Annotated in this window: 101 protein-coding genes, 1 tRNA gene and 1 other RNA gene (1 of these 103 only partly in view); 58 read left to right on the top strand and 45 right to left on the bottom strand. The window is 64.8% G+C overall.

What is annotated here, in order from left to right:
- Positions 1-1215: the 5' portion of a heavy-metal-associated domain-containing protein gene (locus tag ACGHJ7_RS02320; RefSeq protein WP_390474293.1), read on the bottom strand. The gene continues 96 nt to the left of window position 1, outside the view; only the first 1215 of its 1311 coding nucleotides appear in the window; its start codon is at positions 1213-1215; the stop codon falls past the left edge of the window.
- A 69-nt stretch (positions 1216-1284) separates the two neighbouring features.
- Between ACGHJ7_RS02320 and purM the strand changes: the two genes are divergently transcribed.
- Together purM and purN are read left to right on the top strand one after the other, a co-directional pair.
- On the top strand, positions 1285-2403 hold the full coding sequence (gene purM / locus ACGHJ7_RS02315; RefSeq protein WP_390474533.1) for a phosphoribosylformylglycinamidine cyclo-ligase: 1119 nt from the start codon (positions 1285-1287) through the stop codon (positions 2401-2403).
- A complete protein-coding gene (gene purN, locus ACGHJ7_RS02310) occupies positions 2396-3370 on the top strand; it encodes a phosphoribosylglycinamide formyltransferase (protein ID WP_390474291.1) in 975 nt (324 codons plus the stop codon). The genes purM and purN overlap by 8 nt, the downstream gene beginning before the upstream one ends.
- Here purN and ACGHJ7_RS02305 read toward each other — a convergent pair.
- From ACGHJ7_RS02305 to ACGHJ7_RS02280, 6 genes are all read right to left on the bottom strand, one after another.
- A complete protein-coding gene (locus ACGHJ7_RS02305; protein ID WP_390474289.1) occupies positions 3336-3770 on the bottom strand; it encodes a nuclear transport factor 2 family protein in 435 nt (144 codons plus the stop codon). The two genes, purN and ACGHJ7_RS02305, sit on opposite strands and share 35 nt — an antisense overlap.
- A 96-nt stretch (positions 3771-3866) precedes the next feature.
- Positions 3867-4289 (bottom strand): nucleoside-diphosphate kinase, encoded by a 423-nt coding sequence (gene ndk / locus ACGHJ7_RS02300; RefSeq protein ID WP_390474287.1) that lies wholly within the window; start codon positions 4287-4289, stop codon positions 3867-3869.
- Positions 4290-4340: 51 nt separating this feature from the next.
- On the bottom strand, positions 4341-5015 hold the full coding sequence (locus tag ACGHJ7_RS02295) for a hypothetical protein (protein ID WP_390474285.1): 675 nt from the start codon (positions 5013-5015) through the stop codon (positions 4341-4343).
- Complete coding sequence (locus ACGHJ7_RS02290; RefSeq protein WP_390474283.1) at positions 4997-5434, bottom strand: DNA polymerase III subunit chi; 438 nt, start codon at positions 5432-5434, stop codon at positions 4997-4999. Before ACGHJ7_RS02290 ends, ACGHJ7_RS02295 begins: the two co-directional genes overlap by 19 nt.
- The gene (locus ACGHJ7_RS02285; protein ID WP_390474281.1) at positions 5431-5604 is read right to left on the bottom strand and encodes a DUF2256 domain-containing protein; all 174 of its coding nucleotides are present in this window, start codon (positions 5602-5604) and stop codon (positions 5431-5433) included. The genes ACGHJ7_RS02290 and ACGHJ7_RS02285 overlap by 4 nt, the downstream gene beginning before the upstream one ends.
- 17 nt (positions 5605-5621) lie before the next feature.
- Entirely contained in the window at positions 5622-7082 is a 1461-nt protein-coding gene (locus tag ACGHJ7_RS02280; protein WP_390474279.1) for a leucyl aminopeptidase, read from the bottom strand.
- A gap of 115 nt (positions 7083-7197) precedes the next feature.
- Between ACGHJ7_RS02280 and ACGHJ7_RS02275 the strand changes: the two genes are divergently transcribed.
- The 5 genes from ACGHJ7_RS02275 (at position 7198) to ACGHJ7_RS02255 (ending at position 13898) form a co-directional block, all read left to right on the top strand.
- Positions 7198-9741, top strand: coding sequence for an LPS-assembly protein LptD (locus ACGHJ7_RS02275; protein ID WP_390474277.1), 2544 nt, complete (start codon positions 7198-7200; stop codon positions 9739-9741).
- A 181-nt stretch (positions 9742-9922) separates the two neighbouring features.
- Positions 9923-11284, top strand: coding sequence for a peptidylprolyl isomerase (locus tag ACGHJ7_RS02270; protein WP_390474275.1), 1362 nt, complete (start codon positions 9923-9925; stop codon positions 11282-11284).
- A 34-nt stretch (positions 11285-11318) separates the two neighbouring features.
- The gene (gene pdxA, locus ACGHJ7_RS02265) at positions 11319-12371 is read left to right on the top strand and encodes a 4-hydroxythreonine-4-phosphate dehydrogenase PdxA (protein WP_390474273.1); all 1053 of its coding nucleotides are present in this window, start codon (positions 11319-11321) and stop codon (positions 12369-12371) included.
- On the top strand, positions 12364-13182 hold the full coding sequence (gene rsmA, locus ACGHJ7_RS02260) for a 16S rRNA (adenine(1518)-N(6)/adenine(1519)-N(6))-dimethyltransferase RsmA (RefSeq protein ID WP_390474271.1): 819 nt from the start codon (positions 12364-12366) through the stop codon (positions 13180-13182). The genes pdxA and rsmA overlap by 8 nt, the downstream gene beginning before the upstream one ends.
- Positions 13183-13385: 203 nt before the next feature.
- Positions 13386-13898 carry an SRPBCC family protein gene (locus ACGHJ7_RS02255; RefSeq protein WP_390474269.1) on the top strand — a complete coding sequence of 171 codons (513 nt, stop codon included), beginning with the start codon at positions 13386-13388 and terminating at the stop codon, positions 13896-13898.
- A gap of 39 nt (positions 13899-13937) precedes the next feature.
- Here the strand turns inward: ACGHJ7_RS02255 and ACGHJ7_RS02250 are convergent, their stop codons facing one another.
- Positions 13938-16049 carry a malate synthase G gene (locus tag ACGHJ7_RS02250; protein WP_390474268.1) on the bottom strand — a complete coding sequence of 704 codons (2112 nt, stop codon included), beginning with the start codon at positions 16047-16049 and terminating at the stop codon, positions 13938-13940.
- A 124-nt stretch (positions 16050-16173) separates the two neighbouring features.
- On the opposite strand from ACGHJ7_RS02250, the gene ACGHJ7_RS02245 reads away from it, so the two are divergent.
- The 4 genes from ACGHJ7_RS02245 (at position 16174) to ACGHJ7_RS02230 (ending at position 20080) form a co-directional block, all read left to right on the top strand.
- On the top strand, positions 16174-17385 hold the full coding sequence (locus ACGHJ7_RS02245; RefSeq protein ID WP_390474266.1) for a hydrolase: 1212 nt from the start codon (positions 16174-16176) through the stop codon (positions 17383-17385).
- Positions 17382-18395 (top strand): arginine N-succinyltransferase, encoded by a 1014-nt coding sequence (locus ACGHJ7_RS02240; RefSeq protein ID WP_390474264.1) that lies wholly within the window; start codon positions 17382-17384, stop codon positions 18393-18395. Before ACGHJ7_RS02245 ends, ACGHJ7_RS02240 begins: the two co-directional genes overlap by 4 nt.
- Positions 18392-19657 (top strand): N-succinylarginine dihydrolase, encoded by a 1266-nt coding sequence (locus ACGHJ7_RS02235; protein ID WP_390474262.1) that lies wholly within the window; start codon positions 18392-18394, stop codon positions 19655-19657. The genes ACGHJ7_RS02240 and ACGHJ7_RS02235 overlap by 4 nt, the downstream gene beginning before the upstream one ends.
- Before the next feature lie 177 nt (positions 19658-19834).
- Complete coding sequence (locus tag ACGHJ7_RS02230; protein WP_390474260.1) at positions 19835-20080, top strand: hypothetical protein; 246 nt, start codon at positions 19835-19837, stop codon at positions 20078-20080.
- A gap of 142 nt (positions 20081-20222) precedes the next feature.
- Here ACGHJ7_RS02230 and ssrA read toward each other — a convergent pair.
- Positions 20223-20567: a transfer-messenger RNA gene (gene ssrA, locus ACGHJ7_RS02225) on the bottom strand.
- A gap of 20 nt (positions 20568-20587) precedes the next feature.
- Positions 20588-21058: a large conductance mechanosensitive channel protein MscL gene (mscL, locus tag ACGHJ7_RS02220; RefSeq protein ID WP_390474258.1), complete on the bottom strand. Its 471-nt coding sequence runs from the start codon at positions 21056-21058 to the stop codon at positions 20588-20590.
- Positions 21059-21206: 148 nt separating this feature from the next.
- Here mscL and ACGHJ7_RS02215 point away from each other — a divergent pair, with 148 nt between their 5' ends.
- The 5 genes from ACGHJ7_RS02215 to ACGHJ7_RS02195 are packed head-to-tail and all read left to right on the top strand — an operon-like array spanning position 21207 to position 24718.
- Positions 21207-21824: a LemA family protein gene (locus ACGHJ7_RS02215; RefSeq protein ID WP_390474256.1), complete on the top strand. Its 618-nt coding sequence runs from the start codon at positions 21207-21209 to the stop codon at positions 21822-21824.
- 7 nt (positions 21825-21831) lie between these two features.
- Positions 21832-22644 carry a TPM domain-containing protein gene (locus tag ACGHJ7_RS02210; protein WP_390474254.1) on the top strand — a complete coding sequence of 271 codons (813 nt, stop codon included), beginning with the start codon at positions 21832-21834 and terminating at the stop codon, positions 22642-22644.
- Positions 22645-23319, top strand: a complete 675-nt coding sequence (locus ACGHJ7_RS02205) for a TPM domain-containing protein (RefSeq protein WP_390474252.1) — start codon at positions 22645-22647, stop codon at positions 23317-23319. It begins immediately after the preceding gene.
- The gene (locus tag ACGHJ7_RS02200) at positions 23316-23888 is read left to right on the top strand and encodes an NUDIX hydrolase (RefSeq protein ID WP_390474250.1); all 573 of its coding nucleotides are present in this window, start codon (positions 23316-23318) and stop codon (positions 23886-23888) included. The genes ACGHJ7_RS02205 and ACGHJ7_RS02200 overlap by 4 nt, the downstream gene beginning before the upstream one ends.
- A 35-nt stretch (positions 23889-23923) precedes the next feature.
- Positions 23924-24718, top strand: a complete 795-nt coding sequence (locus tag ACGHJ7_RS02195; protein ID WP_390474248.1) for an SDR family oxidoreductase — start codon at positions 23924-23926, stop codon at positions 24716-24718.
- A gap of 220 nt (positions 24719-24938) precedes the next feature.
- On the opposite strand, the gene ACGHJ7_RS02190 is transcribed toward ACGHJ7_RS02195, so the two are convergent.
- Positions 24939-25175 (bottom strand): PspC domain-containing protein, encoded by a 237-nt coding sequence (locus ACGHJ7_RS02190; RefSeq protein ID WP_390474246.1) that lies wholly within the window; start codon positions 25173-25175, stop codon positions 24939-24941.
- A complete protein-coding gene (locus ACGHJ7_RS02185) occupies positions 25172-25297 on the bottom strand; it encodes an enoyl-CoA hydratase (protein ID WP_390474244.1) in 126 nt (41 codons plus the stop codon). Before ACGHJ7_RS02185 ends, ACGHJ7_RS02190 begins: the two co-directional genes overlap by 4 nt.
- Positions 25298-25689: 392 nt before the next feature.
- On the opposite strand from ACGHJ7_RS02185, the gene recF reads away from it, so the two are divergent.
- The gene (gene recF, locus ACGHJ7_RS02180) at positions 25690-26775 is read left to right on the top strand and encodes a DNA replication/repair protein RecF (protein ID WP_390474242.1); all 1086 of its coding nucleotides are present in this window, start codon (positions 25690-25692) and stop codon (positions 26773-26775) included.
- Positions 26776-26792: 17 nt separating this feature from the next.
- Here recF and ACGHJ7_RS02175 read toward each other — a convergent pair whose 3' ends face one another.
- Positions 26793-27542, bottom strand: coding sequence for an arylesterase (locus ACGHJ7_RS02175; protein ID WP_390474240.1), 750 nt, complete (start codon positions 27540-27542; stop codon positions 26793-26795).
- A gap of 26 nt (positions 27543-27568) precedes the next feature.
- Here ACGHJ7_RS02175 and ACGHJ7_RS02170 point away from each other — a divergent pair, with 26 nt between their 5' ends.
- The gene (locus tag ACGHJ7_RS02170) at positions 27569-28294 is read left to right on the top strand and encodes an ABC transporter ATP-binding protein (RefSeq protein ID WP_390474238.1); all 726 of its coding nucleotides are present in this window, start codon (positions 27569-27571) and stop codon (positions 28292-28294) included.
- Positions 28291-30828 carry an ABC transporter permease gene (locus tag ACGHJ7_RS02165; protein WP_390474236.1) on the top strand — a complete coding sequence of 846 codons (2538 nt, stop codon included), beginning with the start codon at positions 28291-28293 and terminating at the stop codon, positions 30826-30828. Before ACGHJ7_RS02170 ends, ACGHJ7_RS02165 begins: the two co-directional genes overlap by 4 nt.
- Here the strand turns inward: ACGHJ7_RS02165 and ACGHJ7_RS02160 are convergent.
- Together ACGHJ7_RS02160 and ACGHJ7_RS02155 are read right to left on the bottom strand one after the other, a co-directional pair.
- Positions 30825-31202, bottom strand: a complete 378-nt coding sequence (locus tag ACGHJ7_RS02160; RefSeq protein WP_390474234.1) for a DUF805 domain-containing protein — start codon at positions 31200-31202, stop codon at positions 30825-30827. The genes ACGHJ7_RS02165 and ACGHJ7_RS02160 overlap by 4 nt on opposite strands.
- A gap of 201 nt (positions 31203-31403) precedes the next feature.
- Entirely contained in the window at positions 31404-34109 is a 2706-nt protein-coding gene (locus tag ACGHJ7_RS02155) for a TonB-dependent receptor (RefSeq protein WP_390474232.1), read from the bottom strand.
- Between the two features lie 287 nt (positions 34110-34396).
- Here ACGHJ7_RS02155 and typA point away from each other — a divergent pair, with 287 nt between their 5' ends.
- From typA to ACGHJ7_RS02130, 5 genes are read left to right on the top strand one after another with little or no spacing between them, the layout of a single operon-like run.
- Positions 34397-36217: a translational GTPase TypA gene (gene typA, locus ACGHJ7_RS02150; protein WP_390474230.1), complete on the top strand. Its 1821-nt coding sequence runs from the start codon at positions 34397-34399 to the stop codon at positions 36215-36217.
- 54 nt (positions 36218-36271) lie between these two features.
- Complete coding sequence (locus ACGHJ7_RS02145; protein ID WP_390474228.1) at positions 36272-38317, top strand: pilus assembly protein TadG-related protein; 2046 nt, start codon at positions 36272-36274, stop codon at positions 38315-38317.
- Positions 38314-38931, top strand: coding sequence for a TadE/TadG family type IV pilus assembly protein (locus tag ACGHJ7_RS02140; RefSeq protein WP_390474226.1), 618 nt, complete (start codon positions 38314-38316; stop codon positions 38929-38931). The genes ACGHJ7_RS02145 and ACGHJ7_RS02140 overlap by 4 nt, the downstream gene beginning before the upstream one ends.
- Positions 38928-39620: a TadE/TadG family type IV pilus assembly protein gene (locus tag ACGHJ7_RS02135; RefSeq protein WP_390474224.1), complete on the top strand. Its 693-nt coding sequence runs from the start codon at positions 38928-38930 to the stop codon at positions 39618-39620. The genes ACGHJ7_RS02140 and ACGHJ7_RS02135 overlap by 4 nt, the downstream gene beginning before the upstream one ends.
- A gap of 19 nt (positions 39621-39639) precedes the next feature.
- Positions 39640-40134, top strand: coding sequence for a hypothetical protein (locus ACGHJ7_RS02130; RefSeq protein ID WP_390474222.1), 495 nt, complete (start codon positions 39640-39642; stop codon positions 40132-40134).
- 65 nt (positions 40135-40199) lie between these two features.
- Here the strand turns inward: ACGHJ7_RS02130 and ACGHJ7_RS02125 are convergent, their stop codons facing one another.
- Together ACGHJ7_RS02125 and ACGHJ7_RS02120 are read right to left on the bottom strand one after the other, a co-directional pair.
- Positions 40200-40973 (bottom strand): SDR family NAD(P)-dependent oxidoreductase, encoded by a 774-nt coding sequence (locus ACGHJ7_RS02125; protein WP_390474220.1) that lies wholly within the window; start codon positions 40971-40973, stop codon positions 40200-40202.
- A gap of 94 nt (positions 40974-41067) precedes the next feature.
- The gene (locus ACGHJ7_RS02120) at positions 41068-41826 is read right to left on the bottom strand and encodes a hypothetical protein (RefSeq protein ID WP_390474218.1); all 759 of its coding nucleotides are present in this window, start codon (positions 41824-41826) and stop codon (positions 41068-41070) included.
- On the opposite strand from ACGHJ7_RS02120, the gene ACGHJ7_RS02115 reads away from it, so the two are divergent.
- From ACGHJ7_RS02115 to ACGHJ7_RS02105, 3 genes are read left to right on the top strand one after another with little or no spacing between them, the layout of a single operon-like run.
- Positions 41825-42133 (top strand): hypothetical protein, encoded by a 309-nt coding sequence (locus ACGHJ7_RS02115; protein ID WP_390474216.1) that lies wholly within the window; start codon positions 41825-41827, stop codon positions 42131-42133. The two genes, ACGHJ7_RS02120 and ACGHJ7_RS02115, sit on opposite strands and share 2 nt — an antisense overlap.
- Before the next feature lie 11 nt (positions 42134-42144).
- Positions 42145-43614 carry a sodium/proline symporter PutP gene (gene putP / locus ACGHJ7_RS02110; RefSeq protein WP_390474214.1) on the top strand — a complete coding sequence of 490 codons (1470 nt, stop codon included), beginning with the start codon at positions 42145-42147 and terminating at the stop codon, positions 43612-43614.
- 56 nt (positions 43615-43670) lie between these two features.
- The gene (locus tag ACGHJ7_RS02105; RefSeq protein ID WP_390474212.1) at positions 43671-44372 is read left to right on the top strand and encodes an extensin family protein; all 702 of its coding nucleotides are present in this window, start codon (positions 43671-43673) and stop codon (positions 44370-44372) included.
- On the opposite strand, the gene ACGHJ7_RS02100 is transcribed toward ACGHJ7_RS02105, so the two are convergent.
- The 8 genes from ACGHJ7_RS02100 to ACGHJ7_RS02065 all read right to left on the bottom strand — a co-directional run bounded on the left by ACGHJ7_RS02100 (position 44369) and on the right by ACGHJ7_RS02065 (position 51144).
- Entirely contained in the window at positions 44369-44989 is a 621-nt protein-coding gene (locus tag ACGHJ7_RS02100) for a response regulator transcription factor (RefSeq protein WP_390474210.1), read from the bottom strand. The two genes, ACGHJ7_RS02105 and ACGHJ7_RS02100, sit on opposite strands and share 4 nt — an antisense overlap.
- A 179-nt stretch (positions 44990-45168) precedes the next feature.
- Positions 45169-45912, bottom strand: a complete 744-nt coding sequence (locus tag ACGHJ7_RS02095; RefSeq protein WP_390474208.1) for a peptidase — start codon at positions 45910-45912, stop codon at positions 45169-45171.
- A 55-nt stretch (positions 45913-45967) separates the two neighbouring features.
- Positions 45968-46783 (bottom strand): transglutaminase domain-containing protein, encoded by an 816-nt coding sequence (locus ACGHJ7_RS02090; protein ID WP_390474206.1) that lies wholly within the window; start codon positions 46781-46783, stop codon positions 45968-45970.
- Entirely contained in the window at positions 46783-47727 is a 945-nt protein-coding gene (locus ACGHJ7_RS02085; RefSeq protein WP_390474204.1) for an alpha-E domain-containing protein, read from the bottom strand. Before ACGHJ7_RS02085 ends, ACGHJ7_RS02090 begins: the two co-directional genes overlap by 1 nt.
- Positions 47727-49151 carry a circularly permuted type 2 ATP-grasp protein gene (locus ACGHJ7_RS02080; RefSeq protein WP_390474202.1) on the bottom strand — a complete coding sequence of 475 codons (1425 nt, stop codon included), beginning with the start codon at positions 49149-49151 and terminating at the stop codon, positions 47727-47729. Before ACGHJ7_RS02080 ends, ACGHJ7_RS02085 begins: the two co-directional genes overlap by 1 nt.
- A gap of 61 nt (positions 49152-49212) precedes the next feature.
- Positions 49213-49998 (bottom strand): esterase/lipase family protein, encoded by a 786-nt coding sequence (locus tag ACGHJ7_RS02075; RefSeq protein ID WP_390474200.1) that lies wholly within the window; start codon positions 49996-49998, stop codon positions 49213-49215.
- Positions 49999-50059: 61 nt separating this feature from the next.
- Entirely contained in the window at positions 50060-50596 is a 537-nt protein-coding gene (locus ACGHJ7_RS02070) for a DUF3617 domain-containing protein (RefSeq protein ID WP_390474198.1), read from the bottom strand.
- Positions 50584-51144 (bottom strand): DUF3617 domain-containing protein, encoded by a 561-nt coding sequence (locus tag ACGHJ7_RS02065; protein ID WP_390474197.1) that lies wholly within the window; start codon positions 51142-51144, stop codon positions 50584-50586. Before ACGHJ7_RS02065 ends, ACGHJ7_RS02070 begins: the two co-directional genes overlap by 13 nt.
- A gap of 99 nt (positions 51145-51243) precedes the next feature.
- On the opposite strand from ACGHJ7_RS02065, the gene uvrB reads away from it, so the two are divergent.
- On the top strand, positions 51244-53436 hold the full coding sequence (uvrB, locus tag ACGHJ7_RS02060) for an excinuclease ABC subunit UvrB (protein WP_390474195.1): 2193 nt from the start codon (positions 51244-51246) through the stop codon (positions 53434-53436).
- The gene (locus tag ACGHJ7_RS02055) at positions 53433-54008 is read left to right on the top strand and encodes a hypothetical protein (RefSeq protein WP_390474194.1); all 576 of its coding nucleotides are present in this window, start codon (positions 53433-53435) and stop codon (positions 54006-54008) included. The genes uvrB and ACGHJ7_RS02055 overlap by 4 nt, the downstream gene beginning before the upstream one ends.
- On the opposite strand, the gene ACGHJ7_RS02050 is transcribed toward ACGHJ7_RS02055, so the two are convergent.
- Positions 53989-56070 carry a protein-disulfide reductase DsbD family protein gene (locus tag ACGHJ7_RS02050; RefSeq protein ID WP_390474192.1) on the bottom strand — a complete coding sequence of 694 codons (2082 nt, stop codon included), beginning with the start codon at positions 56068-56070 and terminating at the stop codon, positions 53989-53991. The genes ACGHJ7_RS02055 and ACGHJ7_RS02050 overlap by 20 nt on opposite strands.
- Before the next feature lie 73 nt (positions 56071-56143).
- Here ACGHJ7_RS02050 and ACGHJ7_RS02045 point away from each other — a divergent pair, with 73 nt between their 5' ends.
- Positions 56144-57370 carry a UbiH/UbiF/VisC/COQ6 family ubiquinone biosynthesis hydroxylase gene (locus tag ACGHJ7_RS02045; RefSeq protein WP_390474190.1) on the top strand — a complete coding sequence of 409 codons (1227 nt, stop codon included), beginning with the start codon at positions 56144-56146 and terminating at the stop codon, positions 57368-57370.
- Between the two features lie 18 nt (positions 57371-57388).
- On the opposite strand, the gene ACGHJ7_RS02040 is transcribed toward ACGHJ7_RS02045, so the two are convergent.
- The 3 genes from ACGHJ7_RS02040 to hemC are packed head-to-tail and all read right to left on the bottom strand — an operon-like array spanning position 57389 to position 59981.
- Positions 57389-58306, bottom strand: a complete 918-nt coding sequence (locus ACGHJ7_RS02040) for a hypothetical protein (protein WP_390474189.1) — start codon at positions 58304-58306, stop codon at positions 57389-57391.
- Positions 58307-58362: 56 nt separating this feature from the next.
- Positions 58363-59046 (bottom strand): uroporphyrinogen-III synthase, encoded by a 684-nt coding sequence (locus ACGHJ7_RS02035; RefSeq protein ID WP_390474187.1) that lies wholly within the window; start codon positions 59044-59046, stop codon positions 58363-58365.
- A complete protein-coding gene (gene hemC / locus ACGHJ7_RS02030; RefSeq protein ID WP_390474185.1) occupies positions 59043-59981 on the bottom strand; it encodes a hydroxymethylbilane synthase in 939 nt (312 codons plus the stop codon). The genes ACGHJ7_RS02035 and hemC overlap by 4 nt, the downstream gene beginning before the upstream one ends.
- A gap of 47 nt (positions 59982-60028) precedes the next feature.
- Between hemC and tsaD the strand changes: the two genes are divergently transcribed.
- From tsaD to ACGHJ7_RS01970, 12 genes are all read left to right on the top strand, one after another.
- The gene (tsaD, locus tag ACGHJ7_RS02025; protein WP_390474183.1) at positions 60029-61063 is read left to right on the top strand and encodes a tRNA (adenosine(37)-N6)-threonylcarbamoyltransferase complex transferase subunit TsaD; all 1035 of its coding nucleotides are present in this window, start codon (positions 60029-60031) and stop codon (positions 61061-61063) included.
- Entirely contained in the window at positions 61060-62070 is a 1011-nt protein-coding gene (locus ACGHJ7_RS02020; RefSeq protein ID WP_390474181.1) for an NAD(P)H-dependent glycerol-3-phosphate dehydrogenase, read from the top strand. Before tsaD ends, ACGHJ7_RS02020 begins: the two co-directional genes overlap by 4 nt.
- A 35-nt stretch (positions 62071-62105) precedes the next feature.
- On the top strand, positions 62106-63587 hold the full coding sequence (locus tag ACGHJ7_RS02015) for a lipopolysaccharide biosynthesis protein (protein ID WP_390474532.1): 1482 nt from the start codon (positions 62106-62108) through the stop codon (positions 63585-63587).
- A 91-nt stretch (positions 63588-63678) separates the two neighbouring features.
- Positions 63679-65391, top strand: a complete 1713-nt coding sequence (locus ACGHJ7_RS02010; RefSeq protein WP_390474179.1) for a von Willebrand factor type A domain-containing protein — start codon at positions 63679-63681, stop codon at positions 65389-65391.
- 82 nt (positions 65392-65473) lie between these two features.
- Positions 65474-66214 carry an OmpA family protein gene (locus ACGHJ7_RS02005; RefSeq protein WP_390474177.1) on the top strand — a complete coding sequence of 247 codons (741 nt, stop codon included), beginning with the start codon at positions 65474-65476 and terminating at the stop codon, positions 66212-66214.
- A gap of 10 nt (positions 66215-66224) precedes the next feature.
- Positions 66225-66374 (top strand): hypothetical protein, encoded by a 150-nt coding sequence (locus tag ACGHJ7_RS02000; RefSeq protein WP_390474175.1) that lies wholly within the window; start codon positions 66225-66227, stop codon positions 66372-66374.
- Entirely contained in the window at positions 66371-66985 is a 615-nt protein-coding gene (locus ACGHJ7_RS01995; RefSeq protein ID WP_390474173.1) for a hypothetical protein, read from the top strand. The genes ACGHJ7_RS02000 and ACGHJ7_RS01995 overlap by 4 nt, the downstream gene beginning before the upstream one ends.
- A gap of 57 nt (positions 66986-67042) precedes the next feature.
- Positions 67043-67399 carry a response regulator gene (locus ACGHJ7_RS01990; protein ID WP_390474171.1) on the top strand — a complete coding sequence of 119 codons (357 nt, stop codon included), beginning with the start codon at positions 67043-67045 and terminating at the stop codon, positions 67397-67399.
- Positions 67400-67539: 140 nt separating this feature from the next.
- The gene (locus ACGHJ7_RS01985) at positions 67540-68715 is read left to right on the top strand and encodes an acyl-CoA dehydrogenase (RefSeq protein WP_390474531.1); all 1176 of its coding nucleotides are present in this window, start codon (positions 67540-67542) and stop codon (positions 68713-68715) included.
- A 55-nt stretch (positions 68716-68770) separates the two neighbouring features.
- The gene (maiA, locus tag ACGHJ7_RS01980; protein ID WP_390474169.1) at positions 68771-69415 is read left to right on the top strand and encodes a maleylacetoacetate isomerase; all 645 of its coding nucleotides are present in this window, start codon (positions 68771-68773) and stop codon (positions 69413-69415) included.
- A 19-nt stretch (positions 69416-69434) separates the two neighbouring features.
- The gene (locus ACGHJ7_RS01975) at positions 69435-70445 is read left to right on the top strand and encodes a fumarylacetoacetate hydrolase family protein (protein WP_390474167.1); all 1011 of its coding nucleotides are present in this window, start codon (positions 69435-69437) and stop codon (positions 70443-70445) included.
- Positions 70445-70963 (top strand): DUF421 domain-containing protein, encoded by a 519-nt coding sequence (locus ACGHJ7_RS01970; RefSeq protein WP_390474166.1) that lies wholly within the window; start codon positions 70445-70447, stop codon positions 70961-70963. Before ACGHJ7_RS01975 ends, ACGHJ7_RS01970 begins: the two co-directional genes overlap by 1 nt.
- A gap of 27 nt (positions 70964-70990) precedes the next feature.
- Here ACGHJ7_RS01970 and ACGHJ7_RS01965 read toward each other — a convergent pair whose 3' ends face one another.
- The 4 genes from ACGHJ7_RS01965 to ACGHJ7_RS01950 form a co-directional block, all read right to left on the bottom strand.
- Positions 70991-72283, bottom strand: a complete 1293-nt coding sequence (locus tag ACGHJ7_RS01965; protein WP_390474164.1) for a spinster family MFS transporter — start codon at positions 72281-72283, stop codon at positions 70991-70993.
- Positions 72284-72335: 52 nt separating this feature from the next.
- Entirely contained in the window at positions 72336-75293 is a 2958-nt protein-coding gene (locus ACGHJ7_RS01960) for a TonB-dependent receptor domain-containing protein (RefSeq protein ID WP_390474162.1), read from the bottom strand.
- A gap of 188 nt (positions 75294-75481) precedes the next feature.
- The gene (locus tag ACGHJ7_RS01955) at positions 75482-76984 is read right to left on the bottom strand and encodes an MFS transporter (RefSeq protein ID WP_390474160.1); all 1503 of its coding nucleotides are present in this window, start codon (positions 76982-76984) and stop codon (positions 75482-75484) included.
- A 118-nt stretch (positions 76985-77102) separates the two neighbouring features.
- Positions 77103-78137 (bottom strand): LacI family DNA-binding transcriptional regulator, encoded by a 1035-nt coding sequence (locus ACGHJ7_RS01950; protein ID WP_390474158.1) that lies wholly within the window; start codon positions 78135-78137, stop codon positions 77103-77105.
- Between the two features lie 195 nt (positions 78138-78332).
- Here ACGHJ7_RS01950 and ACGHJ7_RS01945 point away from each other — a divergent pair, with 195 nt between their 5' ends.
- From ACGHJ7_RS01945 to ppc, 10 genes are all read left to right on the top strand, one after another.
- Complete coding sequence (locus tag ACGHJ7_RS01945) at positions 78333-81128, top strand: TonB-dependent receptor (RefSeq protein ID WP_390474156.1); 2796 nt, start codon at positions 78333-78335, stop codon at positions 81126-81128.
- Between the two features lie 138 nt (positions 81129-81266).
- Positions 81267-82778: a tryptophan halogenase family protein gene (locus ACGHJ7_RS01940; protein WP_390474154.1), complete on the top strand. Its 1512-nt coding sequence runs from the start codon at positions 81267-81269 to the stop codon at positions 82776-82778.
- The gene (locus ACGHJ7_RS01935) at positions 82775-84643 is read left to right on the top strand and encodes an alpha-amylase family glycosyl hydrolase (RefSeq protein WP_390474153.1); all 1869 of its coding nucleotides are present in this window, start codon (positions 82775-82777) and stop codon (positions 84641-84643) included. The genes ACGHJ7_RS01940 and ACGHJ7_RS01935 overlap by 4 nt, the downstream gene beginning before the upstream one ends.
- A gap of 3 nt (positions 84644-84646) precedes the next feature.
- A complete protein-coding gene (locus ACGHJ7_RS01930) occupies positions 84647-86269 on the top strand; it encodes an alpha-amylase family glycosyl hydrolase (protein ID WP_390474151.1) in 1623 nt (540 codons plus the stop codon).
- Positions 86266-88308: a glycoside hydrolase family 97 protein gene (locus tag ACGHJ7_RS01925; RefSeq protein ID WP_390474149.1), complete on the top strand. Its 2043-nt coding sequence runs from the start codon at positions 86266-86268 to the stop codon at positions 88306-88308. Before ACGHJ7_RS01930 ends, ACGHJ7_RS01925 begins: the two co-directional genes overlap by 4 nt.
- Positions 88305-89828 carry a tryptophan halogenase family protein gene (locus tag ACGHJ7_RS01920; RefSeq protein ID WP_390474147.1) on the top strand — a complete coding sequence of 508 codons (1524 nt, stop codon included), beginning with the start codon at positions 88305-88307 and terminating at the stop codon, positions 89826-89828. Before ACGHJ7_RS01925 ends, ACGHJ7_RS01920 begins: the two co-directional genes overlap by 4 nt.
- A 77-nt stretch (positions 89829-89905) precedes the next feature.
- A complete protein-coding gene (gene zwf, locus ACGHJ7_RS01915) occupies positions 89906-91387 on the top strand; it encodes a glucose-6-phosphate dehydrogenase (protein WP_390474145.1) in 1482 nt (493 codons plus the stop codon).
- Position 91388: 1 nt separating this feature from the next.
- Positions 91389-93227 (top strand): phosphogluconate dehydratase, encoded by a 1839-nt coding sequence (edd, locus tag ACGHJ7_RS01910; RefSeq protein ID WP_390474144.1) that lies wholly within the window; start codon positions 91389-91391, stop codon positions 93225-93227.
- Positions 93224-94201 carry a glucokinase gene (gene glk / locus ACGHJ7_RS01905; RefSeq protein WP_390474142.1) on the top strand — a complete coding sequence of 326 codons (978 nt, stop codon included), beginning with the start codon at positions 93224-93226 and terminating at the stop codon, positions 94199-94201. The genes edd and glk overlap by 4 nt, the downstream gene beginning before the upstream one ends.
- Positions 94198-96870, top strand: coding sequence for a phosphoenolpyruvate carboxylase (ppc, locus tag ACGHJ7_RS01900; protein ID WP_390474140.1), 2673 nt, complete (start codon positions 94198-94200; stop codon positions 96868-96870). Before glk ends, ppc begins: the two co-directional genes overlap by 4 nt.
- Before the next feature lie 9 nt (positions 96871-96879).
- Here the strand turns inward: ppc and ACGHJ7_RS01895 are convergent, their stop codons facing one another.
- Positions 96880-97116, bottom strand: a complete 237-nt coding sequence (locus tag ACGHJ7_RS01895; RefSeq protein WP_390474138.1) for a DUF6356 family protein — start codon at positions 97114-97116, stop codon at positions 96880-96882.
- A 102-nt stretch (positions 97117-97218) separates the two neighbouring features.
- Between ACGHJ7_RS01895 and ACGHJ7_RS01890 the strand changes: the two genes are divergently transcribed.
- On the top strand, positions 97219-97692 hold the full coding sequence (locus tag ACGHJ7_RS01890) for an Lrp/AsnC family transcriptional regulator (RefSeq protein WP_390474136.1): 474 nt from the start codon (positions 97219-97221) through the stop codon (positions 97690-97692).
- A 22-nt stretch (positions 97693-97714) separates the two neighbouring features.
- Here ACGHJ7_RS01890 and ACGHJ7_RS01885 read toward each other — a convergent pair whose 3' ends face one another.
- Entirely contained in the window at positions 97715-98791 is a 1077-nt protein-coding gene (locus ACGHJ7_RS01885; protein WP_390474134.1) for a YeiH family protein, read from the bottom strand.
- Positions 98792-98949: 158 nt separating this feature from the next.
- Between ACGHJ7_RS01885 and ACGHJ7_RS01880 the strand changes: the two genes are divergently transcribed.
- Entirely contained in the window at positions 98950-100665 is a 1716-nt protein-coding gene (locus tag ACGHJ7_RS01880) for a solute:sodium symporter family transporter (protein WP_390474132.1), read from the top strand.
- Here the strand turns inward: ACGHJ7_RS01880 and ACGHJ7_RS01875 are convergent.
- The 3 genes from ACGHJ7_RS01875 to ACGHJ7_RS01865 form a co-directional block, all read right to left on the bottom strand.
- Positions 100658-101584 (bottom strand): TauD/TfdA family dioxygenase, encoded by a 927-nt coding sequence (locus ACGHJ7_RS01875; protein WP_390474130.1) that lies wholly within the window; start codon positions 101582-101584, stop codon positions 100658-100660. The two genes, ACGHJ7_RS01880 and ACGHJ7_RS01875, sit on opposite strands and share 8 nt — an antisense overlap.
- Positions 101585-101754: 170 nt before the next feature.
- Positions 101755-102666, bottom strand: coding sequence for a Gfo/Idh/MocA family protein (locus ACGHJ7_RS01870; protein ID WP_390474128.1), 912 nt, complete (start codon positions 102664-102666; stop codon positions 101755-101757).
- An 86-nt stretch (positions 102667-102752) separates the two neighbouring features.
- A tRNA-Ser gene (locus ACGHJ7_RS01865) sits at positions 102753-102841 on the bottom strand.
- Positions 102842-103037: 196 nt separating this feature from the next.
- Between ACGHJ7_RS01865 and hspQ the strand changes: the two genes are divergently transcribed.
- Entirely contained in the window at positions 103038-103418 is a 381-nt protein-coding gene (gene hspQ / locus ACGHJ7_RS01860) for a heat shock protein HspQ (RefSeq protein ID WP_390474126.1), read from the top strand.
- Between the two features lie 21 nt (positions 103419-103439).
- Here hspQ and ACGHJ7_RS01855 read toward each other — a convergent pair whose 3' ends face one another.
- Positions 103440-104315, bottom strand: coding sequence for an ABC transporter permease (locus ACGHJ7_RS01855; protein WP_390474124.1), 876 nt, complete (start codon positions 104313-104315; stop codon positions 103440-103442).
- Positions 104316-104458: 143 nt separating this feature from the next.
- Between ACGHJ7_RS01855 and ACGHJ7_RS01850 the strand changes: the two genes are divergently transcribed.
- Both ACGHJ7_RS01850 and ACGHJ7_RS01845 read left to right on the top strand, forming a co-directional pair.
- On the top strand, positions 104459-105151 hold the full coding sequence (locus tag ACGHJ7_RS01850; RefSeq protein WP_390474122.1) for a GcrA family cell cycle regulator: 693 nt from the start codon (positions 104459-104461) through the stop codon (positions 105149-105151).
- An 80-nt stretch (positions 105152-105231) separates the two neighbouring features.
- Positions 105232-105753: a DUF1993 family protein gene (locus tag ACGHJ7_RS01845; protein ID WP_390474120.1), complete on the top strand. Its 522-nt coding sequence runs from the start codon at positions 105232-105234 to the stop codon at positions 105751-105753.
- Positions 105754-105783: 30 nt separating this feature from the next.
- Here ACGHJ7_RS01845 and ACGHJ7_RS01840 read toward each other — a convergent pair whose 3' ends face one another.
- From ACGHJ7_RS01840 to truB, 4 genes are all read right to left on the bottom strand, one after another.
- Positions 105784-106467, bottom strand: a complete 684-nt coding sequence (locus ACGHJ7_RS01840) for a spermidine synthase (protein ID WP_390474119.1) — start codon at positions 106465-106467, stop codon at positions 105784-105786.
- Positions 106468-106539: 72 nt separating this feature from the next.
- Positions 106540-108822: a polyribonucleotide nucleotidyltransferase gene (pnp, locus tag ACGHJ7_RS01835; RefSeq protein WP_390474117.1), complete on the bottom strand. Its 2283-nt coding sequence runs from the start codon at positions 108820-108822 to the stop codon at positions 106540-106542.
- 186 nt (positions 108823-109008) lie between these two features.
- On the bottom strand, positions 109009-109278 hold the full coding sequence (gene rpsO, locus ACGHJ7_RS01830) for a 30S ribosomal protein S15 (RefSeq protein ID WP_390474115.1): 270 nt from the start codon (positions 109276-109278) through the stop codon (positions 109009-109011).
- Between the two features lie 12 nt (positions 109279-109290).
- A complete protein-coding gene (truB, locus tag ACGHJ7_RS01825; RefSeq protein WP_390474113.1) occupies positions 109291-110304 on the bottom strand; it encodes a tRNA pseudouridine(55) synthase TruB in 1014 nt (337 codons plus the stop codon).
- A gap of 48 nt (positions 110305-110352) precedes the next feature.
- Between truB and glpD the strand changes: the two genes are divergently transcribed.
- A complete protein-coding gene (glpD, locus tag ACGHJ7_RS01820; RefSeq protein ID WP_390474111.1) occupies positions 110353-111855 on the top strand; it encodes a glycerol-3-phosphate dehydrogenase in 1503 nt (500 codons plus the stop codon).
- Positions 111856-111876: 21 nt separating this feature from the next.
- Here glpD and ACGHJ7_RS01815 read toward each other — a convergent pair whose 3' ends face one another.
- On the bottom strand, positions 111877-112557 hold the full coding sequence (locus tag ACGHJ7_RS01815) for a site-2 protease family protein (protein ID WP_390474109.1): 681 nt from the start codon (positions 112555-112557) through the stop codon (positions 111877-111879).
- A 5-nt stretch (positions 112558-112562) separates the two neighbouring features.
- A complete protein-coding gene (locus tag ACGHJ7_RS01810) occupies positions 112563-113147 on the bottom strand; it encodes a thymidine kinase (RefSeq protein ID WP_390474107.1) in 585 nt (194 codons plus the stop codon).
- Positions 113148-113226 lie beyond the last annotated feature (79 nt).

Genomic DNA, 113226 nt, shown 5'->3' with positions numbered 1-113226 from the left:
CACGCTCATCACCGATGTGCCCCCGATGGCCAGCGAGGTCGTCGCCGCGCCGCGCACGCCCGGAGTGGAGCGGACCCCGGCCAGCGAGGCGTCGATAGAGCCCGCATCGGGCGTCGCGAAATAGACGACATAGGACGCGGCGGCTGCCGGTTCCGGTGCCGCTGTCGGTTCGTCCGAAGGCGTATCCGCCTGCGCTTCCCGGTTGCGCGCAGCCTCTGCCGCGCGGCGTGCGGCGGCGGCTTCCTGCTCTGCCCGCCGGCCGGCATCGATCAGTTGCTGGATCGCGGGATCGATGCGCCCGCCGGTCTGGTTGAGCGTGGGATCGGGCTTCAGCACACCGTCCGCCAGCGCCTTTTCGTAGACCGTCTCGAACCGCTCGATCGCCTGTTCGTACATGGCCGGGATCTGCCGCGGATTGCCGACGCGCAGGGTGAAGCTATCGAGATATTCGTTGTCGGGACCGTGGCGTGCAATGAAGTGCCCGCTAACGGGGCCGCCGGGATATTCATGGTCCAGCCTGGCAATGGCAACGATCACGTCCGATGCGCCGAACTGGTTCAGGATATTGCGCCACCATGCGCGGCTTCGCCGGTTCAGCTGGCCCGCGGTGATCAGCAGGGAATCGCCGCCCGCGCCCGACGGACGGACATAGTCGATCCGGCTGGATCCGGCCTGGTATTCCGCCCATGCGCGCTGCCATGGATTGCGCTGTTCGTAGATCAGCTGCGATCCGCCGGTCACCGTCATCGGCAGCAGCAGCAGCGGTGCGGAACGGGCGCGCCGGTCGCCGCGGCCGAGGTAACCGCCGGCGCGCGCCCGGTCGAAGATGACGCCCAGCGTGGCGACATAGCGCCGGGGACCGACACGCTCACGCTCGATCACGATGGCGGAAACGAGCGATTGCAACTGGCCATCGGACAGCGTCGGGCCGCCGATCTTGGCCCATGCCTCGCGCTGCGCCACTCGCCAGCCTTCGCTGCGCGCATCTTCCGGTGAATCGCCGGTCACGTCGACCTCGATCCCGCCGACATCGATATCGCTACTCGCCACCACCGCGGAAATGCCGCGGTCGCCCTCTACCTGCGCATTGACGAAGCCCGGACCCCAGCTCGCTGCGACAATGCCGGCCACGGCCATCGCGGACAACCCGGCAAGCGCGAAAGCTCGCATTCGGGGCGTCACCGGGACGGATGGAAGGGCGATGGACCGTGTCATGGGGAAAATCGCCAGCCTTTTGCCGAAAGGGCCGTGCGATTCCAAGCGCGAATGCGTATGGGCGTGGACATGACCGGGGACAATCCAGACAAGCAAAGCGGCCAGGACGGCTATACCTACGCGCAGGCAGGGGTCTCGATCGAGGCCGGCAACGCATTGGTGAAGGCGATCGGCCCCCTGGTGAAGGCAACCGCCCGGCCCGGTGCAGGTGCGGAAATCGGCGGCTTCGGCGGCTTTTTCGATCCGAAGGCGGCTGGCTACACAGACCCGCTTCTCGTCGCCGCGAATGACGGCGTCGGGACCAAGCTGAAGCTCGCCATCGATTACGACCGGCACGAAGGGGTGGGAATCGACCTCGTCGCGATGTGCGTCAACGACCTGATCGTTCAGGGCGCGGAACCGCTTTTCTTCCTCGACTATTTCGCGACCGGAAAACTGGAAAACGGCGTGGCGGAGCGGGTGGTCGCCAGCATCGCTGGCGGCTGCAAGGAAAGCGGATGCGCGCTGATCGGCGGGGAAACGGCAGAGATGCCCGGCATGTATGCACCGGGCGATTACGACCTCGCCGGGTTCTGCGTCGGCGCGGTGGAGCGCGGCGAGCAGTTGACCGGCGAGCGTGTGGCCCCCGGCCATGTCCTGCTGGGCCTCGCGTCCTCCGGCGTGCATTCCAACGGTTTCTCGCTCGTCCGGCGGCTGGCTGCGGACAAGGGCTGGGATCTGGCAGCGCCCGCCCCGTTCGATGCAGAGCGCGCGTTGATCGACACGCTGCTCGCGCCGACGCGCCTCTATGTGGCCAGCCTGCTGCCTGCGATCCGCGCAGGCGAGATCGATGCGCTGGCCCACATCACGGGCGGCGGCCTGCTGGAAAACATTCCCCGCGTCCTGCCCGCCAATGCCCATGCCGTCGTCGATGCGGACGCCTGGCAGCAGCCCGGCCTGATGGCGTTCCTGCAGGAACAGGGCAGCATCGCGCCCGAAGAAATGGCCCGCACCTTCAATTGCGGCATCGGCATGGTCCTCGCCGTTACACCGGCCAATGTGGATGCCGTGACGCAGCGCCTGTCCGGCGCCGGCGAGACAGTGGTGCCGATCGGCGAGATCGTGGAGGGCCAGTCCGGTTGCACCGTCCGCGGGAGCGCGGGCACGTGGTCCGCAGGCGAAGCCTGGGAAGCGACGCATCTTGGCTGACAATCCCCGGGCGAAGGTGGCGGTGCTGGTTTCCGGGACCGGCACGAACATGGCCGCATTGCTCTATGCCAGCCGCTTGCCCGGTGCTGCCTACGAAATCGTGCTGGTCGCCAGCAACGACCCCGAGGCCGGGGCGCTGGCGCTTGCCCGGGCAGAGAGCATCCCGACCTTCGCGCTTTCCCACCGGGGCATGACACGGGCCGATCACGACGCCGCGATGGACGCAGCGATCAGGTACGCGGGCGCGACCCATGTCGCACTGGCCGGATACATGCGCATCCTGGGCGACGAGATGGCGCGTAAATGGGAAGGCTGGATGCTGAACATCCACCCATCGCTCCTCCCGCTCTATCCGGGTCTCGACACCCATTCGCGCGCGATTGCGGCCGGGGACACGCATGGCGGGGCATCGGTACACCTCGTCATTCCGGAACTGGACGCCGGCGAGGTGCTGGGACAGGTACGCGTCGCCATCGGCGCGGACGACACGCCCGATACGCTCGCACGCCGGGTGAAGATTGCCGAGCACCAGCTCTATCCCCGCGTGCTGTCGGAATACGTGTCGCGCGGCTACGATGCCGATTACCTGCTGGAACGGGTTGCCGCGCTTGCTCTCGCCCTGCCGGGGACGGAGCGAACGACCAGTCACGGTTCCCCAGCCTTCAAGCTGGCAGGCAAGTCGGGCAAGTTCTTCGCCCATTTCAGCGATCGCCATCACGGTGTGCCGCATATCGCGGTCCTGGCGAAGACCAGCGGGCAGGAAGAGCTGGCACAATTGTGCGAACGCGACCCGGCCACGTTCTACAAGCCTGCCTATTACGGGGCGAGCGGATGGGTGGGCATCGTGCTGAACCGCGCGGATGTGGACTGGAGCCAGGTCGAATACTGGCTGGAGCGAAGCTGGCGCAGCGTCGCGCCCAAACGGCTCGCGGCTACACAGCCCGGGCGGGAGCCTGAGGCGTATTGACGGACGGGTGCGGACCGTCGCCGTATTTCTCGACTGCGCGAACGATCGAAACGGGCTCGTCACCGCGAAACGTCTGGATGCGGCAGACGCGCGACCGGCGGAAACTGATCTGCCACTGAATTCGGCAGGTGAGGCGTTCGTCGCGGGCCGTCTGGTCGCCCGACATCAGGATCTGGTCACCGGACACGCCAAGTTCGCCATATTCGATCCGGACATCCAGATCGAGTTTCGCAAAGCGTTCGACGAATTGCAGGAAGATGTCCCGGCCGCGCAGTTCGACCTGCCTGGAATCGACGAAGACGAAATCTTCGGTCACAAGCCGGCGCACGGCTTCGGCATCGCCGCCCGTGACGGCCGCGATGATCCGCTTCGCCTTCTCTTTCCTGGACCTCCCGAACATGAGGAGAACCTAGCAGAAAGGCTGCGTTCAGGCGAATGCGGGGAATGGCGGATTTCCGCCATTCCCCCTATATCGTTTGATATGCTATCCGGCCAATCAGCCGACGATTTCGCTGTCGTCAAAGAAGAACGCGATTTCCGTAGCGGCATTTTCTTCCGAGTCGGAACCGTGGACCGTGTTCTCGCCGATGGACAGCGCGTGGGTCTTGCGAATGGTGCCCTCGTCCGCTTCGGCGGGGTTGGTTGCGCCCATGATGTCGCGGTTGCGGGTGACGGCATCTTCGCCTTCCAGCACCTGCACGACAACCGGTTCGCTGATCATGAAGTCGACCAGTTCACCGAAGAAGGGGCGTTCCTTGTGAACCGCGTAGAAGCCTTCGGCCTGTTCCTTCGACATGTGGATACGCTTGGAAGCGACGACGCGCAGGCCGGCTTCTTCCAGCATCTTGGTGACGGCACCGGTCAGGTTGCGGCGCGTGGCATCGGGCTTGATGATCGAAAAGGTGCGGGTTACCGCCATGAGTATTTCCTTGGGCTTGGTTGAATTGTCGGGGGGATATGGGCCGCGCCATTAGCGCCGGGGCGCCATTCGGGCAAGCGTTCTTGGCGAATGGCGCTCGTACGTGTCAGGAACCCGATACGGCCGCGTCTGCCGCCGCCTTGCCACAATATGCAATTGCACCGCCGTTGCGTCGCGGTAGGTGATGCTAGTCCCATCGGCACCACCGCCGGGCGCTCCCTCGTCCCCTGCATCCACGATCGGCCCGCGGCTGCTGTCGGGTGCGACCCGTGCCCGGGCCGCGTGCATGGTCAGGCGTTCCCGCCCCTTGCCCAGCGCGATATAGGTGACGGCTGTCGAACCGCCCATGTCGAACGCGCTTTCCAGGCCGGCTTCGTCGGCGGCCGAGCGGTAGAAGGCAGCGACCGCCGAAGGGCTTTCGTCCGTGACCAACTCGATCAATGCGATCTCGAGGCCGCGGGGAGAGGATACGTGGGTCGCCTGCGTCACCTCGGCCCCCGGCATGACGGGAAGATCGACCTGCAGCGGCGCAGCGATGGCCGGGCCGGACAGCATGGTCGCGTCCCGGTCGCCCATTGGTGCGGATGCGCGCACCTCCCCTGTTTCGGGATCGGTTTCGTAAGTCCCGGTCCGGGGGGCCGGTTCCTCTTCCCCGTCGCACGCGGCCAGAGCCAGAGCGCCCGCCGCGAGTAGCGCGAACGGACGGCCTAGCCCAGGCGTTGCCACCGGCCGCCCTCCTGCTTCAGGAAATTCTTTTTCAGCCCATCTTCCGTGGAGAACGCCTTCCACAATTCGCGCGCGGCCTGCCTGCGTTCTTCCCCGAACAGCAGCATCACGCGCTCGAACTCGCGCGCATCCTCACGCCAGATGCCGTCGGCCAGCATAGCAAAACCGGCCTCGTTCGCCTGCGTCGGCTCTTCGCCCAGCAGAATCGGCTGGCGCGCCGCATTACTGTCCGATGCGAAACCATGGGCGAGGAAAGCATCGCCCTCCCGTTCCCACAAGGCACGGTCCAGCGCGGTGCGCAAGGCATCGTCCCGCGCCGCGATGGACAGGCGCCCGCCCGCCTCCAGCGTCTTGCGCGCCAGCAGGGGGACGACGGCGGTCACCGGATCAGCGTCCAGCAGGTAGAAATCCACCCTCACGATCCGGCTCCCGTTGCCGGACCGGCGGACTTGGCGGAACGGCGGCAGCGTTCGGAACAATATTTCACATTGTCCCAGTCACGCTCCCACTTCTTGCGCCAGTTGAACGGCAGGCCGCAGGACGCGCAAATCTTGCTCGGCAAGTCGCCTTTCCTGCGCATCTTTCCCATGGCCTGCGAGCGTCCGATCAGCTTTCCAGAACGTCGCGCACGTAGCGGTCGATCAGGCGCGCGCCATAGCCGGTTGCACCCTTGCCCCAGGTGCGGCCCGGCTTGTCGGCCCAGACCATGCCGGCAATGTCGCAATGCGCCCACGGGCGGTCATCGGTGATGAAGCGCTGAAGGAATTGCGCCGCCGTGATCGAGCCTGCTCCGCGCGGGCCGACATTCTTCATGTCGGCGATCGGGCTGTCGATCAGCTTGTCGTATTCGCTGGTCAGCGGGAAGCGCCACAGCTTGTCGCCCACGGCAGCGCCTGCCGATTGCAGCTTGTCCGCCAGTTCGTCGTCGTTGGAAAAGACGCCGCCATGCTCGCTGCCCAGCGCGATGATCATGGCGCCGGTCAGCGTGGCGAAGTCGACGATGGCAGCCGGGTCGTACTGTTCCTGCGCCCAGTGAAGCGCGTCGCACAGGACCAGCCGCCCCTCGGCGTCGGTATTGATGACCTCGATCGTCTGGCCCGACATGGAGGTAACGACATCGCCCGGCAGCTGCGCACGGCCGTCGGGCATGTTCTCGACCAGGCCCACGACGCCCACGACATTCGCCTTCGCCTTGCGCTTGGCCAGCGCCAGCATCGCGCCTGCGACGGCGCCCGATCCGCCCATGTCCCACTTCATGTCTTCCATGCCTGCGGCAGGCTTCATCGAGATGCCGCCGGTGTCGAAAGTGACGCCCTTGCCGACGAAGACCGTCGGGCGCGCACCTTTCTCGCCGCCGTTCCATTGCATCGCGAGCAGGCGCGATTCGCGCTCCGACCCGCGGCCAACGCCCAGCAGCGCGCCCATGCCGAGTTCGTCCATCGCCGCTTCGTCGAGCACGGTCAGTTCCACGCCCGTGCCTTCGAACGCGGCCTTCGCCTTCTCCACGAAGCTGACGGGATACACCTTGTTCGCAGGTTCGGTCACCAGCATCCGGGTGAACTCGACCCCTTCCGCCACGGCGGCGGCATCGGCCAGTGCGGCATCGCTGCCTTCGGGCGCGCCCACCACCACGACATTCATCAGGCTGCGCTGCTGTTCCTTCTTCATCGTGGTGCGATGTTCGTCGAACCGCCATGCGCGCAGGCGCAGACCCAGCAGCACTGCGCCCAACCCTGCCGCATCGAGCGGCGAATTGCCGGCGTCGAGGACCAGCGTTTCCACCCCGCTGGCGAAATATTTCGCAGCCAGGGCAGCGCCCGCCTTCTCCAGGTTGGCCATGCGGTCGTCCGCATCCGCCTTGCCCGCGCCGGACAGCGCCAGTCGCACGACCTTGCCATCACGTTCCACGAAGCTTTCGAAGACCTGCCCGGCTCCGCCCCGGAACCGCGCGGCCTGCGCGCCTTCGGTAACGGTTCGCTCGAGGTCGCCGGGCAAGCTGCCATGCTCCACCACGCGGGCGAGCAGGCTGATGTCGGAAGGAAGGCTGTCGGCGAAAGTGATGTTCATGGATACTCCGGAAATATCGTCGGGATGTTGCAGGTTTTCCCCTGCTGAACGCGCTTCGGCACGCACGGTTTCAAACCCGATTGCGATTAGGCGGGCACGGTGCGATAGGCAAGCCATGCCCCCCGTCCGCACCCGTCCTTGCAGCGAAGCGAACCAAGCCCCTCGCGCCGAAGCCGCGTCCATGGCGCATGGCTTGCCGCTCGGCCGCCCCCATGGCGCCGCGCGATTCCTGCCGCATGGCTGCGCGATTGCCGCCCTGATTGCGCTGCCCGCCGCGCCCCTGTCCGCGCAGGAAGGCGCCGCGCCGGGGATGGCCACCGCTGACGAGCCTGTGGAAGTGCCCGATGCCCGCGACCCGGTCTATGCCGGCGAGCAGGAAACGGGCTTTCCGCAAGGGGGCGAACCCGTGGTCGTCGCCCGCCTGCCCGGCGAGGATGCGCCGCCCGCCCTTCCCCCCGTTCCGGAAGACGAGGTCGCGTTCGAGGCGGACACGCTGCGCTACAATTCCAACGACGACAGCGTCACCGCCACCGGCAATGTCATCCTGCGAAACGGCGCGCGCACGGTTACGGCCGACGAAGTCGTATGGACGCCCGATACCGGCGAAATCGTGGGCACGGGCGATGTGCTGCTGTCGGAGGGCGACCGCTCCGTCCGCGCGGACCGCGTGGTCTGGAACCGCAATACGGGCGGCATCACCGGCACGGGCGATGTGCGCTTCGTCGACGAGGACGGCAACCAGCTCTACACCAGCCGGATCGAGCTGACCGAGGAATTCCAGGCAGGGTCGATGGACGACCTGCTGCTGGCCCTGCGCGCCGGGGGGCGCCTGGCGGCCGTCCAGGGGGAGCGCGGCCAGGATGGCAGCATCGTCCTCACCCGTGCGGCCTATAGCGGGTGCGCCGTGGTCGATCCCGAAGGTTGCGACCGCAAGCCCAGCTGGCGCATCACCGCGGACGAGGTCGTCTATTCCCCGCAGGAAGACCGCGTCCGGTTCTCCGGCGCCTATCTGGAACTGTTCGGCCGCCGCATCGTCCCCCTGCCCGGCCTTGCCGTGCGTACCGATGGCGGACCGGTGTCCGGCTTCCTCGTCCCCGACCTGCGTATCTCCGAATCCAATGGGGTGGAGGTATCGGGCAGCTACTATACCCGGCTCGCACCGAACCAGGATGCGACGATCAGCGGTTACGTCTTTACCGAGGCTGCGCCCATGGTCAGCGCGCAATACCGCGCGCTGAACGAACGCGGGGCGTTCCAGATCACCGGCTACGGCACCTATAGCAGCCGCATTTCCGACTTTACCGGCGTGCCCACCACGGAAGACGATTTTCGCGGCTACGTCTTTGCCAATGGCAAGGCGCAGTTCGACCCGAACTGGAGCCTGACGGGATCGCTGCGTGTCGCCAGCGACCGCACCTTCCTGCGCCGCTACGACATCAGCCGGGACGACCGGTTGCGGTCCCTGGTCGAGCTGGAGCGGATCGATGCCGACAGCTACCTGCTGGTGGCCGGCTATTCGGCGCAGACGCTGATCCTTGGCCGCGACCAGGGGCAGGTCCCGCTGGCCTTGCCGGCGATCGACTATCGCCGCCGCCTGCGCGACCCGGTGCTGGGCGGACAGGTGGAGGTCCAAGCCAACTCGCTCGCCATCTTCCGCGACGAAGGGCAGGACACGCAGCGCGCCTTCGTCCGCGCGCAGTGGGACCTTCGCCGCATCACTCAGATGGGACAGGTGGTGCAGTTCAGCGCGCTGGCGCGGGGCGATGTCTATCATTCGGACGAGAACGCGCTGACGCCGTCCGTCCTCTATCGCGGCGATCCGGGTTTCCAGACGCGCGGCATCGGCCTCGCCGCAGTGGACGTGAAATGGCCCTTTGCCGGCGAATTGCTCGGCGGCACGCAGGTCCTGACACCGCGGGTCCAGGTCGTCGCCAGCCCGGGGATCAAGAACCTGGCCGTGCCGAACGAGGATGCGCGCGCCATCGACCTGGAGGATTCCAACCTCTTCGCGCTCAATCGCTTTCCGGGATACGACCGGATCGAGGACGGGGTACGCATCACCTACGGCCTCGACTGGCAGCTGAACCGCCCCGGCTGGCGGGTGAAGACGACGGTGGGCCAGTCCTACCGCCTCGACACGGACCGCGACATCCTGGTCGATGGCACCGGCCTGTCCGAACGCGTGTCGGATTTCGTCGGCCGCACCGAAGTACGCTACAAGGATTTCGTGTCGTTCACCCACCGTTTCCGGCTGGACAAGGACAATCTGGCCGTCCGCCGGAACGAGATCGACACCACCATCGGCAGCCGCCGTACCTATGTGGAGCTGGGCTATCTCAGGCTCGACCGCGACATCAGCGAATTCGGGCTGGAAGACCTGCAGGACCGCGAGGAACTGCGCGCCGCCGCCCGCATCGCCTTTGCCGATTACTGGTCCGTCTTCGGTTCGGGCATCTTCAACCTGACCGACCGGGAAGAAGACCCCACCCTGTCGTCGGACGGGTTTCAGCCGCTGCGCACGAGGCTGGGCGTCGCCTATCAGGACGACTGCCTGGAGATGGGACTGACCTGGCGGCGCGATTTCACCGACCAGGGCGATGCGGAACGCGGCAACACCTTCCAGGTCTATTTCTCGCTCCGCAATCTGGGCTTCCGCTAACACCTTGCAGCCCGCCTGCATCGAAGCGGAACAGGCGTGCACAGCTGCCGGGGCCGCGGTTGTTGGCAGCGCGGGCGCGGTGCGCTAACAGGTCGCCGCTCAGACAAGGTTCAGCCGCTTCCGGGCAGTTGTCGCATCACGGTAAGGCCTGCAGGCGCAGGTCGCATCATTCGGACGATACATGACCACCAGACTTTCCAGCTTCCTTTCCGCGGCAGCCATGACCGGCGCAGCCTTCGGCCTCGTCGCAGCGCCGATCGCCGCGCAGGCACAGGCAACGGGCGCGGCCCCGGCAGCGAACCCCCTGAACCTGCCGGACAATATCCAGCTCCTGGGCGAGACCAATCCCAACATGCGGCGCGCTACCGCGCGCGTGAACGGCGATGTCATCACCGGCACCGATGTCGATCACCGCGTGGCGCTGACGCTGGCAGCCAATGGCAGCGACGTACAGCTGAGCGACGAGGATCTGGGCCAGCTGAAGATGCAGGTCCTTCGCAACCTGATCGACGAGACGCTGCAGATCCAGGCCGCAGAAGCGCAGGAAATGCCCGTCGCAGCGGCAGAGGTCGATGCCCAGTACCAGCGTGTCGCCGCCCAGAACTTCGGCACCGACATCGCCAAGATGGACGAATATCTTGCCGGCGTGGGCTCCTCCGTCAATTCGCTCAAGCGCCAGATCGAGGCGGAGATTGCCTGGTCGCGCCTGCTGCGCCGCAACGTCCAGCCGTTCATCAACGTCTCCGACGAAGAGGTCGAGGACATGATGGCCCGGCTGGAAGCTTCGCGCGGCACGGCGGAATACCGGCTCGGCGAAATCTACCTGTCGGCAACGCCGGAAACGGCAGCCGCGGTGGAAGAGAACGGTGTCCGCATCATGGAACAGCTGCGCGCCGGCGGCAGTTTCGTCGCCTATGCTCGCCAGTTCTCCGAGGCCTCGACCGCTGCCGTGGGCGGCGACCTGGGCTTCGTGCGGCTCGGCCAGCTTCCGGCAGAACTCTCGACCGTGGCGCAGGAAATGCAGCCCGGCCAGCTGATCGGCCCGATTTCGGTGCCCGGCGGCTATTCCATCCTCTACCTGATCGACAAGAAGCAGGTGCTGACCGCCGACCCGCGCGACGCTGTCCTCAGCCTGAAGCAGATCGCCATCACCTTCCCCGAAGGAATGTCGCAGGCGCAGGCCGATGCCCGCGTGACCGAATTCGGCAACATGGTCGAATCCATCCGCGGCTGCGGCGATGCGGAACGGGCGGCGGCGACGGTGAATGCCGATGTCGTCTCCAACGACCTGCGCGCCCGCGCCCTGCCCGAGGCGCTGCAGGCTACGATCCTGAACCTGCAGGTCGGACAGGCCACGCCGCCGTTCGGCTCGGTGCAGGACGGGGTGCGCGTCCTGCTCCTGTGCGGCCGCGACGATCCGCAGGACACCAGCGGTCCCAGCCGTGACGAGATGATGGCGCAGCTGACCGAAGACCGCGTCAGCAAGCGCGCCCAGCGTTTCCTGCGCGACCTGCGCAACGACGCCTACATCCAGTACAACTGAGTTCGGCCGTGCTGGCGGGGGCGACCTTGTGACCATGGTTGCCCCCGCCTCGCCGAAACCCGCGCTGCCGCTCGCCCTGTCGATCGGCGATCCGGCCGGTATCGGTCCGGAACTGGCCGTCCTTGCCTGGCATGCACGGGAGGGACGCGGCGCCGCGCAGCCCCTCCCGCCTTTCTTCGCCATGCACGGGGCCGGAGTGCTGCGTGCTGCCAGCGAACGTCTCGGGCTGGATACGCCCCTCGAACGAATTGCCGCTCCCGCCGACGCCGGCGCGGTGTTCGGCCATGCCTTGCCGGTCCTGGGCCAGGCGGATGGCCCCTATACCCCCGGCGCGCCTGGTGACGACGGGGCACTGCTGGCCCTCGCATCGCTGCAGGACGCGGCAAGGCTGGCCTATGAAGACAAGGCTTCGGGGATAGTAACCCTGCCGGTGGCGAAGGCGCAGCTGGCCGCCATCGGCTTTGCCCATCCCGGGCAGACCGAATTTCTCGCCGCTGCCTGCGACCTGCCGCCCGGTGCCTCGGTCATGATGCTGGCCGGTCCCTCGCTCAAGGCGGTGCCGCTGACCGTCCATTGCGCCCTGGCAGACGTTCCGTCCCGCCTGTCGGTAGACCTTATCGTGCGGCGCGGACGGATCGTCGCCGATGCCCTGCGGCGCGATTACGGTATCCAGCGCCCCCGCCTCGCCGTCACCGGCCTGAACCCCCATGCGGGAGAAGGCGGTGCATTCGGGCGCGAGGAGATCGAGATCATCGCCCCCGCCATCGAGGCTCTGCGCGCGCAAGGCGTGGAGGCGAGCGGGCCGCACCCGGCCGATGCCCTGTTCGCCCCGCGCAGCCGAGCAGGCTTCGATGCGGCGCTGTGCATGTATCACGACCAGGCGCTGATCCCGGTCAAGGCGCTCGATTTCGATCAGGGCGTCAACGTGACGCTGGGTCTGTCCATCGTGCGCACCAGCCCCGATCACGGCACGGCGTTCGACATTGCGGGCACGGGCCAGGCGGATCCGGGCGCAACGCTCGCCGCGCTGGTCATGGCAGGCGAGATCGCGGCCCGCAGGCTGGACGCAGGCGGGGCCGATGGCTGACCTCCCTCCTCTACGCGAGGTCATCGCGCGCCACGGCCTTTCCGCATCGAAGGCGCTGGGCCAGAACTTCCTGTTCGACGAGCAATTGCTGGACCGGATCGCGGCGCTGCCCGACGACCTGCAGGGCCGCGCCGTGCTGGAAATCGGACCTGGCCCCGGCGGCCTGACCCGCGCCCTGCTACGGGCTGGGGCCCGCGTGACCGCGATCGAGATGGACCGCCGCTGCCTGCCCGCCCTTGCCGAACTGGAAGCCGCCTTTCCCGGCCAGCTGACCGTGATCCAGGGCGATGCGATGAAGATCGATCACCGCGAACTGATGCAGGAGCCCCATGCGGTGGTGGCCAACCTGCCGTACAATGTCGGCACGGCCCTGTTCGTCCGGTGGCTGGGCGGCGAAGACTGGCCGCCCCTGTGGACCTCGCTCACCCTGATGTTCCAGCAGGAAGTCGCCCAGCGCATCGTTGCGCGGCCCGGTACGTCCGCCTTCGGACGGCTGGCGGTGCTGGCGCAGTGGCGCAGCGCCGCTTCGCTGCCCATGAAGGTGCATCGCAGCGCCTTCACCCCGCCGCCCAAGGTCATGAGCGCCATCGTGCACGTAACGCCCGCAGCAATGCCTAGCGGCGTCTCCGCCCGGATGCTGGAGCGGCTGACGGAGGCCGCCTTCGGGCAAAGGCGCAAGATGCTGCGCCAGAGTTTGAAATCCGTGCCAGGCGCGGTCGCGGCACTGGGCAGCGTCGGCATCGAGGAAACGCGCCGCGCGGAAACCCTGTCGGTCGACGAATTCGTCGCTCTCGCACGCGTCCTGTCCTGATCCGCCGCGGGCGAACCTCAGGCAAAAAAGGGGGGCCGGAGGGTCCGAAGACGCCTCCGACCCCTCTCGAGGTTCCTGCCATTGCTGGCAGGTTCGGGTCGCACACACAGGTCGCAGGCACCCGCCAGCCGGTTCAATACGTGGGAGATATTTTTAAAGGGTTCGGCAATTCCTCCCCGCTAGGCAGGCTGGCGGAGGGAAATATGTTCGGATTGTTCAAGTCTGCCCCGCGCCCGCAGGAACCGGTTCGCTATATCGGCGAGGTCGAGATCGAGAAGCCGTGCGAAGACGTCTACGCCCTGCTCGACTTTGCCGATCCCCGGAACGCCAAGCGCGCGCTCGGCTACGATGTGCGGGAAATCGGCACGGGCCGGTTCCAAATGGTCATGGAGACGCTTCCGGACCTCACCTTCGTGTTCGATGTGCGCGAGGCGAGGCCCGCCCGGCGTTACGAATTCGACTGCATCATCGAGCCCGCGCTGCCCAATCTCGTCCGGTCGAACGAGGTTTACGAGCTGGAACCGCTGAACGAGGCTGCCTGCCGCCTGACGCTGACCAATACGGTCGAGCTGCGCCCCGGCCTCGGCAAGCGCGAATACCGGCACGAAACCGCCATGATGGCAACGTCGACCCAAAGCGCGCTGCAGAAACTGAAGCTGCAGGCAGAGCACGGCGCGGCCGCGACCAAGGCGGTGGAGAACAACGCGCTGATCTAGCGCGCGCCCTCCGGTCCCCGCCCTGCCCCTTGGCCGAAATCAGCCGGCGGCTTTTTTCGCCAGCCTCCATTTGTGCAGCAGCGGTTCGGTATAACCGCTGGGCTGTTCCGCGCCCTTGAACACGAGGTCGCAGGCTGCCTCGAAGGCGATGCTGCTGTCCCAGTTGCCGGCCATCGGCTCGTAATCGGGATCGCCTGCATTCTGCTCGTCGACCTTGGCCGCCATGCGCTTCAGGCTGTCCATCACCTGGTCTTCGGTGGCGATGCCATGCATCAGCCAGTTGGCCATGTGCTGGCTGGAAATACGCAGCGTGGCGCGGTCTTCCATCAGGCCGACATCGTTGATGTCCGGCACTTTCGAACAGCCCACGCCTGCATCGATCCAGCGCACGACGTAGCCGAGCAGGCCTTGCGCATTGTTGTCCAGTTCCTCGCGCACCTCGTCTTCCGACCAGTTCGCACCGTCGGCCAGCGGGATCGTCAGCAGCGGCTCGAGGCCGGGCACCTCGCCCAGACCCTTCTGTACGCCGAACACGTCTTCGCGGTGATAGTGGATCGCGTGCAGGGTCGCAGCGGTCGGCGAAGGGACCCATGCGGTGTTCGCGCCGGCCTTCAGGTGGCCGATCTTCTCCAGCATCATCTTGCCCATGAGGTCGGGCGCGGGCCACATCCCCTTGCCGATCTGCGCGCGGCCCGACAGGCCGTGCCTGAGGCCGATGGCGACATTGCGCGCCTCGTAGGCCTTCAGCCAGGCGCTGTCCTTCATCGCGCCCTTTCGCATCATGGGGCCGGCCTGCATCGAGGTGTGGATCTCGTCCCCGGTGCGGTCGAGGAAGCCGGTGTTGATGAACACGATGCGGTCCTTCACCGCATGGATGCAGGCACCCAGATTGGCGCTGGTGCGGCGTTCCTCGTCCATCACGCCGACCTTGATCGTGTGGCGGTCGAGGCCCAGCATGTCCTCCACCGCGTCGAACAGGTCATTGGTGAAAGCGCATTCTTCCGGCCCGTGCATCTTGGGTTTCACGATGTAGATGCTGCCTTCGCGGCTGTTGCCGTATTTCGTCAGGCCGCGCACGTCCTGGGTGGAGATGGCGCTGGTCAGCACCGCGTCCATGATGCCTTCGGGAATTTCCTCGCCGTTTTCCAGCAGGATGGCCGGATTGGTCATCAGGTGACCGACATTGCGCACGAACAGCAGGCTGCGGCCCGGCAGCGTGAATTCCTGTCCCTCGCTGTCGGTATAGGTCCGGTTGCCCGCCAGTTCGCGGGTCATGGTCCTGCCACCCTTGTCGAAGCTTTCGGTCAGGTCGCCGCGAATGACGCCCAGCCAGTTGCCATAGGCCAGCAGCTTGTCCTCGGCGTCGACCGCCGCGACCGAATCTTCCAGGTCGACGATCGAGGTCAGCGCCGCTTCGAGATTGATGTCCGCGATGCCGGCAGGATCGGTCTTGCCGACCGGATGATCGGGATCGAACACGACCTCGATATGCAGGCCGTTGTGCTTGAACAAAGCGGCCTTGTCGTTCCGCCCGACATATTGCGACGGATCGGCCAGCGGAATGCCGCCAGCCTCCACGTTTTCAAGGTCGGCCCAGCTCTTGCCATCCGCCAGCGGCACGGCTTCGTCCATGAAACGCTTTGCCTCGGCGATCACCGCGTCGCCGCGAACCGGGTCGTAGCCGCCCGGTTTCGCCGGCGGCGCGTCCAGCGCGTCGGTGCCGTAGAATGCATCGTACAGGCTCCCCCAGCGGGCATTGGCGGCGTTAAGAAGGAAGCGCGCATTGAGGACCGGGACCACCAGCTGCGGCCCGGCCATGCGCGCGATTTCCGGATCGACGTTCTTCGGATCGACCGTGAAGTCGCCCGGCTCCGGGACGAGATAGCCGATCTCTTCCAGGAACGCGCGATAGGCGTCCACGTCATGCGGCTTGCCCCGGCGTTCGCGGTGCCAGTCGTCCAGCTGCCATTGCAGATTGTCCCGCTTCGCCAGCAGGTCGGCGTTACGCGGCGCGAAGGTTTCGACCAGCCCGGTAAAGCCCCGCCAGAACGCATCGGCTTCCATCCCGATGGGCGGCAGGACTTCGCTTTCGATGAAAGCGGCCAGCGCGGAATCGACCTTCAGGCGGTTTTTAACGACATATTGGGACAAGAGATTCCTCACACAGAATAACGGCGATTGCAGATGTCTGGGGAGGACGTGTGCGCCTATGCGATAGCTGCGCTCCATTTGCAACGGGTTGGATAGCTGCCGCCCTGCCGCTAAGCGGTTGCGGATGAAACCGATCGAAGGTCCGCTCGCCACCGCCACCCAGTCCATCGACGGCGCCGCCATGCTGGCGCAGGTGGAACGCTGGGCGGCGATCAATTCCGGCACAGGCAATCTGGATGGCTTGCGCGAGATGGCAGGCGAACTGGCGGATGCGTTCTCCGTATTGCCGGGCGAGATCACGCTGGAAGAGCCCGCCCCCGTCACGCAGGTGGATGCCGGCGGCAGGGAATACGAGGTCGAATACGGCAAGCACCTCGTCTGCTCCGTGCGCCCCGATGCGGCGCGGCGGTTTATCCTGACCGGACACATGGACACCGTCTTCCCCGCCGACCACCCGTTCCAGGCGCTGACCTGGCTGGACGACGAGACCCTGAACGGCCCCGGCACGGCGGACATGAAAGGCGGGATCGCGGTCATGCTCCACGCGCTCATCGCGCTGGAGGGGCTGAGCGAGTGGCAGGACGTCGGCTACGATGTGATGATCAACGCGGACGAGGAAACAGGCTCGCTCTCCTCCGCCCCGCTGATCGAGCGGCTGGCGAAGGGGAAATACGCCGCCCTGACCTACGAACCGGCCGCCACGCCGGAAGGCACGCTGGCCCATGCACGCGGCGGTAGCGGGAATTACGCGCTGACCGTCACGGGCAGGAGCGCCCATGCCGGACGCAATCCGCGCGACGGGCGCAATGCCATCGTCGCCGCCGCCACGCTGGCGGTGCGACTCAAGGAATTGCAGCGCGACGACATCAGCGTGAACCCGGCGAAAATCGAGGGCGGCGCGGCGAACAATGTCGTACCCGACCATGCCGTCCTGCGCTTTAACATCCGGCCCAGGGAACCCGCCGCCGCCGACTGGTTCACCGGCGAAATGAATGTCTTGCTGGGCGAAGTTCGCCAGTCGCAGGAGGTGGACATCCACGTCCATGGCGGCATCACCCGCCCGCCCAAGCCGGTGGGCCGACGCGCACAGAAACTGTTCGACATCGTGCGCGATTGCGGCGCGCAGCTTGGTCAGGACATCGACTGGCAATCGACCGGCGGCGTGTGCGACGGCAACAACATCGCCGCCACCGGCGTCCCCGTGGTGGATACGATGGGCGTGCGCGGCGGCAAGATCCACTCGCCGGACGAATTCATGATCGCGCCTTCGCTGAAAGAGCGCGCCCAGCTATCGACCCTGGTCCTCCACCGCCTCGCTACCGGAGAAGCGATTTGAGTTTTCGCCTGCGCGCCAGTCGCCCCGACGATCTGGAACACCTGTATGAAATGGCCAAGCTGACGGGCGGTGGCTTCACCAATCTGCCGCCCGACCGCGACGCGCTGGGCGATAAGCTGGAGACGAGCGCGAAGGCCTTCGCCAATACCGGCACCGAGCTGGTCGACGAGACATTCGTGCTGGTGCTGGAAAATACCGAAACCGGCGCGGTGCGGGGCACTTGCCAGCTGATGACGAAAGTGGGCCAGCAATGGCCGTTCTATTCCTACCGCCTCAACACGCTGACCCAGTATTCGCAGGAACTGGACCGCACGGTCCGGGCCGAAATGCTGAGCCTGTCGACCGACCTCGAAGGGTCGAGCGAAGTCGGCGGCCTGTTCCTCCACCCGAACGAGAGGGCCGGCGGCCTCGGCCTACTGCTCGCCCGCAGCCGTTATCTGTTTATACGGATGCACCGCGAAAGGTTCGCCGACCGCGTGCTGGCAGAGCTGCGCGGCATCATCGACGACCGGGGCGGGTCCCCCTTCTGGGACGGGGTTGCCGGGCGGTTCTTCGGGATGACGTTCCAAGAAGCGGACTATTTCAACGCGATCAACGGCAACCAGTTCATCGCCGACCTGATGCCCAAGCACCCGGTCTATGTCGCCATGCTGGACGACGATGCGCGCGAGGTGATCGGCCTGCCCCACCCCACGGGGCGCGCCGCGATGCGGATGCTGGAGAAGGAAGGCTTCGCCTATGAAGGCTATGTCGACATTTTCGATGGCGGGCCGACCATGCTGGCGCGGACCGACGACGTGGTGAGCGTGAAGGACGCGGTGCAGGCCGAAATCTCCGCGCAGCCGTGCGAAGGCGGCGAGAAAGCGATCGTCGCCACCGGGCGGCTGGAGGATTTCCGGTCCTGCTACGCCGTGCGCAAGCTGGATGGCGACGCCATATCGATCGACGACCAGGCCCTTCTGACGCTGGGCGCGAATGTGGGCGATACCGTGTGGAGCACCGTGCGATGAGCACCGACAGCACGCGCCTGACAGAGATCAATTTCGACGGGCTGGTCGGGCCGAGCCACAATTACGCCGGGCTCAGCCTCGGCAATATCGCCAGCGCCAGTCACGGTGGCGATCCGTCCTATCCCCGCGCCGCGGCGCTGCAGGGCGTCGCCAAGATGCGCGGCAATATGGGCCGGGGCCTCTCCCAGGGTTTCCTGCTGCCCCTGCCCCGCCCCAATGACGATCTCCTGCGCCGCATCGGTGCGGACGAAGGCACGCCCCCGCAGCTTCGCGCGGCCGCATGGTCGGCCAGTTCGATGTGGACCGCCAATGCCGCCACCGTCAGCCCGGCCCCCGATACCGCCGACGGGCGCTGCCACCTGACCCCGGCCAATCTCGTCACCATGCTCCACCGCGGGCAGGAATGGCGCGACACGAAGGCGCAACTGGACATCGCGTTCGGAAATAGCGACCACTTCGCGGTGCACGACGCCGTGCCGCCCAGCTTCGGCGACGAGGGCGCGGCGAACCACATGCGTTTCTGCGAAGGACACGGGAGCCCGGGTGTCGAGGTGTTCGTGTACGGGCGCCCCGGCGGCCGTTTCCCCGCGCGCCAGCACGAACAGGCCAGCCGCGCCGTCGCCCGGCTCCACGGCCTCGACCCCAGGACATGCGTTTTCATCGAGCAGAACCCCGCCGCGATCGAGGCAGGCGCGTTTCACAACGACGTCGTGGCCGTGGCGAACGAGCGGGTGCTCTTCACCCACGCCGAGGCCTTTGCCGACCAGCAAGGCGCCTATGATGCAATCCGCGCCGCGTTCCCGGCTCTGGAGGTCGTTGAGGTGCCCACCGAAGCGGTCAGCATGGCAGAAGCGATCCGTACCTATCTGTTCAACGCCCAGCTATTGACCCTGCCGACTGGCGAGATGGCACTGGTCGTGCCGGAGGAATGCCGCGAAAGCCCCGATGTCTGGCGGTTCTGCGAGCAGATGATCGCCGGCAACGGACCCATCCGGCAGGTCATCCCGGTCGATGTGCGTCAGTCCATGGCCAATGGCGGCGGCCCTGCCTGCCTGCGTCTTCGTGTCGTCGCCGACCCTGCGACGGTCGATCCCCGTTTCCTGCTGGACGAGGCGAAGGCGGACCTGCTGGAGACGGTCATCGCGAAGAACTGGCCCGAACAGATCGACCCCGCCGATATCGGCAGCGATGCCCTGGCGTCGTCCGTTCGCGCGGCGCGTTCGGCGCTGCTGGATGCGCTGGACCTTTCCGCGCTGCGCTGAGTTATCGAAGCAGACGGGCGCTGCCAACTCACGGTAGCGCCGGAATTTTCAGGGTTAACGCGCTTGCCAGCGTGTCGGTGAACCTTACACTCGCCGCCTGTGTTAACCACTGGACTGCGCAGGTCCGCGCCACTGGCGCAGGCCTTGCAGGGCAAAAGGTTAAGGAGCCTGCGCTAAATGCTTAAGAAGATCAGCCGCCTGTTTGTCATCAAGACACGTTTCGAGGCGTATCTGATCATCTTCGCCCTGGCGCTTGGCGCGATGACGCGCGGCTCGCTCTACACCCTGCAATATCCGGGCATCGGCGGTTACCTCCTGATGGCGGCCACGGCTGGCGCGGTATTCCTCGGCGGCGCGAAGATCCTCGATGCCCTGCGTTACGAGCGCGAGGCGAAGGAACACGCGCGACTGTCCGAGAAATAGCGACGCGAAAGCTGGGTGCTTCTTTTGCTAGGCCACCGCGCTTTTGGTCGGCGGGGTGAAGACCATCGTTCCATGGGAGAGACTGGCTCATTCCCATCGACGGAAAGGTGGGGGTTTCTGTTGCTAGCTACCCCCGGAGCCCCGGAATCCGCTTCTGTTGCCCGGTGGGTCCAACCGCGCTTTAGCTTTGTAAGATCAGGCCGCTAGGCCGTCAGGTTACGCAGCGATTGCGAGTGCTTCGTTGTCGTTGGCACTTGTGTGTTTGAGCCTATTACGGGTTACTCAGCCCGGGTGAAAACACTGCCTTTCAACACACGTCGATCCTGGTTCGGCCCCATCAGGAAACCCGCGAAAACCGGGCCTTTTGGTGGAGCCGCCGGGTACTGCCCCCGGGTCCGTTGTGTCTATTACACAGCGTAGTTTATCGCCATAGACGGCAAAAAGCCGACACGCCCCATATAGGGAGTGCCGGCTTAATGTGAAGTGCAGGAATGGAAGGTAGCGGGCTTAGCCCATCGGGCCGTTCTTCGGGGCGCCGGGCGCGCCGCTCTTCAGGGCGTCGCGGATTTCCTGCAGCAGTTCGATCTCGGTCGGGCCGGCCGCGGCCTCTTCCTCGGCCTTGGGCTCTTCCAGACGTGCCTTCACCTTGTTCACGTAGCGCACCATCAGGAAGATGATGAACGCCAGGATCACGAAGTTGATGATCGCGGTGATGAAGGCGCCGTAACCGATCATGGCAGCGCCGGCTTCCTTCAGCGCGGCGTAGTCGGCGGTGGAGCCTTCGTATCCTTCGGGGGTGCTCAGCAGGATGAAATATTGCGAGAAATCCATCCCGCCGAAAATCCAGCCCACGACCGGCATGATCAGGTCGTCGGTCAGCGATGCCACGATGGTGGCAAAGGCGCCCGCGATGATGACCGCAACGGCCAGCTCCATCACATTGCCCTTGGCAATGAATTCCTTGAATTCCGTCAGCATGGTCGTCCCCCTTATGCTTAACAAAAGATAGCGCGCTTTAGTCGCGGGATTCTCGCCGCGCAAGCTTGCGAGCGGGCGCGGGTGTGCTATCTAGGCAATACAGATCGCAATGTGCGCCGCCGCGCCAGTCCAGAGGAACCCCAGCGACATGACTTCGACCCGCCCCCTTGCCAGAATGCGCAACACCGTCCTCCTCGGCCTGGCCGCTGCCAGCCTGGCTTCGTGCGGCATCAACTCGGTGCCGACCGCGGAAGAGAATGCGAAGGCGAAATGGGCCGATGTGGAAGCGCAGTTCCAGCGCCGGGCGAACCTCATTCCCAACCTCGTCGAGGTCGCGCAGGGCGCTGCCGAGAACGAGCGCGGCATCCTGACCGAAGTGACCGAGGCCCGCGCCCGCGCAACCAGCGTAAATATCGATGCCGACCAGCTGGACAATCCCGAGGCCATGGCGCAGTTCCAGCAGGCGCAGGGCCAGCTCGGTGCCGGTCTCGGCCGCCTTCTCGCCAGCTTCGAAGCCTATCCGCAGATCACCTCCAGCCAGAACTTCCTTGCGCTGCAGAGCCAGCTGGAAGGCACGGAGAACCGCATCGCCGTCGCCATCCGCGACTACAACGAAGCGGTGCGCAACTATAACACCACCATCCGCACCTTCCCCGACACGATCGGCGCGAACCTGATCCATGGCGCAGAACCGCTGGTGCCTTACGAAGCTGCCAGCGAAGGCGCCGAAATCGCGCCGACGATCGACATGACCGACGGTAATTGATCCGGCGGTGATACGGCACCTTCTCTTCCTCGCGGTGCTGTTCGCCGCTGCTGTCGGCGTGCCCGTCCAGGCCCAGGACTTTCCCGAGCTGACGGGCCGCGTCGTCGATGCGGCGAACATCATTCCCGACGCTCAGGAGGCGGCGCTGACGCAGCGGCTGGCGCAGCTGGAGGCGCAGTCGCAGCGGCAGCTTGTCGTGGCGACCGTGCCAAGTCTGGGCGGCGACGATATCGCCAATTACGGCTACCAGCTCGGCCGCGCATGGGGTATCGGGGACGCAGAGCGCAATGACGGTGCACTGTTGCTCGTCGCCCCCAGCGAGCGCAAGGTGCGGATCGAGGTCGGCTACGGCCTCGAAGGCATCATGACCGATGCCCTGTCCTCCGTCATCATTCAGAACGACATCCTCCCGCGATTTAGAGACGGCGATTTTCCCGGCGGCATCATCGCCGGAACCGAAGCGATCGCCTCGCAGCTGGAATTGCCCGCCGACGAAGCGGTGCAGGTCGCGCGGCAGGCCGACCAGGCGCGCCAGCGCGAAGGCGGTTTTCCCATCGGGACGATCATCTGGCTGGGCTTCATCTTCTTTTTCTTCGTCCTGCCGATGTTCGGGCGCGGCGGGCGCAGCAGGCGCTATCGCGGCGGACGGGGGGTCGTCGGCGACATCATCCTGTGGGAAGCGGGCAAGGCGATTGCGCGCGGTATCGACGGGGATGGCGGCGGCTGGGGCGGCGGCGGTTTCGGCGGAGGGGGCGGCTTCGGCGGCTTTTCCGGCGGCGGCGGCAGCTTTGGCGGCGGCGGCGCCAGTGGTGGTTGGTAAATGGCGTATCTGAGCAAGCAGGAACACGAGAAAGTCACCGCAGCGGTCGCCGCGGCAGAGCTGACGACGTCGGGCGAAATCGTGACCGTACTGGCCGACCGCAGCGACGGCTATTCCGAGGTCATCCTGCTTTACGCGGTCGCGCTGGCCTTCACCGCGATGAGCGTCTTCGCGCTCTTCCCCGCGCCCTTCATGGACATGTGGGACCGGCTGATCGGCGGCTGGATGCACGAATGGACGACCGGGGAACTGGCGAGCATGACCATCGGCCTGGGACTGCTGACCTTTATCGCAAGCTGGCTGGTCCTGTCATGGGACCGGCTGACCTTCCTCGCCCTGCCCGCCCCGGTGAAGACGTCGCGCGTCCACGCGGCTGCAGTCCGCCATTTCAAGGTCGGGGCGGAGCGGCGGACCCATGGCCGCACCGGCGTGCTGCTGTATCTTTCGATGAAGGAGCACCGCGCCGAGATCGTCGCCGACGAACCGATTGCCGAACTGGTGTCGGCCGATGTGTGGGGCGAAGCCATGTCCGACATGCTGTCCGAAATCCGCGAAGGCCGGATCGCGGACGGGCTTGCCGCGGGGATCCGCGATGTCGGCGAAGTGCTGTCCCGGCATTTCCCGCGTGCGGAGGATGACCAGAACGAATTGCCCGACCGGCTGATCGAGCTTTGAGCGCGCCCGGACAGCCTTCCCGCGATGCGGATGCGGACAAGCCGGAAACGGTCGCCTGGGCGGGCAGGTTCATTACTGCCAAGACGCGGGGCCGGTGGGAATATGCCGGACGCGCGCGCGGCATCCGCGCCGCCGCCATCGTGGCGGTGGACGATGCGGAAGACGGACGCCACGTCCTGTTGGTAGAGCAATACCGCGTGCCGCTGTCGCGCTTCTGCCTCGAAATCCCCGCCGGACTGATCGGCGACGAGGACGGCGGAGAAGGCGAGAGCCCGGAAGATGCCGCCCGCCGTGAACTGGAAGAGGAAACCGGATACCGCGCAGGCACGATGGAATTGCTGGGCGAGTTCTATTCCAGCCCCGGCATGGTGTCGGAAAGCTTCAGCCTGATGCGCGCAGGGGGCCTGCAAAAAGTGTCGGACGGCGGCGGGGTCGAGGGCGAGGACATCGCCGTCCACCGCGTACCGCTGGACCGATTGGAAGCTTTCGTAGCCGCAAAACGCGAGGCGGGTGTCGCCATCGACGTACGGATCGCGATGCTGCTGGGCACGCAGGGCGCAATCGTCTAGCGCGGCATCCGAAAACAACTAGCGGAGAGAGAATCATGGCAGCGAGCACGAACGGCCGCGTGGCGGGCAAACTGGCCCTCGTGACAGGGGCGGCGCAGGGACTGGGGGCAGCGCATTCGATGCTGCTGGCGCAGGAAGGCGCGCGGGTCCTGTGCACCGATATCAATGGCGACGGGGCATCCGACACGGCTGCGCGCATCAACGATGCGCTGGGCGAAGGCACGGCTTTCGCCATCCGTCACGATGTAACCGATCCGGCCGAATGGGAAGCCGCGGTGGATGCCGCGCGCGAAAACCTGGGCGGGCTGAACGTGCTGGTGAACAATGCCGGGATCGGTGTCGCCGGCAATATCGAGACGTGCGATTTCGACGACTGGAAGCGGTGTTTTTCCATCAATGTCGATTCCATCTTCCACGGCTGCCAGAAGGCCCTGCCCCTGATGCGCGAACACGCGCCGGGCAGTATCGTCAACATTTCCAGCATTGCCGGGCTGATCGCCAGCGACACCATGCCGGCCTACAATTCGTCGAAAGCGGCGGTGTGGATGCTGTCGAAGTCGATCGCGCTCCACTGCGCGAAGAACAACATGCAGATCCGCTGCAACTCGGTCCATCCGACCTTCGTCGACACACCGATCCTGGACGGGACGGCGAAGAACCACAAGATCGACAAGGATGTGCTGATGGAAAAGCTGGCGCGGCAGATCCCGCTGAAATTCGTCGGCGAACCCAACGATATCGCCAATGCGGTGCTATATCTCGCCAGCGACGAAAGCCGTTTCATGACCGGCGCAGAGCTGAAGCTGGACGGCGGCATCAGCGCGATGTGATCGTTTGTCTGCTCTCGGGGCAGAATGCTTCGCATTCGCCTGCCGAGGGGCGGCCTGTCGGCCGGCGAGCGGTCGCTCGCTGTCGGCCTTTGGCCGATATAGGCCGGGCCTGGCTATTTGCGCCGGGCAAAAAGAGAGGGGCCAAGCGGCCCCTCCCGGTTTCGTTTCATTGTGAGGCGCGGCTGCCCAGAAACCGGGTCAGCTGCTGTTTTGCCGCGCTTCAGTCCGCGATCAGGGCGATCGCGATATAGACCAGGACCAGCGATCCGAAGCCGATGATGGTTCCTGCGACGAAGCCCAGGCGGATCCAGAAGGCATCGACATCGAAATAGTTGGCAATGCCGCCGCACACTCCGGCCAGTTTCGCATCCCGGCGGTCGAGCCTGAAGCTCTTGTCCGCGCCGATGATGGGGCCATCCCTGCGCTCGCCACGTTCGCTACGCTCGATCCTGCTCATGCCATCACCGGGACGATGGAGGGCGAGGCGGGGACGATGGCGTAGGCCATCAGGACACCGCTGACTGCGAGCGAGCCGAGGCCGGCGATTACCTGCGAGCTCCAGTTGGAAAAGAATTTCATGGGGTCGTTCCTTGTATTCGGGTTTGCGGGGATCAGGCGAAGACTGCGGGGCTGCCCGGGACGATCGCACTGGCGAAGAACATGGCCGAGATGGCGAGCGAGAAGACAGCGGCTGCGGCACGGTTCGGGTTGAAGATGGTCATGGTATTTCCTTTCTCTTGGCTCCCGGAGAGACCTTCTCGCCGGGTTGCCCAGAGTTTTGCATCAGGTGTGCCAGTTTTGAAAAACGGGAGATTTCCGGGGTTTTTCGGCTCGCAGCCTACTGAACAGCCGTTCATCAATCCGAAAGGTTGGGAAAAATCACCAACATTTGACATAGTCGTTCCCGGCACACCGCCGGAGCTGCTTTCAGTGGCCTTCCCCGCCCCCCGCAGGTAGGACCGCTGCCACCCATGGCCATCGCCCGCATCGCCCTTTCCGATTTCCGCAATCACGCCGCTTCCGCGCTGGAAGGGACCGCGCGATTCAACCTGCTGGTGGGCGAGAACGGGGCGGGCAAGACCAATGTGCTGGAGGCGCTGTCGCTGCTTGCGCCGGGCCGGGGGCTTCGGCGTGCCCCGCTTGGCGAGATTGCCCGGGCATCGGGCGCGGGCGGCTTTGCCCTTTCCGCCCTGCTCTCACCTGCGGATGGCGGCGAGAATGTCCATTTGCAGACCTCCACCGCACCGATGCGCCCCGGGCGGCGCCGGGTTCGGATCAACGGGGCGGAGGCAAGCGCGATCGCGCTGGGCGAATGGCTGGCCGTGTCGTGGCTGACCCCGGCGATGGACGGGCTGTTTACGGCCAGCGCAGGCGAGCGACGCCGCTTCATGGACCGGCTGGCGACCGCTCTCGATCCTTCCCACGCGCGGGCTGCTAGCCGCTACGAAGCGGCCTTGCGCGAGCGCAACCGCCTGCTCTCGGACGAGCGCGAACCCGAACCCGCATGGCTCGACGGCATCGAGGCGCAACTGGCACAGCATGGCGCGCTGCTGGCGCAGGGCCGTGCCCGGCTGGTCGGCGCGCTGGGCGAAGCGCTGGAAATGCAGGCGGGCGGCCCGTTCGCGGTGCCCCTCCTCGCGCTGGAGGCCGCAGGGCCGTTAGCCGAACACGAGCTGGCCGAGGCGCTGCGTTCCACCCGCCAGCGCGACCGCAGGGCGGCGCGCACGCTGACAGGCCCGCACCGTGACGAATTGCTGGTTCACATGGCCGCGAAGGGACAGCCCGCAGCCCTGTGCTCGACCGGAGAGCAGAAGGCGATGCTGATCGCCATCGTGCTCGCCCATGCAGAGCTTGCCGCGGCGGGACGCGCCGGGGTCCTGCTGCTGGACGAAGTCGCGGCGCATCTCGATCCCCTGCGCCGCGATGCGCTGTTCGACCGGCTTCGCGCCGGCGGGTCGCAGGCGTGGCTGACCGGGACGGAGGCTGCCCCGTTCGGCAGCATCCGGGCAGAAGCTGCGATCTGGCGTGTCACCGACGGCGCACTGGTCCGGGAATAGAACCGGGCGCCGATCCGTCAGGCGTCGGGAATGGCTGCCTCGACCGCTTCGCGCGTGCTTTCCACGAGCACCTCGATCCCCTCGACCGTCGGGTGGATACGGTCGGACTGGATCAGTTCCGGTTTCGACGCCACGTCCTCCACCCAGTTCGGGATCACGGCCACGCCGTATTCCTCTGCCAGCGAGGTATAGAGGCCGCTGAATTCGGCCTGGAATTCCGGCCCCACATTGGGCGGCGCCTGCATCCCCATCAGCAGCACGTCGATGCCGCGCGCCTGCGCCGTCTCGATCATCGCGGCGAGGTTCGCCCGTGTCTGCGCCGGATCGATGCCGCGCAGCAGGTCGTTTCCGCCCAGCTCCAGGATCAGGAGGTCGGGCGCCTCTTCCTGCGCGTCGAGCGTGAATTCGAACCGCTGGCGACCGGCTGCGCTGGTATCGCCCGACACGCCCGCATTCACGACCCGCGCGTTGACGCCCGCCGCGCGAAGGGCCGCCTCCAGCTTCGCCGGATAGCTATCGTCCTTCGGCACGTTGTAGCCGGCAAACAGGCTGTCCCCGAAAGCGAGGATGTCGCGCTGTGCGCCCGCGACCGGCACCTCGGTCACGGTCTCGCTGGCACCTGTCTGTACAGGAGCCGGCTCCGTCACCGCGGCTTCTTCCCCGCACGAGACCAGCGCGAGCGATGCGAGGACAGCGAGCGGAGCGAGGATTTTCGATGAAGAGCGGATGGCGGCAGGCCGAGCGGCACTAGGGCTAGGTTGTTCCATGGCCGCCCTTATGCCACTGCACACGGGTGACCACTACCCCCGAAACAGACGCCGTGCGCGGCGCCGCCATATCCGCCCGCAACCTGACCCTGACGCTGGGACAGGACCGCCAGCCCGTCGAGATCCTGAAAGGTGTCGATCTCGATGTTGCGCCGGGCGAGGTGCTGGCACTGCTCGGCCCGTCTGGTTCGGGCAAGAGCTCGCTGATGGCGGTGCTGTCGGGGCTGGAACGCGCCACGTCCGGCTCCCTCACCGTGGCAGGCGCGGATTTCGCCGCCATGGACGAGGACGGCCTGGCGCAGGCCCGCAGGGGCCGTATCGGCATAGTGCTTCAGGCGTTTCACCTGCTGCCGACCATGACCGCGACCGAGAACGTCGCCACCCCGATGGAACTGGCTTCGATGACCGGCGTGCGTGACCGTGCACGGGACGAATTGACGGCCGTGGGCCTTGGCCACCGGCTCGACCATTATCCGACCCAGCTTTCGGGCGGGGAACAGCAGCGCGTCGCCATCGCCCGCGCCATCGCGCCGCGCCCGGAACTGATCTTCGCCGACGAACCGACCGGCAATCTCGACGCGGCGACAGGCGCCGAAATCGTCGACGTCCTGTTCGACCGCCGCGCACAGACAGGCGCGACGCTGGTCATCATCACCCACGATCCGGCACTGGCCGAACGCTGCGACCGGATCATCACGCTGGCCGATGGCCGCATTGCCACCGACACTGCCGACAACGGGACCGCCGCATGAGCGACCACGCCGCGGCGGGCGGTTTGTCATGGACCGCGGCCTGGACGCTGGCGCGGCGAGAGCTGAACCTGCGGTTCAAGGGCCTGCGCCTCCTGCTCGTCTGCCTGTTCCTGGGCACCGGGGCGCTCGCTGCCATCGGCACGCTGACGGGGGCCATCGACCGCGAGCTGGAAAATCGCGGGCAGGAACTGCTCGGCGGCGATCTGGAAGTCGAGATCTGGCAGCGCTCCCCCAATGCAGAGGAATTCGCGGCGCTCGCCCGCTATGGCGAATTGTCGACCGGCACCCGCCTGCAGGTGGTGGCCCGCAATGGCGAGAACACTGCCCCTGTCGGGCTGAAGGCGGTGGACGGCAAATATCCGCTCTACGGCGCGCTGACGCTGCAGGACGGGCGCACGGTCGGTGCCCCGCCCGCCGGGGAGGCGTGGCTCGGCCAGGGCGCGATGGACCGGCTGGACATCGCCGTAGGCGACACGTTCCGCGTCGGCACGGCGACCCTGCGCGCCGGCGGCGTGATCGATACCGAGCCGGACAAGTTGAGCGAAGGCTTCCAGCTCGGCCCGACCATCATCGTGGCCGAGGGTGTGCCGCAGGATGCGGGCCTGCTGCAGCCGGGCGCCATGTACCAGAGCAAGACGCGCATCGCCTTCACCGACCCCTCGCGCGATCCCGAGGCGGTGGAGGAGGAACTGACCGACGCGTTTCCGCTTGCCGGTTTCGACTTCCGCGACCGCGACCGCGCCAGCCCCGGCGCGGACCGCTTCGTCGACCGGATGGGCGAATTCCTGACGCTGGTGGGCCTAGCCGCGCTGGTCATTGCCGGGATCGGCATCGGCGGCGGCGTGTCCTCCTATCTCGAGGCGCGCCGTAGCAGCATCGCCACGCTGAAAGTGCTGGGCGCGACGAGCAGGGACATCACCCGCATTTACGGCCTCCAGATCGGGCTCGCCGCCGTGGTCGGCAGCCTTGCCGGACTGGCCGCCGGTCTCGCCATCACGCCCCTGCTGGGCATGGCACTGCAAGACCTCCTGCCGGTCGAGGGCGGCTTCGTTTTCGAACCCGGCGCGCTGTTGCTGGCGAGCGCATACGGCCTGCTGGTCGCGCTGGTTTTTGCCGCGACGCCGATCCTGCGCGCCCGCCGTTTTCCGGCGATGGCGCTGATGCGCGCCCGCACGTCCCCGCTGACACGCGACCGCACGGCACTGAAATGGGTCGGCGGAGGGCTCTTCGCTATCGTCGTGCTGGCGCTCGTCACATCGAACGATCCGCTGCTGGCCGGCGGTTTCCTGGCCGGGGCGGCGGCCATGCTGTTGCTGCTGGCAGGGCTGGGCATGGCCATACGCCACATCGCGCGAGCCGTGCCGCGTCCGGCGGACCCGCTGCTGCGCAATGCGCTGGCCAATCTGCACCGCCCCGGCACATCGACCGGCGCGCTGGTGACCGCGCTCGGCTTCGGCCTGTCCGCCTTCGTGCTGCTGGCCGCGATCCAGACCGCCATCGACGGCAATATCCGGAGCCGCGTCCCGGCCGAGGCGCCCGACTACTTCGTGCTCGACATCCCGCGTGACCAGGCGGAGGATTTCCGGTCCTTGGTCCGGGCGGAAGACGAGGACGCCGTTATCCGCACCGTCCCCGCCCTGCGCGGCTCCGTCACGGCTTACGGTCCGGAAGGCGACCTGACGCGGGTGGCGGACCTGGAGGAAATTCCCGACGGTGCATGGGCCCTGCGCGGGGAGCGCGGCCTGACCTATGCCGAGAACGTGCCCCCCGGAAACACCATCGTCGAAGGCGAGTGGTGGGGCCCGATGTGGCAGGGTGAGCCGCAGGTCAGCGTCGACGAGGAATTCGCCGCGGCCATCGACCTGCAGGTGGGCGACACAATCACCGTCGCCCTGCTGGGCGTGGAGCGCAGCGCGCGCGTTGCCAATCTGCGCCGGATCGACTGGGAAAGCATGGGCTTCAACTACGTGCTCGTCTTCAGCCCCAATGCGCTGGAGGATGCACCGCACAACCTTGCCGCGACCATAGAGCTGCCCAATACCGGCGATACCGGGCCGCTGCTGCGCGGTCTGGTCCAGACCTTCCCCTCCAGTTCCGTGATCGAGGTCGGCCAGGTGCTGGTGCAGGCGCGGGAGATACTGGGGCAGGTCGGCCTCGCCACGCTAGCCGCAGCCTCCGTCGCCGTGCTTGCGGGCCTTGCCGTGCTGCTGGGCGCGATTGCCGCCGCCCGGGCCGCGCGCACCTACGATACCGTGGTCATGCGCGTGCTGGGCGCGAGCCGCGGGCAAATCCTGTGGATGCAGTTCCTCGAATACGCCCTGCTGGCGCTGGTGCTGGCCGGGGTCGCGCTGGCCATCGGCAGCGCTCTGGCATGGCTGGTCGTCACCCAGCTGTTCGAATTCGACTGGCTGCCCGACTGGGGCGTCGTCCTCGCCGTGTTGGGGGCAGGCCTCGCCCTCGTGATCGGGTTCGCCATCCTCGGCTCCCTGCCACTTCTCAGGGCCAAGCCTGCCCAGGCGCTGCGCGCGCTTTAACCCGGCAGCGAGGCCTTCGGATCGGGTCCGTATTCGTTGGGACCGTCGGTGCCGTCCAGGCACATGAAGACCAGCACGATCAGCGTGCCGATAAACGGGATGAAGTTCAGCAGGACGAACCAGCCGCTGCGCCCCTGGTCGTGGAAACGGCGGACCTGTACCGCCAGCGACGGGATGAAGATCGCGAGCAGGAACAGCAGCGAGATCGGTCCGTAGGCATCGCCGATGGTCGCGCTGAGCCCGAGAATGGCCTCCACGATCCCGATGCCGACCGACACCGCGATGATGAAAAGCACGAACATCCAGTATTCCCGGCGCCGGGAGCGCCCGCTGAATTCGGCATAGCGTTTCAGCGGCAGTGTCATCCAGTCCATGTCAATTTCCCCCTCAGCATGCACCGCACCGCGCGGCGTGTCATGCGAAGGGCGAAGACTAGCTTCCTCCCGCAAAAGCGGAAGCGGGAAAATCGCGCCAGCCCGGCAGCGGTGCGCGTTCAGCGAGAACCTGCGATGAGGGCACGAAAAAGGGGAGCCGAAGCTCCCCTTCCCCGTCCAAGCCTTGAGAAAAGCCTGTCCTTAGAAACGATAGCGTGCCGTGACGCCGTAGGTGCGCGGCGCGTTCGGATAGCCCGAGATCGTGCCCTGCTGTGCCACACCGTCGAAGATCGTCGTCAGGTAACGCTCGTTCGTCAGGTTGCGGACATAGGCGCCCAGCTCGAAGCCGTTTTCCAGGGCCAGCGTCAGCGACGCGTTCACCTGGTTGACCTCGCGGCGGTAATCGCGCGCGATGGCCCGTGCCGGTGCGCCCGGATTGGCCAGCGAACTGTCGACGAAGGCCGGCAGGCCGTCGAGGATCTGCGTCGCGCTCTCGTGGTAATAGTCCACGCGCCCGATCAGCTGGTTGCCCGATGCGCCGAACTCGTGCGTGTAGGTCGCCGAGGTCGAGATCGTGTATTCCGGCACACCGGCGACCGACAGGCCGGTGAGGTCGCCCACGGCAGAGCCGGGGAAGCTGTCATACTTGCTGTCGAGATAGGTCAGCGCGAAGGTCAGCACGAGCGGATCGACCGGGTTGATGGTCGAATCGAACTCGAAACCCTTGACCGACTGCGAACCGGCATTGGCCAGTGCGAAGCCCGTGCCGGTGAAGGCGAAGGACTGGAAGCCCTCGATCGTCTGGTCGAACAGCGCGAGGTTGAAGCCGAGGCGATCGATCTGTGCCTTCACGCCGATTTCGTAGACTTCGGCTTTCTCCGGACCGGCGAAGCGCGAACCCGTCGACAGGTTCGGCACTGCGAGGCCGGCGTCGAGGATCGGCGAGGACGGTGCCAGGATCGTGCTGCCGAACGGACCCGGCGTGAAGTCCACGCCCGCCGGACGGCTGTCGCGCGACAGGTTGACCGAGCTTGCCTTGAAGCCCGTGGCGTAGGTCGCATAGACGTTGAACGCGTTGGAGATTTCGTAGGCTGCACGCAGGGTGTAGCTCCAGTCGTCGTCACGCGTCTGTCCGTCTTCGACCGCATTCGGCAGGGCCAGGAACGGCGGCAGGAACTGCAGCGCCTGCAGCGGCAGCAGCTGGTTGCACGCCGGGGGCGGTGCGGCTGCCGAACACGGCGTCGTCGCGATACCGGCGATCTGCTGGAAACCGGCCGGCGATGCGGCTGCGAACTGCTGGATGACGGTCGGCGTGACCGCGCTGACGGGGATCTGCAGGGCCTGCGCGATGCCGCCCACGATCACCGCATCGACGAAGTTCACCTGGCCCAGGGGGTCGAGCGACTGCTGCGACAGGGCAAAGTCCTTCTTGTCGTCGGTGTAGTTGAAGCCGCCGGTCAGCGTCAGGCGATCGGTGACTTCGATGTCGACCGTGCCGAAGATCGAGTACGATTCATTGTCCAGCGTGAAATTCTCGCGGGTGGTCGCACCCGGGGCGAAGGAACCGCCCACCGGCAGGCCCAGCGTCGTTTCCACGAAGCCCAGCGTGCCCGGCGTGCCGGCGCCCGCGACCAGGTCGAAGAACGTGCGGCTGGCCTGGCCGTTGTCCAGACCGCTCAGCTGCGTGATGTCTTCGTTGAAGTAGAAGCCGCCGAGCAGGAAGTTGAACGGACCGTCGAAATCGGAGGCGATACGCAGTTCCTGCGTGATCGTGTCGACCGACTGGTCGCGGAATTCATTGACGATGTCCGCGCTGGAGAAGTCTACGTCCTGCTGGTTGAAGCTGCGCAGTTCGCGATAGGCACTGATCGAGGTCAGCGTCAGCGCGCCCAGCTCGAGATCCGCCTGCAGCGAGCCGCCGTAGTTCTCGATGTTGTTTTCCGGCAGGACGTTCAGGAACGCCTGGTCGGAGAACACGTCTTCCACGCCGACCGCGCCGCCGACTGCGAACAGCAGCGGGGTGGTGGCTCCGGCGCGGACATTGCCGGCATAGCAGCACAGCTCGTCGATCTTGGAGTAGTCGCCGATGGCGCGCAGGCGGAGCGGGCCGCCATTGTCGAACAGCAGCTGGCCGCGAACGACGTAGCGGTCACGCTCGTTGATGTCCTCGTCCAGGTTCACGACATCCACGTAGCCGTCGCGCTTGTTGTAGGTGCCGTCGAGCGAGAAGGCGACCGAGTCGGACAGCGGGCCCGTCACGTCGGCCTTGGCCACGATCTGGTCGAAATTGCCGTAGGTCAGGCTGACCGAACCGCCGAAGTCGAACTGCGGCTCGCGCGTGACGACCGAGATGACGCCGGCACTGGCGTTCTTGCCGAACAGGGTGTTCTGCGGACCGCGCAGGACTTCGATCCGCGACACGTTGGCGAGGTCGTTGATCGACGAGGCCGAACGCGAGCGGAAGACGCCGTCGATGAAGACACCGACCGACGGCTCGATGCCGAAATTGTTGGCGCCGTTGCCGAAGCCGCGGATGATGAAGGTGGTGTTGGCCGCGCTCTGCAGCTGGCTAACGCGCAGCGACGGGGCGACGGTCTGCAGGTCGCCAAGATCGCGGATTTCCGCGCGCTCCAGCGTTTCGCCGCTGGTGACACTGACGGAGACCGGCGTTTCCTGCAGCGTGGTCGCACGCTTGGTCGCGGTCACGATGATCACGTCGTTTTCGTTGGCGGTTTCTTCCATGCCGGTGAAGGCGTCGCCATCGTCGGGACCACCTGCCTCGATCGCGGCATCGGCTTCAGCCTGGGGGGACTGGGCGAGCGCGGCTGCGGGGAAGGCGATGGAAGCAGCACCTGCCAGAAGGGCAAAGCGTGCGGTTCCGGCAAGGCCGGTAGTCATGGATTTCATCAATGGGTTCCTCTCCGAACGAAGCGCCGGACAGCGGACCGTTTCGTCCGCAAGACGCTGCATCTGTGGCCTTTAGTGGGTGCGGCGGAACCGCTCAAGCAGTCTCAAAGCCGCAGAGTCACGGGATTTTTCAGGTGTGGCATTGCGGCCACACAGGCACATTGCGGCGTTCGCAGGTGCAGCACAGCTTGTCCTGCCCCGCCCTAGCTTGTAATGGGCCCCCGCACGGCGCGCTCCCTCCACCCGGTCGCGCGCACCCCCTGATCCGTTTCCCTACGAGAAAACCCATGTCCCAAGCGCTTCGCAACGTGGCGATCATCGCCCACGTCGATCACGGTAAAACCACCCTCGTCGACCAGCTTTTCCGCCAGTCCGGCACGTTCCGAGAGAACCAGCGGGTCGAGGAACGGGCCATGGATTCCGGCGACCTGGAAAAGGAACGCGGGATCACGATTCTCGCCAAATGCACCAGCGTCGAATGGAACGGCACGCGCATCAACATCGTCGATACGCCCGGCCACGCCGATTTCGGCGCCGAGGTGGAGCGTATCCTGTCGATGGTCGACGGCGTCATCCTGCTGGTCGACAGCGCGGAAGGCGCGATGCCGCAGACCAAGTTCGTCACCGGCAAGGCGCTGGCCCTGGGCCTGAAGCCTATCGTGGTCGTCAACAAGATCGACCGCCCCGACGGCCGCCCGCAGGAAGTGCTGGACGAGGTGTTCGACCTCTTCGTCAGCCTCGATGCCAATGACGAACAGCTCGACTTCCCCACGCTCTACGCGTCGGGCCGCGACGGTTATGCGGGCGAAACCGACGACGTGCGCGAAGGCAGCCTGGAACCGCTGTTCCAGCGCATCGTCGAGCACGTGCCCGCCCCGGGCCTGGACGAAAGCGGACCGTTCAGCTTCCTCGCCACCCTGCTCGACCGCGACAATTTCATGGGCCGCGTGCTCACCGGCCGGGTCCAGTCGGGCACGGTCAATGTCAACGATCCGATCCACGCGATCGACCGCGACGGCAATGTGATCGAGACGGGCCGTGCGACCAAGCTGATGAGCTTCGACGGGCTCGACCGCGTGCCGGTCGAAAGCGCGAAGGCCGGCGACATTATCGCGCTGGCGGGCCTCGAAAAGGCGACCGTTTCGAACACCATCGCCGATCCGTCGGTGAAGGAAGCGATCGAGGCACAGCCGATCGATCCCCCCACCCTCGCCATGCGCTTTGCGGTGAACGATTCGCCGCTGGCGGGCCGCGAAGGCGACAAGGTTACCAGCCGCATGATCCGCGACCGCCTGAACCGCGAGGCGGAAACCAATGTCGCCATCCGCGTGACGGAAGCCGACGACAAGGACAGCTTCGAAGTCGCGGGCCGCGGCGAATTGCAGCTGGGCGTCCTGATCGAGACGATGCGCCGCGAGGGCTTCGAACTCGGCATCAGCCGTCCGCGCGTCCTGTTCCGCGAGGAAAACGGTCAGCGCATGGAGCCGTATGAAACCGTCGTCATCGACGTGGACGACGAGCATTCGGGCACGGTCGTGGAGAAGATGCAGCGCCGCAAGGCAGAGCTGACCGAAATGCGCCCCAGCGGCATGGGCAAGACCCGCATCACCTTCAGCGCGCCCAGCCGCGGCCTGATCGGCTATCACGGGGAATTCCTGTCCGACACGCGCGGCACGGGCATCATGAACCGCCTGTTCGAGAAATACGACGTCTACAAGGGCCCGATCGAAGGCCGCCAGAACGGCGTGCTGATCTCTATGGTGCCGGGTGAAGCCGTCCCCTATGCGCTCAATGCGCTGGAAGATCGCGGCGAGCTGTTCATCGGCGGCGGCGCGAAGATCTACGAAGGCATGGTGATCGGCGAGAACGCCAAGCCGGACGATCTCGAAGTCAACCCGATGAAGTCGAAGCAGCTGACCAACTTCCGCTCCACCGGCAAGGACGACGCTATCCGCCTGACGCCCCCGCGCGTCATGACGCTGGAACAGTCCATCGCCTATATCGACGACGACGAGATGGTCGAAGTCACCCCGCAGAGCATCCGCCTCCGTAAGGCGATCCTCGACCCGCACGAGCGCAAGAAGGCAAAGCGCGCATCGGGCAACTGATCGCGCGCAGACGGCACACTTTTTGGTAAGGTTTCGTCCCTAAATCACCTGGTCATGAGCAGGGACCGGACAGGGGCAGACGGGGCGAAAGCGTCGCGGCGTTCGAATGCGCTGTTGCGTTCGCTCGTGCGTGACAAGCGCGCGAATACGCTGGCTATCGGAGCGGCTGCCATTCTGCCGATCATCGGCGTGATCGGGGGCGGCGTGGACGCCAGCCGGATGTATCTGGCCCAGTCGCGTCTTCAGCAGGCATGCGATGCGGCGACGTTGGCAGCGCGCAAGAAGCTGGCCGGTGACAGTATTACCGGCGGCGTGATCCCTACCGAGATCGAGGATCTTGCTGACAATTTCTTTGAGGTCAATTTCACGCAGGGAATGTACGGAACGGGGACGACGACCTACGAATTGTCTCACGCCAGCGGTACCCGGCTTGACGGCACGGCACAGACGAGCGTCCCCGTGACGCTGATGAAGGTATTCGGGTTCGATAACATCGAGCTGGACGTCGATTGCAGCGCCGACCTCAACCTGCCCAATATCGATATTTCGCTGGTTCTCGACATGTCGGGGTCGATGAACGATCTGAACGAAGGCGTAAGTCAGATCGACGCGCTCAAGTCCGCCGTATTTGCGTTCTATGACGAGATCATGGCCGTGGCCCCTGCCGATGCTCGCGTGCGCATCGCAATCGTTCCGTACAATTCCAACATGAATGTCGGGAATATCCTGAACGATCTCAACGCAGATTATCTGGCCGATACGCACCAATACCAGACGCGCGAAGCCAATTTCGAAACCGTGATGACCGACCCGGGGTCGCCTGCCGTGCCGGGTGAGCCTGCGACCCCCGACAGGGAAGAACTCTATTCCGATCAGCGCGAACTGGTAACGCGCGACAAGGGGAATCTCGGCAGTTCGACCTTGTTCGATTACGCTTGGTCGAACGACCCCAACCATTCGACTTACGGCTCGGCTGCCTGCAACGCCTATGACGGGACCTATACGGTCAATGGCGAGAAGTGGGTCATCAGCGACGACGATTACTACCGGAACTATTTTCGCGACGGATACGGGCGATATTACGGCGCCTGCGAAGCGCGCGTGCGCAAGTACAGGGTTATCGAAGGTTCTCCTGCCAAACCCGGGAAGCCTGCGGTTCCCCCGACTTACGAGACCCGTTTCAAGGATTACACCTTCGCGGAAACTACCCTCGACACGTCGTCTTTCAAGAAATTCGAAACCGTAACGCAAGTTATGAAGGCTGACGGAACGCCTTTCCGGTTCAGGAATACATTCCCCCCCCAGACCTGGGACGGATGTATCGAAGAAGCGACGACCGTCGCGACGACGGACTTCGATCCGATCCCGGCGGGTGCCTATGATCTGGACATCGACCTCGTCCCTGATTCAGCCAATAAGAATACTCAGTGGCGGCCGCTCTGGAACGCGATCACGGAAGACCGGAACCAGAAGGACCCGGTAACCACGACCAATTCGAAGGCGGTGCCAAGCAGTTGGCAGCGCAGGGACAATGTCTGCCCGCCTCGTGCGTACGCGCTATCCGAATACAAGTTGAGCGGCACCGATCGCAACACGGTGTTCGAAAACCGCATCAATGCGCTGACCGCCGGCGGCAGTACGATGCACGATCTCGGCGTTCTGTGGGGTGCACGCCTGCTCTCTCCCGACGGCATATTCTCCAGCACCAACAGGACTGCCCCCAACGGCGATCCGATTATCCGCCACATGATCTTCATGACAGACGGCGCGATGTCGCCAGGCCCTTACTGGCAGAACGCCTATGGCAACCCGGACATGGATGGTCATCTCGCCGGGTTCAAAGACGGTACGGCAAAATGGCGTGACGATTGGGACGGTATCGCTGCAATCCACAATGCTCGCCTCGATGCTATTTGCGAACAGGCCAAGAACAAGGGCATCACGATCTGGACCGTCTCGTTCAACAACCCCCTGAACAATCACACCCGCGGCTGCGCGAGCGACGAGAGCCGTGCAATGACGGCCGACAACCAGACCACGCTGATCACACGTTTCCGCACGATCGCAACAAGCATCGCGGAGCTGAGGCTGGTCGAATGACGCGCAGGTTTGCTCACGCATACGGGTCCGGTCTGCGCAGGCTGGCGAACGACGAAACCGGCGCGACGCTGACGGAGTTCGGCTTCGTTGCACCGATCCTTTGCCTTATGCTGGTCGGCCTGTTCGATTTCGGTTTCCAGATCTATGCCAAGACCGTGATGCAAGGCGCCCTGCAGCAATCGGCCCGCAAATCGACACTCGAACCGACGATCACCACGACCGATGCTCTCGACGCTGCCGTCAGGCAGGACATCAAGCTCATCGTGCCGGACGCGAAAATCGATTTCGAGCGCAAGAATTACGCGACATTTGCCAATGTCCAAAAGCCCGAGGATTACATCGATACCAACGGCAACGGCGTTTGCGACAACGGTGAGCAGTTCGACGATGTCAACGATAACGGGACCTGGGATGCCGATCGCGGCAAGAGCGGGCTTGGCGGTGCGCGGGATGCGGTGCTCTATACCGTAACCGCGCAATACGACCGGATGTTTCCGCTCGACACGTTCATCAACGTGCCCAAGAAAATCTCCGTGACCGCGTCGACTGTCCTGCGCAACCAACCCTATGACGGACAGCAGGAACGCCCCGTCGTGCTGGGCAATTGCACATGAGATTGTCCGAACGCCTTTCCATCATGGGCCGGAACATCCGGCTGGGCCTGCGCGATGCATCCGGCCTTGCCATGGTCGAATTCGCGATGCTCGCGCCAATCCTGGCGCTGGTGGGCGTGAGCGGGATCGAACTGTCCAATTATGCGATAACCAATTTGCGCGTCAGCCAGGCGGCCATGCATATTGCCGACAACGGTTCGCGCATCGGTGACCGGGACGCTCTCAACGCGCAGAAAATCTACGAAGCCGACATCAACGATATCCTTCTGGGCGTGGATCTGCAGGCGGGCGCGGAGATCGAGCTTTTCGAAAACGCCCGTGTCATCATCAGCAGCCTGGAACAGAACAGCGATGGCGGCCAGTGGATCCACTGGCAACGCTGCATGGGCGAGCTGGAGGTCGATTCCGCCTACGGACCGGAAGGCACCGGCTCGAGCGGTACCGCCTTTGCCGGCATGGGCAAGACGGGTCAGGAAATCACCGCCTCGCCCAACCAGGCGGTGATCTTCGTGGAGATCATCTACGAATACGAACCCCTGATCGACCTGGAACTGGCGACCCGTTTCCTGTCGAAGGAATATATCCGCACCCATTCCGCATTCAACGTACGCGGCACACGTGACCTGTCTGGCGTCTATCCGTCCCCCGGACTGCCCGTGCGCACATGCGACACCTATTCGGCGTCCTGATCGGAAAGAAGGGGTTTCGATGAATCCGAAATACTGGTTGTCCTTCGTCGCCATTATCGCTCTGGCCGCCATGTTGATTGCCGGCGAGAATTCGACTGTGTCAACCATAGCCGCGTCCGACGATGTGTCGTTCACATCGTCGAAAAAGGTCAGCGCCGATGCCTCTGCCCGGGCGCAAGATCCAGACTCCCGAACGGGGCGGCTCAATTATCGTCAGCCGGACACAAGCAATGCACTGCTCGACGATTTTTACGGGCCGGACGAAGACGGCGGGTTTGCGGATGATCGTTTTCGCGACAGGGCAGACACTGCGTTGGAGGATTCCCAGAACGACCCGGTCCCCGGGCGAAGGACCACCGCTCCCACTTCATCGCGATCCACGCAGACTTCCCCGCGTCCAACCAGTTCTGCGCGTGCGCAATCCCCCCCTTCGCCCAGCGGTTTCCGTTCGAATGGTCCGCCAGCCGAGCCCATCATCCTGAAATCGCCGCCGCCGGCTCTCCTAGATTTGTAGGCTACCGGAGGCCCGCTTGCTGTCCTTCAGCACGCGGTTGGCAACACCCCCGGTCCCCATTTCGCTCACTTGAAAGCGAGGAAGTTGGGCTGGCCATTGCTGGCATTGACCCCGCCATCGACCGGCAGGTTCACGCCCGTCACCATGCGCGCATCGTCGCTGGCGAGGAACAGGATGGGCCCGGCGATATCGTCCGCTTCTGCCGGAGCGCCCAGCGGCATCCGGCGGTTGAACGCTTCCATCAGGTCGTCATTGTCGCCCATACCATCGGTCATCTCCGACCGGGTGAAGGAAGGGCACACGGCGTTGACGCGGATCTTCTTGTTGCCCAGCTGCAGCGCCAGCGCCCTGGTCAGGTTCGATACCGCACCCTTCGACGCGTTGTAGATCGGCATCGACCAGTCGCCGCCCAGCCCCGACACGCTGGATGTGTTGACGATGGACCCTTTGGTCTTCGCCAGTTCGGGAATGGCCGCGCGGCACATATACATCGTGCCCTTCACATTGATGTCGATCACCTTGTCGATGTCGTCATTGCTGGCCTTGCGCATCATGCCCGCGGCGGCCACGCCGGCATTGTTCACAAGCACGTCGAGCTGGCCGAAATGCTCGATCGTGCGGGCGATGATAGCCTCTGCCATGTCGGGATCGGAAATGCTCCCCTCCATGATCAGGGTGCGGTCCTCGTCCAGGTCCTTCGCGACCTTTTCCAGGTCGTCGCGGCTGCGGGAATTGAGAACGACATTCGCGCCTTCCGCGGCGAAGCGGCGCGCAGTCGCCTCTCCGATGCCGGAGGACGAGCCTGTTACGATGACGGTCTTGCCGGTGAAACGGTTCATGCGGGAAATCTCCTTGATGGGGTGTTCCCTGTCGCAACGGACCGGCGTTGGAATGGGTCCGGCGCGGGTCGGCGCCGTCCACAGGGGGGCGTGCTCAGCGCACCAGGTAGACTTCCGAAAGGACCAGCGCCGAATAAAGGGCAGCGCCGCCCAGGAACGGCAGGAAGCGGCTGGCCGCTTCCTCCGGCAGCTCTTCTTTCATCACCACCAGGATGATCGCCCCGCCGACAAAGGCGAACAGGCATCCGATCGCGAGTTCGGGCAGTTCGAGGAACAGGCCCGTCACCCAGCCGCCCAGCGTGGCGGCCACCAGCACCCAGCGCCCGCGCCGGTCGTAAAGTTCGGGATGGTCGGCCCTCGCCCCGAAATCGGCTGTCACGAAATGCAGCAGCAGCGCGCCGAAGAACAGCGCCAGCCCGGCCAGTGTCGGGTCCTCCCGGTGGTTGAGGAGATAGGCGACGACGAAGATCAGCGTGCTGCTGGCCGCGATATGCAGCCAGAATATGCCGTGTTCCGGCCGGTCGCGCCCCTCCTGCGATCGCCGCTCGTCCCGGCTGACGACAATGGCCCTCTCCAGCCCGTAGAACAGCACCAGCCCTGCCAATGCCAGCGTATAGACCATGCTTTCCGCAAGCTTCGTGGAAACGCCGGTCGCCTGCGTGAAGGTCGCGCCGTGGGCTGCAAGTTCGGGCAGGATGTGCAGGAAGACGTAGCCCACGGCCACACCGCCGGCGAAGCTGAGCCAGGCGCTGCGCGGCTCCACGTCGAGGAAGCGCAGCCGTCCGACGAAGAGGTGAACCAGCGAGAAGGCCACGGCCATCGCAGCGGTCAGCAGGGTCGGGGAAAGGTCCATGGCCGCCTGCCTAACGCAGCCGGGCGCCGGCGGACAGGGGGCGCAGAGGGCGACGAAACAATTTTCCTACACCGACTTCACCTGCCATGAAGTGGCCATGGACGAGGCGCGCTTTCCTTTTCTCCCACGCGATGTGTCAACTTCGCCAGAAAGCGGTTTTCATCGCCATGTCAGGCACTTGAAGCGCCACATCGCGATTTTGCAGTGTCGCCTTTGTCAACTTCGCACCGGCCGCCATGCGCTCGCAGAAGCGATCCCCGTCGCCCTCGGCCCCGCTCCGGTGGCCATGACGCGGTCTTTTTGGTAGCGCGCGGCCACATGCAGACCGGAACACTCATTTCACTTGCCGCCTATTTCATCCTTATGCTGGGCATCGGGCTCTATGCCTGGCGCAAATCGACGGAGGACAGCGAGGGATACCTGCTGGGCGGACGCAACCTGCACCCTGCGGTCGCCGCGCTGAGCGCCGGGGCAAGCGACATGTCGGGCTGGCTGCTGCTGGGCCTGCCGGGTGCGCTCTACGCCGCGGGCCTCGTGGAGGCATGGATCGGCATCGGCCTGTTCGCCGGCGCGGTCGCCAACTGGATCATCGTCGCCCCCCGCCTGCGCCAGCAGACGGAGGAACTGGGCAATGCGCTGACCATCCCGCAGTTCCTCGCCAACCGCTTCCCGGACAAGGCGATCGCGCTACGCGTGGTATCGGCCATCATCATCGTGCTGTTCTTCACGGTTTACACCGCCGCCGGCCTCGTCGGCGGGGGCAAATTGTTCGAGACCGCCTTTGCCGGTTTGCTGCCCGATGCAGGCATGAGCGATTACATGCTGGGCATCTGGATCACGGCGGGCGTCGTCCTCGCCTACACCATGATCGGCGGTTTTCTGGCCGTCAGCCTGACCGATTTCGTGCAGGGCTGCATCATGGTGGTTGCGCTCGTCATCATGCCGCTGGTCGTGCTGACGGGCGGAACCGACCTTGCACTGGCGGCAGAGGCGGCGCGCGCGGCAGGCAATGCGAATTACCTGAACCTGTTCAGCGGCCTGACCCTGATCGGCTGGCTCAGCGCGGTGACATGGGGCCTCGGCTATTTCGGGCAGCCGCATATCATCGTGCGCTTCATGGCGGTGCGCAGCGTCGCCGATGTGAAGGTGGCGCGCAATATCGGCCTGTCGTGGATGCTGGTCGCCCTGATCGGGGCCATCGGCGTCGGCATTGCAGGCCGCGCCTATGCCGAGGCGAACGGTGTCGTGGTGGAGGACCCGGAAACGACCTTCATCGTCCTGGCGACCCTGCTGTTTCACCCGCTCGTTACCGGCTTCCTGCTGGCCGCGCTGCTGGCCGCGATCATGAGCACAATCAGCTCGCAATTGCTGGTCAGCTCCAGCTCGCTGACGGAAGACTTCTACCGCCTGTTCCTGCGCAAGGAAGCCAGCGAGCGCGAGGCGGTGAATGTCGGCCGCATCGCCGTTCTGCTGGTGGCGCTGGCGGCCATCGCGATTGCCGCCGATCCGGAAAGCGAAGTCCTGGGGCTGGTGGCCAACGCATGGGCAGGCTTCGGCGCGGCGTTCGGGCCGCTGATCCTGTTCGCCCTCACTTGGAAACGGATGACCGGCGCGGGCGCGGTGGCCGGCCTCGTGACGGGCGCAGGCGTGGTGATGGCGTGGATTGCGCTCGGCTGGAACGGCGCGTTCCTCGGCGGACCGGGCGTCTACGAAATCATACCGGGCTTCATCGCATCGAGCCTCGCCATCTGGCTGGTCTCGAACGCGACGCGGCGGGTAGGCAGTTGAGCAGCGCTGGGAGGGGTTAGGCCGCCATTAAGGCCGGGGCCTTCATCTAAAGGGCGATGGACGGTCGGTTTCCCCTCGTAGCGCTTGCCGCGCTCTCCTTGGTCGCCTCGGGCTGCCAGGTCCTGCCGGAAAGGCAGGGGGACAGGAGCGAGCGGCGTCTTCCTCCACCGATCGACCGCTCCGGTTCGGGTCAGGGCGTAGTGCCCACCACCTCGGACAGCGACCGGAAATGCCTCGGCAATCTCGCCGCCAGCGGGGCCCGGTTCACGCGCATCTCCAACCGCAGCGACGGTCCGGGCTGCTATTTCTCCGGCGGGCTGTCGCTGACCGAATTGCAGGGCGACCGGAGCCGGTTCACGGTGACCAATGTGCGGGCGGTCCAGTGCACGGCGGCGAATGCCCTGTCGGGCTGGGCGCGCTACGGCGTCGACCGGGCTGCGCGCGAATATCTCGGCAGCGGCCTTGCCAGGATAGAAACCATGGGCAGCTACGCCTGCCGCAACGTCGCAGGCACATCGCGCCGGTCCGGTCATTCGCGCGCAGAGGCGATCGACATCGCCGCCTTCGTGCTGGAGGATGGCAGGCGGGTGTCGGTCCTCGACCACTGGAACGGCGGCTCGGCAGCGGAACGGCGGTTCCTGCGCCGCATCCAGGAAAGCGCGTGCAAGCGCTTCGGCACCGTCCTCGGCCCGGACTACAACGCCGCCCACCGCGATCACTTTCACGTCGAGACGGGTGGCGGGGGGTTCTGCCGCTAATAGGCGACGGGCGGCTCGATCTGGGCTTCCAGCCGCAACCGGACCGCTTCCGCTGCGTGGCGGGCACCCAGCTTGTGCATCATGTTCGCCCGGTGGATCTCGACCGTGCGCGGGCTGATGCACAATTGCCGTGCGATGGCCTTGTTGCTGCTGCCCTCACTAAGCCAGTCGAGCACTTCCCGCTCGCGATTGGAAAGCTGCGAAATGCGCCCCCTCGCCTCGACCTTGCGTCTCCTGAGCGCGGATTCGCGCTGCACCTCCCCGCCCAGCCGGTCGAGCGTCGCACCAAGGCGCTGGCGATCGATCGGCAAGGGCAGGTAATCGAGCGCGCCGGCCTTCATCGCAGAGACGATCCGCCCAGTCGAAGGCGCAAGATCCGTGGCGATAGCCGGCAACCAGACGCCGTTCATGACGAGGGTTTCGGACGCGGCGATGAAACCACCGTCTCGTGGATTGTCCCGCACGACCAGCAGGCCTTCGCGCGGTGGCCGCTCGCAAAGTTCCGAGATGGAGCTGTAGACCTCCGCATGGTGGCCCAGGGCGAAACCGGTGCGGGCGAGTTCTGCCCGGACCCGGACGTCGGCATCGACGCAGTGAAGTATTAGCCGTTTTTCCATAGCGGCCATCATCGCGGATCGGTCAGACTTGCCAATTCGTATTAGCACCATGGCCGAACTAGATGGCTGTGATTGCTCGACAAATCACGATATTCCGCGCATTTCCCGGATCGGAAAAGGTCCGAATTGGCGAAGTATCTCTAGATAGTTGCGCGTAGGGGCGCACCGCCCAAGGGGAATTACTTATTGTAAAAAGTATAGTCGGGTAGCGAGTGAAAGGCTTCCCTCAGCGCATCGCCCCATCTCGATGAAATCGCTTCGAAATACGGGTCGTCCGCCGTAATGCGCCGTTCGTGCGTGGGTTCGTATTTGTCACGCTCGATCACCATCAGGTCGAGGGGCAGGCCGACGGACAGATTGGCCTTCAGCGTGGAATCGAAAGATACCATCAGGAGCTTCACCGCATCTTCGAAGCTCATCTCGCGGTCGTATCCGCGAAGGATGATCGGCCGGCCGTATTTCGTCTCGCCTATCTGGAAGAACGGCGTCTCGAGACCCGCCTCGATGAAATTGCCTTCGGGATAGATGTGGAACAGGCGCGGCTCCATTCCCGCAATCTGTCCGGCGAGGATGATCGAGGCGGTGAACCGGCCCTTGCCGCGAACGCCATTGGCATCCTGCCGTTCCTGCACGGTTGCGCGCAGAAGCTTGCCAATCTCGGTCGCGACCATGAACATGGTGGGGAGCTGGAGCAGCGAATTGCTTCGATCGTCAGGCGTTTTCGTGCGCTCTTCCAGCTGGCTGACCACCGCTTGCGTGGTTGCCAGATTGCCGGCGGTCATCACCGCCAGCATTCGCTCCCCCGGCACCTGCCAGTGGAACATCTTTCGGAAGACGGAAATGTTGTCGACCCCCGAATTGGTGCGGGTGTCGCCCATCAGGACGATCCCCTTGTCGATCATCATTCCGACACAATATGTCATACAGGGCTTCGCCTCTCTTCGACCGGTGCGATGGCACCGATAATTCGGGGGGTGGTTACTGTTCGACCTGCTGTTGTTCAACAGCAACGTCGACATGCAGCGAACTGGATAGTCCGCCGAAACTGATGCCGGTCACCGGGGCCGCATCGCGGTAATCGCGCCCCGTGGCGACACGGATATAACGGGGATCGGGACTGATCCGGTTCGATATGTCGAACCCGACCCAGCCCAGCCCGTCGATATGCGCTTCCGCCCAGGCGTGGGTAGCCTCCTGATCGATGCGGTCGTTCATCATCAGATAGCCGCTGACATAGCGTGCGGGGATATCGTGCGCACGGGCCGCACCGATGAAGATGTGGGCATGATCCTGGCACACGCCGCTTCCTTGCGCGGCGGATTCCTCTGCGGTGGTATGCACCTCGGTCTCGCCGATCCGGTATTCGACGCGGTCGGAAATCCGGCGGGACAGTTCGTGCAGGAAGTCCAGCCTGCCGTCTTCGGTGCATTCCAGTCCATCCAGCAGCTTGTTCACCTGCTCACCCGGCCGGGTAAGCCTGGTCTGGCCAAGGAAGCTCCATAGAGGCAGGTGGCCGGAATGGCGGCCGATCACGCCGAGATTGTCCTCGGTATCGACCTTGCCCTCGCACCTGACGATGACTTCGCGCACCCCCTGGTCGACCGCGACAAGGCTGACGGTGTTGTGGTGCTGGTCCTCGTATTCGAGCTCGCATTTCGCGTTCTCGAACGACATGTCCCAGGACAGGATCTCCTGCCCCTGTGTCGTCTTTGGTGTCAGGCGAAGCCGTTGCAGGGCGTGCACGACCGGCTCTTCGAAATTGTACCTGGTGGTATGTCGTATCGCGAGGCGCATCAGGCGTGGAACCTGTAGTCTTCGGCGATTGCCTCGGCAATCGCGGCGTTGGTGTTCATCGTATCGACGAGAAACTGGTGGAGGCCGACGTCGAATACGTCGTCCACGGTCTTGTCGGTCAGCCGCATATCCGCCTGCCTCATCAGTTCGTTACTGCGGCCCTCGTTCCGATGGAGCCGGGCGAGCGCGGCGAGTTCGTCGCGCAGGGCCGACTGGCAGAAAGCGATGGAGCGCGGGAAGCGCGCATCGAGCGTCAGGAATTCGACGATTCCCTTGGCATCGATATTCCCGGCGTTGAGCCAGCGAAATGCGCGGTCGCCGGAAACCGAACGCAGGACGGTGTCCCACTGCCCCGCATCGAGGCTGGAGCCGACATAGGAGAGGCTCGGCAAGAGAAGGTAATATTTGATGTCGAGGATGCGGGCGGTGCTGTCGGTCCGCTCCACGAACATTCCGGCGCGGGCGAAATGGAAGCCGGCATCGCGCAGCATGGAATCGCCTAGTGCGCCGTGGACGAGTGTCCCCGCCCGCCTGACCATGCCGAGCACATCGCCGAGTTGGCCCTGCCCGACTGGCTTCGCGAGAGCGGATTCGATCTGCATCCAGCTTTCATTGACGCTTTCCCACACCTCGCCGCTGATGGCGTTGCGCGCGACCCGCGCATTGGTGCGAACATTCTCCAGCATGGCCCGCACGGACATCGGGTTTTTCGGGTCGCGCAGGATGAAATTCCACGCCTGAACGCCGGTATAGGTCTCGTTATAGGTCTCGTAGGCGGGGCGCTGTCCGGCGGTCTGGATGACCGATCGCCATTCCTCCTCCGCCGTCACCAGGTCCCTGGTCAGCGACATGCGCAGGCCGGCGTCCAGCAGGCGGGCGGTATTCTCTGCCCGCTCGAGATAGCGGAACATCCAGAACAGTCCGTTTGCGGTGCGCCCCAGCATTATTCTTTCAACACCCACGTATCCTTGGTCCCGCCGCCCTGGCTCGAATTGACCACCAGCGAGCCTTCTTCCAGCGCCACGCGGGTAAGCCCCCCAGGGGTGATGTCGATGCCGTCCGGCGATACGAGTACGTAGGGACGAAGATCGACATGGCGCGGAGCCAAACCGGCTTCGGTAAAGATGGGACAGGTCGACAGCGACAGCGTCGGCTGCGCGATATACCCTTGCGGATTGGCCTGTATTTTCTTGCGGAAATCCTCGATCTCGGCCTTCGTCGATGTGGGGCCGATCAGCATTCCGTATCCGCCCGATCCGTGCACTTCCTTGACGACGAGCTCGCCCAGATTGTCGAGCACGTATTTCAGGCTGTCTTCCTCCGCGCAGCGCCATGTCTCGACATTGGGCAGCAGCGGTTTTTCGCCGGTATAGAATTCGACGATATCCGGCATGAAGGAATAGATCGCCTTGTCGTCGCAGACGCCGGTTCCGGGCGCGTTGGCGATGGTGATCCCGCCGGAACGGTAGACATCCATAATTCCCGGAACGCCCAGCATGGAATCCGGATTGAAAGTCAGCGGATCGAGAAATTCGTCGTCGACGCGGCGATAGAGGACGTCGACCGGTTCGTAACCGCGGGTCGTGCGCATCGTTACGCGGCCATCGACGACACGCAGGTCGCTGCCCTCGACCAGTTCCGCGCCCATCTGGTCTGCCAGGAAGGCATGCTCGTAATAGGCGCTGTTGTAGATGCCCGGCGTCAGCACGGCGACGAGCGGCTTGCCCTCGCATTTCGGCGGGGCGCAGGCGGCCAGGCTTTTTGCAAGGCGGCGCGGGTAGTTGGAGACGGTTTCGACCGGGACCTGCATGAACAGGTCCGGGAACATCGCCATCATGGTTTCGCGGTTTTCCAGCATATAGGATACGCCGCTGGGCGTGCGGGCATTGTCTTCCAGCACGAAGAATCCATCCGCCGTCCGCACGAGATCAATGCCCACGATATGCGTGTATACACTGCCCGGCGGCGTGAGGCCGACCATGTTCGACAGCCAGGCGTCGTTCTGGCGGAACAGGCGTTCGGGGATGCGGCCCGCGCGGATGATCTCCTGCCGGTGATAGAGATCGTACATGAAGGCGTTGAGCGCGCTGACACGCTGCTCGATGCCGCGCGTCAGCTTCCGCCAGTCGGCGGCGTCGATGACACGCGGGACCATGTCGAACGGGATCAGCCGCTCCTCCGCCTCGTCCTCGCCATAAACGTTGAAGGTGATGCCCGTGCGCCGGAACTGGTCCTCCGCATCACGGTGCTTGCGCTTGAGCAGATCGTTATCCTGCTGCTCGAACCAGTCGCAGTAAGACCGATAGGCAGGCCTTACCCCGCCATCGCCATTACGCATTTCATCGAAAGGCTTCGCGCCTTCGGCCATTAAACCCCCGGGACCTTGAACCAGAAACGCAGGACCGCGCTTCGCCTGCAATACTGACGGTTCAGTCCGCCTCTAGTTCCCGCGCAACCGCAGCGATGGATTCAGGGGCATAGGAAAAGCCGATATGCGTGCAGCGCAAGGCGATCGCGCGGTCCCGCTCGCCCGGTCGTCCGGCGGCGGCGCGGTGATGGACGATCCCGTCGCGCGGGCTCCACAGTGCAATTGTCGGAACAGGGGGTTTGGCCGGCACGTCGGCCTCAATTGGGGGGCTGTCCACCGAATGACCGGCCACCAGCTGGTAGGCCCGCCATGCGTTGTTATCGCGCGGACTGCCAGAGAACGGCGTGCCCATGGTGATGACCTTGGCAACGGAGTCGCGATTCCTCTTCGCCAGTTCCCGCGCGAACAGCCCGCCGAGGCTCCAGCCGACGAGGACGACAGGTTCGCCCGTTCGCTGGCACACGTCGAGCAATCTCAGCTCCGCTGCCTCGAACCGCTCGCTGGAGACGCCCCAGTTGAAACCCTGCCCCCAGCGTTTGACGGCGTGACCTGCACCTTCCAGCACGCGGGCGAAATATCGCATACGAACGGGATGGGTGGCGAAACCGGGCAACAGGATAACCGTGCGGGGGGTCCGGGTCCGGGGCAATGCTATTCGCGTCGAGGGAGCCTTGACCACGCGCTTCACCGGCTCCGCCAGCGCGCTGAGTTCGCCGATCAGCAGCTTCCAGTCCGGCGTCCGCGAGTCTTCGGGCCACGGCTCACGCGCCAGTCCGACGCGGCGCGCGATCTCGCCGCCGACGCCGCTCGCTGCGCTCCGGAAGGGTATGGAAGGCCTTGGCATCATCTTCCGAGAAATCGACATCGCGATGCCGAATTGCAAGGCTACCCTGCGAAAGGCGGCCTTTTCACTGCGCTGCGGGACATTCGCCCACGCGCTCGGACGATACGTCGAATACGAGTTGCATCGAATGCCCGGGGATGAGCGGCGTGCTTGCGTCCATCGCCATCTCCAAGTCCAGTCCGTCCGCATCGGCAGTGCCGTCGAAACCGATCCGCGCTTCCATGCCGCTGCCTTGACACGCCAGGACCGCGTCCAGCGCCGGGGGATCGGTGGCGAAATCCTCGAACGCGCAGGTCAGGCCGTTCACATCCTCGCCAATGGTACGCAGCAAATCCTCGAAGCCACGCTCCGCCTCCTCGGGCGTCAGGCATTGCTGCTGGGGCTGCGCTGCCAGACCGGCCATCCGGTTGCGGAAGCGATCGGCGTCGGCAGGGGCAATCCCCGGCATTTCGAAGGATAGGAGCTTCGCCTCGGTCCGGTAGAGGCCCGGCGCCGGCCGTTCCAGCGCATCGGCCTGTCCCAGTACCTCCTCGGCCGACATCGGCTCGGAACCGCAGCCTGCAAGGACCAGCGAGCCCGCAATGGTTATCAGGCGGTGCATTCACCGATCCGCGTCGATTTCATGCGAAGCTTCATCTGCATCTCGCCGCCCGGCATTTCGGGGGATTTGCCGGACATGGCCATGGTGATGTCCTGGCTGGTTTCGGCAAGATCGCCCGTCATGTCGACCTGTGCCACGGTGCCGTCGTCCTGCGTGCAGGTCATGGAGGCCGTCAGCGTATTGCCCGCCGTTTCGAATTTCGAATATTCGCAATCCTGATCGGCCTGCTGCATTCCCTCGACCGCGTCCTGCCAGCCCTTCTCCGCCTGTTCCGCGGTCAGGCAGTAGGTCGTCGTCTGCGAGAAACCGCCTTCCATGATGCCGCGCATCATCTCTGCCTGGTCGTCGGGGATGCCGGGCAGCTGAAACTCGATCAGTTCCGAGGCGACTTCGTATTCGCCGGGCTGCGGTTTCACCAGGCTGTCGGCCAGCGCGGCCACCTGCTCCGCATCGGCGGGGTCGGCCACTTCGGCGCTGTCTCCGCATGCGGTCAGGGCGAGCGCCGTCACGGCACACAGCAATCCGGTCGTTCTGGCAGTTTGCGGCATTGAAACGGGCTCCTCTTGCTACGCCGGATGTGCCGCATCGGCTCCGGTCTGGCAACCGCCCGCTTGAGGACCGGGCCCGCCTGCCCCATATCCCCTTTCATGGCAGAACTGGTAATCCGTCGCGGTCTCGAAGAACCCGACACGAGCGACAACTTCACGCCCCACAAACCGGCGCGTCCGGAAAAATCCATGCCCGGCAAGAAGTTCGAGCTGGTGAGCGAATACACCCCGAGCGGCGACCAGCCCACCGCGATCGAGGAACTGGTGCGCGAGGCCGAGGGCGGCGAGCAGACGCAGGTGCTGCTGGGCGTCACCGGTTCGGGCAAGACCTTCACCATGGCCAAGGTGATCGAGGAATTGCAGCGCCCCGCCCTGATCCTGGCCCCGAACAAGATTCTGGCCGCGCAGCTTTACGGCGAGTTCAAGAGCTTCTTCCCGAACAATGCGGTCGAGTATTTCGTCAGCTATTACGACTATTACCAGCCCGAGGCCTACGTCCCCCGCTCCGACACCTATATCGAGAAGGAAAGCTCGGTAAACGAGGCGATCGACCGGATGCGCCACTCGGCCACGCGCGCCCTGCTGGAACGCGACGACGTGATTATCGTCGCGTCCGTTTCGTGCCTCTACGGCATCGGCTCGGTCGAGACCTATTCGGCCATGATCTTCGATATCAAGAAGGACGAAAGCGTCGACCAGCGCGAGATCATCCGCAAGCTGGTCGCCTTGCAATACAAGCGCAACGACGCCGCCTTCCAGCGCGGCACGTTCCGGGTGCGCGGCGACAATCTGGAAATTTTCCCCTCGCATTACGAGGACATGGCGTGGCGCGTCAGCTTCTTCGGCGACGAGATCGAGACCATTCACGAATTCGATCCGCTGACAGGCCAGAAGGGCCGCGAGCTGGAAACCATCCGCATCTACGCCAACAGCCACTACGTGACTCCGGGTCCGACGATGAAACAGGCTTCGGAAGCGATCCGCTTCGAACTGACGGAGCGGCTGAAGGAATTGCAGGAAGAAGGTCGCCTGCTCGAAGCGCAGCGCCTGGAACAACGCACGAATTTCGATCTGGAGATGATTGCCGCGACCGGCAGCTGCAACGGGATCGAGAATTACAGCCGCTTCCTGACCGGCCGCCTGCCGGGCGAGCCGCCGCCTACCCTGTTCGAATACCTGCCGGAAAACGCGCTGCTGTTCGTCGATGAAAGCCACCAGACCGTGCCCCAGATCGGCGCAATGTCGAAGGGCGACCATCGGCGCAAGATCACGCTGGCAGAACACGGCTTCCGTCTGCCAAGCTGCATCGACAACCGACCGCTCCGCTTCAACGAATGGGATGCGATGCGTCCGCAGACCTTTTGCGTATCGGCCACGCCTGGCGGGTGGGAAATGGACCAGTCGGGCGGCGTTTTTGCCGAACAGGTCATCCGCCCCACCGGCCTGATCGACCCGCCGGTCGAGATCCGCCCGGTCGAGGACCAGGTGCAGGACTGCATCCAGGAATGCCTCGCCACGGCGAAGCAGGGCTACCGGACGCTCGTCACCACGCTGACCAAACGCATGGCCGAAGACCTGACGGAGTTCATGCACGAGGCGGGCGTGCGCGTCCGCTACATGCATTCCGACGTGGAAACGCTGGAGCGTATCGAACTCATCCGCGACCTGCGACTGGGCGTCTACGACGTCCTGATCGGCATCAACCTTCTGCGCGAAGGCCTCGACATCCCGGAATGCGGGCTGGTCTGCATCCTCGACGCCGACAAGGAAGGCTTCCTGCGGTCCGAGACGTCCCTGATCCAGACCATCGGCCGCGCCGCGCGCAACGTCGATGGCCGCGTCATCCTCTATGCCGATCGCATTACCGGGAGCATGGAACGCGCCATGGCGGAAACCGAGCGCCGCCGCGAGAAACAGCGCGCCTATAACGAGGAACACGGCATCACGCCGCGCACGATCAAGCGCGACATTGCCGATATCGTGGCCCATTCGGCAGCCCAGGACGGCGTCACCGTCGATACCGGCGACGAGGAGCGCAACAACCTCGTCGGGCACAATTTGCGCGCCTATATCGAGGACCTGGAAAAACGCATGCGCGATGCTGCGGCCAATCTCGAATTCGAGGAAGCAGGCCGATTGCGCGACGAAATACGGCGGCTCGAGAACGACGAGCTGGGCCTGCCCGATACCGAGAAGAAGGCGCCCATCGTGGGCCGGTCCAACGAAGGCAAGCCGGGCACGCGCAAGCTGCGATACGGCCGCGAAACGAAGAAGCGGATGGGCCCGCGATGAGGTTCGCCGCCATCGTGCTGCTGGCCCTGACGGCCTGCCAGCAGGAAGACACCGATCCGTATGTCGAGCGGGTTCCTCTGGAAGAAGCCCAGCAATTCGCAGGCGAACCACTACCCTCGCCCAGCGTAGAGGGCGCCGTCTGGGCCGAGGTCGAGGAAGGCACCCGCCTCCTTTACGGGATTCCCGGCAGCACGCCGATGCTGGCACTGGCCTGCGAGCCTCTGCCGGGAGACGGTCCGAACCGGCTGGTCTTTACCCGGCTGGTCAAGGCCGACGCGAAGTCGAAGGCCCTGATGGCCCTGGTCGGCAACTTCCATGTCGCGCGCATTCCGGTCGATGCGACCTTCAACGGCCGCGCATGGGTCTGGCAGGGCAGCGTAGATCCGGCGAATGGCAATCTCGAGGCGCTGACAGGTCCGCGGGACGTCGAGCTGACCATTCCGGGCGCGGGCTCGCTGGTACTCAATGCCAGTCCGGTCCCCGGCGATTTCGTGGAAGACTGCCGGTCGCCAAGCGAGACGGACGCAGCAGCGGAAGCAGACGTCCCGCCCGCTATCGAACGGGGGTCGTGATGGACTTGGCGAGGTCCGGCAGCGTGCCGGGTGTGAGAACCTGCGGCAACCTGCGCGGCTCCGCCGTGCCGCCTGCCGGATACCACAGGTAGAGCGGCACTCCCGCCGCCCCTTGCCGGGTCAGGAATTCGGCAATCTCGTCATCCCTTCGCGTCCAGTCGCCGCGCAGCGAGATGACGCCGGCCCGCTCGAACGCCTGCCGGGTCTCTTCCCGCTCGATCCCCACGCGCTCGTTCAGCTTGCAGGTCACGCACCAGTCTGCGGTGAACCACACGAAGACGGGCCTGCCCGTGGCGCGCGCATCGGCCAGTGCTGCTTCCGTGAATGGCTGCGGATCCAGCAGCGATGCCGACTGCGCGGCCCCGTGGGCGTCCGCAACCGGCCCTGCACGGGCAGCCCCTACGGCAAAGACCAGTCCCAACCCAGCGGCCCATGCCGCGACCGGCAACCGGCGCCGGTGCAGGAAGAAAGCAAGCGAGATCGCCGCCAGCGCCGCCAGCCCGCCCAGCAGCAGCAGGAGTACTCCCCCCAGCTGCGTCAACAGCCAGCCCAGTGCCAGAACGGTCAGGCCCATGGGTATGGCCAGTATCTTGCGGAACGTGTCCATCCAATTTCCCGGCTTCGGCAGGCGATTGCGCAAGGCCGGCACGAAGCCGAGCAGCAGGAACGGCAGGGCAAGTCCAAGTCCGAGGCTGGCAAAGATGGCAAGCGCCAGCCAGGTCGGCAGCAACAGGGCAGCGCCGATGGCCGCAGCCATGAACGGCCCCGTACAGGGTGTTGCGACGACCGCTGCAAGCAGTCCGGTAGCAAAGGCCCCTGCAGGCTTGCCGCCGCTCGCAATCGGCCTTGAAGGCAATTCGAACAGGCCGGCGAAATTCGCGGTTATCAGCGTCGCCAGGACCAGCAGCGCGACGACGACGCCCGGCTCCTGCAACTGGAAGGCCCAGCCCACCTGCTCGCCCGCAGCGCGCAAGGCCAGCATTACGCCGCCCAGCGCGATGGTCGCCAGCATGACGCCAGCCGTATAGGCCAGCCCGTCGCGCCGTGCAGTCGGCTGGTCGATACCGGCGCGGGCCAGGCTCATCGCCTTCAAACTCAGCACCGGGAAAACGCAGGGCATGACATTCAGCAGAAGTCCCCCGGCGAATGCGCCCAGCAGGACCAGCCAGGCAGAGGGCAGCGCAGGCTCCCGGCCAACCAGAACCCGGCCGCCGGAGGGCACTTCGCCGCGTACCGCTTCGAACCGTAGGCCGCGCTCTTCATCGGTGCCCGCCGCCAGCTTGAGAATGCCGCTAAGCGTTCGGGGCTCCTCCCCCGATCCGGCGAGCGGTATCTCGGCAATCAGTTCGTCGCCGCCCTGCGAAAAACCTTGCCGCGCCGCGTATTGCACCACGTCCTTCTGCTCGAGGAACAGGTGCGGTTGCCCTGCATCCACACCCGACGGCAGCGGGATCGCAATACGCAGGAGTCTGCGCGACAGTTCGAACCGGGCCTTTTTATCGAGCAAGGGCGGAATGGCGGCGCGGTACTCGGCAAAGCGCGGGTCGCGCACACCGCCATCGGCAATGGTCACGGCGGCCTCGATCCGCGCTTCTTCCGGCACGCAGATCTGGTCCGTGCAGGCGAGATAGAATGCCTTGCCCGAAATGCGGAACGGCTCGCGAACGGCGGCATTCTCCGCCAGCCTCAGCGGGGCGAGTACCGCGTATTCGCCCTTGTAGACGTGGTTCATCAGCCCATCGATGGTCAGGCGGCTGGGGACGGGATATTCGAACGCGCCGACCGAGACACCGTCCGGCAGGTCCCACTCGACCTGCATCCCCAGCCCCGCATCCCCGGGATTGGACCAGTAGCCGTGCCATTCCTCCGACACGGGCACGAACCTTATGGCCAGCATCGTCTGGCCGCCGGGCGCTACCGGCCCCTCTACCTCCAGGGTGGCGCGGATATTCGGGGTTCCGCCCGGACCGGCGAAACCCTGCGGTTGGGCTGACGCCATCGCCGCGCCGAAGGACAGCACGAGGGCCATCATGGCCAGCAGGAATGACCTTGCAAGGGGCATGCGCGGACCCCTAGTGCCTATCGTGTGTTGGGGCAATGAACGCTGCAGGGCAGCACCTGATGGGACACGGAACATGAATGCATCCGATGGCGAAACCCGCGACTTGCTGATCATCGGCGGCGGACTGGTCGGCATGACGCTGGCTCTCGCCGCCGCGAGCCGAGGTTTCAGCAGCCACGTGATCGACCGTGCGCAGCCCGAGGACCTGACCGCAGAGGGGTTCGACGGGCGCGCAACGGCCATCTCCACCGCCAGCTGGAACCTGTTCTCGAAGATCGGCCTGGCCGATACGCTGGAGCCACTGGGCAGCCCGATCGACAGTATTGCCGTATCGGACCAGATGAAGCCCGGGCGCATCGATTTCCAGCCCGAAGCGCATGAAAGCTCTCTTGGCCGCATGTTTGCCAACCGGACGCTGCGCCTGACATTGTTCGATGCCGCGCGGAAGGAACCGCTGATTACGTGGCACAGCGGCGCCGAAGTCGCAGAGCGCACGCGCGGGGAATTCGGATGCTCGGCGCGGCTGGCAAGCGGAGAAATGCTGAGGGGCAGCCTGATGATCGCAGCAGAAGGCCGCGGCTCCCCCACCCGCGACGAGGCCGGCATTTCCGTGGCCAAGTGGCAATACGACCACCGCGCCATCATCGCAGGCCTGATTCATGAGAAACCGCACGGCAACGTCGCCTGGGAGATCTTCTACCCCGATGGCCCGTTTGCCCTGCTCCCCCTGCTGGATGACGAGCAGGGCCGCCATCGCAGCGCGCTGGTATGGACCGTGGACGAGGCGGATGCGCCCGGAATGCTGGCACTCGGCGATCGTGCATTCCTGACCGAGGCTGCCCGAAAGATGGGCGGCATTTTCGGCACCATCAGCGAAGTCGGGACGCGCAGTTCCTACCCGCTCGGCTTCCATCACACGGCCCGCATCACCGATCACCGGCTGGCCCTGATCGGCGACAGCGCACATGGCATCCACCCGATTGCCGGACAGGGCCTGAACCTCGGCCTGCGCGATGTCGGCGCGCTGGTCGAAGTGCTGGAGGAAGGTCGGCGTCTCGGACTGGAGCCCGGCGATGCCCAGATGCTGGAGCGCTATGAAAACTGGCGCGGGCTCGATGCCTTCACCGTGGCGCTGGCGACCGACGGGCTGACGCGACTGTTCGGGGTGCCGGGCAAGGCGGCCTCCGCCATACGGCGCCTCGGCATGGCGGGTGTCCAGCGGGTTCCTGCACTCAAGAGCTGGTTCATGGACGAGGCGCGCGGGATCACCGGCGACCGCCCGACCTTGCTGAAAGCCTGAGCGAAGTCGCTGCCGTCCTCAGGGATTGGCCGGTTCGAGAGAGCCGCCGATGCGGTTCCCGGTGCCATCGCGCAGCAATTGCGGCTCAAGAATTGCGGACGTCTCGATCAGATCGAGCGCGCGCTGGACCGCGGCATAGCGGCGCACGTCGGCGATCCAGCCTTCCGCATTGTCGGCGCCCGGCATGTTCTGCACCTCCTCGATAGCGGATTCGTACCGGCCGCTTTCAAGGAACAGCCGCGCCCGTTCCATCCGGCGCAGGGGCTGCGGCGATGGTGCGCTTTCCCTGCGAATAACAAACAGGCTGCCAAGCTCGCGGCGGATCGTATCGAGGCTGGGCGCTTCGCTGCTTTGCTGCAGGTCAGGCCCCAGACCCTCCAGCCGGGCGATCAGGCGATCAAGCGTCACCGGATCGCGCGATACGGAGGTGATGGTCCGCACGGCGTTCGGCTTCGCATCGCCGAACCTGAGGCGAAGCTGGTCCGCGAGAAAGCCGAGTTCCGCCCCCTTTTCCACCGTCCGGCGCGTTGCCAGAGCGATCAGCAAGCCTTCCGCCCGCGCCGCATTGCCGGCTGCCGCCTGCGCCTGGACATCGAGGCGCGCGAGACGCTGCTCCGCCGCGGCAAGCCGCTGGTCTATGCCGCCCTGCTGCTCCGTAACGCGGGCCACTGCCTGCGTGGCGCGTTCCACCGTCTCCACTGCAGCGGCGGTCTGGGCCGGCGCAGGCGATCCTTCCGGGGTCACCTCGCCTTCTATGCGGGCGAGGACGTCGTTCGCCTCGTCAATGGTGACGTCGACAGGCGAGGTATCGGCGAATGCCTCGCGCCATGCGAGATAGCCGAAAACGGCCGCCGCAATCAGCGCGACCATGAGCACCACTGCCAGAACGGAGCGTGCCGCACCGCGTGAGCGGCGTCTGGATGAAAAGTCGTTCATACGTTCCAGTCAGACGCGGCGGCCGAAACCGGCCGCGCCACCAATGCGATCCCTGTTTACGGCTTGTCGCACAATTCCCGCGCGGCTGCCAAGAGGGACGCGTCGTCCGGATGCTGCGCCACGGTCATGGACCGCCAGCCAGCCCCGGCCCGCTCAGCGATGCGAGGCGCCATGGCAATGCAATCGAATGCGGCTCGCTCCAGCGCCGCTGCGTCGCACTGGCGGGCAAAATGATCGGCCATTTCCCCCGAATGGAGCAGCACCGTGGCCCCACCGCGTAGCAATGAAACCTGCCGGTCGGAAAGGGAATGATAATGTGTGCGATAGGTGATGCAGGTTTCCACCGTGACCGAGGCAGGCACCTTCAATGGCAGGTGGGTTTCCCCGGCGAGCCGCAGCAAGTGGCGCGTTTCGCCGTCGATCTGGTCGAGAACCGATTGCAGGCCGCCAGAACCTGTGCGCTCAACGCTCATGCCGGCATCGCTGGCCAGTTGCGCAGTCGCCTCCCCGACGCAAAGGACCGGCAGGTGCGTGACCTTTTCCAGTTCCGCGCCGGCATGGCGGATGGCATTCGCGCTGCCGAGCAGAATGCCGTCGAACTGCTCGGCGGGCGCCTTCCACCGGGCTGCCGACACGGTGCAAAGAGGCATTCCGGTTGCCTTGAGCCCGAGGCCGAACGCGGCGACGAGCGTCGATGTCAGTCCGGGCTCGGGCCGCAGGACGACCAGCGGCCTGCTCACCGGGTCGCCTCGAAGACCGATCGGATGGAGGCGGGCGCCCGCGAAAGCAGGTCAGCGGCGAGCGCTTTCGCGCCTGTCAGGTCGTCTACGGACATCGTGGCCTCGCCCTCGACCCGGTCCCCGCCATCCGGACTGTAAAGGGCGCAGCGCAGGTCGATCATCGTGCCGCGGCAGGTAGAGAGCATGGCGATCGGGCTGTGACACGTACCGCCGAGCCCCTCCAGCACCGCGCGCTCCGCCAGCACCTCGGCATGGCTTGGCTTGTCGTCGATGGCGGCAAGCAACTGCCTGGTTCGGGAATCGTCCGTCCGGCATTCCAGCCCAATCGCCCCTTGCGCAGGTGCGGGCAGCCAGGCGTCCACCGCAAGGGGAATGCCTGCGTCCTCGCCCAACCGGTCCAGCCCTGCCTTGGCGAGGAACGTCGCGTCCGCCTCTCCCGCTTCCAGCTTGCCCAGCCGTGTCGCGACATTGCCGCGGAACATCACGACTTCGATATCGGGTCTTGCATGAAGCGCCTGTGCCGCACGCCTCGGGGCGGACGTGCCGACTTTCGCACCGGCCGCAAGATCGGCAAGCGACGCGGCGCCCACCAGCACGTCGCGCTTGTCCGCGCGGGGAAGGATGGCAGCGATGGTCAGGCTGTCCGGGCGCAGCGTCTCGACATCCTTCATGGAATGGACCGCGACATCGATGCGGCCTTCCGCAAGCCATGCATCGAGTTCCCGCGTCCACAGCGCCTTGCCCCCGATCTCGGCCAGAGGACGGTCCTGTATCCTGTCGCCACTGGCGACGACCGGCACCAGTTCGACGGCCGATTGCGGCCATCCATGCGCTGCACAAAGGCGATCGCGCGTCTCTTCCGCCTGCGCCATGGCAAGCGGGGAGCGGCGAGTGCCGAGACGAAGTTCGGGCGTGTTCTGGGAAGCGACTGTCATGGTGCGCGGCTTGCCCTAGCGTCGGCATCGGCTAAGGGGAAGCCAAGATGGGCGTGGTACTGGGTCTTGAATCGAGCTGCGATGAAACGGCAGCGGCGCTGGTGGGCAGCGACCGGCGCATCCTTGCCCAGCGCATAGCGTCGCAGGACGAAGAACACGCGCCCTATGGCGGCGTGGTCCCCGAAATCGCGGCCCGCGCCCATGCAGACCGGCTCGCGCCGATGATCGCTGCGGTCCTGGACGATGCAGGCATGACGCTGGACGATTGCGACGCGATTGCCGCGACAGCCGGCCCGGGGCTGATTGGCGGGGTCATGGTCGGCCTCGTCAGCGGGAAAGCGCTGGCCATGGCTTCCGGCAAGCCGCTGATGGCAATCAACCATCTCGAGGGCCACGCGCTCAGTCCCCGTCTGGCCGATGAAAGCCTCCGGTTTCCTTATGCGCTACTGCTGGTTTCGGGCGGACATTGCCAGATATTGCGGGTCGACGGGGTTGGCGAATATCGCAGGCTTGCGACGACCATCGACGATGCGCTGGGCGAGGCTTTCGACAAGTCGGCCAAGATCATGGGTCTTGGCTATCCCGGCGGCCCGGCGGTCGAGCGGCTCGCGATGCAGGGCGATGCATCGGCCGTACCCCTCCCCCGGCCCTTGCTCGGCTCTGCCGAACCCCATTTCAGTTTCGCCGGCCTGAAAAGCGCGGTCCTGCGCGCGCATGAGAGCGGACAATACGCCGATGCCGACATTGCAGCCTCTTTCCAGCAGGCGGCGGTCAATTGCGTGATCGACCGGCTGGAGACAGCCTTGTCGGGGCACGGCGATCTCCGCTCGCTGGTCGTTGCGGGCGGAGTCGCTGCCAACATGACGATGCGCGCAGCGCTGGAGGCTTTCGCTGCCGGGCGCGACATGGCCTTTACCGCGCCGCCGATGGCCCTGTGCACCGATAATGCCGCGATGATCGCCTGGGCAGGCTGCGAGCGGCTGCCCCTGCAGCAATCCGACCCGCTCGACTTCAGGGCCCGGCCGCGCTGGCCGCTCGATCCCGATGCGGAGCCCGTGCGCGGAGCAGGAGTGAAGGCATGAGCGAACTGGCAAAGGCAGGCGTCATCGGAGCAGGTGCCTGGGGCACGGCCATCGCGCAGATGCTCGCGAGCGACGGGCGCAGCGTCCTGCTTTGGGCGCGCGAACCGGAAGTGGTCGAAGGCATCAATGTCGATCACCGGAACGATGTCTTCCTGCCCTCGGCAAAGCTGGCCCCGTCCATCCGTGCGACCGGCGACCTTGCCGAACTGGCGTCCCTCGAGGCCGTTTTCGTGGTCACGCCGGCGCAGCATCTGGGCTCCACGCTGGGCGAGCTTGCGGCAAGCCCGCGCGACCTCGTCCTTTGCAGCAAGGGGATCGAGCGCGGCACGGGGCGGCTGATGAACGATGTCGCGGCGGCCGCATGTCCTGGCAGCGCGATTGCCATCATGAGCGGCCCTACCTTCGCGCACGAGGTTGCCGCCGGCCTGCCCACCGCCGTCACCCTGGCCTGCGCCGACGGGCGGGAGCAGTGGGACCGCCTTGCGCCAGTCATCGCACGGCCATCTTTCCGGCCCTATTTCTCCGAAGATGTCGCAGGTGCTGAAATCGGTGGTTCGGTGAAGAACGTCCTCGCAATCGCTTGCGGCGTGGTCGACGGGCTGGAACTGGGCCAGAACGCCCGCGCTGCGCTTATCGCACGCGGCTATGCCGAGATGCTGCGGTTCGGGGAGGCGCTGGGCGCGCGGGCGGAAACGTTGGCGGGCCTGTGCGGCCTGGGCGATCTTGTGCTCACCTGCTCCTCGACCTCCAGCCGCAATTTCTCTCTCGGCAAGGCGCTTGGCGAAGGCCAGTCGGCAGCCGATCTGATGAACGACCGGCGCACCGTCGCCGAAGGGGCGCATACCGCCCCGGTCCTGGCGGAACTGGCAAACAAGCGCGGCATCGCCATGCCGATCGTCGATGCCGTAGTCCGCCTGCTGGAAGGCGATCCGGCGCGGCAAGTCGTCGGCGACCTCCTTGCCCGCCCGCTGCGCTCCGAACAGGACGGCGCGAAAGCTGCCGGGTGAGCACCAGGGCAGACCATGACGGCGGCGCAGGCGACATGCAGGCGCTTGCGAAGGGTGGGCGTACCAATGTCCTGGGGTTCCTGCTGCGCCTTGCGGCGCGCATCCCCTTCCTCTTCATCGCCGGGCGCCTTTACGGTGTCGATGCACTTGGCCGGTTTGCCAGCGCCCTGGTCGTGATCGAACTTCTCGCCCTGGTCTGTTCCATGGGCGAGAAGCGCGGCCTGGCGCAGCGGCTTTCCGATGGCGAGACGGGGCGGGAAACCCATCTGGTTTTCGACGGACTGGCGCTGGCGCTGGTCTTTTCGCTGCTGGCGGCGACCTTCCTGTGGTTCGTGCCTGCGCCCATGTTTCCCAACGGCATGAACAGCCCGCTCGACCCCCTGCTGGTCGTTGCCATTCCGGCTTACGCGCTGACGGAGGTCCTGCTGGCAGCACAGGCCTATCGCTACGACATCAAGGCGACGGTCAATGCGCGGGCCATCGTGGAGCCCTGGACGATCTCCATCGCGGCAGGCGCGTTCTATTTCTGGAAGCCCGATGCGGGACTGGCTCTGGCCTATATCGCCTCGATCTATGCCGGGCTTTTTGCAGCACTCTGGCCCTTCATGCGCGATTACGGCCTGCCGATGGACTGGCGCCCCGACCCGCGCCGCATCTTCGGCATTACCGGCCGCGCCCTGCCATTGGCGACAGCCGACGCGATCGAATGGGGCACGCGCCGGGTGGACATTTTCATCCTGGGTTTCTTTGCCGCGCCCGCAGCGGTGGGCATCTATTACGCAGCGCAGCAGGTCGCGAGCCTGCCGCAAAAGCTGAAGACGAGTTTCGAGCCCATCCTGGGCCCCGTCATCACCCGCAATCTGAAGACCCGGAACTACGGCGCCATAGCCCGGCAGGTGCGGCAGGTCGGTTTCTGGATCATTGCGGCACAGGCCGGGATTGCGCTGGCGCTGGGCATACCGGGCGAAGCCGTGATGGGTCTGCTGGGGCCGAATTTCGTCGGCGGCACGGGGGCGCTGGGCCTTCTCCTGCTGGCCGAGGTCGTCGCCTCTGCCGCCGTGGTTTCGGAAGCTGCGCTGGTGTACATTGCCCGGGTCCGCAATCTCTGGATTTCCATCGGCACGATTGCCGTGCAGGCCGCGCTGACGGTGGTGGTCCTGACCTTTATCGAGCGGTCCGCCCTGCCTAACGGTTTCATGGCTGCAGGCGCAGCCGGAGCGCTGATGGTGTCCCTGGCCCTGGCATCGCTGGTCAAGGCGCTGCTCCTCTCGAAGCTGCTGGGAGCGCCGGTCGTAAACTGGCGCTGGGCGCTGGTCTGGGCAACGGCGCCTGCCGTGCTGGTCGGCTATGGCGCGACTTTCCTGCCGGAATGGCTCGAACTGCTGGTCGGCATTCCTGCAATCCTCGGCGTGTATGGCTTCGTCATCTGGCACCGCGGTTTCGGACCGGACGACCGGGTGCTTTTCAGCAGGAGCAGCGACGCGGAAACGGCAGGAGACGCGACCGCTTCGTCGTAGCTACGGGGCATTCAGTCGCCATTCACGGCTTTTTGCCGAGCCTTGCGGTGATGGGCGCCACTGCGCGCCCGACATCCGGGGAGATAATCATATGCGGACCGTCCGTTTCGTTACCGCCACCGCCTTGGCAGGAACGCTAGCCGCCTGCGCCACGACGCAGGACAATGTCGGCAACGATCAGATCGTCGTCACCGGGTCGCGCGAATCGAACGACAAGGGTGTTCGAACTGCGCCTCCGCCGCCCCCTCCCCCGCCACCACCGCCGCCGCCCGCCAGCATGGCCGTCGCGCCTTCCCCGGTATCGGGCGCTATCGCTTCGGAGGCCGTCGGCAGCGGACCCCAGACGTCCACTGTCGCCGGATCGCAGAAATACCGTTACGTGCCGCCCGTCGTCGTGCCTGCCGATCCGGGGCGTGAGCAATATGAGGGCGAGGAAGTCTCGCCGGTCAAGATCGCCCGCAGCGAGCCTGTCAGCACCTTCTCCGTCGATGTCGATACTGCCAGCTACGCCAATACGCGGCGCTTCCTGACCGATGGGCAGACGCCGCCCAGGGCTGCCGTGCGGACCGAGGAGCTGATCAATTATTTCCGCTACGATTACGACACCCCGGACCGGGTGGACCAGCCGTTCAGCGTGAACCTCGACGTGGCGCAAAGCCCGTGGAACTCGCAGACGCGCATCGTGCGCATCGGGCTTGCCGGATACGAATTGCCGAAGCAGGACCGCCCGCCGGCCAATCTGGTCTTCCTGCTCGATGTCTCTGGGTCGATGGGCAGCCCGGACAAGCTGCCGCTGGTGAAGACCGCAATGCGCCAGCTGGCAAACCAGTTGCAGGAACAGGACCGCGTATCGATCGTGGTTTATGCAGGTGCCGCGGGGCTGGTGCTGGAACCGACCAATGATCCCGTCGCGATCCGCAGCGCGATGGACGATCTGCAGGCCGGCGGCTCTACCGCTGGCGGTGCAGGGATCGAACTCGCCTATCGCATTGCCGAGGCGAACCGGATCGAAGGCGGCGTCAACCGCGTGATCCTGGCGACGGATGGCGACTTCAATGTCGGCCTGTCGAGCCGCGAAGCGCTGGTCGAGATGATCGAGCGCAAGCGCGAGAGTGGAACCACGCTCAGCGTCCTCGGCTTCGGGCGCGGCAACATCAACGACGCGATGATGGAGCAGGTGGCCGACAACGGGAACGGCAATTACAGCTACATCGACAGCGCGCTGGAAGCGAAGAAGGTCCTGGGCGAGGAAATGGGCGCGACCATCTTCACCATCGCCAAGGACGTGAAAGTGCAGGTCGAATTCAATCCGGCCGTCATCAGCCAGTACCGGCTAATCGGCTACGAGAACCGAATCCTGCGCGAGGAAGACTTCGACAACGATGCCGTCGATGCCGGCGATATCGGCGCGGGGCACCAGGTCACCGCACTGTACGAAGTGGTTCCGGCAGGGTCCGATGGATGGGTTCCGGCCCGCCGCTACGACGATCCGCTGCCGGCGGCAGCCACCGGCGCAGCCAGCGAAGCGGCGTATGTGAAGCTTCGTTACAAGCAGCCGGACGGCGACACATCGACCCTGATAGAGCAGGTCCTGCCGGCCAGCGCGCTCGCCACCTCGTCCATGCCCACGGGCGATTTCGCCTTCGCCACCGCGGTGGGCGCGTTCGGCCAGAAATTGCGGGGCGATCCGATGCTGGCCGATTACAGCTGGCGCAATGTCGAACGGCTGGCTGGACGGCAGGACAATTTCTACCGGCAGGAATTCATCAAGCTGGTCGGCCTCGCCGGGGCATCGCAGGAATAGGCAGCAAATTCGGGAATAGGGGGCTGGTTCACCTGGACCGGCCCCTTTTCACCATCGCCGCGCCGCCTTAAGGGGGCGGGATATGCCAGCGCGTTCCTCCCTCCTGATCTTTGCCGGGGCCATCATCGTGGCTGCGCTCGCCATTCTGTGGAGCACGCGGACGGCAGGCGAACTGGCGGACGGGCTTGCACGACAGGCACAGGACGTCGTCGCCCGGTCCGGCGCGCGCGAGGCGCAGGTCAGCTTCGCGACCGCCGATGGCTGGCCCAGTCGCCATGCCCTCCTGACGCCGACCGCCGAACTGGACGAGGGAACGCGCGCCGATCTGGCCGGTGCCATTGCCGCCATCCCCGGCGTCGGCGGCGTTCACTGGAGCGATGGCACCATGCTGGCGGAAAGCGGCGAGGCTACCTTCACTTCGATGCATTGCCAGGACGATGTCGCCTCGCTGCTGAATGCCCGCACGCTCAGGTTCGAGGAATCCAGCGCCGACATGGATTTCGGCAATGACGAACTGCTCGACGAAGTGGCAGCAGCGCTTCGTCCGTGCCTTGGAAGCATCATCGCGATTACGGGCCATACCGACAGCTCGGGCGATGAAGCGGCCAATCTCGCCCTGTCGCGGGACCGTGCCGATACGGTCCGGCGCGAACTCGTCGCGCGCGGCATCCCGCAGGACGGATTGAGGGCGCGCGGCGTCGGAGCAAGCGTGCCGGTCGAAGGCCTGGACCCGGCCGACCCGGCAAACAGGCGGATCGAATTTTCCGTTATCGCGAAAGTTCCCCTCATCCCCACCCCCGTCGACACACCAAGCGCGAGGTAGGAGGAACGCCGTGCCCATCTGGTTCGAACTCGTCGCCCTGTCGCTCGCGGCTTATGTCATCGGCCTTGGCATCGGTTGGATGCTATGGGGACGCTCGGAATCCCTTTCGCCGGACGCTGACGAAACTGAACAAACTTCTGCAGAAGGACCCGTGTCATGATGCAACTTGCCCAAGCCAACTGGCCCATTCTCCTCGCCGCACTGTTGATTGGCCTGATTGTTGCCTGGCTGCTGTTCCGCAGCAACCGCAAGACGACCATCGCGCGCGGTACCGATACCCCGGAGGACGGAGCACCCGCCCGGCGCAACCAGGCATTGATCGATGCACCGCCGGTTGCCGCAGGAGCCGTCGGCGGGGCTGCCGTGGCTGCGAAGGGCGCAGCAGTCTCTGCCGAGCCGGAAGCCCCTGCCGTGCAGGAGGAGACCCTTGCCAGCGACGAGCCTTCCGACCCCGCCGTGGATCCCGATCCGGCCCCGGCAATCGCACCCGCGTCCGCACCGGCGGAAACGACAGGACCCGCCCCCTCCGGCACCGCCGACGATCTGAAGCGGATCAAGGGCGTGGGGCCGAAGCTTGCCGCGCTCCTCAACGAACTGGGCGTCACCAGCTTCGCGCAGATTGCCGCGTGGGACGATGCCGAGGTCGATCGGATCGACGCCGAACTCGGGCGCTTCCAGGGCCGCATCCGCCGGGACGACTGGCGCACTCAGGCGCGCCTCCTCGCGGCTGGGGACACATCCGGATATGAAAACGAATTCGGCAAGTTATAAAGTAACGGGAACCGAACCCCGCCCGCCCCGTTGATTGCGTCAGGTGGGAGAATAACTATGGAAAAGCCGACGATACTGGTCGCCGAAGATGAACGCATCATCGGTTTCGACCTGTGCGAAACCGTGGCCGAAGCCGGTTACGAGGTGGACGGTCCGTTCGAGGCAGTATCGTCCGCCATGCTGGCCTACCAGAAGAACAAGCCCGACCTTGCGATACTGGATGTGCAACTGGGCGACGGCGTGGTCTTCCCGCTGGCCGAGAAAATGATGGCCGAAGACGTCCCTGTGATCTTCCATTCGGGTCATTATTCCGGTGATGACGTAAGCCGTCGCTTCCCCAGGTCGCGAACCCTGTCGAAGCCGACTGCGCCGGCGCAAATCCTGTCGGAAGTGAAGCAAGCTCTTTCGCGCTGAGCGCAGTTTCCGGCGCAGTATGACGCCGGGAAAACCGCACCTTGCCAATGCAGACCTAGACACGTCTTGCGAAGACCGTTCGCAAGGGGCAATGACCGGTGCCTAGCGAAGGAGAGACAATGGCAGGCGCAAATTCCGGAATGGCCCCTTTCACGTGGGACGACCCCTTCCGCCTCGACGATCAGCTGACGGAAGACGAGCGCATGATCCGCGAGGCGGCTCACGGCTTTGCGCAGGATACGCTGCAACCGCGCGTGACCGATGCCTACCGCGACGAGATCGACGCGCCCGAACTTTTCCCCCTGTTCGGGCAGGCGGGCCTGCTGGGCGCGACCGTGCCGGAAGAGTATGGCGGCGCGGGTGCGAGTTACGTGTCGTACGGCCTGATCGCGCGCGAGATCGAGCGGGTCGACAGCGGCTACCGTTCCATGGCCAGCGTTCAGTCCAGCCTCGTCATGTTCCCGATCCACGCCTTCGGATCGGAAGAACAGCGCCGCAAATACCTGCCCGGGCTGGCGTCGGGCGAACTGATCGGCTGTTTCGGCCTGACGGAACCCGATGCAGGGTCCGATCCTGGCGGCATGCGGACCTATGCCAAGAAGGACGGCGACGGATATGTCCTGTCGGGCGCGAAGACATGGATTTCCAACTCCCCCTTCGCCGACGTCTTCGTCGTCTGGGCCAAGAGCGAGGCGCATGGCGACGGCATTCGCGGCTTCATCCTCGAAAAGGGAATGGAGGGGCTTTCCGCGCCCAAGATCGAGGGCAAGCTCAGCCTGCGGGCCAGCACCACCGGCATGATCGTGATGGACGAGGTGAAACTGCCCGCCGATGCGCTGCTGCCCGAGGTACAGGGCCTGAAAGGTCCGTTCAGCTGCCTCAACCGCGCACGCTACGGCATCAGCTGGGGCGCGGTGGGCGCTGCAGAGTTCTGTTATCACGCGGCGCGCCAGTACGGCCTCGATCGCAAGCAGTTCGGCGTGCCGCTGGCATCGAAGCAGCTTTACCAACTCAAGCTGGCCGACATGATGACCGACATTTCCATGGGCCTGCAGGCCAGCCTGCGTGTCGGGCGCCTGATGGACGAGGGGAGGTTCGCGCCCGAGATGATCTCGATCGTCAAGCGCAACAATGTCGGCAAGGCTCTGGATATCGCCCGCAAGTCGCGCGACATGCATGGCGGCAACGGGATTTCCGAGGAATACCAGGTCATCCGTCACATGGTGAACCTCGAAACGGTCAATACCTACGAGGGCACGCATGATGTCCATGCGCTGATCCTGGGCCGGGCGATCACGGGGCTGGCCGCGTTCTGACATACGTCTGGAACGCGCAGCCTGCCCGTTCGTCCATGCTACGGAGGACGGGCACATGAAGCTCTATGGTTATTACAGAAGTTCGACCAGCTACCGCCTGCGCTGCGCGCTGGAGCTGAAAGGCATCGCGTATGAAAATTGCGCGGTGAACCTGCTGAAAGCGGAGCAGAAGGACGCGGCCTTCACCAGTCGCAATCCGTTCGGCAGCGTGCCGATGCTGGAGACGGCAGATGGCGACAAGGTGCAGTCCATGGCCATCATCGAATGGCTCGACGATGCTTATCCCGATGCGCCGCTCTTGCCCGCCGATCCGGAGCAGCGGTATCTCGCACGGGAGCTAGCCTATGCGATCGCGACCGAACTGCATGCTCCGCTGAACCTGCCGGTGCTGAAATACCTGAAGGACGAACTGGACCAGTCCCCGCAGCAGGTGGGTGACTGGTATCGCCACTGGCTCGCCCGCACGCTGGACCCGCTGGAGCAGCGGCTGGCGCAGCTGGGAACGGGCGATTTCCTGTTCGACGGGCCCGGCTTTTTCGAAGTCGTGCTGATGCCGCAGATCTACAATGCCCGCCGTTTCGACTTCGATTTCGGCGACAAGCCCCACACCAAACGGATCGAGGCTGCGTGCCTTGCTCTGCCGGCGTTCCAGCGCGCGCATCCCGATGCGCAGCCGGATGCCCCGAAAAACACAGACTAGAACCTAAGGACGAGATGCCATGAAACTCGCAACGCTCAACGATGGAACCCGCGACGGCAAGCTAGTCGTCGTCTCGAAAGACATCACCCGCTACTGCGCCGCTGATAACATTGCGCCGACACTGCAGGCCGCGCTCGACAATTGGGAAGAATGCGCGCCGAAACTGGAAGCGCTCTACCGCGATGTCGAACACCAGGCTGTCCCGTGCGAGCGGTTCCACGAGCGCGAGGCGCATTCCCCCCTGCCCCGCGCCTATCAATGGGCCGATGGCAGCGCGTACATCAACCACGTCGAACTGGTGCGCAAGGCGCGCGGCGCGGAGGTTCCGGAGAGCTTCTATCATGATCCGCTGATGTACCAGGGTGGCAGCGACGACTTCCTTCCGCCGCGTGCCGACATTCCCCTGGGCGATGTGAAATGGGGCTGCGACATGGAAGGCGAAGTCGCCGTCATTACCGACGACGTTCCCATGGGCGTGTCGAGCGAGGAAGCCGCTGGCCACATCAAGCTGGTCATGCTGGTAAACGACGTCTCGCTTCGTGGCCTTATCCCCGGCGAACTGGCGAAGGGATTCGGCTTCTTCCAGTCGAAGCCTGCGACCGCATTCAGTCCGGTATGCGTGACCCCCGACGAACTGGGCGATGCGTGGAAGGGCAACGTCATCCACCTGCCGCTGATGGTGAATTACAATGGCGAGCCCTTCGGCAGGGCACAGGCTGGCCAGGATGCGACCTTCAGCCTGGCAGATCTTGTCGCCCACGCAGCCAAGACGCGCAATCTGGGCGCGGGTGCGATCATCGGATCGGGCACGGTCAGCAACAAGGGGCCGGAAGGCGATCCGGGCAAGCCTGTCAGCGAAGGCGGGCTGGGCTATAGCTGTATTGCCGAAATCCGCATGATCGAGACGATTGCCGAAGGCGAGGCGAAGACCCGCTTTATGCATCCGGGTGACACGGTCAAAATATGGATGGACGATGCGGAGGGCCATTCGATCTTCGGCGCCATCCGGCAGGAAGTGGTTCAGGCCTGATGTTCTTTGAAGCGACCTGGCCCGATGTAATTGCGCGCGCAGCGATCCTGTCGACGGTGGGCCTGTTCTGGGTTGTCCTGCTGGTCCGGATCGTGGGCCTGCGCTCTTTTTCCAAGATGACGAATTTCGACTTCGTCATGACGGTCGCGACGGGTTCGCTTCTGGCCGGCGCGGCGCAGGCGACCGACTGGACAGGCTTCGCCCAGGCGATGCTGGCGATGGCCACCATGTTCTTCGTGCAATTGACCGTGTCCCGCATCCGCAAGAACTCCGACCCGTTCGAGAAGGCGATCCAGAATGATGCCGTCCTGCTGATGAAGGACGGGGAGTTCTGCGAAAAAGCGCTGCATGACGAACGCGTTGCCAAGTCCGACGTCATGGCCAAGCTGCGCGAAGCCAATGTGCTGGAAATGGGCAAGGTCAGGGCCGTCGTCCTGGAGACGACCGGGGACGTGTCCGTTCTCCATGGCGACACGCTGGAGAAAACGCTGATCGCGAATGTCCGGGACCTGACCTGACGGGGCAGGTCCCGGCTTGTTCGTGGCTCAGGCCATGGCGGCCTTGCGCTCCGCCTCCAGCCGCAGGGCGCGCGATGCCATGTAGTAGAACCAGATCGCCAGCGGCGTCAGCAAGCCGACAGTCAGCAGCGCATATCGCAGGGATTCGTCCCCGAAGCGCGGAATGTAGAGGTCCGAAATGACCCCGATCAGGGTCGGCCCAAGACCGAGGCCAATCAGGTTGATGACCAGCAGGGTAATCGCGGCCCACACGGCCCGCATCTTCATCGGAGCCAGTGTCTGCAACATGGCGAATGTGGGGCCCAGGTAACAGCTCTGGAACAGGACCGCGATGAAATAAGCTCCCACCGCCCAAACGGCGTCCTGCATCAGGTAGAACATGATGAGGAATGGCAGGGCGAGCAGCTTCAATCCCGCGATCATCAGCGGCTGTGCCTGCATCCCGTATCGCTGCGCCAGCCGGTTGGCGAACCATCCGCTTCCCAGTCCGCTGGCAACGCCTGCCACGGCGAGCAGGGGCGCGACGATATTGCCGATCTGAAGGGTGTTGAGGCCAAAGCTGCGAATGAGATAGGGCGGCGTCCAGCCCGTCAGCGCGTAACCGATCAGCGACGTCAGCGTCACGCCCGCCACCAGCCAGCGCGCCGCTTCGTTCGAGAAAATGGAGGCGAAGCCTTCGCGGATGGTCGGTTGCCCTTCCAGCGCCGCGTGGCCCGGCTCTGCAATACGTGGCGGCTCGCTAGCGAATACGCGCACCAGGATTGCCAGCACGATGCCCGGCAGGCCAACCGCGATGAACGCCGTCCGCCAGTCGAAGAAATAGGTGATGTTGCCGCCGAATATCTGGCCCGCAGCGGCCCCCAGGGTCACACCCAGCGAGTAGATCGACAAGGCGAGCGCGCGTTTTTCCGCCGGATACATATCGGCGATCATCGAATGGCTCGGCGGGCTTGACCCGGCCTCCCCGACGCCGACCCCGATGCGGGCGAGCAGCAGATGCGTGAAGTTCTGGGCAAGGCCGCAAAGCGCGGTCATCCCGCTCCACAGGGCCAGAGCTACGGCGATGATGTTTCGCCGGTTCGACCGGTCGGCAAGGGCCGCAACCGGGACGCCAAGCGTGGCGTAAAACAGGGCGAAGGCCAGCCCCGACAGCAGGCCCAGCTGGGTATCGGACAGCAGGAGGTCCGCCTTGATGTCCTCCAGCAGGATCGCGAGGATCTGCCGGTCCATGTAGCTGAAGAAATAGGTCGTCGTCAGCAGCCCCAGCGTGACGCGGGTCGCACGGGGGCTCAGCGTCTGCTGGGTCTGGTCTGTGTTCATATATGTCGTGATGCCGGGATCACGGGTTCCGCGATCCCGGCATCCATTCCTCCTAGAAGTTCGTCTTCAGGCCGAGACGGTAGGTCCGCCCCAGCGCCGATCCGATGAACGGGTTGTAACCGAGCGGAAGCTGGGCCTCGGCCGGTGCTGCGTCGGTGAAGTTCTCCACGCCCGCCTGCAATTGCGCTTCCACGCCGCGGAACTGCAGTTCGTAGGTCAGGAAGAAGTCATGCTTCGTGAAGCTGCCGCTCTCGATCCCGTAGTCGGTCGGACCGGCAGAAGTCTGGAAGCACGGATCGCGCCCGATGCAGCGGTCGTCCGTCACGCCGTCGATATGCGTCAGGACGTAACGGGCGTTGAACCCGCCGGCGTTGAAGTTGGCATAGGCGTTGGCGCGCCATTCCGGGACCGTATTCGGGTCGCGGAAATAATTGCCGAAACCGACCGCGTCGTAGCTGTCGATGACCTGCACGCCCTGCACTTCGAACGGATCGAATTCGTAGCCCAGATTGTACGACCCGTTGCCGCCGATCGAGAACATCCCGAAATCGAACGGGAAGTCGTAATTGATCGCGACATCGAGGCCGGTGATCTTCACATCCGGACCGTTGACGAAATCGGTACGCACGCGGGCGATGTCGAGACCGGTCGTCGTGCCCTGCACACACTGGTTGCCGCTGAAGGTAATCAGGTTGGCCAGCGGGCTGGCGCAATTGACCGGCTCGTTACCCGTGGTCTGGCCATTGGCGACGAAGCTGGCGATGGCATCGCCCGGCGTGGTCGTGATCCGGTCTTCCAGGTCGATCGACCAGTAGTCCACGCTGAAGGTCAGATTGCCCGGCGTCAGGATGAAACCGAGATTGTAGGTCAGCGCGGTTTCCGGCCCCAGATCGTTCGGGTTGCCGAAGATGTCGAGCGACTTGTAGTTGCCGCCGGCCGCGGTGAACCCCTGCAGCGCCGTGGTACCGTTGGGCGAGACATTGGACGCCAGCGGACCACGGAAGGTGGTGCCGACCGAACCGCGCAGGGTCAGCCAGTCCGTCGCTTCGAACCGGGCCGAAGCTTTCGGATTGACGGTCGACCCGATCGGCGAACCGTAATCCTCGTAACGGATTGCGCCGTCGAGCTCGAGCCGTTCGGTCACCGGGACCGAGACTTCCGCGAAGACAGCGTACACGTCCTGCGACAGGCGCGCGGGCCGCGAACCACCGAGGAAGATGAAGGAGCCCACGCCTTCCGTCGCCGTGCCCACGCAGCTCTGGTCGCCCAGGATGAAGCACGGGTTCACGTCGAGATTCGACAGCTGGTTCAACGGGTCGGTCGTGAACTTGTTCTTTCGGTACTGGACGCCGGCAGCGAACGCCACTTCCCCTCCGGGAAGCTCGAACCCGGTACCACCGGACAGGACGGCATCGAAGACGACCTGCGTTTCCTCTTCCTCTGTTCCGTTGGGAACCTGCAGCCAAGACACCAGCTCTTCGCTGTTTTCCGCACCCGGTACGTAGAACTGGTTGTCGATGTTGAGCGCCGGGTTGCGCGGTCCGGCATTGGTGAACGGGTTGAAGAACAGGCAGCCGTTTTCCCCCGGGGTCGTTCCCCGGCAGTTCGGTCCGCCGAACCCGTTCAGGGCAGCCTGCAGGCGGGAGCCGATGATGCCCGGCGCGAAGAAGGTCCGGTCCGATTCCCAGAAGGTCCCGTCGATGTCGAGGAACAGGTTGTCCGACAGCTCGAAATCGAACCCGCCGCTGATGCGATAGGCATGGTTTTCCGCGAAACCGCGCGCTGCGCCGCTATCCTGGTCGAGCGGGTTCCCGAGGTAGCCGAACGGGCGGAACAGCACATTGGTTACCGCGACGATCGGATTTGTCGGGCTGCTCTGCGGCAGTCCGACCTGGTCCAGGAACGCCGGCAGGCCGGGGTTCGCAGGCGACGTCGTGAAAGCGCTGGTGAAGCCCGAGCCGCGCGGACCCTGGGTCGGCGGGAAGGCCGGCGAATAGTTGAGATTGTCGAGCCTGCTCGTCGCGAACAGGGCTTCGACGAAGAAATCGATCCGGTCCGAAATCGGGGCCGAGACCTGCCCGTAGACCTGGTAGCGATCCTCGTCCTCGACGATGTTGTCGTAGGGAATGTAGGTAAAGCGGCACAGAGCCCCGTCCTGGAAACCGCCGAGTGATTCACAGCCGACGTCGGGCCGGACCTGCGTATTGACCGTTCCCGTACCGGTATCGAAATAGCTCACGGCGAGCAGGCCGGGAGTCGAAAGCGCGGAATAGGCCGACGGGTTCACCGTATATTCGGTCTGCGTGTAATCGCGTTCCGTGGTGCGCAGTTCGGAACGGTGCTGATACCCTGCGCCGAGCAGGACGTTTGCCTCTCCAAGCTCGAGACCGACCAGCCCGCTCAACGTATAATTGCCGTCGGACCCGTCGATAAAGGTGTAATTGCCCTGCAATTCGGCGCCGACGAAATTGCGCCGCGTGACGAAGTTGGCCACGCCCGCAATGGCATCGGAACCATAGGTTGCTGCCGCGCCATCCTTCAGCAGCTCGACGCGGTCGAGTGCGAACAGCGGCATCAAGTTGGTATCGGCAAAGCCTGCGCCCGGCGCCTGGATGGTGCGCTTGCCGTTGAGAAGCACGAGAGTACGTGTCGGATCGAGGCCGCGAAGGTTGATGGAGCCGACGCCCTGGAAACCCTGCGCCACGGTCGAGAACTGGTTGGTATCGCCAAGGACCGCGCCGACCGAGGGCAGTTCCTTGATGAAGTCGAGCGGGGAATCTATGCCGTTCGCAGCCAGGTCTTCGGCGGTGAAGACATCGACCGGAAGCGATGCATCTTCCGGCGTGCCGCGAATAAGCGAGCCGGTAACGACGATCGTATTGTCGTTTTCCGAAGTATCCGACCCCGCGGTAATGGGATCGACCTGGGCCAGTGCAGGACTGGCCCCTATCAGGACTGCGCTGGCAAGTACGCCGCGCGCAACGGTGCTGAGGTAATCTGTACGCATCATCTTGGCTCTCCTCCAAGGGTTTGCACCTCGGGGAGAACATCAGACGCACAGCGGGCCTTGTTTACGGACCGTTCAAATGCATGCCCCTCTCCCAAGGCAGGGGAGCATCATGCACACACGATTAGGGTGCGGCAATAGGATATGACAATTTTGTTGCTGCGTGTGTAATTTTACAACATCGGCTGTTCCTAAAGCACAGATTTCACACGGATCATGGCCCCGGCGGCCACCACCCAGCAGGACGCCGCGAACAACATTGTCCACAACGGTTCGCCGGGGAAGAAGGCATTCATCACGCTGCCCATCACCGTTGCGACCAGCAATTGCGGCACGACGATGAAGACATTGAACAGGCCCATATAGATGCCGAGCTTCTGCTGGGGCAGGTTGGAGGCGAGGATTGCGTAGGGCATGGCAAGGATGCTGGCCCAGGCAATGCCGATACCGATCTCAGCCAGCAGCAGGGTCTGCGCATCGCGCACGGCGAAGAACATCAGAAAGCCGGCCGCGCCCAGCATCAGGCAGGCGGCATGGGTCCAGACCTGCCCGATCCTGCGGCTCATGACCGGAAGCAGCGCAAGCGCAGCAATCGCGGCCACCCCGTTATAGACTGTGAACAGGACATTCACCCAGTTCGCCCCTTCGTTATAGGGGGCACTGGCCGTATCGGTGCTGCCGTAAACATACTGCGTGACGACCGGCGTCGTGTTGATCCACATGATGAATAGCGCCGACCAGCTGAAGAACTGGACCACGGCGAGCCGTTTCATGACAGGCGGCATCCCTGAAAAATCGCCGATGATGCTGGAAAGGATGTTCGCATCTTGCCCGCGCCGCGCCATCGTGATCGCTGCAATGCTGAGCACGCCATACGCTGCCAGCAATGCGCCGAGTAGATAGACTTCCTTCTCCAGCGAGAATGCCTCGACCGCAAGGACGACCGCTGCGCCAAGGGCAATCCACAAACCGCCTGCAAGGAAGGATTTCGAGGCAAGGACACGCGCCGGCTGCGACAGGTCCTGCGCGCTATCGTCTCCGAATTCCGCCATTTGTTCGGGGCTGTATTCCTTCACTGTCAGAACGGTCCACATCACTGCCGCGAACAGAATTGCCGCGCCGGACCAGAAGCTCCAGCGGACGGTATCGGGCAGCTGGCCAGGGGGCGCGACATTCGCCACGCCCAGCCATTCCAGCAGGGCCGGGAAGATCGATCCGACTACCGCGCCCGCGCCGATGAAAGCGGTTTGCACGGCATAGCCTGCGCTATGCTGGTCGGTTCCCAGCATGTCGCCGACAAAGGCGCGGAACGGCTCCATCGAGATGTTGAGCGATGCATCCAGCACCCACAGCATGGCCGCCGCGAAAAGCAGCGGCGCGCCGAATGCCGGGCTGAGCGGCATCAGGAACAGCGCAAGGGACGCCAGGATCGCGCCGGTCAGGAAATAGGGCCTGCGCCGCCCGAAGCGGTTCCAGGTCTTGTCCGAGAGATACCCGATGATCGGCTGCACGATCAAGCCGGTCAGCGGGGCTGCGACCCACAGTGCCGGCAGGTCGTCCATGCTGGCGCCCAGCGTCTGGAACAGGCGCGACATGTTCGCATTCTGCAGCGCAAAGCCGATCTGGATGCCGAAGAAGCCGAAGCTGATATTGAACAATGCCCCCGGGCCCAGCCGGGGCTTGCCTGCACTCACACGAACTCTCCCTGTCCGCGGGGCCGTCGTCACAATGCGGACCCCGTCACCATGCGGGCTCGCACGGACAATGGGGATCGACAACATGTATACGAATGTTGCCGGCGATCGTGCGTTCTCAGCCGCCCGTGCTGCCCCGCACGATCAGCCGCGTTGGCATTCGCGGATCGGGCATCGGTGTCCCCTCGATCTGGGCCAGCAGCGTGTCGACCAGCTTCTGCCCGGCTCCCTGCACATCCTGCATCACGGTGGTGAGCGGCGGTGTCGTCAGGCTGGCAGCAGCGATATTGTCGAACCCAATGACGGCGACATCGGTGGGCACAGCGATGCCGCGCTCTGCAAGGACCTGCAGCGCGCCGATCGCAATCAGGTCGCTGGCTGCGAAGACCGCGTCGAACGGCCGGCCGGTGGCGATGACCTCCTCCATCGCGGCTCGTCCCGCCTCTTCGCTGGTAATTGCGTCGCACTGCAATCCTGGCTGCTCGGCAAAGCCATCATCCGCGAGCGCGCTTGCCATCCCGCGATAACGCTGCGCGAATTCGGGCGCATTGTCGTCGATCCGGCCGAGGAACGCGATGTTTCGCCTACCCCCGTCGATCAGATGCCGACCGGCGATCCGCCCGGCTTCGAAATTGTCGGACCCGATGGTCTTGCCGCCGCTATCCTGGCTGACGGAACCCCAGCGGGCATAGGACGTGCCCTGCTCCTGCAACTGCTGCAATCGGCGCTCGTATTGTTGCCAGTCGCCATAGCCCAGCAGGATAAGCCCGTCCGCCCGGTGGCTGTCATGGTATCGCTGGTGCCAGTCGTCTTCCATGCGCTGGAACGATACCAGCAGGTCGAGGCCGCGCCGGGCGCAGGCGCGGGTAATCGAACCCAGCATGGCGACGAAGAACGGATTTATCATGCTCTCGTCGGGTGTGGGATCTTCGAAGATCAGCAGGGCGATCGTGTCGGACCGCTGGGTCCGCAGCGAGGAAGCATTGCGATCGACCGCATAGTTCAGCTCCCTTGCAATCCGCTCGATCCGCTCGCGCGTCTGCACGCTGACCGAGGTATCGCCGCGCAGCGCCCGGCTGACGGTGGGCTGCGAAACCCCCGCCTTGTAGGCAATGTCGATGCTGGTTGGCCTGCCGCTCTTGCGCCGCCCCATAGCGTGCTCCTCGGCCCGCATAATGACGCGTTGCAGACCCTTCGGCAAGCGGGCGCGGCGCGGTGTGGCAATTTGGCGACATGGGCTGATGCTGCGCTGCACAAACATACGTATACCGTCTTCCCCGCACCAAAATCGCGTTCCATCAAGCAAGCCAACGGGCCTGTCCGAAGGGGGGCGGCGCCCATGCTCAGCATGACGAAACAACGCCGGCAAACGGCGATTTTGGGAGAGTACGAAGTGATCAACCGGAAGACATTCTCGGCAGGTATCAGCGGATCGGCGCTGGCCCTCTCGCTCGCACTGGCCGCTGCACCGCAGGCTGCGATGGCACAGGACGCCGAATCGCCGGAAGCGGCCCCGCAAGGAGACGAGGACGGCGACGAAGTCATCGTGGTCCGCGGCTTTCGCGCCTCGCTGGAAAGCGCAGTCAACGAGAAGCGCCGCAGCGACCTGATCCTGGAATCTGTCACTGCCGAGGACATCGGCAAACTGCCGGACGACTCCATTGGCGAATCCATTGCCCGTCTGCCCGGCGTCACGTCGCAGCGCCTGAACGGCCGTGCCAACGTGATCGCCATTCGTGGCTTCGGCCCCGATTTCTCGCAAACCCTGCTGAACGGACGCGAGCAGACGTCGACCGGCGACAACCGCGCGATCGAATTCGACCAGTATCCTTCCGAAGTCGTCAACCAGGTGGTCGTCTACAAGACGCCGAGCGCCTCGCTTGTCGGCCAGGGCCTGGTCGGCACGATCGATGTCCGCACGATCCGCCCGCTCGACCAGAGAGAGCGCATCCTGGCGATCGGCGCGAAGGGATCCTACGCCGATCTCGGCGCGCTCAACGCAGGGTCCAAGGAATTCGGCTTCCGCGTGAACGGCACCTATGTCGACCAGTTCGCGGATGACACGGTCGGCATCGCGCTGTCCGCCGCCTATACCGACGAGCCGTACCAGCTGCAGGAATTTAACGCCTGGGGCTATGCCGGCAGCGGCGAGCCGGGTTCGCCCTTCGTCATCGGTGGTTCGAAAAGCTTCGTGACCTCGACACAGCTGCAACGCATCGGCGTGTCCGGTACGCTGGAGATCGACTTCACGGACAGCCTGACGCTGACCACCGATGCGTTCTATTCCAATTTCGACGATGACCAGTCGAAGCGCGGCATCGAGCTTCCCCTGGGCTTCGGGGCCTTCGGCACCACGTTCGATCCCTCGACCGCCACCACCGTGGACACCGAATTCGGCGAGTTCGCGTCGTCCGGCACGTTCGAGAATGTCGAGGGCGTCATCCGCAACGACATCTTCCAGCGCCAGGCCGACCTCTATTCCGGCGGGCTGAACCTGGAATACGACAATGGCGACGGATGGAACGCCTTCGTCGATTTCGGCTATTCTCGCACCGATCGAAACGAACTGAGCATCGAAAGCTATTCGGGCACCGGATATAATGCAGGCGTCGGGGCGACCGATACGATCGGTTTCCAGTCCGACCGCAACGGCACCAGCTTCCAGCCGTCGCTCGATTACAGCGACCCCACGCAGATCGTCCTGACCGACCCGCTCGGCTGGGGCGGCAGCCGCGTTCAGGCGGGCTATTACAATAACCGCATCATCGAGGACGAGCTGAAGCAGTACCGCGTGGGTATCTCGCGCGAACTGGACGGCTTCGTCAGCAAGGTGCTGTTCGGCCTGTCCTATACCAATCGCGACAAGAGCCTGACGCCGGACGAATTCTTCGTACAGCCGCGCGGCGGCCTGACCGAAATCGCCATTCCGGACCAGTTCCTGCTGCGCAATACCGATCTCGACTACCTGGGCCTGGGGCCCATCGTCAGCTACGATGCACGCGACATCATCGCCTCGGGCGAACTGGTGCTCGACCGTAACCTGTCGAACGACATCCCGGCCAAGGCCTTCCGCATCAGCGAAGACCTGATGACCATCTACGGCCAGCTGGATATCGACCAGCAGCTGGGTGCCGGCATCCTGACCGGCAATATAGGGGTTCAGGCGATCCAGACCGACCAGACATCCTCCGGCCTAGCCTTCGCAGGCGGCCAGCAGGTCAACGTCTCTCTGGGTGACAGTTACTGGGACGTCCTGCCGTCGGCCAACCTGTCGCTTCGGCTCGACAGCGACTGGGTGTTCCGCATTGCCGCCAGCCGCCAGATCCAGCGCCCGCGCCTGGACGACCTGCGCGTTGCCATCGGCTACGGCATCAATATTAATCCCTCGGAAAGCCCGACCGGAGTTGCGCCCTTCATCAGCGGCGGCGGCGGCAACCCGCTGCTGCGTCCGTACCGCGCCAACGCCGTCGACTTCAATATCGAGAAGTATTTCGGCGGCGGGGGCCAGGGCGTGGTCGCGCTCCAGTTCTTCTACAAGGACATCAAGAGCTATATCGACCGCGCGCGCTTCGTGTTCGATTACTCGGCCTTCCCGGACCCGGCGGGCCAGCCCGTGGCGACGCAGATCGGCCTGCTGGATGCACCCACCAATACGGGCGGCGGGGATTTCTACGGGGCAGAGGCGTCCATCGTCTTCCCGCTGGATATCATCACGCCTGCGTTGGACGGGTTCGGCGTGACCGGCGGCCTCGGCTGGACGGACTCCAAGGTGGAGAACGCGAATGGCGACGAAGCGGTCATCCCGGGTTACTCGAAATGGGTCGCCAACGGCACTGCCTACTACGAGAAGGCCGGCTTCAACGCCCGCGGCAGCGTGCGTCACCGCTCCTCCTTCCTGGCCGACTTCACCGGCTTCGGCGGATCGCCCACGAGACGCCGTGCGCGGGCCGAGACCATCATCGACGCCCAGATCGGCTATGATTTCGAAGGCGGCGCGCTCGATGGCCTGTCGATTTACCTGCAGGGCCAGAACCTGACCAACCAGCCCTTCGTGTCGCAATTCGACGTACCGGTTCCCGAAGCGGTCATCGACTACCAGGAATACGGTCGCCGGTTCCTCGCAGGCTTCACCTACAAGTTCTGAAGCCTGCCGGATGGAGGGGCCTCTCGCGGGTCGCGGGGGCCTCTCCATCCGCCGTTCGCCCTGCCATGCCGGCGACGCTGTTTGTCGGCCTGGCGGTTGCCCCACTGATGATGACGGGGCGATAAGGGAGATGTGAGCGTGCCCAATCCTGCCCTACCCCCGATAGTGATTGCCGGCGGCGGCAGCGCCGGGTGGATGGCGGCTGCCACGCTTGCGCGCTTCTCGGGGCGCGAAATCGTCCTGGTCGAAAGCGATGCCATCGGTACGGTCGGCGTGGGCGAGGCGACCATTCCGCAGATCCGCCTTTTCAACGCGGCACTCGGCATCGATGAAGGCAAGTTCCTGCGCGAGACGAAGGGCACGTTCAAGCTTGCCATCGCATTCGACGGATGGTCCGGCGAAGGGGCAAGCTACCTTCACGCTTTCGGGTCCGTGGGCCATCCTTCCGGCGTCCTTCCGTTCCACCATTACTGGCTGCGCGCCCGCGCGGAAGGACAAGCCGGGCCGCTTGCCGACTATTGCCTCAACGATGTCGCGGCGCGCAGCGGAAGAATGCAGTTCTTCCGGGCAGAGCCGGGCCAGCCTGCGCCCGACCTGCCCTGGGCCTATCACTTCGATGCCGGGCTCTATGCCGCGATGCTGCGCCGCTATTCCGAAGAGCGCGGGGTGCGGCGGGTCGAAGGCGCGATCGCCGCTGTCGAACGCGATGGCGATACCGGCGACATTGCAGCGCTAGTGCTGGAAGATGGCACGCGGGTGGAAGGCGGCTTCTTCCTCGATTGCACAGGCTTTCGCTCGCTCCTGCTGGGCGAAACGCTCGGCACCGGGTTCGAGGACTGGTCGCACTGGCTCCCTTGCGACAGTGCCGTCGCGGTGCCCTGCGCCTCTGCAGGCGATCTGACGCCCTATACAAGGGCAATCGCGCGCAAGGCGGGCTGGCAGTGGCGCATCCCGCTGCAGCACCGGATCGGCAACGGCCATGTCTTCAGCAGCGAGTTCATGAGCGAGGACGAGGCCACTGCGATTCTTCTGGGCGCTATCGATGGCGAGCCGCTGGGCCAGCCCCGCACCTTGCACTTCAGGACCGGCATGCGAACGCGTCAGTGGGAACGCAACTGCCTTGCTCTCGGCCTCGCCGCAGGCTTCATGGAGCCGCTGGAATCGACATCCATCCACCTGATCCAGTCGTCCATCGCACGCCTTCTCCAGATGCTTCCCGGAAAGGCATGCGAAGAGGCTGTCAGGGACGAGTTCAACCGGCAGGCCCGGTTCGAGTGGGAGCGTATTCGCGACTTCCTGATCCTGCATTATGTCGCAAATGGCAGGACCTCGGAACCGTTCTGGGATCGCTGCAGGGCCATGCAAATCCCCGAGACGCTGGCGGCAAAAATCGCTCTCTACAGGGCCAGCGGCACGATCCACCGTGAACACGAGGAATTGTTCACCGAACCGGGCTGGCTGCAGGTCCTGACGGGACAGGGCGTCGTCCCCGGCCGCTACAACCCGATCGCGGACCAGATGCCTGCCGCGCAGCTTTCCGCGATGCTGGAGCGGATCGCATCCCGCAATCGGCAGACCGTCCAATCCATGGCAGACCACGCAGATTTCCTGCGCGCCGTCATCGACCATTCGCAGAGGAAATCCGCATGATCCGCAAAGCCGCTCTCCTGCTGGCCGCCAGTACCGGGCTTGCCCTCCCCGCCTGCGCCGGCACGCCGCCGCCCGTACAAATTGCAGCGCAAGGCCCGGTATCAGGTACAGCGCAGGATTTCCGCGCCCGCCCGGTCACGGACGAGGTCATCTATTTCGTCCTGCCCGACCGCTTCGCCAATGGCGATACCACCAATGACGACGGCGGCTATGGGCCGGACAGGCTCGCCAGCGGCTACGATCCGACCCACAAGGGCTGGTATCACGGCGGCGACTTGAAGGGGCTGACCGAAAAGCTCGATTATATCCAAGGATTGGGCGTCACGGCGATCTGGTTCGCGCCCATTTTCAAGAACAAGCCCGTCCAGGGCGATCCCGGCAATCCGGGCTCTCTCAGTGCGGGCTATCACGGATACTGGGTGACCGATTTTACCCGGGTCGATCCGCATTTCGGCACGAATGCCGAATTCAAGGCCTTCGTCGACGCGGCGCATGCGCGCGGGATGAAAGTCTACATGGACATCATCACCAACCACACCGCCGATGTGATCCGCTATGCGGAGAACGAATACGACTATCGCAGCAAGGGCGAATATCCCTATTCCACGCGCGGCGGGACAGATGGCGCGCCGATCAATCCCGGCTTCGGCGGCGACGATGATCCGGCCGCGGCGAACTGGGCCGCGCTTGCCGACCCGGCCTATGCCTACACGCCCGTCGTCCCGGAAGCAGAGAAGGACATCAAGGTCCCGGCCTGGCTGAACGATCCGATCTACTATCACAATCGCGGCGACAGCGCGTGGGTCGGCGAAAGCAGCGTCTATGGCGATTTCGTCGGGCTGGACGACCTGTTCACGGAGCATCCGCGCGTGGTCCAGGGCATGATCGATATCTTCGGCGGCTGGATCGACGAATTCGGTATCGATGGATTCCGCATCGACACCGCGAAGCACGTGAACCCCGAATTCTGGCAGCAATTCGTGCCTGCCATCAAGGCCCGCGCCGCAGCCACCGGCATTCCCAATTTCCACGCCTTCGGCGAAGTGTACTGGAGCAATCCGGTCCAGCCGCTGGGCGCGGAAATCATGGCGAAGTCGGGCCTGCCCTACACCCTGGACTTCGGCTTCGCAGCCGCTGCACAGGAAGTCGCCGGCGGAAAAAGCGCGCCGTCCATGATGGCCGACCTGATGGAACAGGACGCGGTCTATCCCGGCGGGGCCGACACGGCGCCGGGCCTGCCGACGTTCCTTGGCAATCACGATATGGGGCGGTTTTCCATGTTTGTGCGAAGCCATGCGGAAGGGGCGGACGAAGACGAGATCCTGGCCCGCGTCATGCTGGGTCATGCCATGATGTTCACCCTGCGCGGCGTGCCGACCATCTATTACGGCGACGAACAGGGCTTCGTCAGCGACGGCAACGACCAGCTGGCGCGCGAGGACATGTTCCCCAGTCGCACCGACGTCTACAACGACAACGACCTGCTGGGCACGGATGCGACCACCGCGCAGGACAATTTCGACACACGTCATCCGCTGTACGAACTGATCGCGGCTCTTGCCGAGGTCCGCCTTTCCAGCCCTGCCCTGATGCGCGGTACGACCGTGGTGCGCGCCTTTGATCACGAAGGTCCTGGCCTGCTGGCCGTGGAACGGCACGATCCTGCGTCGGGTGAGCGGGTGCTCGTCGCTTTCAACACCTCGAACGCGCCGATTACCCGCCATGTCGAAGTCGATTACGGTGCCACCGGCGTATCGGCGCTGATGGGACAGTGCCCTCTCTCGCTGGCAGCGCGCGGCAGCCTGCGGATCGACCTGCCGGCCCTCGGCTATACCGCCTGCACGCTGACGAGCGGGGCAGACTGATCGATGGCCAGTCTCAGCATGCAAGGCCCGGTGTCCGCGACGCAGGAAGACCTGCCTTGGTGGCAGGGCGCGGCAATCTACCAAATCTACCCCCGCAGCTTCATGGATTCCGATGGCGACGGCGTGGGCGATTTGCCGGGCATTACCAGCCGGCTGGATCATGTCGCGTCGCTGGGTGTCGATGCCATCTGGGTGTCGCCCTTCTTTACCTCGCCCATGCGGGATTTCGGATATGACGTGGCCGATTACTGCGACGTCGATCCGCTGTTCGGGACCCTGGCCGATTTCGACGCGATGGTTGCGCGCGCGCACGACCTGGGCCTGAAAGTCCTGATCGACCAGGTGTATTCGCACACTTCGGACGAACATCCGTGGTTCCGTGAAAGCCGCGCCAGCCGCGATAATCCGAAGGCAGACTGGTATGTCTGGGCCGATGCCAGGCCAGACGGAACGCCGCCCAGCAACTGGCAATCGGTCTTCGGCGGGCCGGCATGGACCTGGGATGCGCGGCGCGGCCAGTATTACATGCACAATTTCCTCAGCAGCCAGCCGCAGGTGAACGGACACCATCCCGATGTGCAGGACGCCCTGCTGTCGGCCATGCAGTTCTGGCTGGACAGGGGCGTCGACGGCTTTCGCGTGGATGCGCTAAATTTCCTCATGCACGACCCGCAGCTGCGCGATAATCCCCCCGCCCCGCCCAGCGACAAGCCGCGAACGAGGCCGTTCGATTTCCAGCGGCGCGTCTACAACCAGTCCCACCCCGATATTCCGGGCTTCATCGCCCGCATGCGCCGGCTGACCGACCGCTACGATGCCATCTTCACTGTCGCGGAGGTCGGCGGAGACGATGCGGAGGAAGAGATGAAGGCGTTCACGAAGGGCGATACGCATCTCAATTCCGCCTACGGTTTCAATTTCCTCTATGCCGACCGGCTGACCCCCGGCCTGGTCTGCGGCGCGCTGGCGCAGTGGTCCGGCGAGGAAGGGGCTGGCTGGCCCAGCTGGGCGTTCGAGAACCATGACGCACCGCGGGCACTGTCCCGCTGGTGTGCTCCGGAACACCGCCACGCCTTTGCCCGGCTGAAGATCGCTCTCCTCGCGTCCCTGCGCGGCAATATCATCCTGTGGCAGGGCGAAGAGCTGGGGCTGACCCAGGTCGACATCCCCTTCGACCAGCTGCACGATCCCGAAGCCATCGCCAACTGGCCGCTGACCCTCTCGCGCGACGGTGCGCGCACCCCGATGCCGTGGGAAGCGGGCGCGCCTTCTGCCGGGTTCGGAGCGGACCAGCCATGGCTGCCGCATGGCGAGGAAAACGTCGCGAGGGCCGTCGATGTCCAGAACGCTGACGACGGCTCTCTCCTTTCTTTCACGCGTGAGGTGCTGGCGCTGCGCAATGCCGCCCCGGCCCTCCACCACGGAGACGTGCGGTCGTGCGAGGCTGCAGGCTCGCTGCTGGACCTCGTCCGGGAATGTCGGGGTACGCAGGTCCGCTGCCTGTTCAACCTCTCGCCCGACCCGGTCGCGATCGATGCCGCGGGCCGTATCCTGCTGGCCGTCAACGGCGCATCATCCGACACCCTGCCGGGCCATGCCGCCCTGTTCCTGGAGACCGAGCTATGACACGCCTTCTTGCCACCATTGCCCTTGGCGCATTGGCCGCGCCCCTGGCCGCTGCCGAAGTCGCTTCGCCCAATGGCCGCATCGTGGCCGAAATGGACGTCGATGGCGACGGCGTGCCGTTCTACCGCGTCACACGCGATGGCAAGGAAATCATCGCCGAAAGCGACCTGGGCTTCACCTTCAGCGATGCCGAGATGATGCGCCGCAACTTCGTGGTCGAGAGCGAGGCACGCGACAGTCATGACGGCACCTGGGAGCAGCCATGGGGCGAACGCCGCTTCGTACGCGACCATCACAACGAGCTGGCTGTCACGTTTCGCGAGACGCGCAATACTGCCGACCGCGCACTGACCGTCCGGATGCGGGTATTCGATGACGGCGTGGGCTTTCGCTATGAATTCCCGGACGATCCGGACCAGCCGGTATGGAACATCACGAATGAACTCACCGAGTTCAATATCGCATCGCCGGGCACCGCGTGGTGGATACCGGGCGGCGACTGGAACCGGTACGAAATGGTGTACCAGGAAACGCCGGTCGACGCGGTGTCGATTGCCCATACGCCCATGACCATGCGGTTGGACGACGGGACGCACCTGTCGTTCCACGAAGCGGCGCTGGTGGATTATTCCGGTATGTGGCTGCGCCGGATGGAAGGGCAGCGCTTTCGCGCCATGCTGGCCCCGTCCAGCCGCGGTGCGAAGGTCGTGCGCGAGGGCGCTTTCACGACGCCCTGGCGCACCATCCGCATCGGCGACGAGGCTGCCGACCTGGTCGAGAACGACCTGGAACTGAACCTCAACGAGCCTAACAGGCTGGGCGATGTCGCATGGGTGGAGCCGGCGAAATATATCGGTATCTGGTGGGGCATGATCTCCAATCGCTGGACCTGGGGCACCAGCGACCGTCACGGTGCGACGACCGAGCGCGCGAAGGAGTATATCGATTTCGCCGCCGAGCATGGCTTTCGCGGCGTCCTGATCGAAGGCTGGAACATCGGCTGGGATGGCGACTGGTTCAACAATGGCCGCGAATTCAGCTTCACGCACGACTATCCCGATTTCGACCTCGAAGACGTAGCCGCGTATGCCCGCTCGAAGGGGGTTCGGATCATCGGACACCATGAAACCAGCGGGAACATCGCCAATTACGAAAAACAGCTGGGCGACGCGCTCGACCTTTACGAAAGCCTCGGCATCGACTGGATCAAGACCGGCTATGTCGAGGATGCCGGGGGGATCGTGTCCTGCAATGCGGACATCGCCGATCCGTGCGACGAGAATACCGAACTGTTCGAATGGCACGATGGGCAGCGGCAGGTGCAGCATCACCAGCTGGTGGTGGAAGAAGCGGCAAAGCGCCGGATCGCCATCAACCCGCATGAGCCGGTAAAGGATACAGGCCTCAGGCGCACCTATCCCAACTGGGTCGCCCGGGAAGGCGCGCGGGGGCAGGAATACAATGCGTGGGGGCCGTTCAACAACGGTCCGGAACATGATCCGACGCTGGTCTATACCCGCATGCTGTCCGGCCCGATGGACTACACGCCGGGAGTCCTTTCGCTGAAGGGCGACCAGGACGTGCCGATCGCATCGACGCTGGCGAAACAGCTCGGCCTTTATCTCGCCATCTATTCGCCGATCCAGATGGCCGCCGACTTCATCGAAAGCCTGGAAGCCCATCAGCGGGAACTGGATTTCATCAAGCAGGTCCCCGCCGATTGGGCGGAAAGCCACCTTATCGCAGGCGAAGTGGGCGATTACGCGATCTTCGCGCGCAAGGACCGGGCCAGCGAGGACTGGTATCTGGGCGGCGTGAACGATGCGATGCAGCGGACGGTCGACCTGCCCCTGGATGTGCTGGAAGATGGCGTCGTGTACGAAGCGCAGGTGTGGAAGGACGGGCCGGATGCGACCTATCTGACAGAGGACCGGCACGATATCGCCTACGATACCGTCATGCTGACATCGGACGACACCTATACCGTGCGCCTCGCCCCCGGCGGCGGCTTTGCCATGCGGCTGGTCCCCCAGGAGTGAGCAGGGACGGCCCTGGCGCGCACGCCGCGTCCGGCATGCCGCCCCGCGTGGTGGTCCTTGGCGGGGGCAGCGCGGGCTGGATCACCGCCTGCCTCCTCCACCACGCCTGGGGGCAGCGCGGGGGCCATGTAACCGTCGTCGAAAGTCCGCAGATCGGGATCATCGGCGTTGGCGAGGGTTCTACGCCGCAGCTGAAGGCATTCTTCGACCATCTCGGCATTGCCGAGGACGAATGGATGGCCCCGTGCGAGGCGACCTACAAGCTGGGCATCCGGTTCTCCGGCTGGAGCGAGCGCCCAGGTTACGAAAGCTATTTCCACCCCTTCCCCGGCCCCGTCGACCTGCATAGCGAACCGGGGTTCGTCGCCAACTGCGCCGCCGCACGGCGCGGGTTCGATGCCCCTGCACACCCGGACGACTGGTTCCTTGCGACCGTCCTAGCCTCGCGCGGGAAATCACCGCAAGCGAACGCCAGTTTTCCCTTCGCGCCCAGCTACGGCTACCACTTCAATTCGCATCGCCTGGGCCAATTCCTGCGCGAATGGGGTACCGCGCGCGGCATCGTCCATCGACCGCTGACCGTCAGCGAGATCGAGATGGGGCCGGAAGGCGACGTCGCTGCGTTGCTGTGCGATGGAGGCGAGAGGATCGAGGGCGACCTTTTCGTGGACTGCTCCGGCTTTCGCAGTGTGATCGCACAGGGGCGGTTGGGTACGCCGTTCTGCGCATTTTCCGGCAATTTGTTCAACGACCGCGCCGTGGTCATGCCGACGCCGCATCAGGGCGGATACAAACCCCGGACGGACGCCATCGCGATGAAGAGTGGCTGGCGCTGGTCCATCCCTCTCACCAGCCGCGTAGGCAATGGATATGTCTTCAGCTCGCGCCATACCGGCGATGCCGAGGCGGAAGCGGAATTGCGAGCTGCACTCGGACCTGCCGCAGAAGAGACCGAGGCGCGGTTCCTCGACATGAAGGTTGGCCGGGTCGAGAACAGCTGGACCCGAAACTGCCTTGCCGCAGGACTGGCGCAGGGTTTCCTCGAGCCGCTGGAGGCGACGGCCCTGCACATCGTCATCGTCACTGCCCTGGAATTCGCCAGCGCCTATGAACAGGGCGGGTTCGGCCCGGGGAACCGCGACGCCTTCAACGCCTCGATCGCTGCACGCTATGACGGCATTCGCGATTACATCGTCGCGCATTACCGCCTGAACCAGCGGACCGATACGCAGTACTGGCGCGACAATGCCGCCAACGACGATCTTTCCGACGGGCTGAAAGCAATGATGACGGCCTGGTTCCGTCACGGCGACATGCGCGAGGCGAACGAGCGCGCCTATGGCGGCCGCAGCTATTACGCCAATGCCAGCTGGCACTGCCTGTACGCAGGCTATGGCACCTTCCCTTCCCCCGACAAGATGCAGCCCGTGCCCGAAAGCGTCCGGATTGCCGACCGGCAGGCAGTCGCCGCCATGCTGGATGCCTGCGCGCAGAATTTCCCCTCCCTGCCGCAAGGGTAGGAGGGCGGGCACCCTTCGCCGCCGCATTCGTATTTCCATGGCAAGCGATAGGTGTTTATCGCAGACCGATCACATCCGTGCACGAGAGGAGCCGCGCCATTTCCGCTGCCAATTCCCTGAAGCCTTCGACAAGCCTGCTGCTGTTCGGGGCGACCGGCGACCTTGCGAAGAGGATGCTGCTGCCATCCCTGTTCGCCCTGCATGAAGACGAGCTGATCGACGCAGACCTGCGGATCACGGGCACGGCCCGCAGCGAACTCGACGATGAGGGGTTCCGGGACTTCGCGAAGGAAGCGCTGGAGGAATACCTGCCAGAAGACCGCAGGGATTCCGGCAGTATCGCAAGCTTCCTCGAACGCCTGCAATACCAGCCGCTCGACGCCTCCACGCTGGAGGGGTTCGACGACCTCGCCGCGAAACTTGGCGATATTTCCGGCGGATTGTCGATCTTCCTCTCGACCGCGCCATTCCTGTTCGAACCCACCATCAAGGGGCTGAAACATGCCGGCCTGACGGGGCCACACGTCCGCATCGGCCTGGAAAAGCCGCTCGGCAACGATCTCGCCAGCTCTGCCGTCATCAACGATGCGGTTGCCAGCGCTTTCGACGAAGACCAGATTTTCCGCATCGACCATTACCTGGGCAAGGAGACGGTCCAGAACCTGATGGCGCTGCGCTTTGCCAACATGATGTTCGAACCGCTGTGGAATGCAGGCGGGATCGAGCACGTGCAGATCACCGTCAGCGAAACGGTGGGGCTGGAGGGCCGGCACGGCTTCTACGACGACACCGGTGCGCTGCGCGACATGGTGCAGAACCACATGCTGCAATTGCTGGCGATTACCGCGATGGAGGCCCCGGCGGAATTCGACGCGACCAGCGTGCGCGACGAAAAGGTGAAGGTGCTGCGTTCACTGCGCCCGGTGAAGCCCGCCGAAATGGTGCGCGGCCAGTATGGCAGCGGCGCGGTCGCCGGAAACGCGGTCGAAAGCTACGAAGACGATCTTGGCGAGGCGTCCGACACCGAAACCTTCGTCGCGCTGAAAGCCCATATCGACAACTGGCGCTGGCAGGGTGTGCCCTTCTACCTGCGCACGGGCAAGCGCATGGCCGAACGCCGCAGCGAAATCGTGATCCAGTTCAAATGCGTGCCGCACAATATCTTTGCAGAGCGCGGCGGCAGGCTGAATGCCAACCGGCTGGTCATCCGCCTGCAACCGGAGGAATATGTCCGCCTGATGGTCATGGCGAAGAAGCCCAGCATGGACCGCGACGGCGTGACCTTGCGCGAGGTGCCGCTCGACCTGTCGCTCACTCAGGCGTTCAGCCGCGCGCGTCGCAGGATCGCCTATGAGCGCCTGCTGCTGGACCTGATCGACGGCGATCCCACCCTGTTCGTGAGGCGCGACGAGGTGGAGGCCCAATGGCGCTGGATCGACGATATCCGGTCAACCTGGGCGAAGGAAAACATGGAGCCCAAGTCCTACGGTTCGGGCGGATGGGGCCCCAGCGCCGCCATCGCCCTGACGGAGAGGGACGGGGTCAGCTGGAATGAGTAATATGACTGCCATCAACGACACTGTTGCAAAGGTCACCGACCGGATCATCGCGCGATCGAGGGACGGTCGCTCCCGCTATCTGGACCTGATCGACCGCCAACGCGACCAGGGGGTTCACAGGCCGAACCTGTCCTGCGGCAATCTTGCCCACGGATTTGCTGCCAGCGGAGAAGACAAGCCCACGATCCGCGGCGGTCACGCCATGAATATCGGCATCGTCACTGCCTTCAACGACATGCTGAGCGCCCACCAGCCCTACGGACGCTACCCCGAGCAGATCAAGATCGCCGCCCGCGAACGCGGCGCGACGGCGCAGGTCGCAGGCGGCGTTCCTGCCATGTGCGACGGAGTGACGCAGGGGCAGGACTCCATGGAGCTGTCCCTCTTCAGCCGCGATGTGATCGCGATGAGCGCGGCGGTCGGGCTGAGCCATGGAATGTTCGAAGGCGCGCTGCTGCTGGGCATTTGCGACAAGATCGTGCCCGGCCTGCTGATCGGTGCCTTGCGCTTCGGCCACCTGCCGACCATCCTCGTGCCGGCAGGACCCATGCCGTCGGGCCTCGCCAACAAGGAAAAGATCCGCGTCCGCCAGCTCTATGCCGAGGGCAAGGTCGGCCGCGAGGAATTGCTGGAGGCGGAAAGCGCCAGCTATCACGGCGCGGGCACCTGCACCTTCTACGGCACGGCCAATTCCAACCAGATGATGATGGAGATGATGGGGCTTCATCTGCCCGGCTCCAGCTTCGTCAATCCCGGCGCAAAGCTGCGGCAGGAACTGACCCGGGCAGCGACCCACCGCGTGACCGAGATCGGCTGGACGCAGGACGGACAGGAAAACGCCGATTACCGCCCGCTGGGCCGGTGCATCGACGAAAAGGCGATCGTCAACGCGGTGGTGGGCCTTCTCGCCACCGGGGGATCGACCAACCACGTGATCCACATTCCCGCCATCGCGCGCGCGGCGGGCATCGTGGTGGACTGGGACGATATGGACGCGCTCAGCCGGGTCGTCCCGCTGATCGCGAGCGTCTATCCCAACGGCGCGGGCGACATCAATTTTTTCCACGCGGCCGGCGGAATGCCTTACGTCATTCGCGAATTGCTGGATGCCGGTCTCGCCCATCCCGACATCATGACGGTCTATGGCGCGTCGCTGATGGAGGGGGCGCAGGAACCCTTCATGGAAGACGATGCACTGGTGTGGAAACCGGCCGCACAGGAAAGCCACGACGAAAGCTTGCTGAAACCGGTATCCGATCCTTTCCAGGGCGATGGCGGCCTCGCCCTGCTCCATGGCAATCTGGGCCGCGCCACGATGAAGACCAGCGCCGTGCAGGAAGAACACCGGACGATCGAGGCCCCGTGCCGCGTGTTCGAGACACAGAACGCGGTGGGCGAGGCTTTCAAGGCGGGCGAACTGGACCGCGACGTGGTTGTCGTGGTGCGGTTCCAGGGTCCTGCTGCCAACGGCATGCCCGAACTGCACAAACTGATGCCGCCGCTGGGCGTCCTGCAGGACCGGGGTTATCACGTTGCTCTCGTCACCGATGGCCGCATGTCCGGGGCCAGCGGCAAGGTTCCCTCTGCCATCCATTGCTCTCCGGAAGCGTGGCACGAAGGCCCGCTGGGCAAGCTGCGCGATGGCGACATCGTCAGGGTCTGCGCTCGCGAGGGCACGTTGCAGGCAAAGGTCGACGAGGCCGAATGGGCCGCGCGCGAACAGGCCGCGCCGCCGGCAGAGGAATGGGGGACCGGGCGCGAACTCTTTGCCATAATGCGCCGGCATAGCGACCCCGCCGAACAGGGCGGCAGTGCCATGCTGAAAGAGGCGGGATTGTGAGCGAAGACACGCTGGTCGCAGTCGATATCGGCGGCACGCATGCTCGCTTCACCATCGCCTCGCGCAGCGCGGATGGCAGCATAGAACTGGACGAGCCCGTCACGCTGGCGACGGAAGATCACGCCAGTTTCCAGACCGCATTGGAAGATTTCCGCGAACGCCGTGGCGGCACGCTGCCCGATGCCGTCTCGCTTGCCATTGCCGGACCCGTCGGCGGGGATGTCATCCGCTTCACCAACAATCCCTGGGTGATCCGGCCTGCCCTCATCGAAAGCAAGCTGGGCGTATCCAGTTGGACGGTGGTCAACGATTTCGCCGCGGTAGCCCATGCCGTCGCCCGCGCGCCGGACGAAGAACTGGTCCACCTCTCGGGCCCCAAAGGCCCGCTGCAGGGCGAGGGAACGATCAGCGTGCTCGGCCCTGGAACCGGCCTCGGCGTGGCGCATCTCAGGCGCTGGAATGGCGGCTATCACGTCCAGTCGACCGAAGGCGGCCATATCGACTTTGCCCCGCTCGACAGCATCGAGGACGCCATTCTCGCCCGCCTGCGCCGCCGTCACAACCGCGTGTCGATCGAGCGCGTAGTCTCGGGCCCGGGCATCGTCGACATCCACGCCACGTTGGCGCGGATGGAAAACCGGGCCATTCCGGAACTGGACGATGTCGAGACCTGGAAACTGGCGATGAGCGGGCAGGACAGCCTTGCCGCCGCTGCACTGGACCGGTTCTGCCTGTCGCTCGGAAGCGTCGCGGGCGACATCGCGCTGGCCCAGGGCGGCTTCCAGGGCGTCGTCATTGCCGGCGGTCTCGGCTACCGCCTGCGCGAACACCTGCCCCGATCCGGCTTTGCCGAGCGGTTCGAGGCCAAGGGCCGCTTCGCCGCGCTCATGGCCAGTATCCCGGTCAAGCTGATCGTCCACCCACAACCGGGCCTCTACGGCGCAGCCGCGGCCTATTGGAGCGAACACGAATGAATGCCCCCTCCCGTCCCGCCATCCAGCAGAACCCGGACATCCGCTATCTCGGTAAGCTGCTGGGAGACGTGATCCGCGAACACGGGGGGCAGGATCTGTTCGAGCACACCGAACGCATCCGTTCCGCCAGTGTCGAACGGCATCGCGGCGAAACGCCGACCGATCTCGGCCTCGACCGGCTGGGGCTGGACGACACGCTGTCCTTCGTTCGTGGTTTCGGCCTGTTTTCCATGCTCGCAAACCTCGCGGAAGACCGCGAGGGCGTGATGGTCGATACCAAGATCGAATTCGCCTCCGCAGTGGATGAACTGAAGGATCACGGCGTTTCCACGGCCGATATCCTGGCCATGCTGGACGATGCCCTGATCGCACCCGTCCTGACCGCGCACCCGACCGAAGTCCGGCGCAAGAGCGTGATTGATCACCGCGCCCGTATCGCCGAACTGATGCAGATGCGCGATACCGGCGCGACGACCACCCCCGAAGGCGATGACGTCGCCGAAGCCATCGTGCGGCAAATCGCCCTGCTCTGGCGCACCCGCACCCTTCGCCGCGAACGGTTGGGCGTCACCGACGAGGTGGACAATGCACTCGCCTTCATGCGCGATGTCTTCCTGCCGGTCCTGCCCGGGCTTTACGGCCAGTGGGAAAAGGTGCTGGGCGAACGTCCGGACAGCTTCCTGAGGCTGGGAAGCTGGACCGGCGGCGACCGCGACGGCAATCCGTTCGTGACCGCAGATTCGCTGCGCTATGCCCAGCGGGGGGCGGCCGACACGGTCCTGACCCATTACCTCGATGCCCTGCATCAACTGGGTTCCGAACTGTCCATTTCGAGCGAGCTTGCCGACATCGCGCCCGAAGTGCGCGCGCTCGCCGATGCCAGCGGCGACACATCCGCGCACCGTTCGGACGAGCATTATCGCCGCGCCATCATCGGCATCTACAACCGGTTGTCCGCCACCTATGAACGGCTGGTCGGCAAGAAGCCCGCCCGTCCGCCGATCGGAGATGGCGAGCCGTATGACGGCCCCGCCGAGTTCTCCGCAGACCTCAGGACGCTCGCACGCGCTCTTGCCGGTCTCGGCGGGGAGACGCTGGCGTCGCAGGGCGCGCTCGGCCGGCTCATTCGCAGCGTCCGCACTTTCGGCTTCCACCTGGCGACACTCGACATGCGGCAGAACAGCGCCGTGCACGAGCGGGTCGTTGCGGAACTGCTCAAATCGGCGGGCGTGCAGGACGATTACCTCGATCTCGACGAACCGGCGCGCATCGCCTTGTTGCGCGAGGAACTGGCAGGCGGCCGCCCGCTTCGATCGCCGTGGAGCGAGTATTCCGAAGAGACGACCGGCGAGCTCGCTATCATCGACGCTGCCGCCGAGGCGCACCGCCTTCTCGGCCCCGAATGCATCAGCCAGTATGTCGTATCCATGGCGGAAACCGTGTCCGACCTGCTGGAAGTCCACGTACTGCTGCGCGAAGCTGGTCTCTATCGTTCCGGCGACGAACCCCACGCAGCCATCATGGCGGTCCCGCTGTTCGAAACCATCGGCGACCTCGAGAATGCACCGGGCGTAATGGCGGATTACTTCGCCCTGCCCGAAGTCGCGCATATCGCGCGCGCACGCGGTCACCAGGAAGTGATGATCGGCTATTCCGACAGCAACAAGGATGGCGGCTACCTGACCTCGTGCTGGAACCTCGCCAAGGCGAGCGAGGCACTGGCCCCGGTCTTTGCCGAGGCCGGAGTCGGGATGCAGCTGTTCCATGGACGCGGCGGCTCCGTCGGCCGCGGCGGCGGCTCCGCTTTCGAGGCAATCCGCGGGCAACCCCCGGGTACGGTGCAGGGCCGCATCCGCATTACCGAACAGGGCGAGGTCATCGCCGCGAAATTCGGCACTGCGGACAGCGCGCGCACCAATCTGGAAGCGATGGCGACGGCCAGCATGCTGGCGACACTGGAACCGCAGCGGCTGCCGGATGCGCGGTACCAGGGGTTCATGGAAACCATGGACACGCTGTCGTCCACCGCGTTCGATGCCTATCGCGGCCTTGTCTACGGTACGGACGGCTTCGTCGATTTCTTCCGCCAGATGACGCCGATCGCGGAAATCGCGACGCTGAAGATCGGCTCGCGCCCGGCAAGCCGCAAGGCGACCAATGCGATCGAGGACCTGCGCGCCATTCCCTGGGTCTTTTCCTGGGCGCAGGCCCGCGTCATGCTGCCGGGGTGGTACGGCGTCGGCCAGGCGCTGACCGCGCATTCCGACAAGGCCCAGCTGAAGGACATGGCGCAGGGCTGGGCCTTCTTCTCGAATACGCTCGCCAATCTGGAGATGGTCCTGTCGAAATCCGACATGGCACTGGCCGAGCAATACACGGAACTGGTGGAAGACCGCGATCTTGCCGCGCATATCTTCCCCCAGATCCGCGATGCCTGGCACCGCACGCATGACGTGCTGCTGGAGGTGACGGACCAGTCCTACCTGCTGGAAAATTCGCCAAAGCTCGACGCTTCGATCCGCCTTCGCCTGCCCTATATCGAGCCGCTCAACCTGCTGCAGGTCGAGCTGCTGAAGCGCCACCGGGCGGGCGAGACGGACGAGCGGATAGCGGAAGGTATCCAATTGTCGATCAATGCCATTGCCACTGCGCTGAGGAACAGCGGCTAGTCAGGTCTGTCAGATCACGAAATCGAGCGGCTGGGGCATTCTGCTGCGGCTGACCACCATCCTGCCATGCAGGGTCTCGATCTGCCTGCTGCCCGTCTTCACGAACAGAAAGGGAAGCAGGCCGTGGAGCATGCAGGCGGCACCGCCAGCCATCATGCGCAGGCCGAAGCCGCTCGCGTGGGCCAGATGCTGCCAATAGGTCTCGCCGACCGAATGCGGATGCTGGGTGAACTTGCGGACTATCATGCTTTCCCTCCTTCGCGGATTTGAAGGTAATATATCGCGCCCTGTCGGGACTTATGTCCCAAACATCATTGTTCCTACCTTATTTTCGGGTAGATTACCCCAATGAAACTCGAAAACGTAGAACTGGATTCCATTGATAGGCGAATCCTCGGTACCCTGCAGCAAGACGCTACGCTTTCCATTCAGGCCGTAGGGGACAAGGTCGGGCTATCGGCCAATCCCTGTTGGCGACGGATAAAGCGGATGGAGGAGGCGGGGATCATCTCCCGCCGGGTCGCAATCGTCGACCCTGCCAGCGTGGGTCTGGGCACGACCGTATTCGTGGCCATTCGCACGCGTCAGCACGATCCGGCATGGCTGGCTGCGTTCGCACGGGCCGTCGAAACGATCGACGAGATTACCGAGTGCCACCGGATGGCGGGCGATGTCGATTACCTGCTGAAATTGCGGGTCCGCGACATTGCGGATTACGACCGCATCTACCAGCGGATGCTGTCCCGCTTTCCCGACCTCGCCGACGTGACCGCCACCTTTTCCATGGAAGAGATGAAAAGCACGACCGCCCTGCCGCTCTAGGCGCTGCCGCGCCGGCTTCCCGCTAGTCGATCGCCAGGATCGCCACGGCCAGCGCTACGACGAATGAGGCACAGCTTGCCACGGCCACGGGCACCAGGGCTCGCCAGCCTGCTTCTATCAACAGTCCCAGCTGCGACCGCATCGCGGTGGCAACCACGGCGAGCAACAGCAGCGCCTTCGATAAAGTCAAGGCAGGTCCTGTCAGCGCCTCGGGAATGGTGACGACGCTGTTTACCGCCAGCAGCAGGAAGAAGCCGACGATGAACCAGGGCATGGCAACCTTGCGCCAGGCGGAATTGGTCCCGCCCTCGCCCCGGCCCAGCCACAGGGCGACCAGCGCCACCACCGGACCGAGCATGGCGACCCGCGCCAGCTTCACCACGGTCGCATCGGCGCCAGCATGGTCGGAATAGCTGTAGGCCCCGCCGATGGCCTGCGCGGCATCGTGGACGGATGCACCGATCAGGAAGCCTGCCTGCTTGTCCGTCAGGCCGATGCCTTGCGCTATGGCAGGATAGGCCGACATGGCGATGGCGCTGGCAACGGCCACACCGACCAGCGCGACGGAAAACCGTGCGCGGTCCAGCCTGTCGCGCCCGATGACCCCGTATAGAGCGAGGGCAGCGGATGCTCCGCAGATGGCCGTCGCGCCGCCTGCCAGAATGCCTGCCTCGCGCCCTTCCCGGGCCCAGCGCGCCGCGACAATCGCCGCTGCGAAGGCACAGGCCATGACCAGCATCGTACCGGCAAAGGCGATCCATCCCAGCCCCGCAACCTGCGCGAAGGTGACCTGGAGGCCCAGCAGGACGATACCGGCGCGAAGGAAATGCCGCGAGGCGAAATCCAGACCCGGGGCCGTGACCTCCACGCTGGCGATGAAGCTCATCGCGAGGCCGATCAGCAGGCCCAGCAGGATGATGGGAAAGCCGTAATGTTCGGCAAGCCATGCCGCGGCCAGCGATGCCACGCTGCACACCACCAGCCCCGGCAGGTAATCGCTCCAGCCCAGGCGAGCAGGCGCAGCATCGATGGCGGCATCGGCCTGGTGCAGCTCCCCGAAAAGGTCGCCTGCATAGAAATTCTCAGCCTGACGGTTCATCCGCGCGCCTCCATCACACCAGCCGATAGCGCGCAGGGGTGCCCGACGACAACCTGCCATGCGCAGCGCCCGCGTGTTGACTTCACATGCCGGAACAGCCGACAAGCGCTTCGGGCACCGGGCGGGCCTCGTTACCTGCCTGTGAAGCGGGGGTTCGATTGGCAGGCGGCGACATCCTTTTCACAGGGCTTTCCTGCATCTTCTTCATGGCGCTGGTCGGCTTTGCCAGCTGGTACCGGACGCGCGGGACGGCCAGCACTGGCGAGGGGTATTTCCTCGCCGGGCGGGGCCTGACCGCGACGTTTATCGCCGGCTCCCTGTTGCTGACAAATCTTTCGGCAGAGCAACTGATCGGGCTGAACGGATCGGCCTATGGCTACGACATGTCGAGCATGGCGTGGGAAGTTACCGCAGCGGTGGCGACCATAGCGATGGCGCTGGTTTTCCTGCCGCGCTACCTCGCCGGGGCATTCACCACCCTGCCCCAGTTCCTGGCCGACCGGTTCGACGAGAGCGTGCGCAGGATGTCCGTCGTCCTGTTCATGCTCGGATACGGTCTCGTGACCATTCCGTCCGTGCTCTATTCCGGCTCGGTCGCCGTCATGGCCCTGTTCGACGTGCCGGGCCTGACCGGTCTTGCCTATGTCCCGGCGCTCGTCGCCACGATCGTCGCAATCGGCGTGACAGGTGCGATTTACGCGGTCTTCGGCGGCCTGAAAGCGGTGGCCGTTTCGGACACTATCAACGGCGTGGGCCTGCTCATCGTCGGGATACTGATCCCGGTCCTGGGGCTGATCGCGCTGGGAGACGGCGATTTCACGCGGGGGCTGTCCCGCCTGCTCACCGACCATCCGGAAAAGCTGAATGCTATCGGGGACGCTCAATCCCCGACGCCGTTCGGTACGATCTTCACCGGGATGATCTTCGCCAACCTGTTCTACTGGTGCACCAACCAGTACGTCATCCAGCGCACGCTGGGTGCGCAGTCGCTGGCCGAGGGTCAGAAGGGCGTGCTGGCGTCCGGTTTCTTCAAGATCATGGTCCCTTTCATGATGATGATCCCCGGGGTCATCGCCTTCCATCTCTACGGACCGGGCTTTGCGAGCATCGACCAGGCCTATCCCCGGCTGGTGGCGGACCTTCTGCCCGTGGCGCTGTCGGGCTTTTTCCTCGCTGTCCTGCTGGGCGCGGTTTTCAGCTCGTTCAACTCGCTGCTCAACAGCGCAGCGACCCTGTTCGCGATCGACGTCTATGCCCCTGCCAGAAACGGTGCGGTCGATGATGCCGGGCTGGTCCGCGTGGCGAAAATTGCCAGCGTCGTCATAGCCCTGTTCTCCTTTGCCATCGCGCCGCTGCTTCATTTCGCGCAGGAAGGTCTGTGGCAGGTCATCCGGGTTTTCACCGGCTTCTACAACATCCCGACCATCGCCATCGTCATCGTCGGCCTCTTCACCCGCCGCGTGCCCGCTTCGGGCGCGAAGATCGCCATCGTCTTTCACGTCGTCGTCTACGCGCTGCTGCGGTTCGTGCTGGACGATGTGGTGACGCTGCACTTCATCCACCAATACGCCCTGCTGTTCCTTGCGGAGGTCGCGATCATGCTGGCCGCGGGTTACTGGAGGCCGCGAGAGACTCCCTGGTCCTTCACCCCGCGTCATGAAATCGACCTCGAAGAATGGCGCTATGCGAAACCGCTCGCGGGCACGCTGTTTTCCTGCGTCGTGGCGCTTTACCTGCTGTTCTCGCCGCTCGCCCTGGCCGGGGAGGCCGGCTTCAGCGAGCTGTTCGGCCTGTCGATGGCAGGCTTGGTCGTGGCGAATGTCGCCATCTGGCTTGCCGCGCGGCGAAGGACGATGCCCGCGTCTGTCAACTGACGAGCGAGGCCAGCACCCGGCGCTTCCCGGAAAAGGGGCGCCGCCCGTGCATGACTAGGAAATTATCGAGCAGCGCGACATCGCCCGCCTGCCATTCCACGTCGCGTGTCAACGCCTCTGCCGCTTCGATCGCCGGGGCCATGTCCTGCGCCGTAACCGGCGTGCCGTCGCCGAAGGTAACCGACTTGTCGGCCCGGTTGCGGGCATCCGACCACCCGCGGAACGCGGCGATCAGCTGGTTGAAGAACGTCTCGCGCCCATCGGACAGTTCACGAATGGCAGGCAGCACGGGTGTCGTTGCGCGCAGGCTGCCATCATCGCGCCACTGCCATTCGTAACCGAGCGCGGCGAGGCGCCTCTCCGCATCCTCGCGCGTCTGTGCGCCCAGCGTGCTTTTCCAGCTGCGCCCCTGGCCCGAACCGGCATCGTCTGCGCCGGGCATGACATTGGTGTAACGCACGCCCTCGCGCGCAAAGCGTTCGGCCACTTCGGGCGCCTCTGCCCGCATGCGCTCCAGCAGCCAGTCCGAGCGGCAGACGGGAGTCGCCCCGCCCTGGTCAGGCGCGATTTCGCAATAGAAGAACAGTTTCGAGGGGTAGATCGGCGTCTGCGCCATTTCGTGATGCAGGTGGATTTCGGTTTCCGGCGGAGCTTCGTTGGCCGTGAAGACACGCGGCGTCACATTGACGCGCACCGCGTTCGACAGCGATTCCTCGTAAGTAAAGCCGTCTTCCCCATACCCCTCGACAGCGGCATCGAAATGCCCGGCATCCGGCACGTCGAACCCGCGAAACAGCATGGTTCCGGCATGCAGCAGCGCATCGTCCACAGCGGTCTTCTGCTGCGAGAGGAATTCGCCCAGATCGCCCTGCCCGTGGATGACCGCCGGGAAATCCTTCGTGTCCGGTGTGCTCGCCATGTCTATGCGTCCTTCCCGAAATCCAGTTCGACGGCCTGCCCGCTTGCCATGCTTTCCTGTGCGGCCACGCCGATCTGGACCGAACGCAGGCCGTCCAGCGTGCCGATTTGCGGCGCCTTGCCCGATGCAAGGCATTCCTGGAACGCGCATAGCTGGTAATAGGTGGCGCCTCAGTGATCGCCTGCCGCAAGCGCATCGGCCGGTGTCGCCACCGGTTCCGCCACCGGGCCGCTGCGGTCGCGCGGGGACCAGATCACGCTGGCGCGCGGCAGGGCGACTTCCAGCTTTCCTGCCGGGCCTAGGGCGTAGATATCCTCCTGCTGCTCCGACCCTTCGGCAAACATGCACAGGTCCAGCACGGCGCGCGCCCCGCGTACGAAATCGACCACCACCACCGCGTTGTCGATGATATCGGGCACCTCGCCATCATAACGTTCGTCCAGATGGTTCACGTCCTGCGCGCCGCTGGCATAGATGCGCCGCGGTTCGTCCTGCAGGATATATCGCATCAGGTCGAAGAAATGGCAGCATTTCTCCACTAGCGTGCCGCCGCTGTTACGATTGAAGCGGTTCCAGTCGCCGACCTTCTCCAGGAACGGGAAACGATGCTCGCGGATGCTGGCCATCTTTACCGGCCCTGTTTCGCCCGCATGCACCCGCTCGATGAAACGCGCGACCGGGGGCATGAAGCGGTATTCGAGCCCCACCCATATGGGCGCAGGGTAATCGGCCGCCATGGCGTGCAGCGCGCGGGCATCGGCGAGGTTGGTGCACATCGGCTTTTCCAGCAGGATTGCCGGCCCCGCTGCCATGACCTGCCGGACCACGTCGAAATGCGTTATGTTCGGGGATGCGATGATGACGGCATCCGGCTTCGCATTGTTCAGCATTGCGCCGCAATCGGAGAAGAATTCCGGCGCCTGTCCCAGCTCTTCCGCAAGAACCCGCGCCGCTTCGCGCGAACCCTCGTCGGGGTCGCAAATACCGACCAGCCGCGCGCCCGGGACCAGGGCGACGTTGCGCATATGCTCGCGGCCCATCATGCCGCACCCGGCGATCGAATAGCGAAATTGCGAACTCATGAAACGCATTTAGCCCAAGCCGGCAGCCAGGCCAGCAATTCATGCTGTCATTCCGTGAAGATCATCATGGGCAGGCATTGACCCGGTGGCGGAGAGGGTGGGATTCGAACCCACGGTACCCAGAAGGCACAACAGTTTTCGAGACTGCCCCGTTCGACCACTCCGGCACCTCTCCGCACGAGGGTTTCGCTCCTGCGCTGTCGCGCATGGGTCGTCAGGAGCGCGGCGGTTAGCCCAAGGCCTGCGGCTTGCCAACCCCCTTTTGGCATACGCCATCACCGCGCGGCCCAACCCTGGCTTTGGAACCTCTCGGGGGACCGGACCTTGTGGCCGCATTGCCGGGCGCTGGCAGACACACTATATGCCGATCCATGGACAATTCGGTGTATTTCTCCTCCACGGCAGGCCGCGAAATCGAAGTGCCGCGCAATGCCACAGCGCGCTTTGCGATCGGTGACGTGGTGCGTCACAAGATGTTCGATTTTCGCGGGGTCATCTTCGACATCGACCCGGTCTTCGCCAATAGCGATGAATGGTACGAATCCATTCCCAAGGACATCCGCCCCCGGCGCGACCAGCCCTTCTACCACCTGTTCGCCGAAAATGACGAAAGCAATTACGTCGCCTATGTCAGCCAGCAGAACCTGCTGGCCGATCCCGATGGCGGGCCGGTCGAACATCCCGAGGTATCGCAGCTGTTCGAAGCGTTCAGCAAGGGCCGCTACAAGATGCAGCGAAAGCTGACCCACTGACGCCCCGAAGGTCTGGCTTGATCAGTCCTTTATCTTCCAGCCGGACTTCAGGACGCGGTAAACGATGACCGCGAACAGCAGGTTGAACACGCCCAGGCCAATCGCCGCCTGGACGACAGCCCCGGCGCCTTCGCCAATGTCACTTTCGCCCAGGAACCCGTAGCGAAAGCCGGAAATCACGTAGAAGAACGGATTGGCCCGGCTCACCGCCTGGAAAACGGGTGCGAGGTTGTCGATCGTGTAGAACGTACCCGAGAGCAGGCTGAGCGGGGCGACGATGAAATTGGTAATCATCGCGTTGTGATCGAACTTTTCCGACCAGATGGACGTCATCAGCCCCATCAGGGACAGCATGGTCGTCCCCATCAGGCCGAACCAGACGATCGCCCAGGGCTCGGCCGGCCACAGGCTGACGCCGGGCCAAAGCACCATGGCGAGCGCGACCGCACCGCCCACGGCGACCCCGCGCGTAATGGCCGCCAGCACGATGCCGGTCATCAGCTCGCCCTCCGACAAGGGCGGCATCAGCAGGTCGATGATGGTCCCCTGTATCTTGCCCGACAGCAGGCTGAAGCTGGAATTGGCAAACGCGTTCTGCATCATGCCCATGACGATCAGCCCCGGAGCGACGAAGCTCGCAAAAGGCACGCCCAGCACTTCGCGGCCGCCCCGGCCCAGAGCGACCGAGAAGATGATGAGGAACAGCAGGGTCGTGACAGCCGGAGCCCAGACGGTCTGGATCTGGACCTTGAGAAAACGGCGCACCTCCTTCATATAGAGGCTCCACAAACCGATGCGGTTCACGCCTGTTATCAGGGGCTCTCCGCGCGGTGAGAACGCCGGGCTTGCCTGTCCCTGCGGTTGCACGATTTCGGGGCTGTCAGCGCTCTGTTTCATGCGCGCATCGCTAGGCGCTTGCCACCAGCCGTGCAAGAACGGGTGCAGGCAGGACGAGGGAAGGCTGGTAAAGACACTATCGCGCCCTATGTGGGCTGCACACGGCGCCTGATTCGGCGCAAAGATTTGATGACAGGACATCCATGAGCTGGACCGAAGAACGCACTGCCAAGCTGAAGACGATGTGGGAAAAAGGCTCCACCGCGAGCCAGATTGCCGAAGAGCTTGGCGGGGTCAGCCGTAACGCCGTGATCGGCAAGGCACACCGCCTTGGCCTGAAATCGCGCCCTTCCCCGGTAAAGGCCGGCGAGAAGAAGAAAGCGGCTGCGAAGCCTGCGGCGAAGGCCGCTCCCAAGGCGCCGCCGAAAAAGGCAGCGCCCGCGCCAAAGCCGGCTGCAAAACCTGCGCCGGCTGCGCCTGCTCGCCCCGCTGCCGGACCCGCACAGGCCTCTGGCGACAGCAATGCCCCCCAACCCATGCCGGAAAAGCGGTCCGACATGCCGAAGATCGTATCCGTCGGCCCCGGCGGGTTCCTGCGCCAGGGTCCGGGCGACCAGCAGCCGCCGATCCCGCCGGCCCCGCCGCGCCGCCTCGTCCCGCAAAAGCCCAGCCCCGAAATCGCCGACAAGACCAGCCTGCTGGACCTGTCGGAAAAGGTCTGCCGCTGGCCGATGGGTCATCCGGGCGAAGCCGATTTCCATTTCTGCGGCGAAGCGGTCAATCCCGGCTTCCCCTATTGCGTCGAGCATTGCGGTCGGGCCTACCAGGCACAGCTGCCGCGGGGTGCGCGCCGTCCCCCTCCGCCGCTGCCGTTCGGCGGACCACGCGTACGCTGACTTTCCAGACATGAGAGGCCCGGCCGTCGCGAGACAGCCGGGCCTTTTCGTTTACGAGACATTTTCCGAGGGAGACCACCATGCCGATTTCGCTTCACGCCGCCTTTGTCCCCAGCGCCTTGCAGATGCTGGGCACTGCCGGTCACCTGCTGGGGAAGGCCGAGACTTGGTGCAGCGAACAGGGCGTGAGCGAATCCGACATGATCGGCGAGCGCATCATCGAGGATATGCTTCCTTTCACATACCAGGTGAAATGCGTTGCCGAGCATACGCAGGGCGCGGTCGAGGGCGTGCGAGCAGGCGTCTATTCGCCCGACATCAATCCGCCGCCCACCAGCTTTGCCGCCCTGCGCGAGAAGCTGGCCGGGGCCACGCAATTCATGGAAGGGCTGGACGAGGCGGAGATGGAAAGCTTCGTCGGCCAACCGATGCGGTTCGAGTTCAAGGAAAACCGGCTGGACTTCACCGCCGACCAGTTCCTGCTCAGTTTCAGCCAGCCGAATTTCTATTTCCATGCTGCCACTGCCTACAACATCCTGCGGATGAAGGGCGTGGGCGTGGGCAAGATGAATTTCATGGGACGAATGCGCTTGGCCGGTTGAAGCCAGCCCTGTCCGTCAGCGCGCCTGCGGTCAGCGGCGGCGGGCAAACCAGATCGTGTGGCGCGGCCCCTTGTTGTTCGGCCGCGCCCTCACGGCCCGGACCTCCACTTCGAAGCCTGCATCCTTCAGGCGGCCGGTGAACTTGTGGTCGTCCGCCGCCGACCAGATGGCCAGCATGCCCCCGGGGTTCAGCGCGTCGCGGCAGCGGGCAATGCCGGTGCGGGTATAAAGGCGTTCGTTGCCTTCGCGCACGATGCCGTCTGGCCCATTGTCGACGTCGAGCAGGATGGCGTCGTATTTCGCGGTCGTGCCATCCACGGCATCGTCGATCAGGGCCGCTACGTCGGCAATCGCAACCTCGCCGCGCGGATCGTCCAGCGTATCGCCCGTCAGGTGTGCGAGCGGCCCCTTCGCCCAGTCCAGGATGTCAGGCACGACTTCCGCCACCACGACCTGTCCGCCTTCATCCGGCAGCGCCTCCAGCGCGGCGCGGAAGGTGAAGCCCATGCCATATCCGCCGATCAGCACACGCGGCGCGCGTGCCTCGAGCTGTTCCATGGTGAGTTGCGCCAGCTGTTCCTCGCTGAACTGCATGCGCGTGCCCATCAGCTCGTCGCGGCCCAGCATGATGATGAAATCGCGGCCATGGCTGATGAGGGTCAGCGTGTCGCCCTGCGGGATACTGGCGGTGGCGATGGTTTCACGGGCTAGCATGATCACTCTCTTTCACGAATGAAAAGGGCCGCGAACACGTCGCGGCCCCTCTCTTCTGGCAGGTCCGAAGGATCAGTCCTTCAGGAAGTCCGGCACGTGGGCACCGCCGTCGGAGTCTCCCCCGCCGTCACGGTTGCCGCCGCGTCCGCCCCGGTCGCCGCCGCGACCACGGCCACCGCCGCCACCACGCGGGCCGCGGCGATCACCGCCACCACCGCGAGGCTTGTTCTCACGCGGGGGACGCGTGTCTTCCAGCTCTTCGCCGGTTTCCTGGTCGACGACACGCATCGACAGGCGGACCTTGCCGCGCTGGTCGATCTCGAGGACCTTGACCTTCACTTCCTGGCCTTCCGAGACGACATCGGTCGGCTTTTCCACGCGCTCGTTCTTCATTTCGGACACGTGGACGAGACCGTCCTTGCCGCCCATGAAGTTCACGAATGCGCCGAAGTCGACGATGTTGACGACCTTGCCAGTGTAGATCTTGCCGACTTCCGCCTCTTCGACGATGCCTTCGATCCATTTCTTCGCAGCTTCGATCTGCTCGCCGTCGCTGGACGAGATCTTGATCACGCCCTCGTCGTCGATGTCGACCTTGGCGCCGGTTTCGGCCACGATCTCGCGGATCACCTTGCCGCCCGTGCCGATAACGTCGCGGATCTTCGACTTGTCGATCTGCATCGTCTCGATACGCGGAGCATGCTTCGACACCTCGGTGCGGGCGCCGGTCAGCGCCTTGTTCATTTCACCCAGGATGTGCGCACGGCCAGCCTTCGCCTGCTCCAGCGCGGTCTTCATGATTTCCTGCGTGATGCCGGCAACCTTGATGTCCATCTGGAGCGAGGTGATGCCGTTTTCCGACCCTGCGACCTTGAAGTCCATGTCGCCGAGGTGATCTTCGTCACCCAGGATGTCGGACAGGACGGCGAAATCGTCGCCTTCCAGGATCAGGCCCATGGCGATGCCCGACACCGGGCGTTCGATCGGAACGCCGGCATCCATCATCGACAGGCAGCCGCCGCAAACCGTGGCCATCGAGGACGAGCCGTTCGACTCGGTGATGTCCGACAGGATGCGGATGGTGTACGGAAAATCTTCATGCGTCGGCAGAACCGGGTGCAGCGCGCGCCATGCGAGCTTGCCGTGACCGGTTTCGCGGCGGCTGGTGAAGCCGAAACGACCCACTTCACCGACCGAATAGGGCGGGAAGTTGTAGTGCAGCATGAAGTGGTTGTACGACAGGCCTTCGAGACCGTCGATCATCTGCTCGGCATCCTTGGTGCCCAGCGTGGTGGTGCAGATCGCCTGCGTCTCGCCGCGCGTGAACAGGGCCGAACCGTGCGTGCGGGGCAGCAGGCCGACCATTGCCTCGATCGGGCGAACCTGGTCGAGCTTGCGGCCGTCGATGCGGGTGCCGTCCTTCAGGATGGCGCCGCGAACGATTTCGCTTTCCAGCTTCTTGACCGCCTTGTTGGCGACCATCTGCGTCTGCGGCTCTTCGTCCGCGAAAGCTTCCTTGGCCTTTTCGCGGGCGGCGTTGAGCGCGTCCGAACGGTCGGCCTTGCTGGTCATCTTGTAGGCGGCGGCGATGTCGTCGCCCACGATGCCGCGCAGCTTTTCCTTGATCGCGGAAGTATCGTCCGAAGTGTCGATTTCCCACGGATCCTTGGCAGCCTGTTCGGCCAGGTCGATGATCGCACCGATGACCTTGCGGCTTTCCTCGTGCGCGAACATGACGGCGCCGAGCATTTCCTCTTCGGTCAGCTCCTTGGCTTCGGATTCGACCATCATCACCGCGTCCTGCGTCGCAGCGACGACGAGGTCGAGGCGACCGTCTTCGTCGAGAGTGGAAGAAAGGCTCGGGTTGAGTTCGTATTCGCCATTGCGGAAACCGACGCGTGCCGCGCCGATCGGACCCATGAAGGGTACGCCCGAAATGGTCAGCGCAGCCGATGCCGCGATCATGGCCACGATGTCGGGCTCGGTCTCGCCATCATAGCTGAGGACCTGCGCGATGACGTTGATTTCGTTGTAGAAGCCTTCCGGGAAGAGCGGACGCACGGGGCGGTCGATCAGGCGGGAGGTCAGCGTTTCCTTCTCCGTCGCGCGGCCTTCGCGCTTGAAGAAGCCGCCCGGGATACGGCCCGCAGCGGAGAATTTTTCCTGGTAGTGGACGGTCAGCGGGAAGAAGTCCTGCCCTTCGCGAACACTCTTGGCGGCGGTCACGGCGCACAGCACCACGGTTTCGCCATAGGTGGCCAGCACGGCGCCGTCTGCCTGACGGGCGATCTGGCCGGTTTCGAGGGTGAGGGTCTTGCCGCCCCACTCGATCGATACGGTTTTCTTGTCGAACATTGATTATCCTAAATGAACCCGCCGGCGCCTTATTGCGGGGCGGGGCTTACTGTTCCGGGGTAGCCGCCCCGGTGCGGTATGAAGCCATCTTTCGGCTTCCCTTGGAAGGCACCCGCTGCCGGATTGCAACGTGGCGCCACATGCGAAAAAGGCGGCCCGTTGTCGGAGCCGCCTTTCACGAAACTCTTATTTGCGAAGGCCCAGCTTCGCGATCAGGGCGTTGTAGCGCTCCACATCCTTCTTCTTGAGATAGGCGAGGAGGCTGCGACGGCGGTTGACCATCTGGAGGAGACCACGACGCGAGTGGTTGTCCTTGTGGTGGCCCTTGAAGTGCTCCGTCAGGTTGCGGATGCGTTCGGTCAGGATGGCGACCTGGACTTCCGGGCTGCCCGTATCACCGTCTTCGCGAGCGTTGTCCTTGATGATTTCCTGTTTCTTCTCGGCGGATACCGACATGTCAGTTCTCTCTTACTCTGCGACATCGGATAGGTTGAAACCCCGCACGATGCGAAGCGTGCCACCTTCGAGTTCCACGAGCGCCACCGGAACAGTGTCCCGTGTCGCAAGGTAGAGCCCGTCGGTCTGGGGCAGTCCCGAAAGTTTCCGGCCCTGTCGGACCGCCTGCGCGTCGTCGGGAGAGAGGGAAAGGGCCGGGATGTCGTCCAGCCCCGCCTCCAACGGCAGGAGATATTCCTGAAGGTCGGCACCCTTACCGATTTCGTTCAATCTGTCCAGCGAAATCGCCTGTTCCTGCGTGAACGGCCCGGCCTTCGTTCGCCTCAGATAGGTCACGTGCCCCACGGTTCCAAGCGCGCGTGCGATATCCCGTGCCAGGGAACGGATATACGTCCCCTTGCTGACATAGGCCACCAGCGTCACCTCGTCGGCCAGTTCCAGAGGCGCGGCCGGGTCGTAAGGGTCGGGCCGGCCCGCCGTGGTGGCGAAGGCGCTTGTCGCTTCCTCGCCCTCCGGTGCACCGGGGAATGTGAGCGAATGGATGACGACCGAACGCGTCTTCATCTCCACCGCCTCCCCCGCCCGCGCCCGGTCATAGGCGCGCTTGCCGTCGATCTTCACGGCGGAGAATGCGGGCGGCACCTGCTCGATTGCGCCGGTAAAATGCTCCAGCACGGCAGCGATAGCGGCTCTTGGCGGGCGGCGTGTGGACCGCTGGACCACCTCGCCCTCGCTGTCGAGCGTGCTGGTCTCCTCCCCGAACCGGATCGTGAACTCGTATATCTTGGAGGCATCCAGCATCCGCCCGGCAAGCTTCGTCGCTTCGCCTAGCGCGATCGGCAGGACCCCTTCGGCCAGCGGGTCCAGCGTGCCGCCATGACCGACCTTTGTTTTCACATGGCCGCCCTCGCGCAGGTTACGCTTCACCGCACCCACGGCCTGGGTCGATCCCAGTCCGTGCGGCTTGTCGAGGATGATCCAGCCCGAGGCAGGACGGCGATTCGAAGGTTTCGGGGCACGTGTCACAAGGTCCGCCTAGCCATTTGCGGCGCGTGACGCCATCAGGGTCGCAGCATGGCAGACCATTACGACATCCTCGTCATCGGCGGCGGCATCAACGGTGCGGGAATCGCACGCGACGCCGCGGGGCGCGGACTGAAGGTGCTTCTGGTCGAAAAGGACGACCTGGCCCAGCACACCTCCAGCGCCAGCACGAAACTGGTGCATGGCGGCCTGCGCTATCTCGAGAATTACGAATTCCGACTGGTGCGCGAAAGCCTGAAGGAGAGGGAGGTCCTGCTGGCCGCAGCCCCGCACATCATCTGGCCGCTGCGCTTCGTGCTGCCCCATGACACCGGATTGCGCCCGGCCTGGCTGCTGCGGCTGGGCCTGTTCCTCTACGACCATATCGGGGGGCGCAAACTGCTGCCCGGGACCCGGCGCGTGGACCTGCGCAGACCGCCGCATGGCGACGTTCTGGAGCCTCGCCTGACGAAGGGCTTCGAATATTCCGATTGCTGGGTGGAAGACAGCCGGCTGGTGGTGCTGAACGCCATGGACGCCGCCGCGCATGGAGCCGATATCCGCACACGGACGGCTTGCACCGCGCTGGCCCGTGCGGGCGACAGGTGGACGGCCACGCTGACCGCGCAGGGCGGCAAACAGGAGAACGTGACAGCGCGCGCCGTGGTGAATGCGGCCGGTCCCTGGGTCGATGAAGTGCTGGGCCGTGCCTTGCCGGGTGAAAGCCACCAGAACCTGCGACTGGTGAAAGGCAGCCATCTGGTCATGCGCAGGCTGTATGAGGGCGAGCACGGCTATATCTTCCAGAACGGCGACGGGCGCATCGTCTTTGCCATCCCTTACGAGCGCGACTTCACGCTGCTGGGCACGACGGATGTGGGGTATGAAGGCGACCCGGACGCGGTCGCCATCGATCAGGACGAGCGCGCCTATATCTGCAATGCCGTCAACGAATATCTGCGAACGGACATCAGCCCGGCCGATGCCGTCTGGAGCTATTCCGGCGTTCGCCCGCTCTACGATGACAAGGCGGCGAACAATTCCACCGTGACGCGCGATTACGTGTTCGAGGTGGAAGGCGGCGGCAGCGAACCGCCCATCCTGTCGATCTTCGGCGGCAAGATCACGACCTATCGCAAGCTGGCCGAGCACGCGCTCGAAAGGCTGGAGGAAGCCGGCCTGGCAGTGGGCGGCGCATGGACCCGAACGGCCCGGTTGCCGGGCGGATCGATCGATCCGCTGGCCGTCGACCGCTTCATTGCCGACTGGCAGGCCCGCGCGCCGTGGTTTCCGCGCGCAGGCATCGTCCGCCTGGTCCGGGCCTACGGGACGCGCATTGCCGCGATCCTCGGCGACAAGTCATCGCTTTCCGAATGCGGGGAACTGATGGGCGGCAATCTCTATGCGAGCGAACTCGCCTATCTGGCAGAGCATGAATACGCCCGCACGGCAGAGGACGTCCTGTGGCGGCGCAGCAAGCTGGGCCTGCACCTGGACGATGCGGGTAAGGACGCCGTCGCCCGCTGGTTCGACCGCAACGTGCCAGGCGGCTGACCCCTTGGCGACGCTGCCGCGCTAACCGGCAATCGCGTCGGCCAGGCCGAGATATTTCTCCAGCGCCCAGTTCACGGGCGGACCGATCGTGTTCTCCAGAACCCCCAGTTCGGGCGCGAACCAGGTCAGCGCGATCAGACCCACGAACAGCAGCATGCCCACCGGACGCAGCCTGTCATAGGCGCGCGCCCATTTCGGCGGCAACAGGCCCTCGAAGATATGCGACCCGTCGAAGGGCGGGATCGGCAACAGGTTGAAGAAGGCGAGGAAGATGTTGATCAGGATGAAATAGAACAGGCCCTGCGTCAGGAACCCCTGCTCCCCGCCCGGCTGGACGAGGCCCGCAGCCGCCGCCCCGCCGAGGAGCACCGCCCCGACGAGCGCGAGCAGCAGGTTGGTGCCCGGACCGGCCGCCGCCACGGCCATCATCCCGAAACGCGGATTGTCGAGCCTGTCCTTGCGCACCGGCACCGGCTTGGCCCAGCCGAAAATCGGAGCGCCCGCCAGCGCGAGGGCACCGGGGACGACGATCGTGCCTACGGGATCGACGTGGCGCACCGGGTTCAGGCTGAGCCGCCGCTGTTCCTTCGCTGTCGGATCGCCCAGCATCAGGGCGGTCCAGCCATGCGCAACCTCGTGGAACACGATGGCGATGACCAGCGCCGGTATCAGCAGCGCAGCAAGGGCAAGTGTATCTGTCATGCTCCCTATCTAGGATAGCCGACCGCTTCTCCAAAGTGTTTGCGGCATAGCGCGACATAGCGTTCGTTCCCGCCGATGACCGTCTGCGCCCCTTCGGCCACGGGATTGCCCTCGGCATCGAGGCGCATGTTCATGCTCGCCTTGCGCCCGCAATGGCAGACGGCTTTCAGCTCGACCAACTCGTCCGCTATGCCGAGCAGCGCGGCAGAGCCGGGAAACAGTTCGCCCTGGAAATCGGTGCGCAGGCCATAGCACAGGACCGGGATGCCTCCTTCGTCCGCCAGCCTCGCGCATTGCCACGCTTGCCCACGCGACAAAAATTGCGCCTCGTCCACCAGCAGACAGTCGAGCGCGGCGCGGGAATGCTCCGCCATCACGTCGCGCCACAGATCGGTGCCATCATCGAACAAGTGTGCATCGGCTTCCAGCCCAATGCGGCTGGCAATCGGCTTTCCGGCGGACCGGTCATCCAATGCTGCCGTCCACAGCATGGTGCGCATCCCGCGCTCGCGGTAATTGAAGTCCGCCTGCAGCAGCGTCGTCGATTTGCCTGCATTCATGCTGGCATAATAGAAATAGAGCTTGGCCATCTGCCTCAGGTGCTACCCCGCAGTGGGGCGGATGTCTCGTGGATTGACGCCATTCATCCCCAAGACAGAGCGCGGGCGC

This window comes from Altererythrobacter sp. MTPC7 (genome assembly GCF_042851395.1).
GTDB lineage: Bacteria > Pseudomonadota > Alphaproteobacteria > Sphingomonadales > Sphingomonadaceae > CAJXSN01.
This window is presented reverse-complemented; position numbering and strand designations above follow the sequence as displayed.

What these genes read in the sequence shown, in the direction of transcription:
- ACGHJ7_RS01890 (WP_390474136.1), top strand. Translation starts at nt 97,219, where the DNA reads ATGAAACTCGAAAACGTAGAACTGGATTCCATTGATAGGCGAATCCTC.
- ACGHJ7_RS02195 (WP_390474248.1), top strand. Translation starts at nt 23,924, where the DNA reads ATGGCAGCGAGCACGAACGGCCGCGTGGCGGGCAAACTGGCCCTCGTG.
- ACGHJ7_RS01960 (WP_390474162.1), bottom strand. Translation starts at nt 75,293, where the DNA reads ATGATGCGTACAGATTACCTCAGCACCGTTGCGCGCGGCGTACTTGCC.
- recF (WP_390474242.1), top strand. Translation starts at nt 25,690, where the DNA reads ATGGCCATCGCCCGCATCGCCCTTTCCGATTTCCGCAATCACGCCGCT.
- ACGHJ7_RS02140 (WP_390474226.1), top strand. Translation starts at nt 38,314, where the DNA reads ATGACGCGCAGGTTTGCTCACGCATACGGGTCCGGTCTGCGCAGGCTG.
- ACGHJ7_RS02105 (WP_390474212.1), top strand. Translation starts at nt 43,671, where the DNA reads ATGGACGGTCGGTTTCCCCTCGTAGCGCTTGCCGCGCTCTCCTTGGTC.
- ACGHJ7_RS01965 (WP_390474164.1), bottom strand. Translation starts at nt 72,283, where the DNA reads ATGAACACAGACCAGACCCAGCAGACGCTGAGCCCCCGTGCGACCCGC.
- ndk (WP_390474287.1), bottom strand. Translation starts at nt 4,289, where the DNA reads ATGGCGGTAACCCGCACCTTTTCGATCATCAAGCCCGATGCCACGCGC.
- ACGHJ7_RS02070 (WP_390474198.1), bottom strand. Translation starts at nt 50,596, where the DNA reads ATGCACCGCCTGATAACCATTGCGGGCTCGCTGGTCCTTGCAGGCTGC.
- ACGHJ7_RS02040 (WP_390474189.1), bottom strand. Translation starts at nt 58,306, where the DNA reads ATGAACGACTTTTCATCCAGACGCCGCTCACGCGGTGCGGCACGCTCC.
- ACGHJ7_RS02010 (WP_390474179.1), top strand. Translation starts at nt 63,679, where the DNA reads ATGCGGACCGTCCGTTTCGTTACCGCCACCGCCTTGGCAGGAACGCTA.
- ACGHJ7_RS01850 (WP_390474122.1), top strand. Translation starts at nt 104,459, where the DNA reads ATGAGCTGGACCGAAGAACGCACTGCCAAGCTGAAGACGATGTGGGAA.
- typA (WP_390474230.1), top strand. Translation starts at nt 34,397, where the DNA reads ATGTCCCAAGCGCTTCGCAACGTGGCGATCATCGCCCACGTCGATCAC.
- ACGHJ7_RS02280 (WP_390474279.1), bottom strand. Translation starts at nt 7,082, where the DNA reads ATGAACATCACTTTCGCCGACAGCCTTCCTTCCGACATCAGCCTGCTC.
- ACGHJ7_RS02135 (WP_390474224.1), top strand. Translation starts at nt 38,928, where the DNA reads ATGAGATTGTCCGAACGCCTTTCCATCATGGGCCGGAACATCCGGCTG.
- ACGHJ7_RS01925 (WP_390474149.1), top strand. Translation starts at nt 86,266, where the DNA reads ATGACACGCCTTCTTGCCACCATTGCCCTTGGCGCATTGGCCGCGCCC.
- ACGHJ7_RS02165 (WP_390474236.1), top strand. Translation starts at nt 28,291, where the DNA reads ATGAGCGACCACGCCGCGGCGGGCGGTTTGTCATGGACCGCGGCCTGG.
- ACGHJ7_RS02020 (WP_390474181.1), top strand. Translation starts at nt 61,060, where the DNA reads ATGAGCGAACTGGCAAAGGCAGGCGTCATCGGAGCAGGTGCCTGGGGC.
- ACGHJ7_RS02145 (WP_390474228.1), top strand. Translation starts at nt 36,272, where the DNA reads ATGAGCAGGGACCGGACAGGGGCAGACGGGGCGAAAGCGTCGCGGCGT.
- ACGHJ7_RS01975 (WP_390474167.1), top strand. Translation starts at nt 69,435, where the DNA reads ATGAAACTCGCAACGCTCAACGATGGAACCCGCGACGGCAAGCTAGTC.
- ACGHJ7_RS01815 (WP_390474109.1), bottom strand. Translation starts at nt 112,557, where the DNA reads ATGACAGATACACTTGCCCTTGCTGCGCTGCTGATACCGGCGCTGGTC.
- ACGHJ7_RS02230 (WP_390474260.1), top strand. Translation starts at nt 19,835, where the DNA reads ATGCTTAAGAAGATCAGCCGCCTGTTTGTCATCAAGACACGTTTCGAG.
- ACGHJ7_RS01810 (WP_390474107.1), bottom strand. Translation starts at nt 113,147, where the DNA reads ATGGCCAAGCTCTATTTCTATTATGCCAGCATGAATGCAGGCAAATCG.
- ACGHJ7_RS02015 (WP_390474532.1), top strand. Translation starts at nt 62,106, where the DNA reads ATGCAGGCGCTTGCGAAGGGTGGGCGTACCAATGTCCTGGGGTTCCTG.
- ACGHJ7_RS02050 (WP_390474192.1), bottom strand. Translation starts at nt 56,070, where the DNA reads ATGCCCCTTGCAAGGTCATTCCTGCTGGCCATGATGGCCCTCGTGCTG.
- ACGHJ7_RS01895 (WP_390474138.1), bottom strand. Translation starts at nt 97,116, where the DNA reads ATGATAGTCCGCAAGTTCACCCAGCATCCGCATTCGGTCGGCGAGACC.
- maiA (WP_390474169.1), top strand. Translation starts at nt 68,771, where the DNA reads ATGAAGCTCTATGGTTATTACAGAAGTTCGACCAGCTACCGCCTGCGC.
- ACGHJ7_RS02075 (WP_390474200.1), bottom strand. Translation starts at nt 49,998, where the DNA reads ATGATGCCAAGGCCTTCCATACCCTTCCGGAGCGCAGCGAGCGGCGTC.
- ACGHJ7_RS02245 (WP_390474266.1), top strand. Translation starts at nt 16,174, where the DNA reads ATGAAACCGATCGAAGGTCCGCTCGCCACCGCCACCCAGTCCATCGAC.
- ACGHJ7_RS02155 (WP_390474232.1), bottom strand. Translation starts at nt 34,109, where the DNA reads ATGAAATCCATGACTACCGGCCTTGCCGGAACCGCACGCTTTGCCCTT.
- ACGHJ7_RS02065 (WP_390474197.1), bottom strand. Translation starts at nt 51,144, where the DNA reads ATGCCGCAAACTGCCAGAACGACCGGATTGCTGTGTGCCGTGACGGCG.
- ACGHJ7_RS02045 (WP_390474190.1), top strand. Translation starts at nt 56,144, where the DNA reads ATGAATGCATCCGATGGCGAAACCCGCGACTTGCTGATCATCGGCGGC.
- ACGHJ7_RS02235 (WP_390474262.1), top strand. Translation starts at nt 18,392, where the DNA reads ATGAGCACCGACAGCACGCGCCTGACAGAGATCAATTTCGACGGGCTG.
- pnp (WP_390474117.1), bottom strand. Translation starts at nt 108,822, where the DNA reads ATGTTCGACAAGAAAACCGTATCGATCGAGTGGGGCGGCAAGACCCTC.
- ACGHJ7_RS02120 (WP_390474218.1), bottom strand. Translation starts at nt 41,826, where the DNA reads ATGGACCTTTCCCCGACCCTGCTGACCGCTGCGATGGCCGTGGCCTTC.
- ACGHJ7_RS02255 (WP_390474269.1), top strand. Translation starts at nt 13,386, where the DNA reads ATGTTCGGATTGTTCAAGTCTGCCCCGCGCCCGCAGGAACCGGTTCGC.
- ACGHJ7_RS01845 (WP_390474120.1), top strand. Translation starts at nt 105,232, where the DNA reads ATGCCGATTTCGCTTCACGCCGCCTTTGTCCCCAGCGCCTTGCAGATG.
- ACGHJ7_RS01990 (WP_390474171.1), top strand. Translation starts at nt 67,043, where the DNA reads ATGGAAAAGCCGACGATACTGGTCGCCGAAGATGAACGCATCATCGGT.
- ACGHJ7_RS01995 (WP_390474173.1), top strand. Translation starts at nt 66,371, where the DNA reads ATGATGCAACTTGCCCAAGCCAACTGGCCCATTCTCCTCGCCGCACTG.
- pdxA (WP_390474273.1), top strand. Translation starts at nt 11,319, where the DNA reads ATGGTTGCCCCCGCCTCGCCGAAACCCGCGCTGCCGCTCGCCCTGTCG.
- ACGHJ7_RS02055 (WP_390474194.1), top strand. Translation starts at nt 53,433, where the DNA reads ATGAGGTTCGCCGCCATCGTGCTGCTGGCCCTGACGGCCTGCCAGCAG.
- ACGHJ7_RS02160 (WP_390474234.1), bottom strand. Translation starts at nt 31,202, where the DNA reads ATGGACTGGATGACACTGCCGCTGAAACGCTATGCCGAATTCAGCGGG.
- ACGHJ7_RS02205 (WP_390474252.1), top strand. Translation starts at nt 22,645, where the DNA reads ATGGCGTATCTGAGCAAGCAGGAACACGAGAAAGTCACCGCAGCGGTC.
- hemC (WP_390474185.1), bottom strand. Translation starts at nt 59,981, where the DNA reads ATGACAGTCGCTTCCCAGAACACGCCCGAACTTCGTCTCGGCACTCGC.
- ACGHJ7_RS02275 (WP_390474277.1), top strand. Translation starts at nt 7,198, where the DNA reads ATGCCCCCCGTCCGCACCCGTCCTTGCAGCGAAGCGAACCAAGCCCCT.
- ACGHJ7_RS01985 (WP_390474531.1), top strand. Translation starts at nt 67,540, where the DNA reads ATGGCCCCTTTCACGTGGGACGACCCCTTCCGCCTCGACGATCAGCTG.
- ACGHJ7_RS01970 (WP_390474166.1), top strand. Translation starts at nt 70,445, where the DNA reads ATGTTCTTTGAAGCGACCTGGCCCGATGTAATTGCGCGCGCAGCGATC.
- ACGHJ7_RS02085 (WP_390474204.1), bottom strand. Translation starts at nt 47,727, where the DNA reads ATGCTGGGGCGCACCGCAAACGGACTGTTCTGGATGTTCCGCTATCTC.
- ACGHJ7_RS02190 (WP_390474246.1), bottom strand. Translation starts at nt 25,175, where the DNA reads ATGAGCAGGATCGAGCGTAGCGAACGTGGCGAGCGCAGGGATGGCCCC.
- ACGHJ7_RS01870 (WP_390474128.1), bottom strand. Translation starts at nt 102,666, where the DNA reads ATGAGTTCGCAATTTCGCTATTCGATCGCCGGGTGCGGCATGATGGGC.
- purM (WP_390474533.1), top strand. Translation starts at nt 1,285, where the DNA reads ATGACCGGGGACAATCCAGACAAGCAAAGCGGCCAGGACGGCTATACC.
- rpsO (WP_390474115.1), bottom strand. Translation starts at nt 109,278, where the DNA reads ATGTCGGTATCCGCCGAGAAGAAACAGGAAATCATCAAGGACAACGCT.
- ACGHJ7_RS01885 (WP_390474134.1), bottom strand. Translation starts at nt 98,791, where the DNA reads ATGAACCGTCAGGCTGAGAATTTCTATGCAGGCGACCTTTTCGGGGAG.
- ACGHJ7_RS01855 (WP_390474124.1), bottom strand. Translation starts at nt 104,315, where the DNA reads ATGAAACAGAGCGCTGACAGCCCCGAAATCGTGCAACCGCAGGGACAG.
- ACGHJ7_RS01935 (WP_390474153.1), top strand. Translation starts at nt 82,775, where the DNA reads ATGATCCGCAAAGCCGCTCTCCTGCTGGCCGCCAGTACCGGGCTTGCC.
- ACGHJ7_RS01930 (WP_390474151.1), top strand. Translation starts at nt 84,647, where the DNA reads ATGGCCAGTCTCAGCATGCAAGGCCCGGTGTCCGCGACGCAGGAAGAC.
- ppc (WP_390474140.1), top strand. Translation starts at nt 94,198, where the DNA reads ATGAATGCCCCCTCCCGTCCCGCCATCCAGCAGAACCCGGACATCCGC.
- rsmA (WP_390474271.1), top strand. Translation starts at nt 12,364, where the DNA reads ATGGCTGACCTCCCTCCTCTACGCGAGGTCATCGCGCGCCACGGCCTT.
- ACGHJ7_RS02090 (WP_390474206.1), bottom strand. Translation starts at nt 46,783, where the DNA reads ATGCGCCTCGCGATACGACATACCACCAGGTACAATTTCGAAGAGCCG.
- mscL (WP_390474258.1), bottom strand. Translation starts at nt 21,058, where the DNA reads ATGCTGACGGAATTCAAGGAATTCATTGCCAAGGGCAATGTGATGGAG.
- edd (WP_390474144.1), top strand. Translation starts at nt 91,389, where the DNA reads ATGACTGCCATCAACGACACTGTTGCAAAGGTCACCGACCGGATCATC.
- uvrB (WP_390474195.1), top strand. Translation starts at nt 51,244, where the DNA reads ATGGCAGAACTGGTAATCCGTCGCGGTCTCGAAGAACCCGACACGAGC.
- ACGHJ7_RS01875 (WP_390474130.1), bottom strand. Translation starts at nt 101,584, where the DNA reads ATGGCGAGCACACCGGACACGAAGGATTTCCCGGCGGTCATCCACGGG.
- ACGHJ7_RS02130 (WP_390474222.1), top strand. Translation starts at nt 39,640, where the DNA reads ATGAATCCGAAATACTGGTTGTCCTTCGTCGCCATTATCGCTCTGGCC.
- hspQ (WP_390474126.1), top strand. Translation starts at nt 103,038, where the DNA reads ATGGACAATTCGGTGTATTTCTCCTCCACGGCAGGCCGCGAAATCGAA.
- ACGHJ7_RS01945 (WP_390474156.1), top strand. Translation starts at nt 78,333, where the DNA reads ATGACGAAACAACGCCGGCAAACGGCGATTTTGGGAGAGTACGAAGTG.
- glpD (WP_390474111.1), top strand. Translation starts at nt 110,353, where the DNA reads ATGGCAGACCATTACGACATCCTCGTCATCGGCGGCGGCATCAACGGT.
- ACGHJ7_RS02215 (WP_390474256.1), top strand. Translation starts at nt 21,207, where the DNA reads ATGACTTCGACCCGCCCCCTTGCCAGAATGCGCAACACCGTCCTCCTC.
- ACGHJ7_RS02175 (WP_390474240.1), bottom strand. Translation starts at nt 27,542, where the DNA reads ATGGAACAACCTAGCCCTAGTGCCGCTCGGCCTGCCGCCATCCGCTCT.
- ACGHJ7_RS02100 (WP_390474210.1), bottom strand. Translation starts at nt 44,989, where the DNA reads ATGGAAAAACGGCTAATACTTCACTGCGTCGATGCCGACGTCCGGGTC.
- ACGHJ7_RS02185 (WP_390474244.1), bottom strand. Translation starts at nt 25,297, where the DNA reads ATGAAATTCTTTTCCAACTGGAGCTCGCAGGTAATCGCCGGCCTCGGC.
- ACGHJ7_RS02115 (WP_390474216.1), top strand. Translation starts at nt 41,825, where the DNA reads ATGGCCGCCTGCCTAACGCAGCCGGGCGCCGGCGGACAGGGGGCGCAG.
- putP (WP_390474214.1), top strand. Translation starts at nt 42,145, where the DNA reads ATGCAGACCGGAACACTCATTTCACTTGCCGCCTATTTCATCCTTATG.
- ACGHJ7_RS02125 (WP_390474220.1), bottom strand. Translation starts at nt 40,973, where the DNA reads ATGAACCGTTTCACCGGCAAGACCGTCATCGTAACAGGCTCGTCCTCC.
- ACGHJ7_RS02285 (WP_390474281.1), bottom strand. Translation starts at nt 5,604, where the DNA reads ATGGGAAAGATGCGCAGGAAAGGCGACTTGCCGAGCAAGATTTGCGCG.
- ACGHJ7_RS02080 (WP_390474202.1), bottom strand. Translation starts at nt 49,151, where the DNA reads ATGGCCGAAGGCGCGAAGCCTTTCGATGAAATGCGTAATGGCGATGGC.
- ACGHJ7_RS01840 (WP_390474119.1), bottom strand. Translation starts at nt 106,467, where the DNA reads ATGCTAGCCCGTGAAACCATCGCCACCGCCAGTATCCCGCAGGGCGAC.
- ACGHJ7_RS02005 (WP_390474177.1), top strand. Translation starts at nt 65,474, where the DNA reads ATGCCAGCGCGTTCCTCCCTCCTGATCTTTGCCGGGGCCATCATCGTG.
- ACGHJ7_RS02095 (WP_390474208.1), bottom strand. Translation starts at nt 45,912, where the DNA reads ATGACATATTGTGTCGGAATGATGATCGACAAGGGGATCGTCCTGATG.
- ACGHJ7_RS02270 (WP_390474275.1), top strand. Translation starts at nt 9,923, where the DNA reads ATGACCACCAGACTTTCCAGCTTCCTTTCCGCGGCAGCCATGACCGGC.
- tsaD (WP_390474183.1), top strand. Translation starts at nt 60,029, where the DNA reads ATGGGCGTGGTACTGGGTCTTGAATCGAGCTGCGATGAAACGGCAGCG.
- ACGHJ7_RS02305 (WP_390474289.1), bottom strand. Translation starts at nt 3,770, where the DNA reads ATGTTCGGGAGGTCCAGGAAAGAGAAGGCGAAGCGGATCATCGCGGCC.
- ACGHJ7_RS01950 (WP_390474158.1), bottom strand. Translation starts at nt 78,137, where the DNA reads ATGGGGCGGCGCAAGAGCGGCAGGCCAACCAGCATCGACATTGCCTAC.